Origin of the sequence: Psychrobacter proteolyticus (genome assembly GCF_003350005.1) — a bacterium.
GTDB lineage: Bacteria > Pseudomonadota > Gammaproteobacteria > Pseudomonadales > Moraxellaceae > Psychrobacter > Psychrobacter proteolyticus.
The window spans coordinates 748,988-864,330 of the sequence record NZ_QLKS01000001.1 but is presented as its reverse complement, the minus strand read 5'-3'; the positions used below and the strand labels follow the sequence as shown (position 1 = coordinate 864,330).

Here is a 115,343-nt window from a genome sequence, read left to right as displayed (position 1 = left end):
TATGCAGTTGACATCTATAGTCTCCTTGGTGGGGTGTAAAAACAAATAAGTTAATTGTTAAAATAATGGGTCTGTCGCTTTACTAAAATCTTTGTACTAAAAAGTAATATTCAAAATTGGGTCTATCATTTATCTATCGAAGCTCTATTTACCCTAAACAAACCGCTACGCTATTACAAGAAATTTGCTGAACTCAACAGTTGAAAGTAATTGCTGACTTATAAATATTTATCGATTCTCAGTATATGTCTAAAAGGTATCTGAATACTTAATAGGCAGTGATGTCATAATTGGTAGCAAGAGATGTTACAATAATGAGGTCAATTAACCGTATTTAATGACTGATAAAAACCATTAATATATTACTTAGCGACAATATTTAATCGGATAAAAACAGCTTACGAACCTAAAGCTCTTCCTCTATGCTGCAAATCCTTTATAGAACTCACTATAACCACCTTACCAAGATTTATCTAATTTATGATAGTTATCTTTGGTATTTCTGTATGATATAATGTCTATATAACAGGGTCTTACGATAGGTTGAATGAGTTATAATGGATAGCTAATAGAAAAATACAGAACAAAATTAGTAAAAAATAATGAAATTATGCTGTTATAACGCACAAATCATCGTAGCAGCACTACAAATGCCAGCCTTAATATGGCGTTTACTCAAAAGCCAAGAGAACCAAATATGAATTTGCAGCGGGTTGATTTAAATTTATTAGTCCATCTAGATGTGTTGCTACGAGAAAAAAACGTTACTCGCGCAGCCGAGCAGCTTGGAATTACTCAGCCTGCTATGAGTAATATCTTACGCCGTTTGCGTAAGCTGTTTAATGATCCATTATTGGTACGCTCATCTGAGGGTATGACGCCGACTGAACGAGCCCTTGAGCTACAGCCACGTATCCGCGAGATACTTGCTGATTTGACTCAAGTATTGGAGCCACGTACCGAATTTCGCCCTTATAGTACCTCTCGTGTGTTCCGTATCATGACATCGGATTATGCCGAAGCGACCCTAGTACCTAAGCTAGTAAAAGCGCTACGTTCTGAAGCACCCAATGTTATTTTGGACTTTTTGACCCCATCAGACGTTTCTTACCGAGATATGGAACAGGGACGAGTCGATTTAGCGATTAACCGTTTTAATGAGATACCTCAAAGCTTCCATCAGGTTCTAGTATGGCGCGATACTTTTAGTTGCCTATTATCTTCTGATAGCCCCTATGCCAATCGCTTTAATTTGAAAAACTATCTAAAAGCCCAGCATGTCTGGGTATCTAAAACAGGTATGGGTGTGGGTTTTGGGGTTAATCCAGAGAAATCTGGGGGATTAGGATCTATCGATCAAGCACTGCAGCGTCTCGGTCAAAAGCGCCAAATCAGTGTTTTCACTCGTCACTATCAAATGCCTGCTATGCTTGCTGCAAATAAAGATTTGGTAGCGACTTTGCCCACGCGTGTGGCGAGAATGCAGGCAAATAACGACAGTATTATGATGGAAGATCCACCATTTTTTATTCCTGAGTTTGAGCTCACGATGGCATGGTCACCTCTGTTGCAGCATCATCCAGCCCATCGTTGGTTACGTCAACTAATCATGCATGTGGCGCGCCAAGTCGTTGCTGAAGAAGAAAATCCACCACAAGAGATACCGGTGATTAACCATTTGTTTTGATTGGTTTGTGTGAGTTGAACTTATCTACTATTAAAGTGACATGTTTCTTATTATTTAATTTTTTAATAAAAATTTTTTCTTTAGCTCCCACTTTATATAGTTATCAGACCAGCCAATAGGCTGGTTTTTTGTGTTCTAGCGTTTAATAGTTAGTATATGATATTTAGTTGTACTTAATAAGTCAGTCACATTATTAACATCTTCAACACACTTCACAATATATTGTAAAACTCTTCGTCAAATAGCTTGTTAAGATAACGGCAGATAGAAAACGAGCTATCAATAAAGTGTGCTATCGACGTAAATTTAATAATTAAAACTGTCACAGCAAAATAACTACAAGTGACGGTAATTCCAATTATAAATCCCAAATATAAATTCGAACAATAAGGGCAGTAACTATGTCAGACATTACTACTATTAACCCAACCACGGGCGAAGAAATCAGTAACTACAATTATATGAGCAACGACGAAGTCAACAAGATTGTCGATGCTTCACATAACGCATTCTTAGAATGGCGTACAGTAAGCCACGAAGAGCGCGGCCGTGTAATTAAATCTATCGGTGATAAGCTGATGGAATACAAAGAAGAGCTGGCTAAACTGATGACTGAAGAGCGCGGCAAGTTACACAGCCAGAGCATGCAAGAGATTGATCTCTGTAAAGCTATCTGTGATTACACTGCTGAAAATGGCGTCGCTTCTTTAGCTGATGATGTACGTGATATCGAAAGCATGAAAAAAGGGCTAGTGACGTACCAACCTATCGGTATTATCTATGGCATGCAGCCTTGGAACTTCCCAGCGTATCAGGTATTCCGTTATACCATCGCAAACTTGATGGCAGGTAACAGTGTTTTACTAAAACACGCATCAAACGTCACAGGCTCTGGTCTACTAATTGAAAAAATTCTTCATGAGTCTGAATTACCAAGTGATTTGTTCCGTACGATTATCATTGACCATGATCAATCAGAAGCATTGATTGGCAATGACAAAGTACGCGGCGTGACATTGACAGGTAGTGACAAAGCAGGCGTGATCGTTGGACAACAAGCAGCTAAGGCGATTAAGAAAGCTGTATTAGAGCTAGGTTCAAATGATGCATTTATCGTACTAGAAGATGCTGACATCGAAACAGCAGTAGAAACTTGTACTCAAGCACGTCTAATCAATAACGGCGAAACTTGTGTAGCAGCCAAACGCTTTATCGTAGTCGATAGCGTATATGACGAATTCCGTAAGCGTATCGTTGAGAAATTTGAAGGTACCAAAGCGGGTGATCCAATGGATGACAGCTCAGATATCGGTCCATTAGCACGTGCAGATTTACGTGAGCAGCTACATGAGCAAGTAGAGCAAAGTGTGGCTAAAGGGGCAACGATTGCTGTTGGCGGCAAGGTACCTGAAGGTAAAGGTAGCTTCTATCCAGCAACTATTCTAGAAAATGTCGAAAAAGGTCAACCTGCGTACGATGACGAATTATTTGGCCCTGTCGCTTCACTAATTCGTGCCAAAGACGAAGACGATGCAATGCGCATCGCTAATGACAGTCGTTATGGTTTAGGTGGCGCGATTTTCTCAAAAGATGAAGAGAAAGCTGTGCGTCTAGCACGTGAGCAATTCGATACGGGTATGGTCTATATTAATGGTTATGGTCTTGCCAATCCTGCACTACCATTTGGTGGCGTGAAAAACTCAGGCTATGGCCGTGAGCATGGCGGCTTCGGTATCAAAGAGTTTGTCAACATTAAAGCAGTTCATGTATTTTAAGAATGAACTAACTAGACAAATTAGCTAAATAGATAACTATTTACGATTTTAAGTAATAGCAAATAATAAACTGTTATCAAATAAAAAAGCCCAGTTGCTCATAATGAGTAGCTGGGCTTTTTATTGCGCTATATAAAGTGGTATTAAAAGCAGCTTAATAAGCTGAGATTCTTATCCATCTATAAGCAATTGCAAAGGCAACTTAGGCAAGTAAGTTTGTGTTTGCGATAATGTATTATTTGCTTCAAGTGACAATACATTTTTTGCTAGTAGTAAAATCGTCCAAGGTAGCAACTGATGTTCAAGTTTCTGTACCCGTGACTGTAAGCTCTCTACGGTGTCGTTAATATCGACATTCAATACGGCTTGAGTCAATACCTGACCTGCATCAAGCTCCGCGGTCACTTTATGAATACTACAACCATGACTACGTTCACCCGCTTGTATGACGCGTTTATGAGTATCTAAACCCTTATAAACCGGAAGTAGAGAAGGGTGAAGGTTAATCATGGGCGCTGGTACATTATCGATAAATGAGCCACTTAATACACGCATAAACCCAGCTAAGACGATCAAATCAGGTTGCCACTCTATTAGCTGCTCGTTGGCATGGGTTTCAAACGTCTTGATGCCCATACGTTTACCACTAGCAACGTGTGACAATACCGCAACTGGAATATTAGTATCGTTAGCACGTGTCAATGCATAAGCATCTTCGCGGTTACTAATGACACCAACGATTTCAATCGGTAGCGCACCTGCTTGCATTGCATTGATTAACACTTGCAGGTTGCTACCACTTCCCGAGACTAGAACAGCAATACGCAATGGTTTGATAGGCTGGCTTGCGTTATCAATTGACATTAACGGTACACCACTGCATCCGCCTGGTCATCAGTGCTGCGTTTGACCATTTCACCTATTAGCCAAGCTGTCTCGCCTGCATCAGTCAAGGTCTGGATAGCAGCATTTGCTTTGTCTTTTGGCATAACGATGACAAAACCAACGCCGCAGTTAAAGGTACGGTACATTTCGCTCTGCGCGATATTACCTTGAGTCTGTAGCCAAGTGAATAGCTCTGAGAACTGCCAGCTATTGGTATCGATGCTAGCTGCTAGGTTATCAGGTAGTACACGTGGCAAGTTATCCGTTAGACCACCACCTGTGATATGTGACATCGCATGTAAAGCTGAGCTACCAAGCGTGTCTTGTAATGCCTTGATGGCTTTTACATAGATACGGGTAGGAGCCATTAGAGCATCTTGAATAGGCTGACCGTCTAGTTGCTCGTCGCTACTCGTAACATCCACACCGCTAACTTCGATGACTTTACGAACCAATGAATAGCCGTTTGAGTGTGCGCCACTTGAGGCAAGTGCAATCAGTACATCGCCTTCTGCGACATTTTCACCAGTGACGACTTCTGCTTCTTCAACCACGCCTACACAAAAACCAGCTAGATCGTAATCATCATCTTGATACATGCCTGGCATTTCAGCAGTTTCACCACCAATAAGTGCACAGTTAGCTAGTTTACAACCATCACCAATACCAGTCACGACAGTCGCCGCTACATCAACATCCAGCTTACCAGTTGCATAGTAGTCTAAGAAGAACAATGGCTCTGCACCGCAAACTAGTAGATCATTGACGCACATCGCCACCAAATCAATACCAATCGTGTCATGACGGTTCAGCTGTAGCGCCAATTTTAGTTTGGTACCGACGCCATCAGTGCCAGAAACCAATAGTGGCGAGGTATAACCTGTTGGGATACGGCATAACGCACCAAAACCGCCAAGTCCACCCACGACTTCAGGACGAGTAGTGGCTTTTGCAACGGACTTGATTCGCTGAACCAAAGCATCGCCTGCATCGATATCAACACCGGCATCTTTGTAGCTTAAAGAAGGCTTGTCACTCATAGTCATCTCACAGTTGGGGATAGATAATTGGGATTAGAAGGTAAAGTAATTGAGCACGCAAAAATCAGCGTTATAAAGTTCAAAAGCAAAGTTTAAAGACAGTGCGCGCATTATACCCAAAAACAGACCGTACTCGCAAAGCAACTTGCCAATATTTGACTAAGATTTGCATTAAGTGGTAAATAAGCGGTTAAGAAACAAAAAATGACTGATCTTTTGTTGTACTCTGCGATAATAGAACGCTAAATTTATTGTCAATAAAGACTTTAATACAAGTTCATATGTGATTGACAAAAACACAGTCTTAAACATAAATTTATTAAAAATTAGACTTTTTAGGAACTTCGATACGTCTCAGCTTAGTTAGCTAAAACTAATGAGAAAAAAGCAATTCGCCTAGTGATACATCCTAACGACTGTATTTATATCGTTTAGAACTTACTATCACTGACTGACTCACTATCACTTTTTTAAACCTGTCCAACTATAGGATTACTTGTCATGATGAACCAACCAATAGATCCTTTTTTTCGGCGTTTATTTATTGTTGTGGCGTTAGTTGTGGCGGTGTTTCTCTTATACATGGTGATGCCCGTCATCGTACCCTTCATTTTTGCCTTTATGTTGGCTTACCTATTTAATCCTCTAGTCAAGCGCCTATCAAAATATATCAAACGTTGGGTTGCGATTATTATTGTCTACTCGACGATTACTTTAGGAATGGCGTTATTGTTATGGTGGTTGGTACCGACATTGTGGCATCAGCTACAAGCCGCTTGGGATTACTTACCCAAGATATTTAATTGGTACAACCAAGTGGTGCGAGAATGGTTCAATAATAATACTCGCATTAAACTGCCCCAATTAGAGTCTAAGGAATTTTCCGAGACTCTCGTCGATTATATGCAAACGAACTATAAGTTCGCTGATGCCAGTACCATGATGAGCCAAATATTGACCTCAAGTATGAATTTCATCAATAACGCAGGCCTTATTGTATTGGTACCAATCTTAACCTTTTATTTCCTGTTTAATTGGGATCAGCGCTTGCATACCTGGAAAATGGCGATACCAGGCGCTTACTGCCAAAAAGTGACCGAAATAGCCAAAGAGTGTGATCTGGCATTGATGGCGTTTATTAAAGGTCAATTGTTGGTGATGGTATTGCTAGGTGCTATCTATGCGGTACAGTTGCAGCTCATTGGATTGGAACTTGGGCTTATCATTGGTATGGTAGCGGGCATCGCTAGTTTTGTGCCATATTTAGGGTTTGGTATTGGGTTTATCGCCGCGATTATCGCTTGCTTATTTCAGTTCGGATTGGACTGGACGTATTTGTCATTGGTTGCCGGAGCATTTTTGGTGGGGCAAGCTGCAGAAGGATATATCCTGCAGCCCTTACTACTAGGTGATAAAATTGGTTTATCCCCACTATGGGTAATATTTGCTGTATTGGCGGGCGCTAGCCTATTAGGTTTTGTCGGTATGCTTATTGCCTTACCTGTGTCGGCTGTCTTAAATGTCCTGTTCCGCCATCTGTATGCTTATTATCGAACCACTGACTTTTATAAAGGCCGTAAACAACTGGCACTGTTTGAAAAAAGATAATTATCTTATTATTGAATACACTAGACAAAGATTGATATGTAATATCAAGATAGGAACGCAATGATTGATAAGGCTTAATGGGTAAAAGACTTGTCAGTCATTTTGTAAATATGTTATATATAGGCGCAGTGTTGATAGTATCAGCCGTTTTGGTACCAGTTTTGCAAAAGTAGTTTTCGATAAAGTCACTAACCAATTTTTGCAAGGCTATAGGGCCATCACATACATTTGTATCGGCTAGTATTGATAGTAATGAATACAGCCCAAAGTAACTTATCTTTTTTATTGCACTTTCCTATTGCACTACGCAACACGAGTTGATGATTCATGGCAGAAGCACAGCTAAGTCTCAATCTGGATATTAAGCATGATGCAAGTCTCAGCGACTTTGCCGGTCCCGGTTGGATGTCGATTATTGATGCAGTACGGCAGTTACATGTCGGTCTGGTTGGTCAACTATATCTGTTTGGTAGCCCTGCCACAGGTAAGTCTCATTTGCTCTCTGCTATTTGTGAGTCGTTTATCGAAATGGACAAATCAGCAATTTGCTTGTCCCTTAATGAGCTGATTCATACAGATGTCCACGTACTATCTTCTTTAGAAAATTTCGATTTGATTGCTATCGATGATTTGGAAGTGCTTGAGCAAAGCAGTCAGTGGCAAGAAGCTTTATTTCATCTGATTAATCGTAGCCGAGAAGGGCAACGCCAGTTATTGTTTGCCGCTAATAAACCCGCTGATGATTTGCCGTTTCAGTTAAGAGATTTAATGACGCGTTTGGCACAAGCACCTACTTTTAAGGTGCCTACTGGCCATGATTTGGCAGACAGACAAGCATTATTACAGTCTATTTTGCGTCGACGCGGATGGCAGTTTGACGATCGAATTATTGATTACTTACTGACTGAGGGACCGCACCGTATCGGTGCGATGATGGAAGTACTTAATTATATTCAACCAATGTTTTCTAACCTTGGTCGCAGTAATATCTCAAAAGCAGTCATAAGTGATGCTCTGCGTACCATTGATGAGCAGACGCTTGCCGCGGAGCTAGCAGATATCGCTCAAGAGACGCAAGTAGATAACGACACGCCTGATCAAGACCAACATACGATGCCACTTGATTTTTAGCAGAAAGACTTCTAGCAGCAAAAAATGAATAACGGTTAGAATACAAATATTTTGTCCAACTCGCTTTTACTATTAATGGAATAACTTATGAAATCGAATGCTTCTTTGCTAAAAAAATTAACGATAGGTACGTTATTGGTAGGTGCTGCCTCGGTCTCTATGTTGTCACAGGCCGCAGTGACCCTACAGGTTGATGACCATATCAAAGTAACCGCTATTAATGGACAGGAAGTTCAGCAGAGCGCTTTTCAGCCGCTGCAAAAAACATTTACGTTACAGCCTGGACAACATGCTATTACGGCTAAGTATGACCGTCTATATAACTTGCGTCGTGATGAGCATGATTATTTGCGTTCAGGTAATGTCAGTGTGACGGCACAATTGGCCGACAATCAAACATATCGTTTGACTATGCCTAATCAACCAGAAGATTATGAAGCTGCTAGAGAGTATGCCAAGCAGCCAACGCTCGCTGTCCAACAGAATAATACTGTCATTGCTAGCCAGCAAAGTATGGCCGGTAACCAAGGCGGATTATTTTCAGGCCTTGGTAAAGCACTAGGCGGCGTGTTCGGCGGTGCAGGTGATGCAGAATTACAGAATCAACGTGCTATCGCATCTTTAGATCAACCAGTAGTAAATTCTATTAGCAACGTCAACACTGGCACGACCACTGTTAAGCAAGCTACTAGCGTAAACAATTCTACTAGTACGCTAGATACGTTTATGCAAGTATGGCTACAAGCCACGCCTGCTGAACGTGAAAAAATGCGTCAATGGATCGAAAAATAAATCAGTCTTCTCTAAAAGATTGACAATAAAAAAGCACCTAATTAGGTGCTTTTTTATTGTTTAGAACTTGATGCTCATTAGGCTTATTAAAATTCAGCCTAGTAAAATCTAACGATTCTTAACCCAAAAATGCGTTGTACATCCATACCAGTTTTTCTTGCTCTTGTACGTAGGCATCGACTAAGTCAGCGGAACCTTGGTCTTCGCTCTCTTCTGCTAGGGCTGATACTTGGCGCTGCTCTGCAATTAATGCTTGCAAGCCAGTGACTACGCCTTTGACACAGCTTGTGCCATCTTTAACGTTTTTATCTTCGCTGATGCTAGTATGCTGTGTAAAATCACTGTAAGCGTGGAGTGGTGTACCACCCAAAGTTAAGATACGCTCAGCGATTTCATCAATTTGGATTTGTAGTGACGTATACAGCTCTTCAAATTTTGGATGCAAGGTAAAGAAGTGCTCACCTTTTACGTTCCAATGATACCCACGTACGTTTAAATAAAACACGTGATACGTTGATAGTAGATTGTTTAATTGGGCGATGACTTCGCTCATGTCTGCTTTTTCTAGACCGATCTGGTTAGTAGCATTATTAGAATTACTCATAGTATTGTCCTTATAGTGTGAGTGTAGTTATACGATAATAAATAAAGAAGGATAGAAGTTCTATCGAATTAAGATACAGACAAAACTACTTGAGCTTTTATCTACTATCTATATAGACTCTATTGCTCCCTTTGATGCTTATAATAATAGCAAACTACTATTAATAAGTTAAATTTAATAAATACAATTTTACGATTGGTTTTATAAAACTCAAACCAAGTCTCTCTATTGTTTTTCTAAACGATAGAGAGACCTCATTACATTTACGCTGGTGGCTGCAAGTTTTCAGGATTTAAGCCTTTAACGGGAACCACTTCTTGTAAATGTTGACGTATCGTATCGATAGGAAACTTCTGTGCTTGCAAGCGTTTCGGTACGATTTGGCTACCTTGCTGACCTTTTAGCTCAAACATCATAAAGATATAGTCGTCAGTCTCATCCCAACTCTTGATAGAGGTCCAAGGAATAACTGCTTGCTGAGTCGCACCTGCACGCATTTGCATACCGCGCATTTGTGAGTTTTTCATCATATCAGGCTGGTTGCTTGGCATCGCCATGACTAGACCATGCTTTTGCACACCTAACTTCATCTGGCGCATTTCATCTGGCATCTCTTGGTCAGCCACTTGTTTGTCAAACTCTCTTTTTACGTACCATTTAAAACCTAAAGTACGTGCCAATAGATAAATCACCACACCAACCAGCATTAACCAAAATATAATGGTTGAATAGCCTGTTACAAAGATAAGTCCTGCAATAGCGAGTACCACAACCACTGCCATGATGATCCACTCTTTGGTTTTAAAGCTTGATAAACCAAAAGACGGGCTGGCACTGGCAAACAGTTCATACTGTGCTTGGTGAAATTCAGCCTCAGTTAGGTTTAAGGCGACAGGTTGGAGCGTGTAAGGGTACAGGGCCATAAAGGTTTCTCAAATACTTATATTAAAAGCGTTGGATTAAAACTGCCAAAGCGAAGCAGCAATGCTGTACTTGGCTAGAAGTGAATAAAGGTATGCGCTTATCTTACCGAAAAGTACTCCTAAATGAAACATATAAGCAAGACTGTTCACGGATAGATGTCATATTAATGACGTAGTTCACGCTCTATACTCAGCTTTTTCAGACTAGACGAAAGCAAAAGTGAGAAATTAGAAATAGAATAACTTGCTATAAGCGATTAGCATAATGAACAAAACCTAGAGAAAGTCAGACAAAAACAGCGAAAAGCAGCCAAAAATATCCAAAACATGGTCAAATCTGCCGTGTCTTGGTATTATAGCGACTACAAGATATGTTGATATAAAACATAACGTCATAGCCAGTTATCACAAAGACCGTGATAGCGATACGCTAGGCAATTACCCTATTAATAATACTTTTAAACCTTTTACTCACCTTTAGTGTTACAGGCAACTACTATGATTGATCCGAAACTCTTACGCGGCGATTTAAGCGACCTACAGCAGCAGCTAGCCACCCGTGGTTATGAGCTTGATATGGAGTTCTGGCAGACGATTGAAAACGAGCGCAAGTCTCTACAAGTAAAAACCGAAGAGTTGCAATCGCGCCGCAATGCTGGCGCTAAGCAAGTAGGTGCCCTAAAAAAATCAGGCGAAGATGCCAGTGAGCTATTGGCTGAGATGCAAAGCGTTAGCGGTGAGATTAAAGCTGCTGAAGACGAGCTACGTACGTTACAAGAGCGCATCACTCAAGCGGCTTTGCAAATTCCGAATATTCCGGCGGCGGATGTACCAGTCGGTACGTCAGAAGATGATAACGTAGAAGTGCGTAAATGGGGCACGCCGCGTACGTTTGATTTTGAAATTCAAGATCATACACATATCGGTGAGACGCTTGGTATGTTGGACTTTGAGGCAGCGACCAAATTGACTGGTAGCCGTTTTAACGTGCTCAAAGGTCAATTGGCGCAATTGCATCGCGCGTTGATTCAATTCATGTTGAACACGCATACTATGAAGTACGGCTATCTTGAGACCTATGTGCCTTATATCGTCAATAGCGATAGCTTAAAAGGTACAGGTCAGTTGCCTAAATTTGAAGATGATTTGTTTAAATTAAGCAACCACACGAATAATGATGAGATGGATTTTTATTTGATCCCAACGGCTGAAGTACCAATGACCAATTTGGTACGCGGCGAGCGTTTGGATATTAAAGAGTTGCCATTAAAATTCACCGCGCATACGCCATGTTTCCGTAGTGAAGCTGGCTCACACGGGCGTGATACTCGTGGCTTGATTCGTCAGCATCAGTTTGAAAAAGTTGAAATGGTCAATGTCGGTACTAGCGATCAGTCCGATGACCTATTAGAAGCGATGACAGGACAGGCTGAATATATCCTGCAGCAGTTGAACTTGCCATACCGCACAGTACAGCTATGTACGGGTGATATGGGTTTTGCCGCACAAAAGACCTATGACATCGAAGTATGGCTACCGAGCCAAGATACCTATCGTGAAATCTCTAGCTGCTCTAACTGTGGTGATTTCCAAGCGCGCCGTATGGGTACGCGTGTCAAAGATGGCAAGCAAACCAGCTTAGCTCATACCTTGAACGGTTCAGGTTTGGCGGTGGGTCGTACGCTACTAGCAGTGATGGAAAATCATCAAAACGCTGATGGTAGCATTACGATTCCAGAAGTATTGCGTCCGTTTATGGGCGGTGCTGAGACTATTTCATTTTAATAAATGGACTATCAGTAATGAGCTGCTTGTCACTTAGGTCACTCGCAGCTTGTTATTTATAACTTAAATCAAAGTTCGTCATTGCTTATCGTTTAACAAAACTGATGTGAGTCATTGCTAAATATAAACGGTCTTGTCACCGCATTTTTGGCTAGGCTCATAGCAAATATGTTAATATTGCATTTTTATTTTATAGCCTATCCATTGAGGACGCCTGCCGCGTTTTTGATGGATTATCCTCTGAGTAAACTCTCCTCTTATCTTTATACGACTCATTCGAATATTAGGACACTCTATGCCAGCTCCAATTAGCGAACGTAAACTAGCCAATGCCATCCGTGTACTGTCGTTTGACGCGGTTCAAAAAGCCAACTCTGGACATCCGGGTGCGCCAATGGGTATGGCTGATATTGCCGAAGTTTTGTGGCGCAAATTTTTGAAGCACAATCCAGCTGATCCTAATTGGCACAACCGTGATCGCTTTGTACTGTCAAACGGTCATGGCTCGATGCTTATTTATTCATTGCTACATTTATCAGGTTATGATGTGAGCGTTGATGACCTTAAAGGTTTCCGTCAGCTGCATTCAAAAACCCCAGGGCATCCTGAACTTGGTTATACGCCTGGTGTAGAAACGACGACTGGTCCACTAGGACAAGGTATTGCTAATGCCGTTGGTTTTGCGATTGCAGAAAAAACCCTAGCCGCACAGTTCAACCGTGACGGTCATAACGTCGTCGATCATCATACTTATGCGTTCTTGGGCGATGGGTGCTTGATGGAAGGTATCAGTCATGAAGTTTGCTCACTGGCTGGCACGTTGGCGCTTGGCAAATTGGTATTCTTCTACGATGACAATGGCATCTCTATCGATGGTAATGTCGAAGGCTGGTTCACTGATGATACTGAAGTGCGCTTTGAGTCATACGGCTGGCAAGTGATCAAAGTCGATGGCCATGATACTGATGCAATCACACAAGCAACTGAGCAAGCGATTGCAGAGACTACTAAGCCAAGTCTAATTATTTGTAAAACCACAATTGGTGCTGGTAGCCCGAACAAACAAGGTCTAGCAGCCAGTCATGGTGCTCCACTTGGTGATGACGAGATTGCCTTGACTCGTGATGCGCTATCTTGGAAACATGCCCCATTTGAATTAGATGACGAAATCTATGAAGCATGGGATGCCAAAGCCAAAGGCGATGTACAGCAAAAGAACTGGGACGCGGACTTTGAAGCATATAAAAAAGCCTATCCAGAGCTTGCAGCAGAACTATCACGTCGTCTAAATGGCGAGTTGCCTGATGACTTTGCTAGCCAAGCGCAAGCCTATATTCAGCAAACGCAAGAAGCGGGCGGTGATGTCGCTAGTCGTAAAGCCAGCCAAAATGCTATCAACAGCTTGCAGCCATTATTGCCAGAACTATTGGGCGGTTCAGCCGACCTAGCTGGTTCAAACCTGACGCTATTCAAAGGCGCTAAAGGCATCGAAAAAGACGCTGACGGTAACTATATCTATTACGGCGTACGCGAGTTTGGTATGACTGCGATTGCCAATGGTATCGCATTGCATGGCGGCTTTATCCCTTACGTAGCGACGTTCCTGATGTTTATGGAATACGCACGTAACGCAGTACGTATGGGCGCACTCATGAAGCAGCGCGTCATCCATGTCTATACGCATGACTCTATCGGTCTGGGTGAAGATGGCCCAACGCATCAGCCAGTTGAGCAATTGACTAGCCTACGTACCACGCCAAATCTACGTACATGGCGTCCGTGCGATGCGACCGAGTCTGCTAGTGCTTGGGTAGAAGCGATCAAATCAGAAAATAACCCATCAGCATTGATCTTTAGCCGTCAGAGTCTGCCGCATCAAGCGCGCGACAGCGAGCAAGTAGCGAACATCACCAAAGGTGGTTATGTGCTTGCGAAAGAACAAGGCGAGCTACAAGCGATCATCATCGCTACTGGTTCAGAAGTTGGCCTTGCGATGGAAGCGTATCAAGCATTGAGCGCAAATGGTGTTGGTGTCCGTGTGGTGTCTATGCCATGTGCAGAGATTTTCGTTGAGCAAGATGCTAGCTATCGCGAAGCCGTATTACCTGCCAATATTCGTGCTCGCGTCGCAGTAGAAGCCGCGCATGTAGATTACTGGTATAAGTTCGTTGGTCTAGATGGCAAAGTCATCGGTATGACGACTTATGGCGAATCTGCTCCTGCAAGTGACTTGTATAAAGAGTTTGGTATTACGACTGATGCTGTGGTCGAAGCGGTAAATAGTTTGGTGTAATAAACCTAACTTAGTTAGTGTTTAAAAAAGAGCCACTAGAGAAATCTGGTGGCTTTTTTTATTGGCTAAATAATCAGTGTATTCATAGTGGTATTTAGTCCATAATTAAAAAAAACAGAGTACGGAATAATTATGAACTGGGATTTGTTGAGTATTTTTATCACGGTCGGCTTGGCGCATTTTCTTGCACTATTGAGTCCTGGACCAGATTTTGTATTGATCGTAAAGAGTGCGATTAAGAACGACAGTAAAGATGCAATAGGGGTTGCGCTCGGTATCACCTTTGCTAATGCAGTGTACATTGGTCTATGTCTAATTGGTGTTGGCTCAATTTTAGCCGCCTCTGCACCTATTATGATTACGCTAAAAATCATTGGTGGGTTGTTTTTAATGTACCTTGGGATACAGGCGTTACGTGCACGAAAAGATGCGTATGACCAATTTCAGGTAGCCCAATCAGCCCATTCAAATATACCTAAGACAACTTTTTTAAAAGAATTTACTGCAGGGTTTTTGTCTGGAATATTTAATCCTAAAAATCTACTCTTTTATCTCAGTTTATTCACTGTAGTGTTGACACCAGAAATAAGTTTTGTGTTCAAATTGGGCTTAGGTATTTGGATGACTGTTGTGGTATTCGCGTGGGACACTGCTGTCATATTTCTATTGTCGACTCGCAAAGTACGCGCTAAATTTACCCAAGTTGCTTATTACATCGATAAAGTTACAGGGGCATTGCTTGGCGTCATTGGTTTAACTATCGTCAGAACAGCAATTGTAGATCGGTAATTTTAACCAAAAGTAATTAGTATATTGATATTGAACGTTATTTATTTTTTCATAACCACTTTCAAGAAAAAAACCATGTCCATCAAATCCACCTTTAAAGGCTTTCTAGGCGAGACCGTTATCAATGTCGCCATGTGGTTAAAGCTTGAAAAAGATGTTTACCACCGATTAAACGGTATTACTTTGCCACGAGCCAATGGCGGCAGTACACAAATCGATCATATTATCGTTTCTGTATACGGTATCTTTGTCATCGAAACCAAGAACTATAAAGGCTGGATATATGGTAGCGAGAAACAAGGGCAGTGGACGCAAGCCTTTCCTAATGGAAGTAAATTCAAATTCCAAAACCCATTGCGCCAAAACTACTTGCACATTAAGACGCTCGCAGATTTATTAGGTTTGGAGCTGAGCTACTTTCATTCGATGATTGCCTTCATCGGTGAATGTGAGCTAAAAACCCGCGATGAGTTGCCCGAACACGTATTGACGAGTGGTATGGTCTCTTATGTTAAGAAGAAACAAAATAAGCTACTGACTGAAAACGAGGTTATATCAATTGTCGAGCAGATAGAAAGCAATAGATTTAGTAAGTCGTGGCGCACCAATCGACAGCATAAAGCATATCTCAAAGACAAGCATAGCCCATCAAATAAAAAGCCTAGAAGTAACGCTAATGATAAACCAGTTGCTAAAGTGGCTATTAAGCCTACGCCAGAGCCGATCGTAAAAGAAACCCCTAAACGAGCTACCCTAAAAAGTAGGGAAGTACATCGATGGTCTGGTCAAACTGAGATTGAATCTAGCGAGTTACCCGTTAATAATCTGGAAACCAAGCAAACAATTACACCACATACCAGTATGTCGCATGATATGGCCAATAAAGTGTTTATAACGCCGTTTGAGGTTGTAGAGTCTGAGCCAAAAGTTAATGAACCTGCGATAATTGAAGCGACAGACAATGCCGCTAATCTTGTCCAAATACCAATCTGTCCAAGGTGTAACGGTGAGATGATTAAGAGAGTAGCAAAAAAAGGCCTGAATCAAGGTCAGACCTTTTTTGGTTGTAGTCAATTTCCTAAGTGTCGCGGTGTGGTAAATATTGATTAGTCGTTAATCACCTTAACCATATATCTCTTCTAAACGTAAACAAGCAACCAATCGACCGTCCCATTCGCGCAGTTGTGGCTCTATTTCGCTGCATTGCTGCTTGGCATAGGGGCAGCGTTTATGTAGGGCGCAGCCACTTGGTGGATTAAGCGGACTTGGTAGCTCACCTTGTAGGGTCAAATCATTTTTATGGCCATTTACCGTTGGTGCAGCCGCCAGTAACGCGATGGTATACGGATGTTTTGGCGCGTTATAAATCGCTTCTTTGGGGCCGTGTTCAACAGCTTGACCCAAATACATGACCATCACATCATCAGCGACGTGGCGCACGACCGACAAATTGTGCGAGATAAAGACGTAAGCGGTACGATACTCATCCTGCAAATCCATAAATAGATTTAGAACCTGCGCCTGAATGGAAACATCGAGTGCGGAGGTCGGCTCATCAGCCACGACAATTTTGGGATTGAGCATCATGGCGCGGGCGAGGGCAATCCGCTGGCGCTGACCTCCTGAAAACATATGTGGAAAACGTCCAGCATGTTCAGGACGTAGGCCGACATTTCTCATCATCTCGTTGATTTTGTCACGCTTTTCTTCTTTAGACAGATTGGTATGAATATCCAACGGCTCCGTCAGTTGATAGGCGATAGTATGACGCGGGTTTAAGCTACCATAAGGGTTTTGGAAGACCATTTGAATTTCGGTACGTAGCTCTTTTAACGCTTTTCTGCTATAGCCAGTGGTGCCTTCATCATTGATAAATAGCTCGCCCTGCGTAGGCGCTTCGATTAGCGTTAACTGGCGGGCAAGGGTGGATTTGCCGCAGCCTGACTCACCAACGACGGCGAGTGTCTTGCCAGCTTCAAGCTCGAATGAGATACCGTTTAGGGCTTTGACATACGCTTTTGGTTTACCCAATCCTTGCGATACTGGGTAATGCTTGTGTAAATTGTCTGCTTTTAAAACCACTTTATTGCTCATACTTGTGACTCCAAAATAGCAGCGTGAGAGATAGGGTTGCGAGAAGAAGGATCAGCATGAATACAGCGTACCTTACCATTCGGTGTATCCAAAATAGGTGTCAGGAATGGCTTGTAATAGCGCCTCTGTATAAGGGTGTGCAGGATGTTGAAAAATCTCTGGCACGGTACTGGTTTCAACCACTTGTCCAGCATACATGACCGCAACATCACGTGAGTTTTGTGCGACAAGGCCTAGATCATGAGTAATCAAAACCATCGCCATTTGTTTTTCACGTTGCAATCGACCGAGCAAATCCATGATTTGCGCTTGTACGGTGACATCCAGAGCCGTAGTCGGTTCATCTGCGATGAGCAGTTTTGGTTCGCAAGCAAGCGCCATTGCAATCATAACGCGCTGGCTCATGCCACCTGAGAGTTGATGCGGATAGACTTTGAGTCGGTTTTTGGCGTCAGGCATTTCGACCAGTTCTAGCAGCTCTAATATACGTGCCTGTACTGCGGCACCGCGTAGACCTAGATGCTTACGTAGTACTTCACCCAACTGCATCTCAACGGTAAAGCTTGGATTGAGGCAAGACATGGCGTTTTGAAAAATCATAGAGATGTCTTTGCCAATGATGCCGCGTTTTTCTTTGGCAGGCATACTGAGCATATCTTTATCATCAAACATCACCCGCTTGGCACGGACGGTCGCAGACGGCGGCAATAGTCCCATCAGCGCCATCATAGTGACCGACTTGCCTGAGCCGGATTCACCCACGACGGCGATGACTTCACCTTGTGTGATTTTTAACGACACATCATCGACGGCACGAAAGGCACGCCTTCCTTGACCAAAAGTGACCGACAGATTTTCAATATCTAACAGCAACGGTGATTCTTTTGTTGATGCGCCATTCATAGAAGTGTGAGTGGTAGGTGTTTTAATTAATGGTTCAGTCATCTTAGGTCACCTGCTTTAATTTGGGATCGAGCGCGTCACGCAGGCCATCACCGGTCAAGTTAATCGACAATGCAGCCAAGAAGATAGCGACACCTGGCCAAATAGCTAGCCAAACATTACTTTGAATATACTGACGAGCCGTACCGAGCATCGCGCCCCATTCAGCATCAGGTGGCTGTACACCAAAGCCTAAGAAACCAATCGCACCCGCTTCTAAAATAGCAGAAGAGAAAATCATCGTTGCTTGTACGATAAGCGGCGCCATACAGTTGGGCAAAATGGTGATAAACAATAGGCGAAGTACGCCCGCACCCATCACCTGCGAGGCGATAAAGTACTCACGTTGTAGCTCTACCATCGCGGTGGCGCGAGTCAGACGAATAAAGGGCGGCGTACAGACCAGTGCAATCGTAATAATCGTATTGGTCATAGATGGCCCTAAGATAGCGGCAATAATGATGGCCAATAGTAAGCTGGGATAAGACATCAAAATATCATTGACCAGCATGACTGCTTTGCCCCAAACCTTGGGCCAAAATGCGGCACTAAGTCCTAATGAAATCCCGACCAGCATGGCAAGGGTCGTAGCGCTCAGACCAATAAACAGAGAATAACGCGCGCCATACATCACCCGAGACAAGGTATCTCGTCCGGCATCATCAGTACCTAGCCAAAACATCGCATCGCCGCCACTCAAGAAAGCTGGCGGTAATTGCTCTTGGCCGGTAAATAATTCATAAGGGTCATGGGGTGCAATAGTGGGCGCGAGTATGGCAATGATGACCATCAATGCCAATACAATAAAACCAAGTACCGCGCCTTTATTGCGGCAAAACGTCGATAAAAATAGCTGCCAAGACGATGGCGGTGTGGCGGCCATGAGGTTGACATCAGAGGGGAGAACAGAAGGCTTCATGAGCAGTTCCTATAGTGGCTAGCGCAGTGACATTTTTTAGAATCTTATTCCCAAAAAAGTACTAAGCATTGCTAAAACATCACTTGAGCGCCAATCATCACTATTTATAATATGAGTATTTATCAATGTGAAATTAAGAGGTATGTCGAATACGTGGATTGATCAGACCATACAAAATATCAATAAATAAACTGACCAAAATCAGGGCAGTGGCGACCAATAAAATACCGTTTTGCACAATGGGGTAATCACGAGTGAAAAATCCATCGAGGAGCCAATTACCAACGCCCGGCCAGCTAAAGATAGTCTCAGTGATAATCGCGCCTGCAAGCAACGTCGCCATTTGTAAGCCAACAACAGTGACCACAGTAATCAAAGCATTACGCATCACGTGTATCATTATCACGCGGCGTGGTGATAAGCCTTTGGCTCTGGCAGTACGTACATAGTCTTCATCCAACACCTCTAACATCGCAGAGCGCGTCATCCGCGCGATCATGGCGAGTGGGATAGTCGATAAGGCAATTGAAGGTAAAATAAAGTGTTTGACCACATTCCAGAATGCGCCAGGTTCTCCTGATGTGAGAGAGCCAAGTAACCATGAACCGTACAGTGGTTGGACATCTAAGAACTGTGCGACAGAAATTACTCCAGCAACGGGTAAAAGGCCGAGATAGTGAGCGAATATACCCGTTAGGATAGGCCCCAATAAGTAGATGGGCATAGAGTATCCTGCCAGTGCTCCTGACATCAGGGTATAGTCAATCCAAGTACCACGGCGTAAGGCGGCAAAGATGCCTAAGCTAACACCAATAACACTAGCAATGACAATCGCGCACAACGCTAGCTCTAAGGTTGGTACGAAGTGAGCAAAAAAGTCTTGTAATACAGGAGAACGAGTACGGAAAGACTGACCAAAGTCACCGGTCAATATACCCGTCAAATAGTCCCAATATTGGACAACGAGTGGTTTATCTAATCCAAGTCTTTCTAAGGCGCGAGCATGTAGCTCTGGATCGACCATACGCTCGCCCATCATGATCTCGACAGCATCGCCCGGTACGAGACGGATCAACGTAAAGGTCGATAGCGTTAAGCCAAGATAGACAGGAATGAGAATGGCAATACGGCGCAGAATATAAAGTAGCATGGGCTGCTCAATAGTTGTGATTCAATGAGTGGAGTGGTAGCAATGAATGAGGTAGTCCGTGACCATGCATTTAAGTGCTTAAATGATAAGCACTTAAATGAAAAGTATTTAACTCATATAAATTCGGCTGGATCAGAGATTCTGAGCCAGCCGAATACAAATTAAATAATAGTGCATGTTGTACCGGACTTAATTAGCTAAGGCTATTCGACCTTCACGCCATCGAAGCGTACGGCACCAAGCGGACTGATTTTGAAATCCACAACGTTTGGTGCAGTGAATACGGTTACTACCGAATGCGCCATTGTCGTCCAAGGAAGTTGCTCTTTGAATATTTGCTGAGCTTGCACATAGTCATTAACACGCTCATCTTGATTGGTCACCTGACGCGCTTTCATCACTAAATTATCAAAGTCTTTATTACACCAGCGTGAGTAGTTATTACCACCGACCGCGTCACAAGACAATAATGAGCCTAGCCAGTTGTCTGGATCACCATTGTCGCCAGTCCAACCTGCCAAGATCACGTCAGGCTCACCTTTAGCAGCGCGTTTTAGATACTCGCCCCACTCATAGGTTACCAGCTTGGTATTAACGCCAATCTTCGCCCAATCTGCTTGCAACATTTCAGCCATTAGTTTGGCATTGGGGTTGTAAGGACGTTGGACAGGCATGTACCATAAGTCGATGCTCATGTTATCAGCACCTGCTTCTTTGATTAGCGCTTTTGCTTTTTCAACATCATAAGGCGCATCTTTAAGCGACTCGTCGTAACCCCACTGCGTAGGTGGCATTGGGTTGGTCGCTTTTAGACCTTCGCTTTGATAAACGGCATTAATAATCGCGTCTTTATTAATCGCCATATCTAATGCTTGACGAACTTTAAGATCACTAAGCTTCGGTTTTTCGACGTTGTAGCCTACATAGCCGACGTTAAAACCTGGTTGATCAAGAACGGTGACTTTACCTGATTTTTTGACCGATTCAATTTCGGCAGGCTTTGGATATGCCGATACATGACATTCGCCAGCTTGAACTTTTTGTGCGCGAACCGCTGAATCTTTGGTGATAACGAACACGAGGTTGTCGATATAGATGTTATCTTTGTCCCAATAGTCTGGGTTTTTGGTATAACGAATTTGCGCGTCTTTCTGATAAGAAGTAAAGACAAAAGGTCCAGTACCAACCGGTTTAGTATTAAGGTCAGCGGCATTACCAGAAGCCATTAACTTGTCTGCATATTCAGCAGAGTTGATATAAGCGAACGGCATTGCTAAGTTCTGTAAAAATGGCGCGTTGGTCTCGCTTAGGGTGACCTTTACCGTGTAATCGTCAACTTTTTCAATGTTAGAAATAATATCAGGTAGTCCCATGCCAACCGAATATGGGAACTCAGCTGGATAGGCTTTGTTGAATTCAAAGTCTGGATTGGTAAGACGTTCTAGCGTAAAAATAAGGTCGTCTGCGTTAAAGTCGCGGCTTGGCGTGAAATAATCCGTTTTACCGAACTTGACGCCTTTACGTAGGTTAAAAGTGTAAGTCTTGCCGTCTTCGCTAATATCCCAGCTTTCAGCCAGTCCTGGCTGAACCTCAGTACCATCTCTTTTGAACTGCACCAAACCGTTATAAATAGGGTAGGCGCTTGCATCAAAATCTGTCCCCGCGGTGTACTGTGCTGGATCGAAACCAGCAGGGCTACCTTCTGAACAATAAAGCAATGTTTTGGCGGCTTTTGCGTCTGAGCTGGCAGCAGAGTCGTCGGTGGTTTTGTTGTCTCCACTACAGGCGCTTACACCCAAGATAAGCGTGGCCAACATCGTCAGTTTAAAAAATGATTTTTGCATTATTACGTCCCATGTAATGATAGGTAGTCACTCATGTATTTACCTAGTTCGTATTCGACCATGAATACAATGAGCAAGCGTTTAGTGACCTCTAAAGTATCCGTTTATACAATATTTAATATACAAAATAAAACATATTACAGGTTGTTATAACTTTAAATTATATAGATAGAAACTAAAAATATAAATCAGCCGTTCGAATATACTCTCTTAATCTGTAATAATGCAAGCTATAATTAGACTAATTTTGGTAAGAAATGCACAATCTTGCTGTATTTAGCATCAATAAGATATAAAGTGCTCAATTTCACTACTTATTGTCTATCTGTTCTAAGTGACAAAAAGACATATTTTTAAATGGCTAATTGGTTTTAATTTTACTAATCGTAAACAATTAGAAATAATAAAGTTATATCTCTTTAATGTATTCAACCATAAGACACTTGCCCACTGGGGCATTAAACATGGCTATGATTTGCCTTGATTAGATCGGCTATTTTTTCGGCAATCATAATAGTTGGCGCATTGGTATTTGCGCTAATAAGCGTTGGCATCACTGAAGCGTCGATAACTCGCAATCCACTCACACCTCGTACCTTCAATTCTAAATCGACCACAGAGCTGTCATCTGAGCCCATGCGGCAAGTGCCTACCGGGTGATAGATGGTATCTGACTTATTTCGGATATAACCGAGCATGCCATCTTTTTCGAGGTAAGGGGCAGGGTAGTCTTCAGTGATGTATTTAGCGAGTGCGGACTCTTGCATAATGGCTCGAGTACGTTCGGCACCGGCTACCATATACTCTACATCTTTTGGATGAGATAGATAGTTTGGATCGATCAAGACGGCGTCAGAAGGATCAGCTGAGTCCAATCTGACAGTACCTCGACTTTCAGGTCGTAAGTAGCAACTGTGACAAGAAACAGCAAATCCACGTCTTAGATCGCGGCCATGCTCGATCACGCGTGAGATGACAAAGTGCAGCTGTGTGTTTGGCCACTCTTTTGGGTCATCACCGACGCTAAAGAACGCACCTGCTTCTGCATAGTTGGTAGACAGCAGCCCTGTACCGTCCTTTCTCCATTGCCGAATACTTTTGGTTAATGTCGAAATCGATGCCATGCCAATACCGATGACGTCAGTAGTATTGACCTCATAATCAAAGACGACGTCTAAGTGATCTTGTAAATTGCCACCGACTTCAGGTGCATCTACTACCACATCGATACCATGAGACTGCAAATGCTCTGCAGGGCCAATACCTGAGAGCATCAGAACTTTGGGTGAACCAAACGCGCCACCTGACAGTAGGACTTCATGACGCGCCGTGACAGTATGTTCGACGCCGTCTTTTTCGTAGACGACGCCTGTCGCTTGATTGTTTTCAATAATGACACGGTTAGCCTGCGCATGAGTGATAACCGTCAGGTTGGTGCGATTTTGTACAGGATGTAGATAGGCGGCCGCGGCAGAGCAGCGTTGTCCTTGTTTTTCACCATGGAAATGAGTGACTTGATACAACCCTGTACCGTCTTGCTTTTCGCTATTAAAGTCGGTGTTATGATCTAAGCCATTGGCAATCGCAGCTTCTACGAATGCCTTAGAGATATCGCGTGGACTGAGTAGGTCACTAACATGCAGCGGCCCGCTATCACCATGTAGGTCGTCGCTACCACGAACGTTATTTTCAGCTTTGATAAAATAAGGCAGTACATCGTCAAACCCCCAGCCAGTACAGCCTTGCTCCACCCAGCGCTCATAATCTAGCTTACTACCACGCGTATAGATCATGGCATTGATAGCTGATGAGCCGCCCAGACATTGTCCACGCGGCTGAAAACCTTTACGGTTATTAAGGTGCTCTTGCGGGGTGGTGTGAAAGCACCAATTGTTCAATTTCAGCGGTTTACCAGGAACCATCAGAATTAGTCCAGCAGGTACGCGTACTGCTAGATCTTTGCCATCACCGCCGTATTCTAATAAACAAACACTGATATCTGGGTTTTCAGTGAGACGGCTAGCGAGCACGCAACCCGCCGAACCTCCGCCGACGATGACATAGTCAAATGTTGTGTCAAATTCCATTTTATATTCCTTATAGCATCCATGCTAATTAAAATAGGGTACGCTTTACAGTAACTATTATTTTGCTGAAATAATAAAATAAAAATGACTCTGCGGTATCTGTTTGCGCCAATATCATAGGACAAGCTAAGACTGTTATATTCGGTACATTATTTAAGATTAATGCTACTTAATGTTGCACCAAACGTCCTTATATCGCACAGATTTCTGAGCGTACGATAAAGCGTTTGCCTTCAGGGATTTCTAACGAAAAGCTCGCACCGCGACCATTGACGACATCAATGGTGAGATCAGTATGCTGCCATAAATTGTACTGTGCCTTGCCCATATAGAATGGACAACCAGCAAGCTCACCAACTAACACATCCTGACCACCTACTTTGAACTCTCCTAATGGATAGCACATGGGCGAGCTACCATCGCAGCAGCCACCTGATTGATGAAACATTAGCTCACCGTGCTTGGATTTCAATAGCTCAATTAACGCTTTACAAGACTCTGTTGCTGCAATTTTCATAATCAACTCCTATGCTATCAGTGTCGAAAAACCATACTATTCTAAAAAGCTATTATTCAAAATATGGCTTTTTACGACTTCTTAAAGTGAAAATGCAACCTATCTTGCGACAGATTGCATTTGTTTTCTAAGTACTGTCATGTATTCAAAGGTTAGATTAGAAGAAACCCATTTTTTTAGGGCTGTACGAAACCAGCATGTTTTTGGTTTGCTGATAATGATCAAGCATCATCAGATGGTTTTCGCGGCCGATACCTGATTGCTTATAGCCACCGAATGCCGCATGTGATGGATATAGGTGATAGCAGTTGGTCCATACGCGGCCTGCTTGAATACCACGCCCAAAACGATAGGCCTTATGTACGCTACGTGTCCAAACACCAGCGCCTAGACCATATAGCGTATCGTTGGCAATTTGCATAGCTTCTTCGTCGTCTTTAAAGGTGGTGACAGCGAGCACAGGTCCAAAGATTTCTTCTTGGAACACGCGCATGTCATTGGTGCCTTCAAAGATAGTTGGCTTAACATAGTAGCCATCTGCTAGGTCGCCATCGTGTTTGGCTTGATCACCACCGACTAGGACTTTTGCGCCTTCTTTTTTACCGATATCAAGATAAGATAAAATCTTCTCTAACTGATCTGAGCTGGCTTGTGCGCCAATCATGGTCTCGGTATCTAGTGGGTTGCCCATTTTGATGGCTTCGACACGAGCGATACAGCGTTTGATAAATTCGTCATAGATGCTCTCGTGTACGAGCGCACGTGATGGACATGTACAGACCTCGCCTTGGTTAAGCGCAAACATGACTAGGCCTTCGACCGCTTTGTCCAAGAAGTCATCGTCTTCATCCATGACATCTGCAAAGAAAATATTTGGGCTTTTGCCACCAAGCTCTAGTGTCACGGGAATGATGTTTTCACTGGCGTATTGCATGATGAGGCGACCAGTGGTGGTTTCACCAGTGAAGGCGACTTTATTGATACGTGGGTTAGAGGCAAGTGGTTTACCAGCTTCGACACCAAAGCCATTAACAATGTTTAGGACGCCTTTTGGCAAGATATCAGCGATACCGATCGCTTCTAACATATATAGTATAGAGGCAGGCGTTTGTTCAGCAGGCTTCATAACGATACAGTTACCAGCGGCTAAAGCAGGGGCGATTTTCCATACTGCCATTAGAATAGGGAAGTTCCATGGGATAATCTGCCCGACAACGCCTAGCGGCTCATGGAAATGGTAAGCAACGGTGTCTTCATCAATTTGACTGATACCGCCTTCTTGTGCGCGGATGGCACTGGCGAAATAACGGAATTGATCGATAGCTAGTGGAATATCTGCCATTAAGGTTTCGCGCACAGGCTTACCATTTTCGTAGCATTCAGCAATAGCGATCGCTTCTAAGTTAGCTTCCATGCTATCTGCGATTTTTAATAGTAAATTGGCACGTTCAGCGACGCTGGTTTTGCCCCAAGCGTCTTTGGCAGCATGCGCGGCATCTAGGGCTTTTTCGATATCTGCTTCTTTTGAACGGGCGACTTGGCAAATAGTTTTACCATCGATAGGACTTGGGTTGTCAAAGTACTCGCCATCGACAGGAGGGGTCCACTCACCATTAATAAAGTTATCGTATTTTTCGCGGAATTGGACGGGACTGTTTTCAGTATTGGGATAAGCGTATAACATTAACCACTCCTTGTTGTGTATTATGGTTATTTAAAATATGGTTACTTACGTATGACCATTTAAAAATACATTCTTGGTCTTCCTAACCAAGTTATCATCCTATCGTACTGAGCTTTTTAGCAGAACGATAATGACTTTTTATAATGATATATTTTGTATCGTATAACTTTAAGTTATGTGATATGAGTCGGTTAAAATGGTTCGCAAACGGTATGCAGCTGTTATAATTGTGAGCATCTATTTTGGCTGGCTATGGTTATTGAGTTAATCATGGCGGATTTCTTTTTGTACTATTTCTTCTTCATAATATTGGTTGGTTTGGATCTATGCGTCAATCTTCTGCTCTTGATATCCTAAAAACAGGTCAAAACGTCTTTTTGACCGGCTCAGCAGGTTCAGGTAAGACTTATACTCTCAATCAATACATCGATTATTTACGCGCCCGCCGCGTCCCTGTTGCGGTGACAGCCAGTACGGGTATTGCCGCAACGCATATGAACGGCACGACGATTCATAGCTGGTCAGGCATCGGTATCAAAGATGAGCTGACTGATCGAGATTTGTCCACCTTATCACGCAAGCAGTTCTTAGCAGACAGATTGAAAGATACTGCGGTCTTGGTCATTGACGAGATATCAATGCTACATGCCAAACAGCTTAACTTGGTCAGCCAAGTGCTCAAGCATATTCGCAAAAATGACAAAGCGTTTGGTGGTATTCAGGTGGTAGTCGCAGGAGACTTCTTTCAGTTACCGCCGATTGGCAGTAAAGGCGAGACGAATCGTGAAAAGTTTGCCTTTATGTCTGAGGCGTGGCTCGATGCCAAGTTCCATATTTGCTACTTGTCTGAGCAGCATCGTCAAGTCAGCGATGCAGCCAATGGTGGACTCGATTTGGATGATATTCTTAACCAAATCCGCCGTCAGGAAGTGACCTTTGAGGCGATTGCCGCTTTAGAAGCGACTTATGATCAAAGCGTCGATATAAAGCGTACGCGTCTCTATACCCACAATCTCAACGTCAATAAAATCAATGACAAAGAACTGGCGTCTCTAGATGGCGAGATGATGCGTTTTGAGGCGACGGCGACAGGCGATAGTAAGCTGGTTGAGACGCTAAAAAAGACCGTGCGAACCCAAGACGAGCTGATTCTCAAAGTCGGCGCCAAGGTCATGTTTATCAAAAACAATGCTGAGCTTGGTGTCTCTAACGGAACGATGGGCGAGTTGATTGGGTTTGCTGCTGTAAAAATAGATGATAAAGACAGTAGTGACGCGTTAATCGAAGACGATAGCAACGATGACGTTGATGAGGATGCTGCTGGCGAAAAAACGACAAAAGGTAAAAAGTCCGCTGCTAAGAAAGACAAGGAAAAACCAAAGTCGAAGAAACCAACGACCCAGAAAATGCCTGTCGTGCGGCTTAATTCAGGACGAGAAGTTATCGCTGAGCCTGAAGAGTGGATTATCGAAGATGAAACGGGTGACGTGCTAGCAAGTTACTTACAAGTGCCGCTCTGTCTGGCATGGGCAATTACTATCCATAAATCGCAGGGCATGACCCTCGATGCGGCTGAAATCGATTTGTCGCGTACCTTTGAGTTGGGACAAGGTTATGTGGCATTGTCACGCCTCAAGTCTCTATCTGGCCTACAGCTTTTAGGTATGAACGACATGAGCTTGCAACTCGATCCATTGGCTCGTGGTGCAGACAAGCGGTTTCTGGTACTGTCTGAAGAAGCCGATGCCAACTATGCGATGCTAGATGAAGAAAGCATGCAGCAGGCACATGAAAAATTTGTCCTGAAGTCAGGTGGGACATTGAGCAAGTCGGTAATCGATGCTTACGCCACGCTACAAAAGAAGCGTCGCGAACAACAGCAAGCGAAAATCGATAAAAAACAGAAATTAGGCAATCAGGTCTCTGACAAATCAGACAGTACTCTACTTGCGACCAGAGTGTTGTTAGAAGAGAGTTTGACCATTGCGGAGATTTCACAAGCGCGTCAGTTGTCACAGTCGACTATCATGCGTCATATTGCTGACCTAAAATCACAAGATCTAAGTCTTGCCTGTGATCATTTGCGTCCAGATGATGAGGTAATGACAGCCGTTGGCAATGCCTATGTCGCTATTAAAGTCGCCAATAATCCAAATGACTTCAATGATGACGGTAGCATCAAGCTGCGTCCGATGTATGATCATCTTAAGCAAAGCATTGACTACAATACCATTCGCCTCGCATTGATTTTTATCACGCCGTAGTTTTGCTGCTTGCTGCTTTATTGCCTATAACTCCACTATCTTTAGTTTTATAGGCTTTATTTTTGCTATTTTTAGCATTCAGCAGTCATTAGCGCATTCAACGTGATAACGCTCAGTTTTTACCCCCATTTATAGCGATACCTTTTATGTCCAATGTTATGCCTGATTTTTCGAGCGCTACTTATCAATTGACCTCTGACCCGATAGCGGCGACGTTCCGTGCTACTGGTGAGCACACACAGCCACTGAGAGTCGCTATCAATGGCTTTGGTCGTATAGGGCGCAATGTACTTCGCGCTTTGCTAGAGCGCTTTGAAGTGTTAGGCCGTGCGATTCATGTGGTGGCAATTAATGACTTAGCGCCAGCGGATATCTTGCTGCATTTATTAAAGTTTGATAGCACCCATGGCCGCCTCAGTCGATTAGGGGTAAATGCTGAAATTGTAGAGAGTGAGTCAGGTGATACGAGCAAGACTGAGCTCTGTCTGACCAAGAACAACCTGACTTACTGCATCAATATGCTGTCTGAGCCTGATCCTAAAAATTTACCTTGGCAGGCGCTGGGTGTCGATGTGGTTTTAGAATGCACTGGGCATTTTCGCTCGTATGAACAAGCGATGCTACATATTGATGCTGGCGCGCAGCAAGTAATTATCGGTGCCGCGCCATTTGACGATGTGGATGCCTGTATCGTCATGGGCGTGAATACCGATGCGCTTACGCTTGAGCTACCGATTATTTCTAGTGTTTCTTGTACCACGCAGGCATTGGTACCGTTGATGGATACGCTAGACAAGGCGTTTGGTGTGCAGTCCGCCATGATGACAGAGATTCATGCAGTCACTGCTGATCAGACGGTATTGGATCAAGCACATCGAGACCCAAGACGGGCGCGCGCTTCTGGCTATAATATTATCCCAACGACGTCCAGCAGTATCGCTGCGACAGAGCGGGTGCTACCAGCCATGGTCGGCAAGATAAATGGACACTCGATACGGGTGCCCACTATCGACGTGGCTGCGATTGATGTCACCTTTGTATTTGATACGCCAGATGTCGATGTCGAGACAGTGCGAGAGGTACTCAAGTCTGCCAGTCAGGCACATCTGCATGACATCATGGCTTATACCGATGAGCCACTGGTATCTAGTGATTTTATCCATCAGACTGAGTCACTAATTATTGATGGGCAACAGCTTATGCAAGTAGGCAGTCAATATAAGGTTTTTGCATGGTACGATAATGAATGGGGTTATGCCAATAGGCTGCTCGATATGTGCTTACATCTGGCCTCAAGCAAGCGATAATGCACCAATTTACAAGTATTCGAAAATTAATTGGATTTTTTTAGTTTAGGGGCTTGCATTATAAAATGATATCTATATAATGATGCACCAATGGAGACGTGGCAGAGCGGTTGAATGCACCGGTCTTGAAAACCGACAAGGGTTAATAGCCCTTCGAGAGTTCGAATCTCTCCGTCTCCGCCAAATTCGAAAAAGCCCCAATCAGCAATGATTGGGGCTTTTTTTATGGTATTAATAAAAGTATTAATTAGTACCTTCTATAAAATCCTCAACAGTAGGTTATACAGCTACTTAACCAGTGAGTTTTCAAATTCGATTGTCTGATCGTCTACTAAGATAAGCATGCCTTTATTAATCTCGATAGTGATGCCACTAGCATTTTTAATAGCACGCATGACATTGATATCCTCAATGCTGCTTTCAATAATGATTTTGCCAGACTGCTCTGGTGCGATAGGTGGATCAAACGTTGTCAAAGGCACATTAAAGTTTTTGCCCTTTGTCAGGTTGGCATCCTTCATAGTCAGGGTCCCTTTAAAACTTTTTATCGCGCCTTTGCCATGATTGGATAGCATAAACTGCATTTTGACTTGATTTAAACTATCGCTATCACTGGTTTTCACAGGGAGTAGGGCGACAGGATACATCTGTGCGGTAGCGTTCGCCGCCTGACCTTTGATAATTGGGCTTTTCTTGCCCGTTGGGTTATTCGGATGCAGCCGCTCGTATTCACGCTGTTGTATCAGCGCTTGCTTAATAGTGGTACGCGGCATGGCTCCTGATTCATAGGCATCGCTCAATTTCATGCGCAGCATATATCGGCTAAGTACTTGTTGGTCGGTTTCAGACAACTGCTCAAAAGTTTGTCCTAATTTTTTTTGCCATTGGTGAGAATCTGTCGGTATGGTTGTCTTACTTGGATCAGTCTGCGGCGATGAGCAGCCAGTCGCAATCACTAGCATTGCTACCGTCATGGTTGAAAACAAAGTTTTGTTGAAACGCTGATGTAAGCCCGTCATCGTACCCCTCCTTGCAGATCTTTATTATGTTGAAACCTTATAAATAGTCGCGACTATATGCTTAATATACCTTGTTTAAACCTCTGTTGTGTTTAGTTATGGCTAACTAAAACCGCAAATATCGCAGAGTATTTAAAAAAATATGTACTGAGAACTAGATGGAAGCAGGGCGTAACAAGAGGAGAGTTAGAGAAATATCAGTAATGCTTTAACTTTTATAACAGCCACAAAAAAAGACCAAGCTCGCGTTAGCAAACTTGGTCTTTTTTATTTTAATATTATCTAGCAGCGTTACTATTAATTAGTAACGATACTATTAATTGTTTAATCGTTGTCTTGCAACTCAGATAGCGGATGAGTGATGTTATTATTATGCGTCACTACAATCGCTTCATCAATAATATGCTGGCTAACACCGCGCTTACGTAGCGTTTCGATGAATACTTCATCATGGGCAAGCGTATAATCCTGATGGTCACGATCCAAGCCCTGACGAATATAAAGACGAATAAGCCCTTGAATGCGCTTAAAGCCCAAGTCTGATGACGTCGTTTCTAATAGGCCAATCATTTCTTCAGACAAACGAATACTAATCGGGCGCATGATCTTTTGCGGATGATCAGAAAACTTATTTTTTATACGTACAGGTATCATAATAAACCATTACTTTTAGTGAGTAAGAGCGAAGCACTCAAACAAAAACGAACCCAATCAAAACTAATCTTACCATACAACAAAAATGTCTAAAAGAACACCACAGCCGTGCTAATATTATTAGAAGTAAATATAAAAGACGCAGCAATAAAAAAACCTCCATCAAATTATGATGAAGGTTTTTAGTATATGGCTCTCCAACCTGGGCTCGAACCAGGGACACACGGATTAACAGTCCGTTGCTCTACCAACTGAGCTATTGGAGAATAGCTGGTCATAACAGCAAGTTATTGACGCTTTATATTAAAGCAATTAATTAGCTTGTTTGCGTTATGTGGGGCACATTTTAGCCAAGTCACTACAGGCTGTCAACCTTATTATGCGTTTAATTATAAATATTATCGCAATTATTGAAAATTAACGTCAATCCCTTATCAGATAGGCTATTTCAAGGCAGTGCTTAGTAGAAAATGACGATAAATGTGCTTTAAAAATAAAATGTGCTTTAGAAATAAAAATTATTTTCAGAAAATTTTATATGGCACATAGGACAAACGATAAAAGTATCGAAATAGATAGCAATTCGGCAAAGTAAAATTGGATTTGATGCCTTGTATTTTTGAATATAAAGGTGATGCGATACCGTTTGACACAATAAAGTTGTAAGACAGCCCTTCACATTGGCAGTAGAGTTCTATAAAATACCGACCATGTGGTTTCTTTGCTATGTTTTTTCATAGCATGCGTTGAACAAAAGCGGGTGTTCTAAAGATGAGTCCTACTACGATTGCTTACGGTTATCTGACTATTGCCATTATATGCGAAGTGGTGGGTACGACTTTTTTGGTAAAGTCAGAACAATTCACTCGTTTGGTGCCAACTTTGATGATGGGCGCGCTCTATGCGGTTTCATTTTATCTACTGGCTCAGACGCTCAAGACCATACCGCTAGGCATTGCGTACGCACTGTGGGGCGGGCTTGGGATTGTGCTGACATCACTCGCTGGTGTGGTGCTATTCAAGCAAAATCTTGATACAGCAGCAGTGGTTGGCATCGCGATGATCGTCGGCGGTGTTGTTGTGATGAACTTATTGTCTAATTCTGTGGTGCATTGATATGGAAAATGCTTATAAGCGTAAAAAACAGCCAGAAGTCATTCGTCGTGCGTTGTTAGATCAGGCAGCACGTATCACATTGGAGCAGGGCTTATCTAAAGTGACGTTTCAGGCAGTCGCTGATGCGGTTGGGGTGACAAAGGGTGGTGTGATGCATCATTTTTCTACCAAAAATGCACTCGTGCTAGAAGTCTTCAATGATGCAATGGCTAAGTTTGAAGCAGAAGTAAACGCAGCAATGGCTGACGACCCTGTTAAGTACGGTTCATTTACCCGTGCTTATATAGACGCCACCATCAGTCTCGGTGAGCAAGGGCAGGAAGAATACGATAATCAAGCGACCCTGTATGTACTGATGTTAGGCGATAGTGAGCTGCGTGAGTTGTGGGCTAAGTGGGCGAATGAGCAACTCAAAAAACATGCGGCAACGGATAATACCGAGACGTTATGTATGGTTCGCCTTGTCGCGGACGGTATTTGGCTCTCAGACTTTTCAGGTATCGATATCGCAGACAAACAATCATTGCGCGATCGCTTGATAAAAATGACGCAACAAGACTTTGATTTATAAGACGACACTGATTCATAAAATGACGCTGATTTATAAAATAATTTTTACTTCACTATTTAAAGACTAGATTTCGAAACTTAACTAACGACGACATTATTCGGCCTAAGTAGCTTTATATAGTTACTTTTGCCAATCGTCCTAAGGAGAATTTATGACTGATTTTAATAATTTGACAGATATTATCGGTTTAGACCAAGTACAAACAGCTTATATCAACGGGCGCTATCTAGCGGTGGATGAATCGCTGACGACTTTTGAAGATATCAATCCAGCCACTGGTGAAGTATTGGCAACGATTCAGCAAACCAGCAATGATCAGATTGATGAAGCCGTAAAAGCCGCACATAAAGGTCAAAAAGTTTGGGCGGCGATGACAGCGGTCGAGCGTGGTCGTATCTTATCAAAAGCTGTTGAGATATTGCGCGATCGCAATGATGTATTGGCACTACTTGAGACCAAAGACACAGGTAAAGCCTACTCTGAGACGAAGTACGTCGATATCGTCACTGGTGCTGATGTCGTGGAATACTATGCAGGTCTGGCACCAATGATTGAAGGTCGTCAGATTCCATTACGTGATACTAGTTTTGTATACACTCGCCGCGAGCCACTAGGCGTGGTCGCAGGTATTGGCGCGTGGAACTATCCTATTCAAATCGCAATGTGGAAAGCGGCGCCTGCACTGGCTGCTGGTAATGCGATGATTTTTAAGCCATCAGAAGTGACACCGTTGACGGCATTGAAACTGGCAGAGATATTGACAGAAGCTGGATTGCCAGATGGTGTGTTTAACGTCGTACAAGGTAACTATGAAGTGGGTAAGGCGCTAACCGATCACCCAGATATCGCAAAAGTATCGTTCACGGGTGGCGTACCGACTGGCAAAAAAGTCATGTCGAGCGCAGCAAGCTCATCTCTAAAAGACGTAACTTTAGAGCTTGGTGGTAAATCGCCATTGATCATATTTGATGACGCAGATATCGATACCGCTGCTGACATCGCTATGATGGCCAACTTCTACAGTACTGGTCAGGTATGTACCAACGGTACGCGCGTATTCGTCCCCAAAGCGCTACAAGCTAAGTTCGAGCAAGCCATCTTAACCCGTGTTGAGCGTATTAGACTGGGCGACCCTATGGATGAGAACATTAATATGGGTCCACTGGTTAGCTTCCCGCATATGGAAAGAGTGCTTGGCTATATCGAGCAAGGTAAAAAAGGCGGCGCACGTCTGCTAACAGGTGGCGAGCGCGTTACAACGAACGAGCTTGCAAACGGCGCATTTGTCGCACCGACAGTATTCACTGATTGCACTGATGATATGACTATCGTACGCGAAGAAATCTTTGGCCCAGTGATGTCGATATTGACTTACGAGACTGAAGAAGAAGTTATTCGCCGTGCCAATGATACCGATTACGGCTTGGCAGCTGGGGTTGTGACTGCAGATCTAAAACGCGCGCATCGAGTCATCGCTCAGATCGAAGCTGGCATCTGCTGGTTGAATACGTGGGGCGAGTCGGCAGCACAAATGCCAGTAGGCGGCTACAAGCATTCTGGTATCGGCCGCGAAAACGGTATCGAAGCGCTCGAACACTATACTCAGACCAAATCTATCCAAGTAGAGCTGGGTGCGTTTGAATCTGTCTTTTAATCAATCTTATTGAGAAAAACGAAGCCAGTAAGGTTTCTTATTAGCTTTAATTTAGCCTTTTAGAACACCTTACTGACCCTAAACGATTTATGTTTTTTCAATATTATGGAGTATGTTATGACATCAACCACACCTGAGTATGACTATATTATCGTCGGTGCAGGCTCAGCAGGAAATGTGCTGGCCACGCGTCTGACTGAAGATGCCAGTATTAAAGTACTGCTATTAGAAGCAGGTCGTCCAGACTATCGTTTTGACTTCCGTACCCAAATGCCAGCTGCGCTCGCCATGCCGCTACAAGGGACGACTTATAACTGGGGTTACAAGACAGATCCTGAGCCGTATATGAACAATCGTGTCATGGACTGTGGCCGCGGTAAAGGCTTAGGTGGCTCATCGCTGATTAACGGTATGTGCTACATCCGTGGTAATGCGCTAGATTTTGATGATTGGTCTAAGATAAAAGGCCTGTCAGACTGGACGTATTCGGATTGCTTACCGTATTTCAAAAAGCTGGAAAACTGTGACGCTGGCGAGAATGACTATCATGGCGTGGGCGGTCCTGTTGAAATGACCACCTCAAAGCCAGGAGTCAATCCGCTATTCCAAGCTATGATTGAAGCAGGCGTACAAGCAGGCTATCCACGTACCGAAGATCTAAACGGCTATCAGCAAGAAGGTTTTGGTCCGATGGATCGATTCGTAACGCCTAACGGTCGCCGTGCATCAACGGCTCGCGGCTATCTTGACCGTGCCAAACCGCGTAGCAACATTACGATTTTGACGGGTGCATTGACTGACGTAATTTTATTTGACGGCAAGCGTGCTGTTGGTGTCAAAGTCGAACACGAAGGCCAGACCAAAAATTTCAATGCCGCTCGTGAAGTGATTGTATCTTCTGGTGCGATTGCCTCACCACAACTACTGCAGCGTTCAGGTATTGGTCCTGGTCAGTGGCTAAAAGACGCTGGCGTGACTGAAATATTGGATCTGCCAGGTGTCGGTAATAATTTACAGGATCATCTAGAGCTGTATATGCAGTATGAATGTAAACTGCCAGTGTCAATCGCGCCTGCTAATAAATGGTGGAATAAGCCTGCGATTGGTGCAGAATGGTTGTTCAATGGCACAGGGCTTGGTGCGTCTAACCAATTCGAAGGTGGCGGTTTCATCCGTACCGATGAGAAGTTTACCCATCCAAACATTCAGTATCATTTCTTGCCACTAGCCGTACGCTACGATGGCCGTAGTGCTGTGAAATCACATAGCTTCCAAGCACACGTCGGCTCACTACGCTCACCAAGCCGTGGCCGCGTCAAACTAAAATCACGTGATCCGAAAGCGCATCCAAGTATCTTGTTTAACTATATGTCGCATGATCAAGACTGGCAAGAGTTCCGTGCTGCGATGCGTATCACCCGTGAAATCATGCATCAGCCAGCGCTTGATCCTTATCGTGGTCGTGCGATCGCACCGACCGATGATTTGGTTACCGACGCTCAATTAGATGAATATGTACGCAATCATAGTGAGACGGCTTATCATCCATCTTGTACCTGTGCGATGGGCGAAGATAACGATTCGGTAGTAAATGGCGAAGGTCTGGTACATGGTATTGATGGCTTGCGAGTCGTCGATGCGTCTATCATGCCAAACATTATTAGTGGTAATCTCAATGCCACGACTATTATGCTCGCCGAAAAAATCGTCGACAAGATGAGAGGCGTACAGTTGCCACGTTCAACGGCAGATTATTATGTGGCTAATGGTGCACCGCTGCGCTCTGAGCCAATGCGTGATTATCTCTTGACAGTGTAGGCTGTGAAATAAACCTGCATACAGGTTACTGAATAAATAACGATATGAGAAAATTTTAACCAAAAGGCCTTTCCAAGTAGAGGCCTTTTCTATCAGCGCTAACGTATTAGAATAATGAATACCGTTCAGGTTGAATTTGTTTATAATTTTATTAGCTTTTTATTTATTGGTACTGCTTTGTCCGTCATGCGGTTGGTTCCACGTTATACGGTTATAGATCATCAGTCTACTATTAGACGATGCCGGACAAAGCAATATCGGACCCTGTTTAATTTACTTATTGAGGTCTTTTATGTACAGTTCGCCATCACAAGATGTGACGAAACCTCTGACCCTAAACAAAACGGTGTTTTTGGGCTCAGCTATTATTTCTATTTTATTGATAATCTGGACCATCGCTTTTCCAGATTATAGTGAGGCCTTGTTGAGCGCGAGCATGACTTGGGTATCAGACAAGTTTGGCTGGTATTATATGTTGGTGGTTGCCGCTTATAGTATCTTTGCGTTGTTTGTTGGTTTTTCTAAGTACGGCGATATAAAGCTTGGTCAAGACCACGAAAAAGCCCAATTTCCGTTTTTAGCGTGGGCGGCCATGCTGTTCTCAGCGGGTATCGGTATTGACCTATTGTTCTTTGGTGCCTCTGAGCCTTTGATGCATTATTTGACCCCGCATACAGGCCTAGAGCCTGCGAGTGCTGAGGCCATGCGCGAAGCACTTGCTCAGACTTTCTTGCACTGGGGTCTGCATGGTTGGGGTATTTATGCGCTGATCGGTATGGCGTTGGCTTACTTTGCTTATCGCAAAAATATGCCACTCGCGCTACGCTCGCCGCTGACACCGATATTTGGTGAACGTTTAATCAAAGGCTGGTTGGGTGATGGTATTGATACCTTTGGCGTCGTCTGTACGTTGATGGGTATTGCGACCAGTTTGGGTATTGGGGTATTGCAGGCCAATGCTGGCTTGACCCATGTGTTCGGTATCGAATCTAGCAAAACGGTTCAGGCGCTCATCATTGTAGGTGTTGTCGCTGCCGCCGCTATTTCTGCGATGACAGGTGTCGAAAAAGGTGTTCGTCGTCTATCTGAATTCAACATGCTGTCGTCAATACTGTTGTTGCTTGCCATATTGGTAATGGGCAATACGGTGTATCTATTAAATACCTTTACTCAAAATATCGGTCAATATTTCCAAACCATCATTTATAAAACCTTTGACGTTTATGCTTATGACGGTGCTGCTGGTGCCGAGTGGAAATCTTGGTGGACGATATTTTTCTGGGCATGGTGGGTTGCTTGGGCACCATTTGTAGGTCTATTTATTGCACGCATTAGCCGTGGCCGTACGTTGCGCGAGTTTGTATTTGGCGTGATGTTTATTCCGCTTGGTTTTATTTTTGCATGGTTCTCTATCTTTGGTAATTCAGCGATAGATTTGGTTGCCAATGGCGCAACAGAGCTTGGCGAAATCGCGGTCAATGATGCGGCAATGGGCATGTTTGCGCTGTTTGAGTACTTCCCTTACAGTGAAGTATTGTCATTTGCTGGTGTGGTTATTGGTCTTATTTTCTTTGTGACTTCTGCTGACTCAGGCGCGTTAGTACTAGCGAACTTGAGTTCAAGAGGTATGACCAATGATACCGATGCTCCTGTTTGGTTACGTCTGTTTTGGGCAGCAGCCACTGGTCTTATTACGTTAGGATTATTGTTTGCAGGTGGTTTTTCTTCACTACAGTCTGTCTCTGTCATTGCAGGTTTGCCATTCTCTATTATTCTTGTGCTTTACATGATGTCTATGTGGAAGTCGCTAAAAGAAGAAGGCAACAAGCGTAAAGCCAGTACAATCGGCACGGCAAACGTGTTGGACAGTGGTAAGAGCTGGAAAGCGCGCTTACAACGTATTGTGAGTTTCCCAGGACATGCCCAGGTTGAAAAATTCTTGCATACGGTCGTGATGCCAGCGATGTCTGAGGTCGAAAAAGAGTTTAAAGCAGGTGGTCTCAAAACCTCGTTAGATACCAAAAACCTTGCTAGTATCGGTGAAGGTATCGATGCAGGCATGGATCAAGACAGTGGTCAGGTAGATGGTCTAAAACTGCGTGTCGGTCATGGCGATGAAGATGACTTTATTTATGAAGTCAATCTGATTAAAGCTCATCGTCCTAACTTTACATTGAGCACATCTACCAAGCACGCAGAGTACTACTACCGTGCGGAAGTTTTCTTAAGCGAAGGCTCGCAAGAGTATGACTTGGTTGGCTACTCAAAAGAGCAGGTATTGGTTGATATCTTAAATCAGTACGAACGTCACTTGCAGTATCTACATTTAGAGCGTTAATCCGGTACACTTTTTAAGTGAAACTATCAGTAAGAATGTCCCCATAAGTTGAACGCAGCTTATGGGGTTTCTTTTTATGGATAACTATTTATAAACAACTATCGTTTGAATTGAGATTACACCTCAAATAAGTGGCAAACAAGCACCGCAAATATAAGGTAAAATTCATTAAGATTAAATTGATCGACTGATACGCTGCAACGTATTAGCAAAGGATACATTTGTGACCAAATTAAAGTACATAGCGCATTACTCAGAGCAGATTCAAACTCAAGCTGCTCAGCTTATAACTGAGGATAGGTTAGGCGAGTATCTGGAAAAAAAGTACCCGACTCAGCATCAAATCCAAAGCGACAAAGCGCTCTATCAATATATAAATGAGATAAAAACCCAATATATGCGTAAGATTGGTCAGCTATCAAATGTCAGCTATAGCAGTAAGCTCAAGGTTCTAAAACATGCACTGGGTATCCATACGACGCAATCGCGCGTACAGGGCAGTAAGCTCAAATCGCACAATAGCATCACGGTAGCTAGCCTATTTAAAGACGCGCCGCCAGAGTTTTTGCGCATGATAGTGGTGCACGAACTTGCCCATTTCAAAGAGCATGAGCATAACAAAGCTTTTTATCAATTATGCTGCCATATGGAGCCTGAGTATCATCAGTTCGAGCTGGATACGCGACTGTGGTTACACTGGCGAGAGTTGTAGCCCTAATATAGTCAAGTCTATATACATCCGCTACATCGTCATCCTCGCTAAGCATACTAATATATAACTTGCACTCGGTTTCCTTGTATCAAGATTATATTGAACTGACTATAGTCATTCCACTATAAAAGTATGACAGTGTCTCGCTTGAAATATCAAATATACCTCTACACTCGGTTGCCTTGTACTACTTTTAAATTGAATCGACTATAGTATGAATAGCAACCTTAACAAGGTTCATAGTAATGTTAATAACAGCCACATAAATATCGTGTCTTCTTTTAAGGTAATCATCTGAGCCGCTAGAATTACGTTATAATCCTAACCACATACGATATAGTCTATAAAAGGTTGTAAACAATGATCAATACTAAAATATATAAAGCCATTTACACCTTAGCTGAAGAGTTATTAGAAGCGGATCGCAGAGGCAATCAAGAAAAATTTGATTCGCTGTATGCTGAACTAAACGCCATTTGTACCGATAATGAAGGCACTGACAAAGACCACCCAGAACAATGGGAAACGCTCGCTGACTTCACAGAAGACTTGGACGCAGCACTGGTGATTTATGACAAAGCACTGGCCAAGGCTACTGCCATTAACTCAAAAGATCATATGTCATCGATTGCTTTTTCTATGGCGGTGTTACAGCTTGAGACAGGCGAAAAAGAAGCTGCTATCCAAAGCCTACAAAATGCCAAAGTCACAGCCAATAAAATAGAAGACAAAGAGTTTAAGGTTGAGATTGATGAGATGCTTACGAAGCTATTGGCAGAGTAGTTTGGTTTATAGTCAATCCTCTATAAATTGGGTACGGTTCCAGTCTCGCTTAGCCTACTACTTGTAGTACTTTCATTCGGCTTCCTTATATTCAAATGATATTGAACCGACTATAAATAGGGCAATCAGATATGCAAGACATACCTGTGGTAATCGTTGGTGGTGGGCTGAGTGGATTATATGCCGCCTTTTTATTAGAGCAAAAGGGTATAGCGTATAGACTGCTAGAGGCGCGTGATACCTTGGGTGGTCGTATTGCAGTTACTAAATATTCAGATGCACATGCTGCTAACAACAATACTGATATTGACCAAGCAGAATCAAGCGCGGCATTTGATTTAGGACCATCTTGGTTTTGGCCTGATTATCAAACGCAGTTAAGCACGCTTATTGAATCGTTAAATTTATCACGTTTTGCGCAGTTCGAAGAAGGCGATATGATGGTTGAGCGCGCTGCCAACCAGCCACCTGTGCGTATGCAAGGTTACAAAAGCGCACCACCTTCTATGCGTCTAGTTGGTGGTATGGCCGCTTTGATTGAGGCGCTATATGCTCGCTTAGAGGCTAGTTATGTCATGACTAATCAAGTCGTAAGGCAATTAAATAAGACGCCTCAACATATCGAAGTACAGAGTGAAGATAGCTTTGGGCACGTGACCGGACATGTGACCACGTTCCGCGCGCAGCATGTGCTACTTGCGTTACCGCCTCGATTGGTAGAAGGCCGGATAGCATTTCAGCCAGCACTACCGCAAGAATTAAGTGGACAATGGCGCGAAACAGCTACTTGGATGGCACCCCATGCCAAATACGTCGCTGTTTATGAGTCATCATTTTGGCGAGATGCTGGTCTCTCGGGTGCCGCACGCAGTGCGATAGGGCCGCTCACTGAGATACATGATGCTTCTACGTTAGAGGGCGATGGCGCGTTGTTTGGTTTTTTTGGCGTTCCTGTTCAAGTACGACAGAGCGTTTCTGATACGGTGCTAAAAGAACATTGCCGTGCGCAGTTAGTGCGATTATTTGGTGCGCAGGCAAGTACTCCAACAGCTGAATACCTCAAAGACTGGGCACAGGATCTATTAACAGCGATGCCTGTTGATGCCAGCGGTAACGGTCAACATGCAGTAGCACCGCCATCCAAACCAAAAACGGGCATGTGGCAAGACTGTATAACAGGTTGTGGTAGTGAGTGGTCAGTGCAATCCCCTGGCTATGTCGCTGGGGCAGTTGATGCAGCAACCGTCGCTGTAAAAAGCTTACCTGCTGCCATTTTGCGCCAGTAGCTATTATAAAAGCCATCTAACATGACTAAGAAAATTCGTCATCCAATAGGATAGTCGATGAATGACTCGCTCAAACAAACCAGTATTTACAAGACCACTTGGCTGATACCTTTTGTTTGTCTACTGGCAGGCGGTACACTCACTGGTATCTCGACCAATGTGGCAAAATACGCTATCGATGTCGGTCTGACCCCATTAGGGTTTTTGTTTTGGTCGATTACTGGCGCTGCTGTTATTTTATTTATGATAGCGCTCATCAGAAAAGAACTTCCTCCTCTTAATGCGCGCAGCTTAGAGTATTACTTTGTCGCGGCGCTTGTCAGTGTCGCGGCCGCCAACTTATTATTATTTTCTGCTATTCCTCATGTGGGCGCAGGTTTTGTCGCCTTAATCCTCTCATTGCCGCCACTTCTAACTTATCTTGGCGCGCTGATACTACGTATAGAGCAATTTTATATTGTCCGTGCGCTTGGGGTCATCGCGGCACTCATTGGAGCAGGAGCATTAGCTGTGCATAAATTCTCTGCGCCCGATTCTAGTGTGTTTTGGATTTTAGTCGCGCTTTTTGGTCCAGTGCTACTCGCTATTGGCAATATATATCGGACGTTACGCTGGCCTGATGATGCGTCTTCTGGCGCACTCGCTCCAGGTATGTTGATTGCGGCAGCGCTGCTGCTAGGTTTATTCAGTATGATGTCAGACTTCTCTATTGCAGTACCTTTAGAGAATTGGTTGCCGCTAAGCATGATGGCTACACAAGCATGCGTATTTGCTGGACAGTTTTTACTATTATTCCTATTGCAAAAAACAGGTGGACCCGTGTTGCTGAGTTTGTTGGGTGCAGTAGGGGCTATCGTGGGCATTCCCATCGCTATTTTTTTGCAAGGGGAGAGTCCACCAGAAGGTTTATTTTTAGGTGCTACGTTGATAGCCATTGGCGTGGCACTGGTGACATGGGGCGGCGTAAAAATAGCAAAAGTAAAATAAGAGATTTAATAATTGTGTATTAGGCGATAGAACCATTAAAGTCATTATGTCCCTGCGAGTACCTTTTTCTCGCTCTGATTGTCTGTAGCTAGGTGATTAGCACCTAGATGGCCAGTATCCAGATTATTATCATGTGGGTTATCAGTAATCGCTATAACTCAATAATTGGTTACGATTAACTTAAATCAATTTTTGTGAATACGACAAAAAAGGAGTATAAGTATCGTGGTTATTGTCGTCATGGACTCAGGCTATGAATGCAGCCACGCGTTATCGCTTATTAAACAACTTTACGATTCTCTTTAGCATCATCGGGGTAGCGATTGCCTTGTTAGATAGTGGCTTTACGCTACCGACGTGGATACAACAAATTTTCCACATTTTTTATTTGGTCATTATTTTTCTGAGTTTTGTGGTAACGGTTGGCCGTTATGTCTACACAAAAAAGCTGCTAACGCTCAATAAAGTTGCAGTTTTTGACACTTTTACCAGTATAGCGATTGTCATTCTATTGACAGCGCACTTTACGGACTTAGTTCGTTCTGGATTGGCCGCCGCTGTTGATGGCTTTGTCGCGATAAAAATCGCCGTGTTTGTCACCTTCATCCGCGAACTCTCTGATCACAATTTCAATCTCAATCGCACCTTTCTACATCCGGCACAATTCTTTATTTTGAGCTTTTTGGCCGTGGTGCTTGTTGGTGCCTTGCTGTTGATGATGCCTAATGCGACAACGCAGCCATTATCTTTTATTGATGCACTCTTTACCGCGACCAGTGCGGTTTGTGTGACAGGGCTTATCGTAGTGGATACAGCTACCTATTTTACGACTTTTGGCCAAGTCATTATTATGGGTTTGATACAAATCGGTGGCTTAGGTATTTTGACCTTTGTCACGTATTTTAGTTACTTTTTTAAGGGTGGTGTCAGCTACGAGACGCAAGCAAGTATCAGCGAGATGTCTTATATGCGAGGTATGGGTGATGTGGTATCGACACTCAAGTCTATCTTATACGTTACTTTTGCCGTTGAGGCAGTGGCGGCTGCGCTGATTTATATCAGTATATATGATGTGCCTGATATGGACTGGTCTGAGCAATTATTCTTTTCGGTCTTTCATGCGATTTCAGCCTTTTGTAATGCTGGGTTTTCTACCTTTAGTGCTGGCTTGTACGATGATTCGCTACGCTTTAATTATCCTCTACAGCTTATCATTGCGATGACATTTATTTTTGGTGGTATGGGCTTCACTATCGTAGTCAATGTACTGCGCTATCTGCGCCATCGTGCTGAACGACTGATATATCGCAATGACCGGCACTATATTTATCAGCCTTGGTTGCTGAATATTAATAGCCGCATTACGTTGATTACGACCGGTGCGTTATTGTTGACTGGTCTGATCGGGGTAATGATATTTGAATACAATAATGTGCTCGCTGACCATACCAGTCTTTTAGGTAAACTTATCACAGGATTTTTTACGGCTGCTACGCCGAGAACTGCTGGATTCAATGTGATTGATATGGGTGAGTTGACCTTTCCAACAGTCATGTTAACGATATTTCTGATGTGGATTGGGGCGTCTCCAAACTCGACAGGTGGTGGTATCAAGACTAGTACCTTTGCGATTGCCCTATTAAATACATTGAGTTTGGCACGCGGGCAGACCAAGATAGAAGTATTCAAACGCCAGATTGCGGAGATCTCCGTGCGCCGTGCGTTTTCTATTATGTGGTTGTCTTTATTGGTCATTGGTATAGGCGTGACACTCATCAGTTATGACCAGCCAGAGCTTGATTTGATTAAAGTGGTGTTTGAGTGTGCTTCTGCCTATAGTACTGTGGGGCTGAGTTTGAATTTGACAGCAGATTTATCGGACTTTAGCAAAGTGGTGGTTTCGGTCATCATGTTTGTTGGGCGTGTCAGTATGCTGACGATATTCATTGCGCTACTCAAAAATATGCGCCAACGCAATTACCGCTATCCAACTGAGGAAATAACGATCAATTAAATTGTCGTAAACATACGGTTGCACGCGCAAAAACAAGCAAAGAGATATCAAAAAATATTAAAAAAGGTCATTTAGGTTATGAAATACATCATCGTAGGGTTGGGGAATTTTGGTGCGTCGTTGGGAGCAGCATTAACGCGCCAAGGTCACGAAGTGATCGCCATTGACAGTAGTATGCAAAGGGTAGAAGCCTATAAGGAAGTTATTTCTCATACACTCTGCATGGATGCCACGGATGAGTATACCGTAAGCGGATTACCAATCGTTGATACCGATACCGTCATTGTGGCTATTGGGGAAGATCAAGGCGCTAATGTGATGGCAACGGCGCTATTTAAGACCCTAAAAGCAAAACGTTTGATCAGCCGCAGTATCAACCCGCTGCACAAAAAAGTCCTGCAAGCCATCGGTGTCGATGACATTATTTATCCTGAAAAAGAAGCGGCCAATCGTTGGGCCAAACGATTATCACTAAGCCACTTTGTGGATTCGTTCGAACTAAGCGATAATTTTAGTATGGTGGAAATCAAGATTCCAAATGTGTTGGTTGGCAAGACCATTGATGAGTTACGGGTGGAGCAAAAGTTCAATATCCGATTGCTTAGTACCTTACGCTATGAGTATTATGAAGACAGTTTCGGTCGTACGCAGAGCAAGCCTAGTATTCAAGGCTTGGCAACGCCTGAGCAAGTACTGCAAGACCACGATGTATTGGTCATTTATGGCGCGAACAAACACATAAATCAGTTCTTACGTAGTGTGGGTGTAAAAATTAAATAACGGCTTGCAATCGCAGTGACATGAAAGGATACAGGAGAAGTTTATGAATAAAAGCAGTATATCTATTCTATTGGTCGCTGTTATGGTATTCCTATCAAGCTGTGATCCGTCTGCAAAAGATCCAAATGTCATGTTTTCGGAAAAACACCAAGATCCGATTGCTGAGCTTGCAGTGACTGATAAACCAGATCATAGCAAAATGAGTTATCAGCAAACTTTTTATGTGCCTATTTACTCTGACATTTACTCAGACAGTGAGAACCAAAAAGTATTGTTATCTGCAACGCTTAGCGTACGTAATACTACCTTAGATAAACCGCTTTATATCAATAAAATCGATTACTACAATACCAATGGTGACTTCGTAAAATCATATATTGATGGCCCGATAGAACTACCGCCAATGGCAACGTTGAACTATATTATAGAAAAAGAAGATGACAGTGGTGGCTCAGGTGCTAACTTTATTATCGACGTCGAAGGCGTGGATGAGACCGTCAAACCAGTTATCGAAGCAGTCATGATTGGTAATTTCAGTAATAAAGGATTTGCCTTTAGTACAGAAGGTACGCCAGTAGTACATTGATAGAATGTATTCAGTGAAATAACAAGGACAGTTCAATTCAAGGAAGCGTTATGTCTGCAACCAAAGAAGAAATCAGTGCCTTTATGGCATTGGAGTTTCCCCAAACCAAATGTATCGTTGAGGCAGTCAGTGAAAATGGCGCGACCTTATCGCACGAGGTTGGTATAAATGAGCTGCGTCCCGGTGGCACAGTCTCTGGCCCTGTCATGATGGCCGTTGCTGATGTCGCCATCTATGTGGCGATACTCGGAAAAATCGGTATCGTTCCATTAACGGTGACGACGAGTCTGACCATCAACTTTTTGCGTAAGCCATCAGCAGATGCACGTATTATCGCCGAATGTACTTTAATGAAGGTAGGGCGCACACTGATAGTAGGTGAGGTGTCTCTTTACTCAGAAGGCTCTGATGATATCGTGGCTCATGTGGTTGGTACATATTCGGTGCCGCCTGAACGCATTTAAAGCTAGTCGTAAGAGCTTCAATATTTTATAAGGTGGCTAGTTCATCGTGTGTCTCATCTATTCACTCGGGTCTGAACCGGGTGGAAAGTCATGGCGTAGCTGTGAGACATTAGCAGTCGTAACCTTATCTGTGAAATTGTTTAGATCACTATGTACGTATTGTGTGACGGCTGCTATTTGCTCATCGCTCATCATGCGGTGGAACGATGGCATACCGCGCAGACCATTGATTAACACACTGATAATATAGTACTTCGATTCCATCTTGCTATTATTTGCCAGTGGTGGATAGTAGCCTGCTCCTTGCGCGCCTTCACCTTTTCGCATATGACAACCAGCACAAGAGTCATCATAGAGTTTTTTACCATTGGTGGTAAAGAACCCTGTTTTGCCTTGGATGCTGCCTTCAAATTTAGTGAGCCATTTCTGCAGGCTAGCATCATCGCTCATTTTTGGTATTGAGCGTACATCGACAATATTGCTGGTGGGTTCAGCCAACTCGTTTTTGGACATATACACGCCGCCCCATGCACCTTGATTGCGACTGGCCTGATTTTCAAAATTGTTGTCAAACACCATGGGTGCTGTCTGCGGGTTGGCGATAGTAGCTGTGTTTTTGGTTCTATTCTGACTACAACCTGACAACGTTGTTAACACTATCGACCCGCCAATTATGACCGTTATTATTGCCTTGCCCGAGCTGAGAGAGCTAGATGATTTTATTGGGTTTGCTGTCATCACGTTCATAATTGTTCCTAATGTGCCTAGTCTCATTGTTATCATCCCTGCTTCAACGATAGACGTGTTATACAGAAGCTTATTAAAAAGACACTGCTACCCAAGCTTTTTGGCCTTTTGGTGCAAGCGTTTGGCGGCATCCATACCAGATAGAATCGCGCCTTCTTGCCACGCAGGAATGTGCGAACAGTGCTCACCTGCCAGTACGATACGGTGGTCAATTTCGCAGAGTGTCTCATAGTACTGCTCACGGCTGGACTCGCTCCAGATACCATAACAGCCAAGCGACCAAGGGATACGGTGCCATGCGACAGATGTGCCCGAGCGGAACTCCTTGGTATATTGTGGATGAATCTGTTTGCCATAGGCGAGCGCCGCGTTGATACGTTCTTTGGGTGTCAATGAGTTAAATTTGTACGAAGTCTCGCCAAATCCATAAGCACCAAGTAGCACACCTGAGCCTGAGCTAAACATATCCTGTGACGGATAGGAGATTTGGGTGATCGGCAGATCAGTATAGGTGATGCCGCCATAGATCCATTCATCCTCTTCCCAAAACCGTCGTTTAAACTCCAAGCCCACTTTGTAAGAGCTATCATAAGGAACGGCTGCCATGGCTTGTTTCATTGGCGCGGAGACGTTGATATCCATCTGCGTCAATATGGATAAGGGAATATTACAAATGCACCAATCCGCGCGCATCGTTTTGGTAGCACCGTCAGGGCTATTGCTATCGACATAGTCAACGGTGACGCCCGTCTCGTCTTGATTGATTTTGGTGACTTTGGCATTGAAGGTAATCATTTCGCGACACTCACGCGTGAACGCATCACCGATTTTCCCCATACCGCCGACAGGCTGAAACATCGTTGGTTGATGCACATGGACAGTATAGTTGGTATAAATATCCGACCACATGCCTGAGTCCAATAGCTTGTCCATTGGTAAAGGCGCTGACGGCTTGGCATCAGGCATCAAACCACCACCTGGATACACACTATAGCCACGATGCTTACCCGTTTCATGACTTTTTAAATAGCGATAGTTGTTATCCAGAACGCCCCAGCCTTTTAGGCCCTCAAGTAGTTTTTCTTTGTCTTCTTTATCAACGGTACTGTCGAGACTGCCTTTATTCACCGCTTTAGACAATAACTCTGACACATAACCGCGAATATCGCTTTGCACTTCGCCTAAGCGCTGCGGTGCACCATTGAAGTGATTGGTACGATGCAGATAAGCACGATCATTGGTTTGGATAAAGGGTTGTAGTGCCACACCGAATTTTTTGCAGTAATGAAAGACCGCGTAGTGGTGGATGGGTAATCGCCATGGCCCACCATTAAAGTAATTGCCTTGTTTAAAGTCGCACGTGACTTCAGCACCGCCCAGCTCCGTATATTTATCACCGCTATTGAGCGTCCAGCTACGTCCACCGCCGCGATTTTGGTACTCGAGCACGGTTACTTTATAGCCTGCTTTGCGTAGCTCATAGGCCGCAGTAAGCCCGCCCAATCCTGCACCCAAAATCACGATACTGGCACCAGCTGGTGCGCCCTTGAGTTTCATTTCTTCTTTAAAGCTCGACTCAGATGCAAACCCCAACGTGGTCATCGCTTGATACATCGCGGTCGCGCCTGCCGTCTTGCCTATCATGGAGAGCAGTTGCCGACGCGTAGGGGATTGGAGCAGGTCATTCATAGGACTATCCTTATCGTGCTGAGTCTTTACATTATTATAAGAAGCGAAGATTAGAGCGCATTTTTATAGTTGGTTTTATGGCTAGCTTTTTTCTTTTATCACGCGCGTGACATTCGCCGCGCTGACATCGCTGTTTGGTAGACCACCAAACGTAACCCGTACATAATTAGTAATGCTAGCGATTTGTGCAGGGCTTAAATCTTTTGAGAAGCCGGGCATTTTTGGTGCTGTGTTAAATGCACCTTTCGCGCCAAAGGCAATCACGCCAACGAGCACATCAGGTTTTACGCGGCGAATACTACTGAGGCCAACGATGGATGTATAGCGTGCATCAGGCTGGGCGTAACCGTCAACGCCATGACAACTGGCGCAATGTGCTAAATATAAGTCTTTTGGTGAGTTGCTGTTCAGACCATTATTGTTGGCACTGTTGACAGTATTCGTTTTAGCCTGCGCCAGATAGTCTTTTTGCTCCAGTAAGTTATAAGTAATAGAGTTGCTGACTGGCTGCGGTAGGCGAGACACATTGACAGGTATCAAATAGTCATCGGTCTTAATGGCTGGGACGACTTTTAGATAAGACGCCATCGCGATCAGGTCTTCGTCAGTGAGATAGCGTGTACTGTGCGCCACGGCTTCTGCCATTGGCCCGCCCGCGTAAGCGCGCTTATCAAGCGTTCCTGTACGCAGGTAAGTCACGATATCCATTTCGCTCCAAAGGCCGATACCCGTATCGTTGTCAGGGGTGATATTTGGTGCAAACCATTTACCAAGTGGTGCACCGGATAAATAACGATCTTTATCAAGACCTTGGGTTAGGTTACGCGGCGTATGACAAGTGCCGCAGTGCTCTAAGTTATTGACCAAATATTCACCGCGCTGCTGGGTTGTCGTCAGCCCTGAGCGGTTTTCAGTAGAGGGCACATTGATGACATTCCATGCCAGCATTAAGCCACGAATATTTAACGGGAAAGGCAAATGAGTGTTTTTTTCAGGTGGTTTGTCTACGATAGGTACGGTCTGGAAATAAGCAAATAAGGCACTGACGTCATCATCCGTCAGTCCATGATAGGACGGGTAAGGCATAGCAGGATAGATCTGATGACCGGGTGCGCGACCTTTGCGTAAGGCTTTTTTGAAGTCAGATTCAGTATAATTGCCAATACCATAGCGTGTCGATGGTGTGATATTGGTCGAATAGATATTGCCAATGGGTGTCTCAATCGGTACACCGCCACTATAGTCATCACGGTGGCAAGCCATACAGTCAGCGGTACGCGCCACGTAAGCCCCGCGGTTGGCAAGCGCACTATTAGCAGGGCTGACATTTGGCAGGGTTATTCGACTGTGCAAAGTTTTCATTGGCAGGCTGACCGTGCCTGCCATCACGACGTTAGACACTAAGCTGAATCCCAATGCCAATGCTAATGAGAATGACAATGATAATGCTGGCATGACGGCAGAAAGTGGCTTCACAATGTCCTTATAATACCGATGAATCATGTCTAATTCCTTTTTAAGCTTTCTACAAATCACTACCTGTATCTATTAAGACAGTGGCGAAACATTAAAAATACTACTGTCTGGCGGCTTCGACCTTGATACTTAAGTCAAGGTTTTGGGTCAGTCCGAACCAAGCGAATTTATTGATATTCCATCTTGTGCGATTAATGGTAGCAGTGAACTCGCCACCGCAAACATCCTTTCTGATGCTCGTGTTTAGATAACAATCAAATTTAGTCGCGGTTAGGCTAATTGGGTGTGTTTCGCCATGCAGGGTCAGTTGTCCATCTACCCGAGTAACCTGCGGGATTTTCTTATTTTGATCAAAATACCACTTCGTCGACTTAAATTGCGCCGAGGGAAATTTTTTTGCATCAAAAAAATCAGGCCCCGTTAGACTGCTGTTAAAAGAGGGGTTGCCCGTATTTAAGGAATTTATCGGTATGATCAGTGAGATGTCGCCTGTTCTTCGGTTTGGATCGTATTGCAATTGACCTTTGATATTATAAAAACCACCAGTCGTGGCTGAACTCTTAAAGCGTTCGATAGCAAATCGGATATGAGTGCTGGCAGGATTAATAGCGTAACTGGCAGCTTGACTGCTATTTGCAGCGCCCACGAGCAATAATGGAATGGTCAGAAAAGAATAGATATGCGATGATTTTGGCCTAGTAGACAACAAGCGCATAGCTACATTCCTTTACCGACTATTGATATAGAGGAGCTTATTCACAAGCGCTATCCTTGCGTTTGCTTAACAATAAGCCAGTGATTGTTTATTATTTATACAGGGTTTTTCAAATACTTAGTAGTGCTATTTTAGTAAAGAGATAACGAACAACTCTGTCATGACCGAACGTCAATTCCAAGTATTGATGCTAAGTACTGAACCTAAGTGCCAACTTTAAGTATTAGAGTGTTCAATGCTAGACAAGCTAAGACCAGTATTTCTTTTATCGTCGTTGGTGCTGTGTGCTTTATTTTTAATTGATTGTTTGAAAAATAGGGCTGCGAGCATACAGGCTATGGTTAATGACAGCAGCATTGAGACCAATGTATGGCTAAAGAAATGATCACCAAACAGCATTTTATACAGTCCCATTGTCCAGCCTAAGACCGTTACTGATATGACTATCTGGTAGCAGTATTTTCTTAATGTCGGTAAAAAAGCCAGTCCATATAAAGAAAACCCTGCGCTGGCGTGAGCTGCTGGGAAGCATCTGGCAGGCGTTGCTGCTACGATGTTTTGCCAAAGATTGAGGTAGGGTAAATCCCCATTAAAAATGGCTAAGTCATTTGGGCAACTAACATGGGTGACGCCTTTGAGCGTGGCAATAGTAGCAGGTACAATCGCCAGTATAATCAGTAGGTAGCCAATCTCGCGCATAGGTAAAGGAAGCAGAAATTTATCAAGCTTATTATGACTGGGCTTACTGCGATTTAGCTTATTACGGTTTAAGGTAGTAGCATTAAGCCTTGACTGTCTATACTTGATGATTAAAACCGCTATGAGGTAGACAGCCAATATGATCAATAATGCTTTGGGTAAATCATAAAAGATAAATGCATAAGGCTGCGCGCCTTTTTCGAGTAGCCAGTGTCCATTGTTGTAAAAAAGCTCACTGATGCGTACATCTAATTGGCTATGCTCAAAAACCAAGGTAGCCATGATGGTTACGCACAGTAGTTTTAGCCAGTCCCAAGTCATTGCATTGTTTTTTGAAGTCATGACTACACCTAATAACGTATATGCGATGTTGATGGATTTTAATACGACCTTCGTTTTATCGTTTACCTAAGATAGTGCTAGCAATGCCTTGCGCTGATATGCGAGTGCTCGTCATGCTTTAATAAAATAGAACAGATAATGCCATTACCCATAAGATCAGTAACAAACATAAAGACAAAAACTGTGCAGCAGAGCCGACATCTTTTGCGATTTTTGCGAGCGGGTGTTTGGCGGTTGAAGTATGGTCAACACAGGCTTCAATTCCTGTATTGAGCAGCTCGACAATCAACGACAAAAAAGAAGCGACGACCAGCATCATTTTTATACCAAGCGCAAAAGGCATAACGATGACAGCAGCCAGCAGTACAAGGTGGAGCCACACAACTTGTCTAAAAGCCGCTTCAAATTTGTAAGCTGCTTTGAATCCATCCAGAGAGTAACCAGTGGCTTTTACAATGCGGTAAAGCCCCGTTTTACCTTTGGCATGACCTGCAAAGCTGTCAGCTGCAAGTGCACTATCATGTGCTGTTTGGTTGACAGAACTATGCTCGGTTGACGGCTCTATAAGGTTGGTATGAGTAATTTGCTTCATAGGGCATTCTTAATGGTCTATTAAAATTAAGATAGCCTGAGTATAAGACGGGAGAGGTTAAGAAAACGTTAAGAAGATATAGATGGTTGAGAATAAAGCGTAATGGTTGTTTAAGTTTTTCATTTCTCAATCAGCAATTATGATTGGGAAATGAAGATGTCTTTGAGCTATCAGGAGGTTATTTATAATAAATACTAAAGGTACTGCCACCTGAGCGATTGGCTTGGTGAGTGAGCTGCCAGCCCATATGTGACATGATACGCTGGACGATACTGAGTCCTAGACCTGATCCTTCAACCTTATATTTTGTCTCATGCTCTGACGACAGGACTATTTGCTCGTCTTTATACTGAGACTCTAATCGCTCAAACCGTTCATAGAGTAAAGGCATCATCGCCTCAGGAATACCTAAGCCAGTATCAGTCACCGTGATTTTTTCGTCGTCGATAGTAATGGTTACTTCGCCATCATCGGTATACTGAAATGCATTTTTTATGAGGTTGCCTAATGCCATTTTTAGGAGTTCGGGGCGTACGTAAGCGCTATATTCCTGCTCAGCAATTATCTGACAAGTGACAGACTTATACCGCAGCAAGTATTTTAGGCGCTGCATTTCCGCTAAAGCGATACTGTTGATAGAGGTTTGCGGTGCATCTAACTTTTCAGGCGCGCGCGATAGTAGAAGCAGGGCGGTGATAATCTCAGAAGTTTCTTTGGCCGTAGTGCTGATACGGTTGGTAAACTCGTTTAAGTGGCTGTCAGCGTCTAGTTGCGAGGCCAATACTTCAGAAGCCCCCATGATAATAGTCAGTGGCGTGCGTAACTCGTGGCTGACATCACCAGTAAACAGTTGCTCGCGCTTGAGATATTGCTCTAACTTGTGGTTTTTCTCATCGATAGCCCGTGCCAAGACACCAACCTCAGATGGCAAATATGTTAAATCGCTTAAGTTATGATGGTCGGTCTCGACGGCTCGCTTCAAATCCAATAGAGGCTTAATGATCTGTTTGGAAGATAACTGAGAGAAGATAGCAGCAATAAGCAAACTTAAAATCACCGCTACTTTTAGTGTATCCGCAAATATATCTTCTAAGTTTTCGAAGATTTCTAAAACAGGGTAGTGCTTCATTACCATCTCTACCCCTTCTAAGTATGTCAAAATATAGGCTTGACCGTCTTGTTGATAGGCGAAAAAATGAAGGTTGCCGTGGGTTTTGCCAGACTCATCATTTATAGTGACAGAGGTTTCTTGAACGGTTTCATTCGCCATTGTTTGCAGACTGGCAGGAGCATTATCGTAGCGGTAAATTTTGATACCTGGATCGGCAGTGTAAATAGGCTGATCGCCATACTCTTTTTGACTGAGCTCTAGCTGCTGTAACAGACGAGCCTTGACCAACTCCTGCTCTATTCGGCTCTCTGCGTACAAGAAAATACTGATAAAAGCTGCGCACAGTAATAACGCGAATATGAAGTAAGACAGTCTGAACTTATTGGCTATCGAGTCTATATTGAGCATGGCGTAGGACAACCTAATAGAAGAAGGCGATATATAACAGAGCTATATATAATAGAGCAATAAATACGATACGGTCAGTCAGTTAGTAAATTGGATAAGGTTTATTCAATTCATACTGCAATCATGACTACGCGCTTGCTGATTTATTAGGGTCAACAATTTGGTAGCCCACGCCAGATACTGTGATTATCATAGGTGTGTCAAATGGCTTATCAACCTGCGCGCGCACACTGTGCATATGGGTGCGCAGTGCATCACTACTCGGTATATCTAGTCCCCATACTTTTTCTTCAATCTCAGTTTTACTGACGACTCTAGGCGCTGCGCTCATTAGGATATGCAATATTTTAAACCCAGTTGGGGTGAGCTTCAGTGATTGTCCCTCACGCATAATAGTATACTCACTATTGTTCAAGGATAGCGCTCCGACTGCAATACTGTGGGCAAAATGATCGTCTTCATGGCGACGTATGAGCGCTTTGATGCGGCACTCTAGCTCAACCAATGAAAACGGCTTGACCAAATAATCGTCAGCGCCGCTATCAAAACCAGCGACTTTATCCAAGATTGTATCGCGAGCCGTGAGCATTAGCACAGGCGTTTTGTCATGCAGCTCTTCTCTGAGTTTTTTGCACAGCTGCGTGCCATCCATACCTGGCAGCATCACATCTAGCAATATCACATCATAACGATTGTTTGAGGCGAGTGTTAGCCCGCTATAGCCGTTGTGCGCGTTGTCTAACTCAAACCCTTTTGGCTCAAAAAAAGCATAAATATTGGCCACGATATCGGGGTTGTCTTCAATAACGAGTATCTTGTACATGATGCTGACCTAAGAAATAATGGTTACCTAAAAGGACTGAGTAATATAAAAACGAATGTAGAGAGCTGTTTTAATAAATTATTTGGAATAACTCACTTTTAACCACTCAATTAGAATTGGCCAGTTTGAAAAAAGTTGCTTCACCTTTGACTTCATCGGTCGTAATACCGAAAAAGCTAAGCAACGTCGGCGTAATAAAATCGTGTGATACGGGCTGACTGCTCATACTAGAGAGACTATCCGCATCGATGTTATTACTGTCTGGTGACCAAATGACTGCGGGCACGTGTTTTTGGGTATCTGGTGCGAACTTATAAGGCAAGCCGTGCAGGTAGATATTATTTTCACCCAAACTCTCCCCATGATCACTAATATATACCATTACCACATCATAATCTTGTTCGTAAGATTTTAAGGTATCGATCACGTTATTCAAAAAGTGATCAGTATAGCGAATCGCATTATCGTAGCCATTTATCACAGACTGAGCATCGCACTTAGATAGCTCATTGGTCATGCAAACAGGATTATATTTTTCAAATGCTTTGGGATAGCGCTGATAATAGGCGGGGCCATGATTGCCCATTTGATGCAGCAAAATAAGTGTGTCTTTCGGCATCTCTTTCTGTGAGCTGCCTGACTTTACAAGTTCATCAAAACCATCAAGCATACCGATATCTCGGCATTCGACATCACAGTTCGGATTGGTATCAGCCGTTTTGTAGTCCTCAAAAGTAACACGATCAGCCACGCCTTTAGAGCTAGAGTTGTTGTCTCGCCAAATAACATTGACCCCTTGCTTGCTTAGCGTATCGAGTACGTTTTCATTGTACTTGGCGGTATCAATATCATAATTTTCCCGATTTGCATAACTGAACATACATGGCACTGAATAAGCCGTAGAAGTGCCGCAGGAGACGGCATCTTTAAAGCTATAAAGGTCCGTCTGCTTTGAGAGCAGCGGTGTGGTATTGCGTGTATAGCCGTTCAATCCGAAGTGATCTGCGCGAGCCGTTTCGCCAACCACAAACACCATCAGTTTTGGTTTAGCATTGCCATTAACACTATTAGCAGGGGCTACGCGCTTTGCATCTGTCGCATGTAGCGTGAAAGTATCAGGACGCCGCAGCTCATTGACATAGTTTTCGCCAAGTTTGATCGTAGAGTAAATAGGCGTGATCGGGTTAGCATAAGAACGGACTTGTTTATGCTGACGAAAGAAGCTGGCGTACTGGTCACCAAATGGTAAAAGACACGCTGCGATCAGTGCGATAGACAATATCAACGTGGCTGTTTTTTGTAGAATACTGCGTTGCCAAGTAAAGCGTTTTAGACGAATTTTGCTAATGATAAATGCTGGCAACACGCCTAATATCAGCAGTCGAATGACCATGCTGGGGGCAAACAATCCCATCGCCTCTGCTTGATCGGTCTCCAGACTGTTGATCAGCATGTTGGTGTCAAATATCGTCCCATAAGCATCGGTAAAATAACCGCATATGGCGGCAGTAATCAGTAGCGCAATCAATACTGGTTTGGCAATAGGGCGATAGCAAAGCAGCTGTAATACCAGCCACATCAGTCCAAACAATAGACCAGTAATAGACAGGATAAATCCGACGTTTGTGCTAAATGGATAGACATTTAACACCTGCTCAAAAAAACCAATATTGGCAGTCGCCACCAAATATAAGGCAATGATGATAATAAGATAACTGAGATTTACCTCACGACCGTAGAGCTTACTCAGATAGCTGTTTTTTTTATTGGCTTTAGGCGTGTCGATTTTGGCGGCTTGAGATATTGACATACAGATACTTCTCAACAAGATGGTAGGAAACGTCATTCCTTACCATAGCAAGTGGTCTGTTAAGAAGATGTTAAGGCAGTTGATGCTAACTCTAATAAGTTAGATATTGTGTGGATTGTTGAGACGGCTTTATATATTCAAGTCAGGCAGGATTCATCATTGCCATTAACTGAGATTTGTCCTTTATAGTGATGAAACCATAGTGCATATCGATAAGGTTCTGCTTTTGCCACGATTTGATGATTTTATTGATGGTTTGTCTAGTAGTGCCAAGCATAAAGCCAAGCTCTTCTTGCGATAAGCGCAGATCTATTTTGATATCACCATTCACTTGCTTACCATAAGTGTCAATCAGCCCAATAAGCATGCTAGCCAATCGCGCTGAGGTATTGAGTGAGGTAGCATCGTCAATCCAATCAAATGCTCGGCGAATTCGCTGGCAAGTAATAAGCGCTAGATGCTTGTATAAAATCGGATGCGATTGCGCTGTTTGAATCACTAGATTTCTTGGGATTGAGATGAGCGTTACTTTGTTAATCGTCCACGCATCATGGGTGCGAGGATTGTCATCTATGATAGATATCTCACCAAACCACTCACCACTAGATAGATGTGCCAGTGTCATGGCATGGCCACTAGCGCTCACATTACAGACTCTAATCGTACCCGACACGACAAAGTGTAGCGCCGCATCATCGTTATCACCGATGGCATGAATCATTTGGCCTTTTTGGTATACCTTTAGCACCGCATCGCCTGCCAGTAGCGGCTGCACAATGGCTGGTAATTGACTAAACCATGGGTCGTTATTTAAATAATGATTGATATTCATAAGTGTAATGTTTTTGACAGATTTGGTTTTATGAAATGGTGTAAGGTAATCATTCAGGATATCTAACACAGTAAAGGAATACACCATGCAAACAGCTATGCAAACCGCGACATCAACCGATTCAACTTCGAGTGTACACCATAATATGAGCGAACAAGAGTGGCAGATGCGCGTAAATCTTGCCGCCTGTTACCGAATGATTGCCTCTTATGGCTGGGATGATCTGGTATTCACTCATATCTCTGCCCGCGTGCCAGGCACTGAGGATGAGTTTTTAATCAATCCGTACGGGATGTTATTTGAAGAGATTACCGCCTCTAGTCTGGTTAAGGTCAATAAGGTAGGCGAAAAAGTAGCGCCATCAGAGTTCGAAGTCAATCCAGCTGGATTTATCATTCATAGTGCTGTGCACGAGGCTCGCGACGATGCGCATTGTGTCATTCATCTGCACACAAATGATGGCGTTGCCGTCTCAGCGCAAGAAAAAGGCCTACTACCTATCTCGCAACAATCGTTATTTCCGCTATCTAACTTGGCATACCATGACTACGAAGGCGTTGCATTAAACCCTGAAGAAAAGGTTCGTTTGGTTAATGATTTAGGTGATGCTCACTTTATGATTTTGCGTAACCATGGTCTGCTCACTTGTGCCGACACAGTTGCCAATGCGTTTTTATACATGTATATCATGCAAAGAGCTTGTGAGATTCAGATCAAAGCGCAGAGCGGGGGAGGCGCATTGACACCAATACCAGCACAGATACTAGCAGGTATTCAAGCTGCATCGGAGCAAGTGACTAGAGGTGCGAATGGCGATATCGCATGGCCTGCGTTACTAAGAAAACTGCGCCGCACCGACCCATCATTTGAGGAGTAAGTCTCTAATGATAACTCTTGATGAGTGGCAACGGCAGAGGCGGTATAATTCTATTTAAGGGTACCTACTATGATATTCTTGCAGGCCTACAGCAGTCAGGGTTACATCAAAGGATAGGACGATCACATGATCTGAAGCCGTCAATGGTTTTAACATAGTCTTATCCTTATATTTATTCATTTTGATACTTTATAGAACCTAGAACCTAGAACCTAGAACCTAGAACCTAGAACCTAGAACCTAGCAAGCTCTTATAGCTATGAGCTGCCTAAGGTTTTGGCTATAAATTTTCAAGAGAATGAACATCTATACTAAGTAGGTACCTACTCATGATCCCCATCTCCATGTTTTGTGGTGGTTGCCTCCAAGTCTGACTTTGGTGGCAACTCAACCAATTTAGCCAACTTTGGTTTTATCCATATCTCAAAGTCTTCGATCAACTCATAGACCACGGGTACCAAAATAAGTGATAACAATGTCGAGCTAATAAGTCCACCAATGACTGCAATCGCCATAGGTGCACGGAATTCGGAACCCTCACCTAATGCCAAGGCTGTAGGCACCATTCCAGCAGCCATTGCTATCGTTGTCATTACGATTGGACGTACCCTTTCACGGCACGCTGATAACAAGGCATCCCTTTGTGAAGCGCCTTTATGTTCAGCTTCAATGGTAAATTCAACTAATAAAATGGAGTTTTTAGCAGCCAAACCCATAAGCATTAACAAACCAATCAGGGCTGATAAATCAAGTGAACTGCCCGCTATCAGCAGACCTAAAAACGCACCTGCTAGTGATAAAGGCAATGCTGCCAAGATCGTAATTGGCTTAAAGAAACTTTTGAATAACAGTACCATCACACCATAAATCAAACCAATACCCGCAAGGATGGCAAAGCCAAAACTAGAAAACAGCTCATTCATAGTTTCACTCTCACCAAATGCTGGTTGTGTCACGTCAGATGGTAGGTTTTTTAGAGCTTCTAACTCATTAACGGCTGCTGTTGCTTCTCCCAAGGTAACACCATCGAGCTGTGCTTCAATCGTTGCACGGCGTTTACGATCATAGCGATCAATGCGCGATGCACCGGGTTGAAAGCTGATATCAGCAACTGCTGATAAAGGTACTGAGGCACCACTAGAGGTAGGTATTTCTAGATTTCCAATTGTTTTTAAGTCTGTACGTGCGCTATCAGGCAAGCGTACGCGTATAGGCAGACGCTGATCGCCTGTATTAAATTTGGCAGTATTGGAGTCCACGTCACCAAGCGTGGCGACACGAATGATGGAGCCAAGGGTACTAGAAGTTATACCTAGGCGAGCCGCTTCAACTGGCTTAGGTGTGATAATGAGCTCTGAGCTAGGTCGTGGCGTCACTTGATGTACATTACTAAGCTCGGGAAGACCACGCATTGCTCGTTCAAGTTTGAGAGCTGACTCAGACAGGGCATCAGCATTTTCACTTGCTAGGACAATTTGCAATGTTGTACTACCACCGCCGCTAGCTTGACCAAAACCAATACGTACATCAGGGACACTTAGCAAGAGTGAGTCGAGTGAGCTTTGAAAAGATTGCGTCGATTGCGCTCTATCCTCGTTAAGAAGCACGGTTGCTTGTCCAGAGCCCACATCCCCATTACTAGAACTTGAGCCGATCGATGTAAATACGGCTTTTACATCGTTTAACGCAAGCAGTTTTTCTGTTAGCACACTATTGCTACGGCGCATGTCCTCTAAGGTGGCACCAGGTGCGCCTTCGATTGAAAGCTGAACGATACCATTATCCTGTGGCGGCGTAACACCAGTTGGTAGTAACGTTGCTAAGAAGACAGAACCACCGAGTAGCAACCCTGCTAGTCCAAGTGATGTCCAGCGGTATACGAGTGCAAAATCGAGTATCTTACGATAGATGCCTTTAAAAGGTTTAGGTTTATGGGGTTTTGTCGAGGGTTTTAATAAATAGGCAGCCATCAGGGGAGTGAGTAAGCGCGCTACTAAAAGTGAAAACAATACTGAAATAGCGACAGTGAAACCGAACTCTTTAAAGAACTGTCCAGCGAAACCACCCATTAGGGAGACGGGCAAAAACACAACAACAATCGTAGCTGTTGTAGCCACTACTGCTAGCCCAATTTCATCAGCACCTACTAAAGAAGCTTCATAGGGACTTTGGCCTGTTTCAATACGTTTTTGAATATTTTCTATTTCAACAATGGCATCATCAACCAAAATACCGATGACCAATGTCAAAGCGAGCAGGGTAATCATGTTCAAGCTAAAACCCATCCAACTCATCACTGCAAAAGTAGGAATGAGAGAGATTGGCATAGCAGCAGCGGCAATAAGTGTCGCGCGCCAGTTTCGCAAAAACAAAAATACCACGATGGCGGCAAGCAACATACCTTCTATTAAAGCACTTAAAGTAGCCGTAAAACTATTCTCCGTACTAGTCGCTGTCGACACAATACGTTCAAATGTCACATCAGGGTAGTCTTCTGCTAATTGACTGGTAGCTTTAGCGATTGCATCTGCTACTGCCACATCAGAGGCGGCTTTGGTTTTCTTGACTTGAAAACCAACGACCGATCGTCCATTTAAAGAAGCAAACCCACGTCTTTCTGCTGCACCACTAGAAATAGTAGCAACGTCAGACAGTTGAACTGTATTTCCACTAGTGCTAGGGATAACTAAATTATTTAATGCTTGTACAGATTCGGCAGCACCAAGTACGCGCACTGTCTGTTCTCTTTCACCAATCTCAGAGCGTCCACCAGGTACATCGGTACTTGATGTTCGTAGCGCATCATTAATATTAGGGGCTGTCAAACCCAACGCTTGGAGACGATTTGGATCAAGTGTGACATTGATCTCTCGATTGACACCGCCCACTAAATCTACTTGAGCAACCCCTTCTTGTGTCATCAACCTACGAGCAACCGTGTCTTCCACAAACCAGCTTAGTTCGACGTCTGTCATCGATTCGGTAGACACAGCATAGGTGACGACGGGTGCTGAGTCTATATCGAAGCGTTGTACGATAGGTTCGTCAATACTGCGAGGTAAGCTACCTCGAATACGATCCACGGCTGAACGAACTTCATCTGTTGCTTTTTGTGCGTCTTCACCAATTTCAAATTCAATTGTACTGGACGACACACCTTGAGTAACAACGGACTGAACATGCTTGACGCCAGAAACATTAGATACAGCAGCTTCTACGGTACGTGTAATCTGAGTTTCAACCTCGCTTGCAGCGGCACCTGGTAATGTGACGTTTACTTGGACAATCGGAAATGAAACATCAGGATAGAGTTTAATAGGTAAAGAGCGATAACCATTTACCCCTGCAATGATTAGTACAATAAAGAGAAGGGCGACTGGAATGGGGTTGCGGATTGCCCATGCCGAAATACGAAGATTCATGGTGTCACCTGCGTGTCTAGTGCAGTTTTTTCGGATACAGCATCAGATGTAGTTGCCTTGCTAAGAGGATTCACCAAATCGCCATCCAGTAAGAAAGCACCACCGCCTAGAGCAACGCGAGTACCTACCGCTGGACCGTTTTTGATTTCAACAAAACCATCGGTTCGAGCACCAGTCTCTATCTCAACTCGACGCGCTAAATTATTTTGATCAATAACAACTAATAGCGAGCCACTGGCTTCAAACTGTACCGCTTTTTCAGGCACAGCTGGAACTGGTGTAGACACTTGCTGGAAAACAACTTTTGCATAACCACCGGCTCTTAGTTCAGAATGAGCTGGAAGTTGTACCCGCACATGACCAAGTTTCGTCTGTGGATCGATGCGAGGTGACAATAGCCTGACTTTGCCTTTTAACTCAATGCCTGATGGCAATATGATTGTGGCTTCTTGACCAACAGTAATATTAGCAAGATCGTCTTCGGGTACTTCTGCATCCAATTCGATTAAGCTATTACTAGCAAGTCGAAACATCGGTTGAGATTGTCCTGAAACATCGCCAAGACGCACAATGCGTTCGAGTACAAAACCATTTACAGGAGAGCGTACTTCCATACGTTGCTTCTGTGTTTGCAAGTCATTCAACTGGGCTTGAGCGACTGCAACGCCAGCATCTGCGTTTTTCGCTTTAGCAACTCTAGTAGCAATCTCTTCTTCTGAAAATGCCCCTATGTCTTCATAGCCTTTGATGCGATTGGCTTCAGCACGTGACTGATTCGCAAGCGTTTTGGCTTGAGCGAGATTGGCTTCAGCTTGTGCAATTTTGGCTAAAAGTAAGCTTGGATCAAGACGAGCTAGCACCTGGTTTTTCTTAACGGTAGAGCCTTCATCGACCAGTACTTCGGCAACTCGATAGCCTGATATCTCGGAACCAACGGCCACCTCTTGCCGTGGTAGCAGCAATCCAGAAGCCGTTACACTACCTGTCATAGGTCGTAATGTTATGGTATCTACGCTAATGGTTCGTGTACTCAGCTCTTTAGTAGTGGTTTCAGCAGTATCCGCCTCTTGTGAACAGCCTGCCATGAAGACCATCACGAAACTAAGGGATAAAACCCAGTATTTAATATGCATTGTAGCTCTCTATATTTTAGGGCTTTTTGATATGGACTATGCCGACTGATTTTTGATGTTTAATGAGGCAATACCAAGCTTTATTATTAAAACTTATAACCGCCCCTTGCATGAAATTGGCAGTTACGATGATTGATAGTTGCCATGACTGATCTTTAGTATGTATTTCTTAAACAATACATACTAAAGATCATAACTATTTTTTGTATAGAAACCATTAGTCTAAATATGACTGTCGGTCACATTTAGATAAAAAAATTCTATACACGCTCAATTATTAAAAATTCTATGAAATTAATAGGTGCTTTGTCCTTAAGAAGTAGGTCGATCATGGTGTACCAGACCTGCTAGCATAAAAGTAGTGACTTCTTCTAAATGCTGCTCGTGATCTATGTTACCCAGATATCCGCTCCAGATAAGTTGTATCGCACCCCAAAATATGGATTGAAGCCCAAATAGTAAAATGTGGATAGGTTTATTAGGAAATAAACCCTGTTCGATACCTTCAGCCATTAACTGATGAGTGTAAGTACTGACCTGTAATTCAGATGCTTGCATTTCAGCAAGTAACTTACTCGGAAGTTTTGAGCGAAACTCGGCTCTGCTACAAAACATGAATACTCGATGTAGCTCTTTACTAGACAGGTGCATCTCCCACGCTGCTCGCAAATAACAACGGAGCCGATCGAGTACAGGCATAGACGGATCGACAAGTGCTATTTCATTGGCCATCCGCTTTTGAAAGCGAATTGCAAGGCGCACATAGATCTCATTCTTACTTTCAAAATGCTTGTATATGGTGCCCTTACCCACTTCAGATTTGTGCGCGATTTGCTCAACCGTCACTTGTTCCCAATCATCCGATTCAAACAAGCTTAAAGCGGCATCTAAAATTTCCTGACCGCGTTGTTCAAACTCACGAATTTTACGCTCTTGGATGCCCATATTTTTACCTGTTCATATAATGACTGATGGTCATTGTATAGACTGCCAGTCATAGTAACAACTATTTCTAATAATATTAATATATAAGTAAAAATATTTTGCTTAGCAAAATAACTGTCATAACATCTAACCGAAATTTTGAATCAATCAAATGAGGATTTAGGAAAGTCTAACCTGAATAGTCTATTTAAGAAATTTAATAGACTATTGTTGATTATTTTAACAAATAGTAGTTGTCTTCAAGACTGGTTCATTATTATGTGTGTGATTCATAAAATACGGATTCTTTACTAAAAGCATGCTTTTCATTGACTTGCCAATAAAGTGGCTTTCCATAAACTTCGGAAAAGTAATCGATTAGAGTTCTAACATTTAAAGAAACATGGCGAGTATTAGGGTAGATGGCAGCGATATGCTGAGGTGTGGTTTTGATAGCTGTCTCATAGTTAGGTAGTATTTTGACCAATTTACCATTCTTGAGATGATCACCGATTAACCAGTCAGGAAATAGGACAATGCCCATACTCTTAAGAGCGGAGACCAACAATGACTCTGCGTTATTAGACATAAGTAAAGCCGAAATATCGAAGGACATCCACTCTGCACCTTGGGTTCTAAAAAGCCAACGATTTGGACCCGAGGATCCCTTATAGACCAAACATTTATGATGGGCTAAATCGGCTGGCGTTTGTATATTATCGTGTTTATCGAGATATTCTGGAGAAGCGGTAAGATGGTAAGTTTGCTCACCAAAAATACGAGCATGAAAGGATGAGTCATTTAATGTGCCAATTCTAAAAATAACATCAGTTGCATGGTGATGCGGATCAACAAAATCATCTGTTAACGTCAAGTCTATCTGTAATTTGGGATGTTTAGCACTGAGCGCTGGTAGCCAAGGTGCAATATGTCGTTGACCGAAAAACACTGGTGCATTTATTCTCAATAGGCCACCTGGCTGCAGTGTGCTGTCCTGAAGTTCTTGTTGAGCGGTGTCCATGCTTTCAGTAATAGAGTGTGCATAGCGCATAAATATACGCCCCGCTTCGGTAGGGATAACGGCACGTGTATTACGATAAAAAAGCTGCTGCCCGAGCGCGTCTTCTAACTGTTTGATGAGACGTGATACCTTTGAAGCAGACACGCCTTCTTTTCGTGCTACTACAGAAAAACTCTGAGTCTCAAAGACGCTGATAAAGAATAGTAGCGTTTTTATACTGATGTTATCGACATTATTCATTTGTGCAACTTATGCAAAAGTCATTTCTATATTATAGCGTTTTTCATGGGTAACGACTGCTGTAAACTATGCCGTCTTGCTTATGGGGAGTCGTTTTATGCAAATTTTATTAATACTGGTGGTCGTTTTAGGCGGCATGGGGCTATCCGTTGAAGCAGGATTGCTAGGTCCATTGGGCAGTCAGGTAGGAGAGCTCTGGGCCACGTTAAGTATTTTTGGTGTTGGAGCAGCCTTAACGTTTTTTTTGATGTTGTTTTTTAGTCCGCGGGAAAGTCCGTCATTTTTTTCGCAGCCACCTTTATTATTAATTGGCGGTATTTTAGGACCTATCTATGTTGTGGTGTTGACCGTAGTAACTCCAGTTATTGGTATTGCATTGACGATGATTGGGATACTTGCTGGACAGGTATTTCAAAGTCTACTCATAGACCATTATGGGTTGTTCGAAACTGAAGAACGAAAAGTAGATGTGAGAAGGATTATTGCGCTAATTTTCATCATTGCAGCGCTTATTTTTATGGCAAAGGGGTAGACCAAATGATGCTTATTTTGATGATTGTATTAGCGATAATCGGTGGAGCTACTCTGAGTGTGCAAGCAGCCTTGAATGGTCGATTGGGTAGCAATGTTGGCGTATTCAAGAGTGCTTTTTTAACTTTTTCAGTAGGAGCAGTCGTGACAGCCTTACTGATTTTTTTCTTTGAACCCAATCATACGGTCACTTTGATGGATGTACCTAAATGGCAGCTTTTGGGTGCGCTATGCGGTGTTCCTTACATTGTTATTATGGTAGTTGCAGTACAACGTATAGGGACGGCTGTAGCTACGGTTGCGGTAATCTTTGGACAGTTAAGTATGAGTGTGTTGATCGATAATTTCGGTTGGTTAGGAAACGAATCGATCAGCCTGTCAAGCAGTCGGATTAGCGCATTAGTATGTTTAGCTATCGCCCTGTACTTTATCTACTCTAGCAATAAGCCTAAGCTTAGCAATAATAGTTAATCGCGTATTCTCTTATCCCTCCAAAACATGAAAGTCCCTATTATTAGCGTAATAGTAGGGACTTTCATTTTTGTATCACTGATGATCCTAGACTGTGGTACGAATACTATTTATTGCTTTTATTGATAGACGATAATGAAAGTACTGTGGTTATTAATCTGATTTATATAGGGACTTGAAGGTATGTAAAAAAACTTCATAACAATATATCAATATTTTTTATAATCATTATTAAGCCACTGATAACCATCAATATAAGTAGCATTAATCTAAACTGCCTAATACTAATACCCATTAAGAAACGTTTGCCAATAACATTGCCAATAACGGCACCCAGTCCTAACACAATGCCATATATCCATATTTTTGCTGTCAGAATGCCAAAAAAAGCATAGCTGACAATTTGGATAATGCCTACAAAAAAGGAGTTAGCTGTTTTGGTGGCAATAAGGCGTTCTTTTTCTAGTCCAGCATTCATATAAAAAGGGTTAAGTATAGGACCGAGACCTCCCACCAGTGTGCTCATAAAAGCAATGATAAACCCCAAGGGTACAAAACCTATTTTTGGCATATCGAACGTTTTACTCACTTGACCAAACTTATATTGGAAAATAGTAGATACTAAAAATACTCCAACCAATAATTGAATCCAATCTGCATCTAAACGACTAAATATTAATGCTGCCAACCATGCCCCTATAGTAGCACTTGGTACATAGTATTTGGTTAATGACCAATCAATATCATGCCAGAATAGATATAGTCGCGAGACATTACTAATAAAAGTAGCTGAGTTGATTACAGGCGGCGCAGCTACTGCTCCTATCATCGGAGAGGTGGCTAGTATTAGCAGCATCGCTCCACCACCACCGGATATAGTCGATATAATAAAAGCGACCATGCCAGCAAAGAATAAACCTACTAAATGCCAAGTTGGTATAGTTTGCAATAAATCTAAAATAAGAAACACTATAAAATCCTATTTCATGAGTGACATCATATAGTGATGTTTAACTAATTTTGGATAGCTGATAAAGAACATTAGTAGTGTTGAAAAAAGGTTGAAAATATTAGTAAAAAAATGGTGGTCACACTCTGTGTGTGACCACCGTAAAAATAATATTTAGAGGCCGGGCTGGCTTAAAACTAAATAGCAGTTTTTTTATAACGCTTACGATATACGCTGCGTATGATCGGCATAAATACCATTAAGATAGCCAATAACCATAGAACGATAGTAATAGAGCTACTCCATAAGATACCCAAGTCTCCTTGAGAGATAGACAGCGCACGTCTTAAATTAGATTCCATTAATTCACCCAGTACATAACCTAAAATGAGTGCTGATAACGGGAAGTTTAATTTGCGTAAGAAATAACCGAATACCCCCAGTGCGACCATAAATACCAAGTCAAAAGTAGTACTATGGATTGAATATACCCCAACAAAGCTGACGGCAGCGATTGCTGGTATTAATATGTAGTTTGGCACATCAAGAAGCTTGGCGAATAGGCCAACCAACGGAATATTCATTACTAACAAAATAACGTTACAGATGAATAATGACGCAATCAGACCCCAAACGATATCAGGCTGCTCAGTAAATAACTGCGGGCCTGGCGTGATGTTATATAAGGTCAATGCACCCATCATGACCGCTGTCGTACCAGAACCTGGTACACCTAAGGTCAACATTGGTACAAATGAACCACAGGCTGAAGCATTATTTGCAGCTTCTGGTGAGGCAACGCCACGAAGATCACCGTCACCAAAGGTGCCAGTATCACCAGCGATTTTACGTTCACTAGCATAAGTCATGGCACTGGCGATAGTTGCGCCCGCACCGGGCAAAATGCCCACTACAAAACCCATTAGACCACTACGTAGCATAGCCCCAAAGGCAAAAGTAAACTCTTTAAAGTTTAATAAACTACGCTTACCCTGTTCAATAACTTTATGTCCAGTAGTGGTTTTTTCTAGTAAGATTAGGATCTCACTCACACTGAAAAAACCAATAACAATAGTCGTGAACTGTATACCATCAGAGAGATTGACTGAGTCAAAAGTGAAACGATATATACCAGTAACTGCATCAACACCAACAGTCGCTAGACCAAGACCAATTAAAGCAGCAATACCAGTCTTAACAGGTTGATCACCTACTAGCCCACTTAAGCAAGTGATAGCAAACACCATCAAAACAAAGTACTCAGCGGGACCAAATGAGATAGCCCATTTAGCTAATAAAGGAGCAAACAGTACCACACCAATTGTAGCGATAGTCGCGCCGACGAAAGAGCTCACCGCAGATAAAGATAGCGCGATTCCTGCTTTTCCTTGCTTCGCCAATGGATAGCCATCTAAAGTCGTCATAATCGCACCAGCATCACCGGGCACATTAATAAGAATGGCGGAAATACGTCCACCATACTCACATCCAAGATAAACTGCTGAGAGTAAAATTAGTGCGCTCTCTGGTGGTAATCCAAGAGCAAAGGCAAACGGTAATAGTATTGCAACACCGTTGATAGGTCCTAAACCGGGCAGCATACCCACAATCGTACCTAAAAAAGCCCCGATAAGTGCAATGAGTAAGTTTTCTGGGGTAGATGCGATAGCAAAGCCATGCATCAAAAAATCAAAAGTATCCATATTGGCTATCCTATTATCCTTGACAACAATCCGAGCGGTAATTTGACATCCAAAAACATGTCAAATAAGACATATAGGCCAATACTGATCAAAACTGAAAAAGTAAAACTTTTAGTGGGATTACCTGCAAACAATAAACCTAGAGCGAAAGACATTATGATGGTAGACAGGATAAAGCCTAAGAGTTCGAAAATAAGGGCGTAAACCAATAGAGCAAGGGCGCAGAGAACAAGGTTTCTGATGATTGGTTTGGTCAGTCCTAAGTCAATAGGTTTAGTGAATTTTGGCGGCCGAAAAGCGACCACTAGAGCTCCAAATGCCAGCAAAGAAAAAATTAAAATGGGATAAGGACGAGGACCAATTGGATCATAGGCAATCGGGGCCACATAGCCAATGGCTAAGTATATTAAGAACAAACTAACCAGTGCCATCAGCCCAGAAAATAGACGTTCCATTGTCATAAGGTGATTCCTAAAAACTGAAGTTAAAAGGCTGACAGGTAATCGCCAGCCTTTAAAAAATATAATGAAAATTTAGTATTCAATTATTAAGGTGATTAAATTTCAATGTGGTTATTGGGCTGTAGCGTCAACAAGACCATATTCAGCAGACAACTCACGTAGCTCACCAGTACGTTTGTAAACGTAAGCTTGTAGCTCTTCTCCAGTCATAGAGAATGGTAATAGTTCTTGCTGTTCACGTATTTCAGCAAATTTTGGATCAGCAAGCATTTTGTCAAACGTCCCTTTCCACCAGTCATAGGCTGCAGGACTAACGTCTGGCCCCATGTAATAGCCACGGACAACGGGCCAAGTAACATCATAGCCTTGCTCTTTGGCAGTCGGAATATCAGCCATAGTGCCACCCAGTCTTTCGTCAGCAAACACAGCTAACACGCGTAATTTACCAGCACTGGCTTGCGGCATAATCTCAGCAATACCTGCACTAACGACCGTGATATGGTTACCCATAACCGCTGTAATTGCTTCACCGCCACCTTCCATCGCCACATAAGTCATGTCATTTGGCTCTACGCCAATGGCTTTAGCCAAGATAGCTGTTTGCATCCAATCTTGACCACCGACACTACCACCAGCACCAAAGCTGATAGATTTTGGATCTGTCTTCAATGCCTCGATCAAATCAGTTAGGTCTTTAATTGATGAATCTGCACTGACCGCAATAGCGCCATAGTCAGTACCCACACCTGCCAGCCATTTCACGTCTTTTTCAGTGAACTTACCGAATTTACCTTGCGACAAATTGAGAATAGAACCAGTAGAGAAGGCAATGATTGCATCGTTGTTATCACGATCATTGGCGACGATTTTGTTATAAGCAACAGCGCCAACGCCACCTGGCATATATGTGACACGCATAGGTTCTGTTAAGAGACCAGTATCTTTTAATCCAGCTTGAGCAAGTTTACAGGTCAAATCAAAACCGCCTCCTGGCTTTGCTGGGGCAATACACTCTGGACGTGAAGGGGCATCATAACTAGCATCGGATGCAGTCGTTTCGGTCTTGTTACATGCGGTAAGGGTAAGTACAGAAAGGCCAAGAGCCAGATAAGATAGTTTTTTCACACGACACTCCTTGTGTGTATTTTTAATTAAGGTACTCAATGGGATTTTGAAAAAAACCATAAAGTTATTACGGATAAGTTCCAAAATTTCTTCATAAAAATCACTAAAATGTAAACAGGTAGGTTTTTAGTGTTTTGCAAAAGTAACAGAATATTTTAGAAATAACAAGAAACATATGTATGTATATATGAATTTTATTTTGATATAGTAGTCTAAGAAGTCGCGAGTTAGACTCCCAGTGCATAAGTATTGAAGATTAGAAAGAAAGATATAAAATCTAAAATTCCATATTTTTTTTAGTAAAAACAAAGAATTAATGGATTTTATGAGTGGTGAGCAACATAGATCAATATAAATGGGGAACTCATTCTACTTAATACTATGGCAAGGTTAACAAAGTTACTTAAGCGATTTTCGGTTTGATGAGGAGAGTAAGCGAATTGCACTCAAAATAGGGTAGACGGCCTGAGAAATAACAATAAGATTATGATATGTTATTGCTAATAAAGATGAAGGAAAAATGTAAGAAGTTAGAATACAAGTTGGATAATTAAGATCGCTAGTATGCCAATACCAATATCTAAAGGCACCGCTTTGAATAATAGCGCATTGAACAGCTTGTCTTTTTCTATCACTACTTGAGAAGCACCTAACATAAGGCTACCTCCTGATGAGAAAGGGGAGAGTGATGAGCTCTGTGCTCCCACCACAATACAAGTAAATAATAACAAAGGGCTGAGTCCAGAGGCGACGGCTAAAGGCAGCACCATAGGAAATAGAGTAGGAGCGACTACGCCGAGTGTACTAGCGAAAATCGACATAATTGCACTGATAACGAAGACTAAAAGCGGTATTATCCAGATAGGAACATTGGTACTTAGCCATTCTGTTAGCTCATAGATAACACCTATCTCAACGCCAAGGCCAATCAACATACCGACCCCACAAATCATAATGAGTGTGTTCCAAGGTATTAAGGCAATCACCGTTTTTTCGTCGCCCAGTTTCAATAATAAGCTAATTAAGGCGAAAAAAATGGCGATAAAACCAATGTCAATTCTAGCGTTCAAAAACTGAATTGCTTCTGTGTTTGGTATTACGAGGTTTAAGATAGGCGCAATAAGCACTGTAGCCATCATCATGAAAATTAGCATGATAGATTGTTTTTGCTTACTATCAAAAGGCTCTGGTACTATCGTTTGAATCGCAATTTTGCTATTTTTAGCATTGAAAAAGCAATAGATACCTAAGACTATCATTGGCATTATAAAAGTCACCGAGAAAACGCCTAAGACATAAGTAAAGGTATTATCATTTGCGACGCCTGCCCCGCGCATCAGCTCTCTAAAAATAATACCACTTTGTGAGGTAATAAAATTAGCACCAGCTAAGGCTCCATAATTCACAGATAAAGTAGCAATGACAATATTTAAGTTAGTGCGTTTAGACAATAGCAAAATCATAGGTGCCATCGTGGCTAAGACGGTGTAGTAACCAGCCCCTAAGCCAGCAACGATCGTAGCGGCAAAGAAAATAACCAAAGGTAGAAATTCTGGAAAATGACGACATCTATAGATTAAATGATTCGATAATTTTTCTAAAGCCCCGTTCGCTAGAGGAAAATTATAGAAAAGAGTAACGGCAAAGATAACAAAGAAAATTTTGAGAGGCCAAAGTTCAATAATCTCATGAGTTTTCAGTCCCATACCGAAACAGCCAATAATATATGAAAATGCAACAGCAAATAGGCCAATATTGATTTTGGTTGTATAGCCTAAAATGATACATATTACTATAGCGGCTAGAATATAAAGAGTCATGACTGTTCCTGAATCTTGATTGTATGAATGCTATAAAAATTCATATCAATTCTTATAGAGTAAAGAGCATGACGAAAATATTGACACATAGTCATCTAGATTAGAGAGTCTTATAAGCTTGAAATACACATTTAACTGAGTAGAATCATATCAAAAAAAGTAATTTGAATTAGATAAGATTAACTATAAAAAGTCAGATAAGTCTTATTATTAAAGTGATACATACAAAATCTGCTGTAAGCTTAAAATAGAGTGGTCATTTATATCTTATTATCGAAGAGTACAATAGTGCTTGATAGGATTACAACAGTTCATAAAAGCCTTTAAATTGTGGTGAAAAAATGCTAAAAAATTTAGAAAAATTTAAAATGCCACGGTACGAGCAAGTACGATGGCATATCCTGACGCTACTCACAGAAAGCAAGTGGGATGAAAACACACCTTTGCCTACTGAGCAAGAGTTTGCAGATAAATACCAGGTATCGGTTGGGACGATTCGTAAAGCGGTTGAGAAGCTAGTCGATGATGGTGTATTAACTAAGCATCAAGGTAGGGGGGACTTTTTTAAAGCGTCCAAATTTTGATAGCTCACTACTAAGATTTTTCAAATTTCGTGATATAGATGCTTGTTATACGACACCGATAGGCATGGTAAAAAACGTGATGGTCATAGAAGGCATTGAAGATATTAATGAAAAACTGAATATAAGCAAAAACAAAGCACTCATTTATATAGAGCGTGTGCGCATCATTGAAGGTAAAGTTTCGCTTAGTGAAAAAATTTGGTTGCCCAAGAGCCGTTATCAGGCCTTTGTAAATTTAGAGCCTGAAGATTTCGAAAATTTATTGTATCCATTTTATTATACAAAGTGTGGACAGTTTGTTTCGTCTGCCGTAGAGACGCTATTTTTCATAGCCAACCATGTAGACTCATATTTAGACAATACTAATCAAGAAAATTTAGTAAAGGTATGCCGTATAGCTAAGAATCTAGAAGGTGATCCTATTGAGTATAGAGAATCTTATGGGTTGGCGGAAAAATTCAGTTACGAAGTTAACATTATTTAGTAAAAATATATTTAAAATAGTTCGGATTAGCATTTGAGCCTTTCAAAAACTATAATCCTCAACAAATATTGATTACAGTTTTTTGTGCCACGGCTTACAGTTAAAGCTCCAATTATTACGTCCTATAAAGCACTTTAACCACATGCCAGCCAAATTTGGTTTTTACCAAATGAGGGGTAAAGAGTTCGCCATTGAAGCAGATTCTATCAAATGGTCCTACCATTTGACCTTTTTCGAACTCACCTAAATGACCGCCTTTTTTACCTGATGGACAGGTTGAGTGTCGTTTGGCCAGCACATCAAATGCCGCGCCTTTTTTGAGCTTGATAATAATATCTTCTGCCAACTCTTTTTGTTTGACTAAAATGTGCAATGCGCTAGCGGTACGAGCCATAATACAGACCTTTCATAGAGTATCAATTATCAAGCCATTATATCATTACTTATCTTGGTTACTAACCTTTGTGATTCAAAGGTTATCTAAGGCAAGGTTTAAGCCAATTTCTTATATTCGAAGCCCGTGTTTTTTTAAGATCTCTCCTTTGCTTAAGATAAGGAGGTTAAAGCTGATGCCAATCTTCAATCGCTTGGTATCCAACTTCTAGTCCTACATCGTAGCTATAACGGATTTTGGTTTTATTTTTGGACAATCGACTCGCCATATTTTTTAAGTCGGGTGGACAAATCTCTAAAATCTTCTGTGATGATGGAGTCTGTAAAAATTGTACCGAGTCGTTATAGCGTTGGGTTCGTGTCAACAAGCTTTGGGCAAAACCATATTGCTGCTTAGAAAAATATCTAGCCAAAAGCTGATCGCCTTTACTGCTTGCTTTAGAGTAATTTTGAGGACGAGTTCGTATAACCATTAGCTTGTCAACCCTCTCTTGCTTAGCTGCCCACTGTACAGGCAAAGCATCTGCCACACCACCATCAAAATAAGGCTCACCAAATATCTCGACCGCTTGTCGGGTGAGCACTGGGATAGAGCTTGATGCTCTTAATCCCTCCAAAATATTATCTTTAGCCGCTTTGATGTAGTTCGCCTCTCCTGAAATAGCATGTGTTAAAACCATGTAGAACTCAGCAGGATTGGCAAATAATTGTGCCTGATTCAATGGATATTCTTGCTCCACCATATCCCACATCCACTTTAAATCCAGTAAGTCACCGCCTCTAAGGAAACGACCATAATGGATAAATTCAGATCGGAGGGAATGATCCAAGTAAATATGCAGGGTACGACCTTGTTGTGCGGCCAAATAGTTAGCAACGTTAGTTGAACCTGAAGAGACGCCCACACACAGATCAAAAGGATTGAATTGTTGTTGTAAAAAGGCGTCTAAGACACCACCGCTAAATGCGCCGCGCATGCCGCCGCCTTCAACCACTAGTGCTTGTCGATGTTGTTTAAGCATTGAAAACCTCGAATGACTCTCGCAAAGTATACCTACAAGTACACGAAACGAGGGGATAAAAAGTATTTATAAATAGCTTGGGTTTTATGTTCAAGTATTCACTAGGGCCTTACATCCTTAGACTGTGCTGAACATATTATTCTGGATAAGGTCACATTACAAACTCGAAAGCAGAACACTTGTTTCGCTATTCAAAATGCCATCAATCTCCCTTACTTGACGCAGCACTTCATCAAATTCTCTCAAACTTGTCGTGTGTATCTCTCCTACCAAGTCCCACGCTCCGTTGGTCGTATGTAGCTTAATCAATTGCGGGATACCTCGCAGTTTCCTAATCACTTGTGAAGTAGACTTTCCTGTTACTTCAATCATCATCATCGCTTTGACCGTTTCTTTATCTAGTGCCTCATGCACTCGAATCGTAAATCCTAAAATAGCACCGTTGTGAATCAGTCTATCCAATCTGTTTTGGACAGTGGCACGAGAGACTTTGAGCTTTTTAGCAAGATTTGAGATGGTTGCTCGACCGTCTTGTCGAAGTTCAGATATCAGTTCGCTATCTAATGAGTCATAAGTGTAATATGCCATAAAAATGCTTCCTACATTGAGTTTTGACATTATGCTAAGTAACACCTAACAATGTGTCAAAAAAATGTCCATATTTAGTAAATTATTGACATTTTAACTGACAATTATAATTGGTAGCATATTAATTGTCGGTTAAATAAATAATATTCATGGAATGGAGCAAAATTAATGTCTAAATTCATCGTATCACAGAAGCAGGGTGTGCCATTTGTTAGCGTACAGGCGATGGCTGAAATCATTAGTAATTATGGTATAGAGCAGACGATAAAAGAATTGGTAGATGCTTTAGAACAAGATTTTTCTCGTTGGGATAGTTTTGAAAAATCCAGTCGTTTTGCTTCTCATTCCAAAGACGGCGTCATAGAGTTGATGCCTGTCAGCGATGGTGAAATGTTTGCGTGCAAATATGTCAATGGTCATCCGATCAACACCAAGCGCGATTTGCAGACGGTAGCCGCTTTTGGCTTGTTGTCTGATGTCGATACAGGTTATCCGATTTTATTGACAGAAATGTGTATTTTAACGGCCTTACGCACAGCAGCGACTTCTGCATTGGTTGCCAAACATTGTGCACCCAAAACCGCCCAGACTTTAGCGCTTATCGGTAATGGTGCTCAGGGTGAGTTCCAAGCAATGGGTATGAAGGCAGTCGTGGGTATCTCAAAAGTACGTCTATACGATGTCGACCCAGCCGCATCTGAAAAAGTAGCGCGCAATCTTGCCGATTCAGGCCTAGATATTGCTATTTGCAAAACGGCAGAAGAGGCGGTTGAAGGTGCAGATATCATCACTACCTGTACCGCAGATAAGAAAAATGCCACCATTCTGCGTGATGATATGGTCAAAAAAGGCGTCTATATTAATGCCATCGGTGGTGACTGTCCTGGAAAAACGGAGCTAGATGCCAACATCTTGTTAAGAGCCGATCATGTCATTGTGGAGTTTGAACCGCAAACCCGTATTGAAGGCGATATTCAACAGCTATCTCAAGATTTCCCTGTGACAGAGTTTCACCGCATCGTAAATGGTGAAAAAGAAGTACGCACCAACGAAAATAACTTGGTTGTATTTGATGGTGTTGGTTTTGCCTCAGAAGATTTTACGGCTTTGGTATTTTTGCGTGATTTGATCAAAAAACAGGACACATATGAGCTGCTTGACTTGATTCCTCAGCAACAAGACCCTAAAAACCTCTATTCGGTAGTCAAAGCTCATAGCAAAGATCGTAGCCTAGAGACGGATGAAGCGATGGCCGCATCATAAGTAATTTGAACATAGAAAAATAGGAGTTCAATGCCAGATTTGGACTCAAATGATAAAAAAATTATTTTATTTAATAGAGACAAAATAATGAATGATTTAATGAAAAACGTGCGAATAGTAGAAGTTTATTCAGACGTCGCAGGGCATAAAAAAGGCGCGTCACTAGGAATCGATGCATTGCGCGCGTCATCAAAAGAAATGAACGCAGACTACTATGAAAAATTGCAACTTGATAGTATAAAAAACGAATATATACATGAAGAAGAGTCGTCATTTAAGCATGCAAAATACGCCGATGTGATTGAGCCTGTTATTTCTAAATTGGCGCATAAAATCAAAGATATAAGAAACGAGAATCAGTTTCCGATTGTTATTGCAGGTGATCATTCTAGCTGTGCAGGCACCATGCATGGTCTAAAAATGGCGCATCCTGATGCTGAAATCGGCGTGGTTTATATAGACGCACACGCTGATTTTCATTCACCATATACCAGTGGGTCAGGAAATATGCATGGCATGCCTTTGGCAATGGCTTGTGCCATTGATAATTTGGAATGTCAGCGTAACGAGCTTTCTGAAAAAGAAAAAGAGTATTGGGAAAAGTTGAAGTTTATGGCATCAAGCGAGCCATCAATTAAGCCAGAAAACGTGGTGTTTTGTGCCGTTAGAGACTATCAAGAAGAAGAGATGGATCTAATTAGAAGACACAAAATCCCTTTATATAGCGTGGCTGAGATAACCCAAAAAGGTATCAGTTCTACCGTAGAGGAAATTTTCAAAAAACTAGAATATTGCGATCATATCTATGTCTCGTTTGATGTTGATAGTGTCGATCCTTTATATGTGCCAGGAACCGGTACACCTGCAATGAATGGCCTGTCATATGAGCAAGCGATGCAACTTAACATAGAGTTAATTAAAAATAAGAAAGTATGCTGCTGGGAAATGGCAGAGATAAATCCTTTGTACAACAACTCAAAAGATGACTCGACCAGAATATTTAAGATTTTAGAAAAAGTGACCCACACACTTTTGAGTAACTATTAGCATTAAATATTCAAAATGAGTAACAGAATCTAGCCTAAAGGGGTTTGTTAAAACCTTCTTTAGGTTGGTTAAAAAGGGACTGCGAGTAAAAATAATATGGACATTATTAAAGCCAGCGCTGCAAGTCGAGATGTTAGCGGTATCAATATCAGACAATTTTTGAAGTTCTTTATCCCATCTATCATAGGTTTGATGCTTTTCGTATTTCCAATTCCCTATGTGGATGGTAAGTTTGTCACCTATGCAGAAGGGTTTACCATTCCTATATCTGTATTAAAGGATTATATACAGGGTTATATCGGTGACCTTTTGCCGCTATTGGTTGTCACCTCGATCATGATTACCTTGTGTTGTACGTTATATACTAAAATCATGAAACCTGCATTTATTCTGAATAATGCGTTTCTAAATAATTTATTAAACGTTACAACGCCTTGGCTTATTATCAGAATGCTTGGTGCATTCTTCGTTGTCGTGACCTATTTTAAATTTGGGTTTGAGGCAATATATTCAGACAATATTGGCGGCTTAATATTATATGAATTAATGCCAATACTTTTTATCGTGTTTTTCTTGGCTGGATTGCTGCTACCGTTATTGCTTGATTTTGGCTTATTAGAATTTTTTGGGGTTCTACTAAGCAAAGTGATGAGACCTTTGTTTGGCTTACCAGGTAGGTCATCTGTAGATTGCTTAACATCATGGTTGGGCGATGGAACTATCGGTGTCTTATTAACCGATAAACAACTGGAAGGTGGGTTCTATACCAAAAAAGAAGCGGCAATTATCGCTACAAGCTTTTCAGCAGTGTCGATTACGTTCTGTTTGGTTGTCATCTCTCAAGTTAAGCTCGAAAGCTACTTTATTAATATGATTGGGGTCGTTGCTTTATGCGGGATTGTTTGTGCGCTAATAGTACCAAGATTATTACCTTTATCTAGAATTGAAGATACTTATACTATCGAAAACAGTGATAGAGATCATGAAACCATTCCCGAAGGAAAAACGTTATTTACCCACAGTTTACATAAAGCTGTCCAAAAAGCAGACAAGAGCCCAAGTTTTCTTACTTTCTTAAGAGATGGGCTAAAAAATATTTTGGATATGTGGATTGGGATACTGCCTGTCGTTATGGCGATCGGCACGATGGGTTTAATCGTTGCAGAAGAAACACCTGTATTTGATTATCTAGGTATGCCTTTTATTCCATTCTTAGAGTTATTGAACATACCTTTTGCTGCAGAAATGTCAAAAACAATCATGGTAGGTTTTGCCGATATGTTCTTGCCGGCTATTATCGGTTCTTCAATAGAATCAGAGTTGACTCGATTTGTTATCGCTTGCTTATCAGTGTCTCAGTTAATCTATATGTCAGAAGTCGGCGGATTGATTTTAGGGACGAAGATTCCAGTGAGCTTTTTTCAGTTATTAGTGATTTTTCTCTTGAGAACCATCATCTCATTACCAATCATTGCGGTATGTGCTCATATGATTTTTTAAATAGAACTCACTAAAAGTCGGCTACACCACATCTGAACAATAAAATCAGCAAAAAACCACCTATCAAGGTGGTTTTTTGCTATTAAAATTGAGCTGTCAAGCTTCTATCAAAGAATTATATAGTCAAATCCATATAAAAATACTACATCTTCATCCTCTCCAAGCACACTAATGTATAACTTGCACCGGGCTTTTTTGTATCGAAATAAACTGCCACCTTTTGCCGAGATAAAAGCGGTAGACTATGTCACTCATATTCATTTGAAATAAGAGTGTTCTTTGCACAATTATTAAGATTGTTACCAGTAACTAGTAATGAGTAGTCAATCATTAATATCCGCTCTTAGATTAGGTAACCAATATAGGTTATATGGACTAATAATGGCTATCTTACTGTGATGCTAATAAGAAATGTGGTGGAATAAATGATAAGAGAGCTTAAAACTTTCGTAGCCGTTTGCGAGTTAGACAGTTTTGCCGCTGCTGCTCGGCATATAAGCCTTACGCAATCTGCTGTTAGTGCGCAAATTAAAACCCTAGAAGACAATTTAGGGTTGTCGTTATTCACTCGCTCTGCCAGAGCTATTACGCTCAATCCGCAAGGTACACGCGTTTTACCGATCGCCAAAGAAATTTTGGCGCTCTATTCGACAATGCAGCTATCTTCAGATACTGATATTGCTAGTTATTATGGACAGCTTAAGATTGGCGCTATCAACTCAGTGCAAGTGGGTATTCTACCCGAGGCACTAAAAGCGATTACTTTATTAGCGCCGCTCATGCAGACAGAAATTATCCCAGGGCGTTCTATCGAGCTGTTTGAAAAGCTGGAAATAGGGAGTATCGATGCGGCGATCACTATCCAGCCAGCATTTGCATTGCCTAAGGATATCGTGACCCAGTCTATTATGACGGAGCCCTATGTACTGATTAGCCCCAAAAAATGGCCGTTTCATAGTCTCAGGCAAACGCTTGAGCAGCACCCTTTTATCCATTACACCTTACAATCCTCAGCTGGTGCAAGATTAAGCAAATTCTTCAAACAGCAAGACATCAAGGTCAATACAATCATGGAGATCAATGATCTAGATGCCATCGTTAGGATGGTTGAGTCGGGTCTGGGAGTGGCTTTGATTCCTTATGCTGGACTATGGATTAGGAGTACGCCGCCTGTCCAAATTCACCATTTAGGTGATAACAGTTTGGTTCGAGAGGTGGTGCTGGCCTATCGTTATACCGATCGTCAGCAGCCACAAATAAATGCCTTAAAGCAAGTATTGGGGTTGTAAGTTATTCAAGAACCTTATAAAGCCTAGCGCGTGTTCTCATTTCAAAAACGGAGATAAAGATGATAAATTGCCGTCAAACGAGAAAACTAGTTGGTCAATATCGAGGTATTAACCAGCTATTTGACGATGTGTGGCCATTTTTAGCCCAATTAGATGACTATCGCTTGAATTTAGGACATGCCCCAACTCTTCTCACTTGGATTAGGCGTTTGCTTACGCCACTCAAAGCTGGCAATTAATTAGCCTTTTTTAATTAGTAAAATTTCTCAGAAAAATCTCTCCTACTAAATAAAATTCCTCTAGAAAACCTACTTTAAAAGTACCCGATATTTTTAATAGAACAACCTTATCTATAATATTTGTCATTGAGCACCAATATTTTTGGGGCTGAGAGCGGAATATTTGCGTTTTTCTTGTTATGTATTCTTAGTTACGATGGCTCTAATTTTTAGTAACGCCAAGACAAGGCGAGACAATGTACTTAGATAACTAAGTATTGTCGGTTTACTACTTTAACTTACCTTATCTCTAAGAAGCCATAAAAATATGAAACATGAAAATAGCCCAATCAATAACCAAGTCTTTACTCGCATCGAAAAAGATTTACTCGGCGAACAAGCCGTTCCTGCTACTGCGTTATACGGCATTCAAACGCAACGTGCCTCGCAAAACTTTAACATTACCGGTATGCCAATCAGTCACTTTCCCGATTTGATTAAAGCACTGGCGATGGTTAAAGCGGCAGCTGCCAAGGCCAACTATCAGCATGGCCTGCTTAGTCAAGATAAGCTCAATGCTATTAGTGAAGCGTGCGCCGATCTTATAAAAGGTGAGTACCATGAACAGTTTATTGTTGACCTCATCCAAGGCGGGGCAGGCACGTCGACCAACATGAATGCCAATGAAGTGATTGCTAATATTGGGTTAAAGAAGATGGGATTTGAGTATGGTCAATATAGCCATCTCCATCCTAATAATGATGTCAACCGCTCTCAGTCGACCAATGACGTCTATCCTAGTGCGGCGCGCTTAGCGATTGTGTTTGCGGCAAAACCGCTTCAAGAGGCCATCATCAAGCTGCAAAATAGTTTAGCTGTCAAAGGACAAGCGTTTAGCGATATTCTAAAAATGGGTCGCACCCAACTGCAAGATGCAGTACCGATGACGTTGGGTCAAGAGTTTAACGCCTTCGCCAGTGATTTGGGCAGTGAAACGGCTCGAATCGAGCACGCCTGTCTACAGTTATGCGAATTGAATTTAGGCGGTACTGCTATTGGAACTGGCATCAATGCACCTAAAGGCTATGCCAGCTTGGCGATTAATGAGTTAGCTGACATCAGTGGTCTGCCAGTGACCCTTGCCGAAGACTTGATAGCCGCCAGCGCCGACATGGGTGCTTTTATTACTTTTTCTAGTGCACTAAAACGCCTGTCTATTAAGTTGTCTAAATTGAGTAATGATTTGCGTTTACTATCGAGTGGGCCACGCACAGGTCTGGGTGAAATCAACCTACCAGCCATGCAGCCTGGATCGTCTATTATGCCCGGTAAAGTCAATCCTGTGATTCCTGAGGCCATGAGTCAAACCGCATTTCAGGTAATGGGTACCGATATGACGATCACCATGGCGGCAGAAGCAGGACAATTACAGCTCAATGCTATGGAGCCACTGATTGTTTATAACCTATTGAATAACACGCGTATGTTAGAAAAATCGATTCATATGCTGGACGAGCGATGCATCCAAGGTATTACAGCCAATGAAACCCGCTGCGCGCAGCATGTCGAAAACAGTATCGGTATAGTGACGGCATTGGTGCCTCATATAGGCTACGAAAATGCCAGTCGTATCGCAGGACATGCTTTGCTAAGTGGTTCAGGTGTGGCTGAATTGGTCAAACAAGAGAAGTTGCTGAGTGATGAGGAGTTAGCGGCGATTTTATCACCCGATAAGATGGTCAGTAGCATATAAAGATAATTGATATAAAAATGCTTTATGTAGAGATAATCTGCCATCGTAAGTAGTGATCCGCTCAGAATGTCTAGGGTAGTTCACTACTTATGATGTTGGGGGCTTGATAAATACTGACTTAACAAAGAGTGATACATTTTCTAAATAATTCGAGTATTAATGAATGTTTGATTTCTTTAGCGGTATTGGCAATCAGCTGACGTGAATACTTAGCCGTAGCTTGACATAGCTATGGCCAGCTTTTTCCCAGATCTTATTTTTCAAGATGGCATCATCGACCCATTCAAACGCGCAAATCGATCTATTTGCTCAATCAAAATTACATCAGCTCTGAACGTATTAGCGTAGCTCCCGACTTATTTTCTATATAAAACGCAGCAATATTGTGACCGTGATCCGTAGCAAACTGTAGTTAGCCATTTAAAATAGTCTGTTATAAGTGGTTCCATTATACCAGTCTGTTTTAAGTGGTCTGTTAAATAGGTTTAGTGGGTAAAACAACTGGTTCCCTTGGGGTATACCTATGGCTAACAATTGGGTGCTTTCGCTGATTCGATACCCTACATGGAAACTATGCTCTCAAATCATAAACTCATGCTAATCAAATAGCTTTTCAACAAACAGTTCATAATTAAAATCACCTTCTCTATCCAAAAACTCTGGATTCAAAACACCTGTATTCGAATATAGGATTGCCCACCAATTCTTATCAGGAGATAGTCTATCAATTTCAGCGCTTACAGCGATGCTAGACTGTATCGGCAAACCTGAAAAATCATTTGTTATTAAATGTGCCAACAGTCCTTTGATTTTCTGTTTTTTCTGTTCTTCATTTGATTTAGAACCGTTAAATACCTCATCAAAAAACTCGTCGTGCTTTAACTTAAGATTTCCATCAATCTCATCAACGTAGTCGTTAGTCCAGAAAATTAAATCACTCCAATATTGATATGGAGAAATTCGACTGATTTCATCCAAAACTTTGTCATATTCTTGCTCACTTAAAGTATTTGATAATAACTTATCAATAAGAATGGTCATTTTTTCTCTAATTTCTTCTTGTTTCATATGATCTTCGTCTCAGAGTAATTTAGTCAAAACCGTTTAGCATAACAGCGCTTATGGTAAATAAAAATAATGCTCCAAAAGCTCACTGTATGTACACAACGAAGTACACTGCAACTGCCTAAATAACTAAATGTACCGATATCATTAGCCCACAGCGAAATGTTCAAGTCCTCACTAGGGAACCGAACCAGTGAAAGCGCCTGATTGGTTCGCCATAGGTATGGCTTTCGGTTTCATTGAGTTTAACTTAAGAAAGCATTCATTTAGCCCTTTCACTTAAGATTTTTGAACCCAACCATACTCTATGGCAACGCATTGTCTATCTTGACGTAAGCTTTCCATACTTATTGCCTCCAACATCCTGCCAACTAGTAGATCTAGACGATGCATCAGCATTTCACAAATCAGCTGTTGCTGATCCTTGTCATCATCATTTATAGATTCGAGGTAATCAAGTTGTAGCTTAACGTCTATTTTTTCATGTTTAGCCCAGTTAGATAACTATCACTTGAATTGAGGACAGGCCCTTAAACAGAGTTGTTCTAATAATCTTACTTATCATCAGGTCTCATAGTAGCGACCAAGTCAGTAAACCGCTCTCCTTGAACTGATACATGCGCTTTAATCAGACGTTCAGCCAAATCCTCATCACCACTAATCACGGCATCCACAATGTTTTGATGTTCCTCAAACGAATGCTGCATGCGATTGTTTACCCGCAATTGCAAGCGTCTATAGGGGTGTAAGCGATTGTGTAGATTGCTGGCTTGTTCTATCAAAAAGCTGTTATGGCTTAGCTGATATAAGAAAAAGTGAAACTTTTTATTCGCCTCATAATAGCTCTCTGGGTTGTTTTCCATTAAGTATTGTTTGCACTGATCATGCAGGTGCAGCAACTTAACCTTCTCTTCTTCATTGATTCGTCTAGCGGCTAATCTTCCGCACATGCCCTCAAGATAAGCCATCACTTCGAACATTTCAAACAAAGTTACGATATTCAAAGTAGGTATTATCGCACCTCTACGCGGCCGAATTTCAACCAAACCTTCAGATGCTAAAAGCTTCAAGGCCTCACGAATAGGTGTTCTTGACACCTCATACTTTTCACAGAGTGTTGCTTCGTCAAGTTTGGTGCCAGGTGGAAGACGACCATAAATGATGTCGTCTTCTATTTTTTTGCTTACCTGTACTGATAAAGGTAGGTCATCAATCAAACTCATAATTTCTCCAATTGTATACAATATATAATTTAATAAGTACAATTTGGTTGTAATGTAAAACCAATTGTATTAGATTATATCAAACAAGTCGGTAATACGTGATAAATCCTGCTATGGATTTTGAACTCTATTAAGGATTGTATCTTCTATAAATAGAGGAGTGGATAAGAACATTCAAGAAGAACATTCAAGAAGAACATTTGATTGGTGTCTAAGTATATTTGTTATTGGCACATATTTTTATTTTATACGGCTCATATATCAAGATGGATATTATTGAAGCAGCCGTAATCATAACCAAGGAAGGTTTCTATGATCATATATGGCACTGCTTTATTAGCAGTATGTTATTTACTCGGCGTTTATCTGGGCGGTCTATTAGGGCAAATACTAGGTGTTGACGCTAACATTGGCGGTGTTGCTATCGCAATGATTCTACTGATTGTCGGTAAAGAGATGCTGGCTAAAAGAGGCTTACTGCCAAAGTCTACTCAATTTGGTGTTTTGTATTGGGCAGGCATGTATATTCCAATCGTTGTTGCGATGGCAGCAGGGCAGAACGTCGTTGCAGCGCTGTCTGGTGGTTTGGTCGCCGCCGTTGTCTCCATTATTGCGCTTACCGCTACGGTTATCGTTGTCCGTTGGCTTAACAACATAGCCGATGATTACGACACCTTCACATGGGATGAGGATCAGCCCGTGATTGATCAGCTGTCTTAATGGTCATCATCATTTCAATGACTAGACAACGAAACCCACTAATTTAAGCGCAATAAGGAATAATTAAATGGACTTAATTATACAGACGCTCACTAAAAACAGTTTTGTTACTGCCCTTGCAGTAACAGGTCTTGTGATGTTGCTCTCTCAAGTATTATCTAAATATCTCACTAAAGGCAAGCTGCAGTCTTCTGCGATAGCGATCACGCTCGGCTTGATTGCTGCCTATTTTGCAGGTCTATATACCACTGGTAGTAAGGGTATTTCTGATATCGAAATTTTTTCAGGTTTTGCGCTTTTAGGTGGGGCAATGCTGCGAGACCTTGCCATCTCATCCACAGCCTTTGAAGTCGATGTTAAAGAAATAAAGAGCGCTGGCAAGATTGGCATGATTGCCTTGTTATTAGGGTGTGTTATCCCTTTTGTAGTAGGTGCTGCTGTGGCATGGACACTGGGCTATAGAGATGCTGTCTCTATGACGACGATTGGTGCAGGCGCGATGACCTATATTGTAGGTCCGATTACAGGCACGGCCATTGGTGCAAGCTCGGAGGTTATTGCCTTATCTATTGCCATTGGTTTGATCAAAGCGGTGTTCTTCATGATCTCAACACCACTACTTGCCAAGTTCATGCGCCTTAAGAGTCCGCGCTCTGCCATGATTTTTGGTGGCTTGGTCGGTACGACGAGTGGGGTCGCCGCCGGATTGGCAGGGACAGATGTCAGGCTAGTGCCATATGGTGCATTAGTGGCGACTTTTTATACAGGACTGGGCGCGCTATTGGGGCCCTCTGTATTCTTCTTGACCGTCAATGCGTTCTTTTAATGATCAAAGAAAGGAAGTCTTATGAAAGCGAATGTTGAAGAAAAAATCTGGAACTTACAAAAAATACGCCGTGATAAAAAGCTCGATGCTGCTAGAAGCAAAGGATTGGAAAAACTGGTCCCGAATGATCGTGCCATTGAATTGCTAGAAACCGTCCTCGCGCCTGAAGACAAAATCTGTATTGAAGGTAATAATCAAAAGCAAGCAGATTTTTTGTCTGAATGTTTGTCTCAGTGTGATAGTGACGTCTTAAATAATTTGCACATATTGCAGTCCGTTTTGGCACTACCTAGCCACATTGATATCTTTGATAAAGGCATTGCCAGTAAAGTTGACTTTTCTTTTGCAGGGCCACAAGCATTAAGATTAGCAAAACTGGTTCAGAACCAAAAAATCCAAATTGGCTCTATTCATACGTACTTGGAGCTGTATGGTCGGTACTTTATCGACTTAACCCCGAATGTCTGCCTGATTACCGCACACTCTGCAGATGCGGATGGGAATTTGTATACAGGGCCAAACACAGAAGATACACCAGCAATTGTAGAAGCGACGGCTTTTAAAAGTGGCATTGTCATTGTGCAAGTCAATGAGTTGGTAGATAGCGTTCCACGCGTGGATATCCCTGCAGATTGGGTTGATTTTTTTATTGTGGCACCGCGTCCCAACTATATTGAGCCTTTATTTACCCGCGATCCTGCTCAGATTACTGAAGTACAGATACTGATGGCGATGATGGTGCTAAAAGGGATTTACGAACCGTACCAAATCAAGCGTCTTAATCACGGGATTGGGTTTAACACCGCTGCTATTGAGTTACTGTTGCCCACCTACGGTGCAGAATTGGACTTAAAAGGAAAAGTGTGTACTAATTGGGCACTCAATCCGCATCCAACCATGATTCCAGCCATCGAAAGTGGCTTTGTTGAAAGTATTCATAGCTTTGGCTCCGAAGTGGGGATGGATGACTATATCGAAAGCCGCTCTGACGTTTTCTTCACGGGCAAAGATGGCAGCATGAGATCGAACCGTGCCTTTAGCCAAACCGCAGGTTTGTATGCCTGTGACTTATTTATCGGCTCAACCTTACAGATTGACTTACAAGGCAACAGCTCGACCGCAACGGTCGATCGTATCACCGGTTTTGGCGGTGCACCCAACATGGGATCAGATCCTCATGGACGCAGGCATTCTAGCTATGCCTATCTCAAAGCGGGTCAAGAGGCGACAGATGGACGTGTGGTGAAGGGTCGTAAGTTGGTGGTGCAAATGGTCGAAACCTATCGTGAGCAGATGGATTCGGTATTTGTTGAAGAGCTTGATGCGTGGCAGCTACAAGAAAAAATGGGTAGTGATTTACCGCCTATCATGATATACGGCGACGATGTGACGCATATTGTGACAGAAGAAGGTATTGCCAACTTGCTGCTATGCCGCACACCAGAGGAGCGAGAACAAGCGATTCGCGGTGTCGCAGGATACACACCTGTCGGAATAAAACGCGACCATGAACAAGTAAAAGCACTGAGAGCGCGCGGGATTATTCAAAGACCAGAAGACCTAGGTATTGATGCCTCAAAAGCGACGAGAGATTTGCTAGCGGCAAAATCTATTAAAGATTTGGTGAAATGGTCTAATGGCACCTACTCGCCACCAAGTCGCTTCAGAAACTGGTAAAACAATACTCAGGATAAGGAGAGAACAATGAACATACTAAATTTTAATTTTGACTCGCAGCCCATTAAGGACGCTAAAAAAGAAGTGATTTGCGGTGTGGTCGGTTCTGGTAATTTAGAAGTGCTGGTATCACCACTGGCTGACAGCGACAAAAGTAACTTTATTATCGATACCTCCGTGACAGGCTTCGATCACATTTGGAAAGCAGTACTGCAAGATTTCTCTGATCGTTATGCAGTGGGTGGTCTAGAATTTAAAATCAATGATATGGGAGCGACACCTGCTGTAGTGAGCTTACGCTTGAGCCAAGCAGTCAACATCTTGGAGGACGAATTACATGGATAATGTAACCATTCAAAAGAGTTTTTATGAAAAGACGGCGCGTAATCGTATTGCCAGTATTGTTGATCAGAGCAGTTTTCAAGAAATACTGAAACCGGGTAGCATACCAGTGAGTCCCAACCTTGCTTCACTTGATATTGTCGGTAGTTTTGATGATGGAGTGATTATCGGACAAGCAACCATTCAAGACGCGCCAATATACATGATCGCGCAAGAAGGCAAATTTATGGGCGGGGCGGTAGGAGAGATCCACGGCGCAAAAATCGTCGGTACCTTACTCAAAGCCATCGAAGACAAACCCAAAGCCGTGGTGTTTTTTGTGGACTCAGGCGGTGTCCGTCTGCATGAGGCAAACGCAGGGCTGATTACCATCTCTGAGATTATGCGGGCGATGCTCAAGGTACGTGATGCAGGCATTCCGATTATCACTGTCATTGGTGGTACCAATGGCGCGTTTGGTGGCATGGGTATCTGTGCGTGCTTGAGTACGCACGTCATCATGACAGAAGAAGGGCGTTTGGCGCTTTCAGGCCCTGAAGTGATCGAAACCATCAAAGGTGTTGAAGAGTTTGACTCCAAAGACCGCGCGTTGGTCTGGCGCGTGACAGGCGGTAAAACACGTTATCTGCTCGATCATGTCGACTTTTTGGTAGAAGATGATGTGGATGATATTAAGCAAGGGATTATGGACGCCTTGGCTGAGCCTGCGATAGAGTTAGATTTGGCATATCTACAACAGCACCAAGCGGGATTTCAGAAGCAGTACGATCAATGGTTTGGGCAAAAGGACAGCACACCCATTTGGCAAGCCATGCATATCGATAATCCTGAGTCTATCGCCATGCTCAGTGCTGAGCAGATCAGAGCCATTAAAAAAGGATAATATCATGCAAACACAAACTGTTTTAGAAACCCTGTTTCCTAACAATCTTGACTATAAAATCAACGATTCAATGATACGTGGCAGTGCCGAAACCAAGCTGGGTAAAGTTGAAATCATCGGTACGGTTGATTCGGCCGCAATGAATCAATTTATTGCCATGACACTGGCGGGTGAGATTTTAGACGTTATCGCCCAAGATCAACAGACGCCCGTCGTTTTTATCGTCGATACCCTAGGCCAAGACTCCTCAAGAGCTGATGAGCTGCTGTGCCTAAATAGAACCTTTGCACATCTGGCATCTTGTGTTGATTTGCTCAGACGCCGTGGTCATCCTAATCTGGCCATTGTCTTGGGCGAGGCGGTCAGTGGCGGCTTCTTGTCTTATGGTCTGATGGCCAATCAAGCATTTGCACTAGAGTCGAGCCAAGTCAAAGTGATGGATCTACAAGCGATGTCACGAGTGACTAAGATACCGCTGGATAAGCTAAAATCCTTATCACAGACTTCCGCCATCTTCGCCCCTGGGGTAGAAAACTACCATGCTATGGGTGCTGTTAATGAGATTTGGAAAACGCTGGATGCGCATTTGGTTGAAAATGCCTTAGAGTCGCAGTTGGGTCACACGGATGACTTTCTGACAGATGAGCGCCGCCAAGTAGCAGAAGATAGAGAAGGGCGTGTCTTATGCAATGAGATTGTTGAGTCTGTATTGACGGCTTAATGTGAATAGAGATCTGTGTGTTAATAAAAGGTAAAAAGGGAAGTACCATGCAGCGTCATGATTTGGTTTATTTACAAGCACATGAATCATACAGTTTTCTGAATGCCTCTCTGCCTGCCTCGGTGACGTTGGCTGTTGACGACATGATTTACTCTCAGCAGCCACTCACAGTATGTCGACAAGATATGGACAATGTCACCAAAGTCGCGACCAGCTATATCGAAGACGGTCGCAAATACAGGCTGGCGCTGACCTTACCCAAACTACCGCAAGTCGTGACTACACCGCTAGCGCTTGCCGCTTTAGTCCCTCAATTGCCTACGGCTATTCAACAACACGCGCAAAAATTTATCGATTGCTGTACCCGTTTAGAGTGCGAGGTATATGCCTATGGCTCATTTGCCAATCAATATTTCACAGGATTATCCTTTGTCAGATCGACTTCAGATTTAGATCTATTGATCGTTGCCAATAACAATAATATTGCGCCAATATTATTAGAAATCGCCGCGTTCAATCGTCTTGCGCGTGCTGTGGCTGATTTAAAAATTGATGGAGAGATACGGTTACAGGGATGTAATGACATCTCTTTTAATGAGCTGACCTATGCCATTATGTTTGATATCCCAACAGTCTTAGTAAAGACCTTAGATGATATCAAGCTTCAAAATATAGATGTATTACTAGGATGGAATACCGACAACTATGAGCACTTTATTAGATCAAACACGGCAGCTACAAGTACCGAAGCCAGCCCAGCAGGCCATTTGGCAGCATATTGATGATTTGGCTTGTGAAGCGTTATATGATGAGTTGAGCCTAGAAAACAAACCCGGTCTGGTCTGTCCATCAAGTAATGGTAGCCACACCGACATGACTCACCAGACGTTTATAGACAGTATCACTTCCTTAAAAGGTTATTTTGCTACTTTAAGCCAGTTTGGCTATGAAGATAGGCCTTTTGATGACATCAAAAACCAAGGTGTCTTTCAAGAAGAAAAGATGCGGCAGGCCACCCACAGTATCAATACTCATAAAGGCGCGATATTTAATCTAGGCTTTGTTTGCGCTGCTATTGGTCGATGCATACAAGTAGAAACACCTTTGACCGCTAAGAATATTTGCGCACAATTGGTGGAGCACTGGCAAGTTGATTTGAACACGCGCCTAGCCCGTGATCCCAGCAGTCATGGGCAAAGAATGTTCAAACAGTACGGTATTACTGGTGCGATTGAAATGGTTGCTAACGGTTTTGAAGTCATTCAGGATCAGATATTACCTTGTTTTTATGAGACTATATATCGTACGCAAGACTTTGAGAAATCTAGCATGCAGACGTTGATGCTGCTGATATCTGTGTTGTCAGATACCAATATTGTCTGGCGCGGCGGCATAGACAGTTTAAGAAATGCAAAGCGATTGGCCACGCAATTTTTGCAAGTAGGTGGCGTATATCAGAGCGACTGGCGACAACAAGTAAACGAGATCAGTCAGTATTTTATTCAGCATAACCTCAGCCCAGGTGGCAGTGCTGATCTACTCGCGGTCACGATTTTTCTGTATAAGGTGGAAAATGAATTTAATTATCCTATTTAGCGGGCAGGGGCTACAGAGCCAAGCGCATGTCGATGAAATACTGAGTAAGATGTCGAGTGATGAGCAATCTTTATTAGCCTCAGTAGTACCTGAGTTGTTTGCTGACCCAGTTGATGACAGTCAATTGCTTGAGAGTCGACTGTTTGACAATCAGGTTGCACAGCCATTTATTTATACTTTGCAATATTATCGCTGGCACCGTCTTCAACAGATGATAGGCATGCCAATGGCTTTTTCTGGATACTCTCTGGGCGAGGTCAGTGCTTTTTGTTGTAGTAGTCAGCTTAGTTATGCCGCTGGTCTAGATATTGTCAATAAAAGAGCTAGTCTCATGCAAGAGGAAGTCACAGAGTCTAGCGGGTTACTGGCCATCAAAGGTGTGCCTGATAGTAAGCTTGCGTATCTACTTGCAGAAAGCCAAACCCATTTGTCTATCAAGATTAATAGAGACCAATTCATCATCGCTGGCAATGGCGAAAACCTTGAGCAGGCCACTCAGGTTGCACAGACCTTAGGTGCTCAAAATATTCAACGACTGAAGGTATCCGTGCCCTCACATACGGTCATGATGCAAGCTGCTGCAGACGCGTTTGGTAGCTATACACAATCTCTGACGCTACCTCCAATGCAGATACCTATTATTAGTGCTACTGAAGGCACAAGATATAGCGATACTGAACAAGGTTTACGCATATTATCGCAGCAAGTTGATCACCCTTTAGATTGGTATCTGTGTCTGGAGACTCTTGAGGAGTACCAGCCGAACATGGTCATAGAGATCGGCCCAGGCAGCGCACTGTCCAAGATGGTCAATAACGTGATGCCGCATATTCCATGTAGAAGCTGGGACGATTTTCGTAATATCGATGGGTTACAAGCGTGGATCGATAGAAACCGATAGGGTTTAAGTGAGTTGGTGCTGGCTGGTTGTCTGCTCAGTATGCTTGCCTAGATCATGTTAGAGAGCAGTTATCATATTTATTTACGACTGATAATCACGAAAAGGTAGGCATTACATGTTGTATGTATGGTTTATCATTGCTGGTGCGTTTGCAGGTCTCAGTGCAGGTTTGTTCGGCATCGGTGGTGGCATGATTATCGTGCCAGTGCTGGTATGGATTTTTACGGCGTACGCCTTTCCTCCTGAGGTTGTCACACATTTAGCGATTGGCACTTCCTTGGCAACAATTGCAGTCACTTCTCTTAGCTCACTGATGGCACATCACAAGCATGACAGCGTGCGCTGGGAAGTTTGGCGCAATATGGCTCTAGGGCTAGTCATTGGTAGTTTGGTCGGCGCTGGTATTGCTGACATGATTGATGGTCAGATTCTACAAATGATTATCGGTGTGGGTGCTTTATTAATGGCGCTAAAAATGCTTTTTTCATCTAACAAAGATCAGATGGTCAAGCCGTTACCGCCTGCAAGTTTACAGTTTGGTGCCGGCACCGGTATTGGGCTGGCATCATCTATTTTTGGTATTGGTGGTGGTAGTCTAACGGTGCCATTTTTGAATTGGTCAGGATTATCGATGAGACAATCCGTCGGTACCTCTGCAGCATGTGGTTTACCTATTGCGTTGGCTGGCGCGGCTGGCTTTGCTTGGTTTGGTCAAGAGGTTGTCAATATGCCTGAAGGCACGATAGGCTTTATACATGTTACTGGTTTTATATGTATTTCAGTGGCCAGCTTTGCGATGGCAAAAGTAGGGGCGAAGCTTGCGCATATCTTACCTGCGTTAACGTTAAAGAGGTTATTTGGCGTATTACTACTCGTTGCTGGTGGGCAGTTATTTTTAAGTGGACTTGGTGTTTTGTAGCAATTCTAGGTACTATTTTTTATTCGAATGGTAAGTCAGGATTTTGCTTCGCATGTTCTCGCAAATATTTTTAGAATCAAGCAAGCCAATGACGTATATACTTTAAAGTATTACTAATAAATAAAATACCTATAGTCTAAGGTCTACAATAAATAGTTTTTCATCTGTAATCATTATCATATGCATAAAAAACCGTAGTAGTGGCGAATATTGTCATTTATTCGTCCGTTGTCTTCCAATACCGCGCTTAGTAGTAATATCGGCAACCTCGCTCGCACGTGTCATTAAAATGCTTGCTAACTAATCTGATTTATTCAATGATATATTTCCCTCGTAGATCTATAGTCGTAGTTAAACTCGGGTCAGACCATTTGGTCACCATCACTTTCTTAAATGACTTAGTGCTGATGGAGTAATTGTTGCTATTCGTGGATGCAAGCAAGCATTTTCCGCTACAACCCATATTCCACGGACAAAAAAAGCCCCAATCTTAAGGTTGGGGCTTTCTAAATTTGGTAGTCGTAGTCGGATTCGAGCCAACGACCTCTACCATGTCAAAGTAGGTCGAACAAAATGTATATGATGACGATATTTTATTAGGTTTTATCAATCTTAAAGCGCTATTTCCGCCTTTAAAAATTTAATAAATGAGCTAACACGTTCTGATAGCTTTCTATTTTTGTAGTAAACCAAATTAATAGGCTGTTGTGTTTTGATCGTACTAGACACAAATAGCTGAATTAAATCTCCTTTTTGGATATCTTGATAAGTCATAAAATCAGACAAACACACTATACCGGTCCCGCATAAAGCAAGCTGTCTTAACGTCTCGCCACTATCCGCTTTTATATGCGTATGAATATGCAATAAATTATTAGCCGCATCATAGATAGGCCAATCATTTAATTTCTCCAATGAATTAAAACCTAATAACTGATGATGAACCAAGTCCTCCACACTTTTAGGCGTACCGTGTTTTTTCAAATAAACAGGACTGGCTAAAATACGAATCTGGCTTAAGCCTAGTGGTGTGGCACTCAATGAAGAGTCTTTTAGTTCGCCGATACGAACGGCCACATCTGTGCGTGCTTCTAACAAATCGACTAAGCTTTCATTACTGACCAATTCGATATCGATTTGTGGGTAAGCATTACTATATTTATCGATTAATGGTGCAATCACATGCAACATAAAGGGAGTAGCCGCATCAATGCGCAACTTACCAGATGGCACCTCTTTATTTTTCACCATCATATCTCCCGCATCTTCTATATCACTGAGAATCCTCCGCACACGTTCCAGATATTTTTCACCCTCCTGTGTCAGCTCCAAACGCCGTGTTGTACGCCTAAATAGTGATGTATTTAGTTTTTTTTCTAACCTTGATAATGCTCTGCTTACTGCTGAAACCGTAACCCCCAAGTGTTCAGCGGCCTGACTGATTGTGCCTTCATCAACAATACTAACAAAGGTATCAAGCTCGTTAATCGTAACTTTCATTATTGATCCTTATGCAAGAGTATTTTGATTTTTTGTGTCTTCTTATCAATTATAACCGTCTATATAATAACTGCAAATCCAATAACAACTTTCATAGATAGGATATAGATAAAGCATATGACACTACCAAAATTCGGTTTAGGCACCTTTAGATTACAAGGTGATACGGTTATTCACTCTGTCACAAACGCCTTAGATTTGGGATATCGGGCGATAGATACGGCGCAAGCATACGATAACGAAGAAGCTATCGGGACTGCTATCAAAAATAGCGGTATATCTTCTGACTCAATATACCTAACCACTAAGATTTGGGTTGATAATTTATCAAAAGAAAAACTCATTCCTAGCTTAAAAGCCAGCTTAAAAAAGTTAGGTGTCGATGCTGTTGATTTAACATTAATCCACTGGCCAGCGCCTTCAAGCCCAGTGGCTGTTGAAGAGTATATGTCAGCTTTACTCGAAGCAAAAAATTTGGGGTTAACCAAAAAAATAGGAGTTTCTAACTTTAATGTCGATTTGCTAAAGCGAGCTATAGCGGTAGTAGGTGTTGGAAATATTGAGACCAATCAAATAGAACTAAGCCCTTATCTACAAAATCGCCGTTTGGTGAATTTCATGGAGCAGCAAGGGATTGATGTGACTTCATATATGACACTGGCATATGGCAAAGCCTTAAGAGATTCTATCATTCAAGAAATAGCAAATCACAATCAGCAGACACCAGCACAGGTGATCTTAGCGTGGGCACTCGCTAAAGGCTACGCTGTGATTCCTTCTTCAACTAAAAGAGAAAATCTAGCGAGCAATTTAGCAGCACAAAGCATCACATTGACCGATGAACAAATAATGAAAATTGACCAATTGGATGTTAATAGTCGCGAAGTCGATCCTGAAGGGTTGGCACCAATTTGGGACTAACCTACCTAGTCTATCCATTTTATGAAAGGCAGCTAATAATGAAAAATATATTGATATTGAACGGTAGCAAACGTTTCGCTCATTCAACAGGCGAGCTTAATGACACTATGACTACTATTGCTGAGCAAAAACTGCTCAATCTAGGCCATCAAGTGCAAGTAACTCATATTGATACGGGTTATGAAATCGAAGTTGAGATCACCAAGTGGCTGTGGGCAGACGTCATCATTCAGCAGGCACCTGCCTGGTGGATGGGTGTACCGTGGACCGTCAAAAAATACATTGATGAGATTTTTACTATTGGTCATGGTCGTCTATATCAGAGTGATGGGCGTTCTAGCCAAGACTCTGAAAATAACTATGGATCTGGGGGTCTGTTACAAGGCAAACAGTATATGCTTTCAGTAACTTGGAACGCGCCTGCAATAGCTTTCACAGATCCAAACCAGTTTTTCGAAGGGGTTGGTGTCGATAGCGTATATATAGCTATACATAAGGCGTATCAGTTCCTAGGAATGACACCGCTGCCAACATTTATGAGTAACGATGTCATCAAGAACCCAGCTATTAATAACGATATTGAGCAGTATGAAGAACATTTAAATCACTTGTTTCTTTGCTGATAAATGTTATGAAAATATTGGTGTAAAATCTCAAACTACCAACAACACATGTGAGCAATTGATGCTAGACGATTTCCCTCGAGTCATTGATGATGCCCTTCATGGTCTAGAGAAAAAGCTATCTCACCTTAGTGTTATCAGTAGACGGATTATTGTGACCGCTGTATGTAAAATATCAATAAAAAGGGGCGTAATGAGCTGATTAAGGCAAAAGAGCTGTTTGAAAAACTTATATTTAAGCCAGCTATGAATAATAATGACGTGACTAACATCAAGGGCAAAAGCCTCTGCTATGATTACAGTCAGTAGCAGGGGACTATTTTATATATAAATATACCTAGAGAACTGCTTTGGTCGCGCCAGCCGCCCGTTCGATCAATAAATCTACGGGCGCATCAGGACTTAGTGTACCAAAGGCTAGCCCATGCTCATTCCCAATCCTAGAACGACAGAACGCCTGAGCGATCTCCGTATGTTCAGTCTGTAGTAGTATCGAAGCCTGTAGCATCAATGCTAGGCGCTCAATCACATAGCGACTACGGAACTCTAAGGTTTGAGTGTCTTCAAATCGCTCTATCAGCAGGTGTAATTCTGCATCATAATCAGCATTTTTCCCTGCTGCCTGCTGCAGTTCCTTAAATAAAGCTCGCTGAGTTTCTGGCTCTTTTTTTAAGGCACGCAGCACATCTAGACACTGCACATTGCCACTGCCTTCCCAGATTGAGTTTAGCGGTGCTTGTCTGTACAGACGCGGCATAATAGTCTCTTCAACATAACCGTTACCACCCAAACACTCTTGTGCCTCATTGATAAGAACGGGAGCGCGTTTGCATATCCAGTATTTTCCAATTGCTGTCGCGATACGAGCAAGTGCGGCTTCATGAGGGTTCGTTTCTATCCTATCAACAGCGCGCGCAATCCGTATTGTGAGAGCCAAAGCCGCTTCTGACTCTAAGGCCAAGTCTGCCAACACATTACGCATAATAGGCTGGTTGACTAATAATTTACCAAAAGCTTCACGCTGACTGGTGTGATGAATCGCTTGAACGATCGCTTGGCGCATTTGGGCTGAAGACCCAATCATACAGTCAAGTCGGGTTAGCGCGACCATCTCGATAATGGTAGGAATACCGCGACCTTCAACTCCCACTAGCTCACCGAATGCACCTTGAAATTCTACCTCGGAGGAAGCGTTTGCCCAATCTCCTAATTTATCCTTTAAGCGTTGGACTTGTACTGCATTGCGTGTCCCATCAGGCCGAAAGCGTGGTACTAAAAAGCAACTAGGACCACTGTCAGATTGGGCCAAGACGAGATGAGCATCACACATGGGCGCTGAGAAAAACCACTTATGCCCAATGATTTCATACGAGCCATCCTCTTGACGTGTGGCTCGAGTCGTATTGCGACGTAGGTCTGACCCACCTTGTTTTTCTGTCATGCCCATGCCCATCGTACAGCCTAGCTTTTCTTCCATGGGCAAGCTGCGCGGATCATAGTGTTCGGATAACAGCTTGGGCAGCCATTTTTCGGCCAGCGCTGGTGAATGACGTAGGGCAGGGATAGCAGCATAGCTCATAGACATGGGACAACCAAACCCAGCCTCAGGCTGTGAGCCGAGATACATGACTGCCGCTCGAGCCACGTGAGCACTATCACGCTCTTCATTGCGCCAAGCAAAATTGCTCATACCGTACTTCAGTCCTGCATGCATCAAATCATGGTAGGCCGGATGAAACTCTACTTCATCTACGCGCCGACCATAGCTATCAAAGTTGCGTAATTTAGGTTTGTTTTCATTGGCTAAGAATCCACTGCTGATTAGATCTCCACCAGTCAGTGCCCCAAACTCTTTTAAGTGACTGGCTGCCCAAGCAGCACCTTCTCTTGCGACAGCTTCTTTGAGCGCTGTATCTGTTTCCCATGCATTATAATTGGCTAAGGCAAAAGGTTGATTCTGCACCTCATGGGTCTTAAATTGATTTACAATTGACATGATGATTGTCTTCCCTGATGTTAAATGTCATTTACTAAGTTTCAGTAGTTCAGTAACTTACACGATTAGTATTACATATAAAAAATAATTCCGTCAATAGGTGTAATATGAACAAACCAACGCCTCGTTTATTGCTTTTACGCTTACTTATGGTGGCAGAAGCAAACACACTTAGTGCCTCCGAAGCGGTGCTGGCAGGCTCTATCTTTGGTATGACAGAAAATAGTATACGTGTGACGTTGGCTCGTTTGATTCAAGCGGATCTTGCTGAGTTGATTGGTCCTGCCACCTACAAACTCGGACCGAAAGCTCAGAAATTGGGCGCCGATGTGGCCTTATGGCAGACAGCGGATAAAAGAACGATAAAATCCGATGGCTCATGGATAGCGGTGGCTACCGGTGGACTACCCCGCAGTGACCGCAAAATGCTGCGTGCCCGTGCTCGCGCTTTATCATTATTGGGGTTTCGTGAACTTGATAAGGGGCTTTATCTGCGTCCCAATAATTTGTTAGGCGGTATTGATGTCGTCCGTCGGCGTCTATTGGACTTGGGATTAGAAGAGGAAGCTGCGGTTTTTAAGGCCAATGATTTCGATGAGGTCAGGCAAAAAAAAGCAAAAGCACTCTGGTCGGACATGCATCTTGAAAAGCATTACAAAGAGAAGTCGCAGCAGCTCACCGACTGGTTACATGGTTTGGACGACTTACCGTCCCACGTGGCGCTGCGAGAAATATTTATCCTTGGAGATGCAGGTATCCGCAGTGTTGTTTTTGACCCCTTACTTCCTGCTCCCTTAGTAGATGAAGAAGCACGGCAAAAGTATTTTGAGACGGTGCGACGTATTAATGAAGAAGGTAGGCGTTTATGGTTTGCGTTTTTTGAAGAGGCCAAGTCATCAGAGTTTGTTTAATCAAGTCATTAGAATGAGTTTAAATAGGATAAATTGAAATGGTGGCGTAGTAATTAACAGGCAACATAAGCGTTATCTATAGCGATAAATAAGTATCAGTTATTTGCACCTATTCAGATAGTATTTAATGTGAGCCATATGGCAAATTTTCATGACAAGAATGATCAGCAAGCGCATTCAATATGCCACATGACTTTGCTGGTGCGCTACTGACGCATTTCTGCCGCAAAACACTTAAGTGTTTTTTTAACTGTTTTAGCTCTTCTATACGTGTTTCCACAGCGTGAATATGTTCATCCAACAAGGTATCTACATCAGCGCAGTCTCTGCTAGGCTCTTCCCAGTACTTAAGTAAAGTCCGTACTTCATCCAATGTCATATCGAGTGTACGACAGTGCAGAACGAACTGTAGACGCTCGATATGACTTTCGCGATATAAGCGATAATTCCCCTCACTACGCGCAGGCTCTGGTAATAGCTTTTCTTTTTCATAATAGCGAATGGTTTCTACTGTAGCGCCTGTGCGCTTAGCAAGCTCTCCGATTTTTATTAGCATGGTTCTCTCAAAGTTATTTCAAAATTGAAAACATTAAAGTGACTATAAGGTTTAGCCCTAAGGAAGTCAAGTTTATACCATTGCATATAAACGGCCTTGACTCTGAAGCCACTAGAGGGTTCACAATAGCGTTATCAAATGAATTCTTATAATGAGGCAGTTTATTATGCAATATCGTATTGAAGGGATGGATTGTGCCAGTTGTGTCAGAAAGATCGAAACTGCATTAGCACGTATGCCTGGTGTTTCTGACATACGGCTCAATTTTGCGACTGAAAAGTTAGAGCTATCGCTTGCCCCTGATTCAGATACTCAGTGCAGCGATATTGAAAAGACCATCAAGCGTCTGGGTTTTGGTATATCTGCCACTACTGGTCAAGCAAACGCAGCAGACAGCATTAGTGATAATCTATTAGATACGCAGCAACAGCGTTGGTGGCAAACCAGAAAAGGTAAGCAAGTGGTTGGTCTCGGCGTCTTGATGAGTGTCGCCTACGCATTGGCATTACTTTTCCCTGATTATGGCATGTGGGCCTTTGCTGTTGCCGTCATTGTAGGCGTTTTCCCCTTTGCCCGAAAGTCCTTGGCACTAGCGATGACCGGTAGTCCTTTTTCTATTGAAATGTTGATGTCTATCGCGGCAATTGGTGCGCTTATCATTGGTGAGGCTGAAGAGGCGGCGGCGGTTGTCTTCTTGTTCTCCGTCGGTGAATTGTTAGAGGGTGTGGCGGCTGATCGTGCCCGTGCTGGTATCAGAGCATTGGCATCATTGGTTCCAAAGACTGCGATTTTACTTGATGCACAAGGCAGGCAGCATAACGTTCCTATAGGGTCATTGCAGATCGACGATCTGGTATTGGTACGTCCTGGAGATAAAGTATCCGCTGATGGTGTCATTATTCAAGGTAACTCTAGTCTTGATGACTCACCTGTCACTGGCGAATCAATTCCCGTTACCAAGACGATAGGTGATGCGGTATTTGCAGGATCAATCAATATGGATGGGGCGCTGCAAATCCGTGTACAAAAGACAGCTGCTGACAATACCATTGCACGCATTATCAATCTGGTAGAGCAGGCGCAAGCCTCTAAAGCCCCTACGGCTCGCTTCATTGAACAATTCAGTCGTTATTACACCCCAGCGGTGATGGCTATCGCTGCACTGGTTATTATTGTTCCGCCGCTAGCGATGGGAGGTGAATGGTCGACTTGGCTATATCGTGGTTTTGCACTATTGCTAATCGCCTGTCCTTGTGCACTTGTATTATCTACTCCGGCTGCCATTGCGTCAGGGTTGGCTGTCGGTACACGCCGAGGCTTACTTATCAAAGGGGGCAGCGCTTTAGAAACCATTAGTCGCGTGAATATTGTCGCTTTTGATAAGACAGGTACGTTGACTAAAGGCAAGCCACAGGTGACCGACGTGATTGCCTTTGCACAGAAGCAATCAGTACACGAATATCCAGGATCTGAAGGTCATAATGAGATACTAGCGCTGTTTGCCAGCGTTGAGTCCGCTTCTAGTCACCCACTTGCAAAAGCCATTATTGATCATGCCAAAGCTGCCCAGATATCCATACCAGTGGCTTCCAAAGCTTATGCTACTGCGGGAAAAGCAGTACATGCAACGGTAGCTGGGCGTCCTCTAGCCATTGGATCACCAGTCTATGCAACTGAGAAAAGCTTGCTATCAATTGACCAAAAGGCAGACATTGAAGTATTGCAAAAGGAAGGCAAGACGGTCTCAGTTTTGTATGATGAACAAAGCCGTGAAGTGCTTGGATTGATAGCATTACGAGATGAGTTGCGAGATGATGCTCAGGAAGGAGTGGCTCAGCTCAAAGCGATGGGTGTGCGTTCGGTGATGCTGACAGGTGACAATCATCTGACGGCACAGGCTCTTGCTAGTCACTTAAATATAGAATGGAAAGCTGAACTCTTACCTGAAGACAAACTACGTTTGCTCAATGAGATAAAAGATAATAGCAAGATAGCAATGATTGGTGATGGTATTAACGATGCGCCAGCATTAGCAACAGCAGATGTGGGCGTTGCTATGGGCGGCGGTACGGATGTTGCTATTGAAACAGCCGATATAGCGTTATTAAAAAGCCGTGTTACAGATGTTGCTCATCTCATTGCATTATCGCGCGCAACCATGGCCAACATACATCAAAATGTAATTTTTGCTTTAGGACTAAAGGCAGTGTTCCTGATTACTACTTTACTAGGTATTACTGGACTATGGATTGCTGTGATAGCGGACACTGGTGCAACGGTACTAGTGACTCTCAATGCTTTGCGCTTACTAAAGTTCAAAGGAGCTCAACCACTAACAACTTTGTCCAAGACAAAGTAAGTATGAAGTTATTGTCAAAATGGCGGTTTGATTCTCTATTTTAATGACTGAAAATTACATCGTTAAGATTTTGGTTTAAAAGGTTTTGAGAATTGTAGGATCAAAAAACCAACTATTGATAATATAATAGCAATCTCATAGCGATCATAAGCCACTGATATCCCAATTGCGGCTGTATTCCACAATCCAGCCGCAGTAGCAGTACCCTTTGCGCCACTTTCATTCTTAAATATAGCGCCACCGCCGATAAAATCCATTCCAGTGATTATGGCATACATAATTCTAGCCTCAGCATCGGCTTCTTGATAAATATCCATACCTACTAGCATAAAAGCACATGAAGCAATTGTTACTAAAGGAAAAGTCCTCAAACCTGCACCATTATCTTCAAATTAACGGTTGAGAGCGATTGGTAGTGGCAATAGAAAAGCAATACCTAATTTAAAGGTGTGATAGAGATATTTGGGGCATGGATTACTTTAAGAGATGTGATAATACAAAATATAAGGCGTTTACATAGCCTTTCATAAGCATCAAGATTTTAATAGTCTATAGCGCATATATTAAAGTTTGTTCTAACCTTCAATCGTTTTGTCTCCAGTTTTTACCTCTACACCACACTTATGGAGTATTGAATAGGTGAACGCCTATTTTTGAAGAAAGATGGCACCATAATTTTTGAAAAAATATTAATGTAAATAAAGAATGACGGGAATTAGTAAGTCGACCGTGTACAAGCTCTATAACGAACAAAATTCAAGAATAGATTTTGACACTATGGATAAAATTTGCGAGGCTCTAGGTGTTGGAATAGGCAATTTATTTACGTATGTGCCTAATAATTCGTTAGATGAAGAGAAGTCAAAAATAATGTTATGAAGGAAGATCAGGATAGAGAGAAGGCACAATTTGGGCACACACGTTTTTTGATGATGTTTGCTGAAAGTGAGAAAAGAGATAATTTGAATCGACTTATAGTTTCCTTTTCCGCTACAGCCATATTTCAAGGACAAAAAAAAGCCCCAATCTTAAGATTGGGGCTTTCTAAATTTGGTAGGCATAAGCAGATTCGAACTGCTGACCTCTACCATGTCAAGGTAGCGCTCTAACCAACTGAGCTATACGCCTATTTAGGTTGAGCATTTTAGCAAGTTTCTCAGACTTTGCAAGTCTTTTTTAGAATAAACCTCTTTTATTATCATAATATTTGGTATTCAGCATTATATTAGTTATTAGAAAGTGTTTTTGTATAATTTAGCTAAATATTAAATTTATTAAGTTTAGTTTTTATTGTTAATAAATAGGACGATTCTAAAGAATAACGCTTATAACTGGTATGATGTCTCTCTAAATAATGCGATCATCATGATGATAATGACTTAAAGTTAATCATGCTTAGTAAACGTTAAACAAATATTAAAAACAGTTGGAGAATAACATGGGTCTCTTGGTAGACGGGCAGTGGCAAGACAAGTGGTACGAGACAAAAGAGAGTGGCGGCCGTTTCCAGCGTGAGGATGCTGGCTTTAGAAACTGGGTAACGGTAGATGGTAGTGCAGGGCCAACAGGTATTGAGGGCTTTAAAGCCGAACCTGACCGCTATCATCTATACGTGTCGCTAGCCTGTCCTTGGGCACACCGTACCCTTATTTACCGCAAGCTTAAAGGCTTAGAAGACATCATTCCGATATCTGTGGTTCATCCTTTTATGGGAGAGCACGGCTGGACGTTTGCAGAGGGTGCAGGTGTTGTTGCTGATCCAGTTATCAATGCAGACTATGCCTATGAGCTTTATACCAAGGCCAAGCCAGACTATACAGGCCGTGTCACCGTACCTATCTTATGGGATAAAAAAACAAACACGATCGTGAGTAATGAATCATCTGAAATCATTCGGATGTTTAACTCTGCCTTTGATGAGGTTGGGGCACTAGCAGGTGATTTTGTGCCAGCAGAGTTGTTACAAGAAATTGATGATATAAATACCTTCGTCTATTCAACTATCAACAATGGCGTATATAAAACAGGATTCTCTACCACACAAGAGGCTTACGAAGAGGCTTTGATCGAGCTATTTGCGGCATTAGATACACTTGAGACGCGCTTAGCACATCAGCGTTATCTGACAGGTAGCACCATAACTGAGGCCGATTGGCGACTGTTTACGACGTTGGTTCGTTTTGATGCTGTCTATGTTGGGCATTTCAAATGCAATCTGCGTCGTATCGTTGACTATCCAAACCTTTGGGGCTATCTGCGTGATTTATATCAGGTACCTGGTATCGCAGAGACGGTAAATATGGACCATATCAAGCAGCATTATTACACCAGTCATGCCAATATCAATCCCACGCGTATTGTCCCTGCTGGTCCAGTGATTGATTTTAATGAGCCACATGACCGTGCACGTCTATAGTTTTATTTTAATAGAGTAACCGCATAAAAAAGCCCCAGCTACTAATAGTCAGCTGGGGTTTTCACATTATAAAAGGTAGTACAACTACCATTAGGCATTGTTTAGCTGACGAGCCGCTTCTAGAGCAAAGTAGGTCAAGATACCATCAGCACCAGCACGGCGGAAGCCAATCAGCGACTCTAAAATCACTGCATCACTCAACCAGCCGTTCTGAATGGCTGCCATATGCATGGCATATTCGCCTGAGACTTGATACGCAAAGGTTGGTACACCAAAGGTGTCTTTGACTTCACGAATCAAATCAAGATAAGGCTGACCTGGTTTAATCATGACCATATCCGCGCCTTCATTGATATCCATAGCCACTTCATGTAGCGCCTCAGCACGATTGCCAAAGTCCATCTGATACTGTTTCTTATGGCCACCTTTTAGGTTGCCAGCACTACCAACGGCATCACGGAATGGGCCGTAGTAGGCAGAAGCATATTTGGCTGAATAAGCCATGATAGCCGTATTCACAAAACCTTCTGCTTCAAACGCATCACGCATGGCTTTGATACGGCCATCCATCATGTCACTAGGAGAGATGATATCTGCACCGGCACGAGCATGTACCAGCGCTTGCTTAACCAATACTTCGATAGTTGCATCATTGATGACGTAACCGCTGTCATCAAGCAGACCATCTTGACCATGTGAGGTATAAGGGTCTAGCGCTACATCAGTCATGACGACCATTTCTGGCACAGCGTCTTTGACGGCTTTTATCGTACGTGCAGTCAGGGCATTTTCGTCATAAGCGGCGCTACCGTCTGGTGTTTTCAAAGCGTTATCGATCACAGGGAAAAGGTCGATGGTTGTGACACCTTCTGCTAATAACTCTTTGGCATAGTTGATTAGCAAATCAATCGATAAGCGTTCAACGCCCGGCATACTAGCGATGGTTTCGCGCTGGTTTTCGCCTTCTAATACAAAGACAGGGGCAATAAAATGCTTGGGGTGCAGCTCCACCTCACGAATCATTGAACGTACATTGTCGTTGTAGCGCAGACGACGTAAGCGAGTGGCAGGGTATTCACGGTTAAAGGTATAGCTCATAATAATTCCTTATGATTGTTTTAATAGTTATCATGTTACATGGTTAAAATAATATCGCTATAAGCGGTATTTTATAGAACTAGCTTATTAAAATCTGTGCTTTATAACTGGCCGTATATAAAGAGAGCTTATATAAAGAGAGCCTACTATAACCAAAAGACATAAGTAAAAGCAAAAAGCCCCACCACGTTAAGTCGGTAGGGCTGATAGTACGTATCGACTGTCAATATGATGATAGAGCTGCGTCATCAGATTAAGGTGGGGTCATTTAAGGCTCAACAATCTGGGTCACAGGAACTTGCTCAACACTATTGTTATTGAAGCGAGTCTCTTCAGTGACCACGCCTACAGCAGCATCTTTCTTACCATCGTCATTCACATCGACGATAGCAGTAGGTTCAAAAGTAGTCGTTTCTACCGCTTGCGACTGCTTAATGGCGACAGCTTCTTGCGGCGTAGTCACACGCGCTGAACCAGCTGCTTTGATGGCATTTGTCGCTTTGGTTTTTGCACTAGTAGCAGTTCCAGTGACAATCTGCGCCAAGTTAGTGTGCTGCGGTACAGGTATGACGGTCGGTACATCAAGGTTCGCACCGCCACCAAGCGCTTGGTACAGCTCAATCTGGCTAACGATTTTCTGTAGCTCTAAATCTAGGATACCTTGCTGAGTAGAGAACAGTGAACGCTGCGCATCAAGCACGTCCAGATAGTTTGAGATACCTGCTTTAAAGCGCGCATCTGCTATCTGATAGGTCTGCTCAAAATTATCTTGCAGACGATACTGCGCTTCTAACTGCTCACCAAGTGTTGCACGCGTGGCAAGTACATCTGACACTTCACGGAATGCGGTCTGAATAGAGCTCTCATAACTAGCAAGCGTTTGCTCACGCTCAATCTGAGCCACATCATAATTGGCATCTAAACGGCCTGCATCAAAGATAGGGACACTCACGCTAGGTCCAAATGACCAGCCAACGGCACCGTTTTTAAACAAGTCATTTAAGCTGCCGCTACTGACACCCACACTACTGGCCAAGCTAATAGATGGGAAGTAAGAGGCACGGGCCACTTCGATGTTCGCACCAGCAGCTTTTAGGTTGTATTCTGCTTGTAGGACGTCAGGGCGATAACGTAGTAAATCACTTGGTAGACCCGCATTAAATATCTGCTGGCTTGTGATATTGCTGACGGCAGGTGTTGGGATAAGCTCATTTGGAATAGCACCACCAACTAAGTATTGCAATGCATTGCGTGATTGAAGAACGCTGGTCTGTGCACGTAACACGGCAAGCTTAGCATTCTCTAATGAGGCAGAGGACTGCAATGAAGGTAGCTTAGGATCGATACCTGCTTCAAAACGTTTATCCGCGATAAATAATGAACGCTCACGACTCTCAACTGTAGCTTCAGCCAGTTTTAATTGCGCTAAGCTATAGCTTAGATTGGCGTAGCTTTGGGCAATATTACTAATCAAGCTGATTTGGGTCGCATCTTTGGCTGCTGTAGTCGCCAAGAAGTTCTGCAATGCTTGATCTTTTAAGCTTGAGATTTTACCCCAAAAGTCTAGCTCATAATTGGCAAGACCTAAGTTGACGCTGTAGCTACTATTAGGGTTTCGATCAGTACGATTCTGTGCTTGGCGAGTATAACCAGCACTGCCATTAATAGCAGGTAAGTCATTAATATCGGTAATCTGATACTGTGCACGTGCTTTTTCAATAGCTAGGCGCGCACTCTCAAAGTCTTTGTTGTTTTCAAGACCGAGAGCAATCAGACCCTTTAGGCGCTCATCGCTATAAAAGTTCTGCCAGCGCTGACTGGCAATGCTTGCTTGGTCAGCACTACTGACAGTCTCTTTATCAAATGCACCATAAGATTGCTGCATAGGAATATTCGGCTCTGCTAGCACAGGGCGCATATCCGCTTTCGGAATGGTGTTACAAGCGGCCATGCTTATTGCTAGCGCAGTCAGACCCAACAGGCGGCCACTGTTTTTGCGCAAACGAGATAGTGCTGGCTGCGCATCGATAGCTGTAATAGCTACCGATGACGAGTTAGTAATAGATGTTTTTTGAGCACTCATTGTGTATTGTCTCCAAGACTTGCAGGCTGATAACTCTCAGAAGGTGTTGGGTTATGCGAGTTAGGCGTACCATTGTCACCATCTTTATCATTGGGTGTGTTGTTCTCATATTTATGCGGGAACGCACTACGCACCCAGATATAGAACATTGGGATAAAGAAGATACCTAAGAGGGTTGCTGTGATTACCCCACCAACAACACTAGTACCGATAGCGTTTTGACTGCCTGAACCCGGCCCATTCGCCAAGAATAATGGCACAACACCTAGTCCAAAGGCAAGCGAGGTCATGATAATCGGACGCAAACGCTGGCGTGCTGCGGTCATGACGGCCTCTCTAAGACTGTATCCTTCCTCTTGGTGCTCTTTCGCAAATTCAATAATCAAAATGGCGTTTTTGGCGGATAGACCAACGACAGTCAGTAGACCAACCTGCAAGTAGATATCATTGGCAAAACCACGTAGCCAGGTAAATATCACTGCACCCAGTACCCCAAGTGGAATGACCAGGAGGACAGAGAAGGGGATAGACCAGCTTTCGTACAAAGCCGCCAAACATAAGAAGACAACTAGGATTGAAAGTGCATAAAGCATTGGCGCTTGGGCACCTGACTTCTGCTCTTCCAATGACATGCCTGTCCACTCATAACTGATACCCTCAGGTAGCTTGTCTATCATCGCTTCCATTGAGCTCATCGCTTCACCAGTACTTAGTCCTGGTGCGGCGCTACCTTGAATATTCATTGACGGTAGGCTGTTATAACGAGTAAGACGCGGTGAGCCTGACTGCCACTCACTACTAGAGAATGCATCAAACGAAATCATATCGTTCATGTCATTTCGTACATACCATTTGCCAATGTCATCAGGGTTGGTACGACTGCTGGCTTCACCTTGTACATAGACGCGTTTGATACGGCCACGATCGATGAAGTCATTAACGTAGCTTGAGCCCCACGCTGTTGAGATGACACTATTGATATTGCTTAGTGACAGGCCATAAGCCGCCGCTTGTTCTTGATTAATATTGACTTTAAGTTGAGGCGAGTCTTCTTGGCCGTTTGGACGTACACCAGTCACTTTGTCATTCTGTGCGGCCATACCTAGGAGCATATTTCGGGCTTCAAGCAGTCCGTCGTGTCCAAGGTTACCACTGTCCTGAAGCATTAAATCAAAACCACTGGCGTTACCAAGCTCAGTAATCGCTGGTGGTACGATGGCGAATACTTGTGCTTCGTTTAGCTGAGTAAAGAAATACCCCATCGCTCGACCAGCGACAGCTTGAGCGGTATTTTCATCGCCGGAGCGTTCCTCCCAGTCTGATAAGCGCACAAACGCCAGACCCATATTTTGACCTTGACCAGCAAAACTAAAGCCAGCAATGGTAAAGACAGACGCAATGTTGTCAGTCTCTTGAGTATCATAATAGTTTCTAACTTTATCCAGTACATCTTGCGTCTCATCTAGCGTAGAGCCTGCTGGAAGCTGAACTAAGGTAAACATAATACCTTGATCCTCTTCGGGGATGAAAGAGCCAGGAATACGTAAGAATACTACTGCCATGATACCGATGATGGCAGCATAGCCAATCATGTATAGCCATTTAAAACGAATACTCTTACCAACAAAACTCTCGTAAGAACGGCTAAGTTTAAAGAAGCTGCGGTTGAACCAGCCGAAAAAGCCTTTTTGCTTTTCGGTACTGCCTTTTTCATGACTTTTGCCACGTTTGAGCAATGTTACACATAGGGCAGGGGTGAACACAAGCGCGACCATGGCAGAGAGCACCATGCTGGTGATTAGAGTGATAGAGAACTGACGATAAATCACACCTGTTGAACCACCAAAGAAAGCCATCGGTACGAATACTGCGGACAAGATAAGCGCAATACCAATAACGATCTTACTGATCTCCCCCATCGATTGGACAGTGGCATCTTTGATAGAAATATGTGGGTCTTCTTCTAAAATACGCTCGACGTTTTCTACCACAACGATCGCATCATCCACCAGCAGACCGATGGACAATACCATGGCAAACATAGTCAGCACGTTGATACTAAAACCAGCAACATAAAGCACGGCAAAGGTACCCAATAAAACAACAGGTACAGCAAGCGTTGGAATGATGGTGGCACGCCAGTTTTGTAAGAAGATGAACATGACGATAAAGACTAAGACAATCGCTTCAAGTAGCGTCATAACGACTTGTTCGATAGACAAACGTACAAATGGGGTAGTGTCATACGGTACAACTGAGACCAAACCTGCTGGAAAATTCCTTTCCAGCTCTGCCATGCGTGTGCCAACGGCTTCTCGCGTCTCAAGTGCATTAGCACCGCCAGCAAGTGAGATACCTAGACCTGCGGCTTCTTGGCCATTATATAGAGAGACTACACTATAATTCTCACTACCAACCTCGACGTCTGCTACATCCCCCAAACGCACCTGTGCACCAGCCACATCTGTTTTTAGTAGAATGTTGCGAAACTCTTCAGGCGTTTGTAGATAGCTTTGAACAGTAACGGTGGCGTTGATGACCTGTTGATCTGTATCAGCAGGTGCTTGCCCCAATTGTCCGGCAGATACTTGAGCATTCTGTGCTCGTATCGCATTGACGACATCAGACGGCACCATGTTATAACTGCGCAAACGTGAAGGATCAAGCCAAACCCGCATCGCATAAGTAGAGCCAAAGACTTGAACCTCGCCCACCCCTTCTACGCGACTGATTGAATCGAGGACGTTAGAGTTAATGTAATCGGCAATGTCTGCTCGATCCATACTGCCGTCTTCTGAAACAAATGCCTGAACCATCATAAAGCTACTAGATGATTTGTTAACATTGACACCCTGACGCTGTACCGATTCAGGTAGTGAGCTCATCGCGGCTTGTAGTTTATTCTGTACCTGTACTTGAGCAGTATCAGAGTCAGTACCGTTTTCAAAGGTCAGCGTCACTGACGCACTACCATTTGACGAGCTTGATGATGACATGTACATCAGGCCGTCTAGGCCTTTCATACGTTGCTCAATGATCTGTACTACTGAGTTTTCTACGGTTTGCGCATTAGCACCAGGGTAGCTTGCACTGACCGAAATCGTTGGTGGTGCGATGCGTGGATATTGTTCAATCGGTAGATTGATAACGGATATTACCCCGATGAGCATGACCAAAACAGCCAGCACCCATGCAAAAATAGGGCGATTAATAAAAAAACGTGACATAGTATATCCCTAAGTCTTCCTGTCTTGAATGGAATTAGTTGGCAGCGGCTTCTGTTGGTTTTTTGGTAGAAGTCTCATCGCCAGCTGGCTTTTTATCCATCGTTTTTGCTGCTTGCTGCGGCGTTTTGGTATTAGGCGCATTTTGTGCAGCTGGTGCTGGATTTGCGCTTTCTAACGGTTTGGCGACCACCTCTTGTTCAGGTTTGACCTTAGCACCGCCAATCACAACCACTTTGTCACCTGCTTTTAGGCCCTCAGTGACGACCCATTGTCCATCGTAAGTACCATTAATGGTGACCGGACGTACTTGAATTTTGTTATTTTCGTCAACGATATAGACTTGCGTTTCGCTCTTAGGCGTACGGGTGACAGCACTTTGCGGTACAAGCGCTGCGTTGGTAATAACACTCTGCGTCAAACGTGCCGTGACGTACATACCGGGAAGTAGCATATTGTTGCTGTTTGGGAAAATAGCACGCAAAGTAACAGCACCTGTCGACTCATCAACCTTCGCTTCAGACAGCGCAAGCTTACCGCGTACGGGGTAAACAGAACCATCTTCTAGTACTAACTCAACTGAGTTCATACCTGGCTGAGCGGTACCATCTGCTATCTGCTGACGAAGCTTTAGTAACTCAGAAGAAGACTGGCTGATGTCAACATAGATAGGGTCTAAGCGTGAAATAGTCACCAAAGGATCAGCTTGACCCGCACTGACTAGCGTACCAGCAGTGAAGCTAGAGCGATCAGTACGACCAGTAAGAGGTGCGCGTACGATGGTACGGTTAAGATCTAACGTACTGGCTTCTAAACCTGCTTTTGCGGTCTGAATGCCTGCTTTTGCACTCTCAATACCTGCTTGAGTTTGACCGACAGAAGCTGCTGCACTTTGTACCGCTGCTTGTGCAGTACGTACGGCTGTTTGTGCTTGATCGTACTGCTGCTTCGAGATGGCATCAATACTGACCAGACCTTGCAGACGTTGTAAATCATTTTGCGCTTGTGCTAATGACGCTTGACGACTGACCAATTCAGCTTTTGCATTGGCATTGTTTGCCACAGCAGTTTGATAATTGGCTTGTGACTGCTGTACGGCGGCTTGGCCACTCGTAACAGATGAGGCATAGTTATCGGTGTTGATGCGATATAGTGGCTGACCTTTTTTGACGTTACTTCCTTCACGGAATAGTACTTCGTCAATCACACCGTTGACCTGTGGGCGGACGTCAGCAGTTTGATAAGCTGCAGTACGTCCAGAAAAAGTTTGTACTTGAGGGACGGTATCGAGAGTGACTGTTTGAACGTTGACAACCGCAGGCGGCATTTGCTGCTGTGCAGCTTGCTCACCAGCAGTGTCATTGTTTTTGTCACAGCCGACCAGTACAGCTCCAGATAATACAGATGCTATTACAAGCGCAAGATAAGAGTGCTTCATCAATGTCCTCGGCAATATATAAATAATGACAGTATAAAAAATCGATCAATAAGTTTGGCGTGCTGAATATAAAGGTCTTGTTAGTGCTAAATAAATATAGTGAATAGCCTAGGCTAGTGCTATTTACTCAAATTTCAGATTATTCAGTTAGTGAAATATTACTAATAGAAAATCTGATATCGATTAAGTACCAAAAGGATTATTTAGCCTTAATTGTTTAAGCAAACAAAAGAATGGATTAATAAATTTAATGAGTCATTATAAACTATTGGGGTAACCCCACAGTCAAGTGATTTACGACAGGAAAAGGGGTAAAAATCAGAAATATTACGTTCTACGGATGTATAAAATGCCGCTATAGTAAGTCTCAAGTCAACTAACAGCTAATAGAGAGACATACAACCTGCTATCGAAATTTATTGTAAGTTTTTGTTATAATTGTAAAGCCATAGCACTACTAAGGTCTTTAAATAGCCAAAAAACTACTTTGTCAACAAAATGATGATTTTAGCAACCCCTAATTCCAGCCATAGAAAATTACTATTAGAATGGCTCTACTAAGTGGGATCAAACATCATCTGACCGTTAAAAAAGCCTTATACGATTATAGTATGCCAAAGATTTATGAAACTTAAAGAAAGGTAACTATTTAGCTGGCACACTAGGTTTTATGAGGGTGATTTCAATTTATGGGCTTTCTATTCATCAACTGCTAAAAAACTCTGTTAAGAAAAGGAGTCGTCTTGATAGGCTGATAACAAAGACGACTCAGCTTTAATTGAATTATACTAGTCGTGCGCTAGCGAGTTCAGTCAGTTGGTATAAGCCTGTACGATAACGGTTGTCAGGTAGCGTGCTCAGTGCATCTTGTGCCAGTCTGGTTTCTTCCAACGCGCGCTGCTTACAATAAGCCAATGAGCCAGAGCTACGTACTAACTCGATAAGCTGCTCAGCGTTTGGCGTTTTACCTGTCTGAACGGCAATACGTAACTGCTCATAGCCTTCAACGTCGCTGTCTTTGAGTAGTTCAAGTGCTTTGATAGTCGGTAGGGTAGGTTTGCCTTCAGCAAGATCATCACCTAAGTTTTTGCCCATCACTTCACTATCGCCACTATAGTCGAGCACATCATCAATAATCTGAAATGCATTACCAAAATGCTGTCCAAAATCGCCCAATGCCGTCATATATTCTGTCTTGTCTTGCAATATAGCAGCACCTTGGGTCGCCATCATGAACAGGCGTGATGTTTTGCCATCGATAATGCGTAAGTAATCTTCCTCTGTCGCGGCAGGGTTATGCTGATGCTGTAGCTGTAACACTTCGCCTTCAGCAATGTCACAAGTCCCATCAGAGAATACTTGCAACAATGGCAAGCTTTGAAAGCCAACCAAAAGATTAAAGGCGCGAGCAATCAAATAATCACCGACTAACACGGCAGTGGCATTGTCCCACGTCGCGTTTGCGGTTGGCTTTCCACGGCGTTGCCCTGATTCATCGATTACATCATCATGGACTAGCGTAGCGGTATGCAACATTTCCGTGATAGCAGCTAGATGCATGGCCTTTTCTGATGGATTATCATCAAACATACGTGCGCAAAGCAACGTAATCAGCGGACGCATACGCTTGCCACCAGCATTGATGACGTGTTGCGAGACGCTCATGACGAGTTGTACTTTTGAGTTCAAACTGCCAAATACTTGCTTGTCCATTACTTCAAAGTCATTGGCTACAATACTTTGAATATCAGCATAGCTAGGCGTCGATTGAGGGGCAGGCACGGTATTATTTAAAGAGGTACTAGTCATAATAAATAGTCATATTAATAAGAGTAAAGAGAGTTGGTATAACCTTGACTTTATCTATCTATAGATAAGGTATTATTTCGCTTATGATAGCATAGCTATCTGCTTAAATTGTTGGTTAAAGTATATAGCGCAAGTAGGTCAAGCGTATGATATATAGGGCTCACTATGCCTACTGAATAGAATAAAAACGATAAGAAATGTCTTATGTTTTACAGATATATCCTCTAGCGCATTTTAAGCTTATTGGTCACATAAATGATTCATAAAAGGCTGTAAGTAACTGATTGCATAAGTTATAATGGCCGCTGTTGGGCTTAATCTATCACTTATCATTACTATTTCTCATGTTTATATTGGTATTGTCGTTTATCGACTTTCTTTGATGAGCAGCAGTTATAGCCAAATGAGAAATAGTCATTAGTGTAACTACCTTGCAAAAACAAGAGGCGCGGCTTGCTTTTATGAGCAAAAAGCCGTAAAATCTTGCCTTTAATTTTTCCCTGTCGTGTTCGTCGTAAAAGCGTTGGTATAACATCAGCCACGGCACACGGGTTAAACGGAGTCATACAATG

97 protein-coding genes, 3 tRNA genes and 1 pseudogene (2 of these 101 running past the window's edge) are annotated in these 115,343 nt (G+C 42.8%); 51 read left to right on the top strand and 50 right to left on the bottom strand.

Translation table 11 applies throughout. From position 1 onward, the window contains the following. Window positions 1-14, bottom strand: partial view of an isocitrate lyase gene (locus DXK30_RS03535; protein WP_114700476.1) — the start only. It extends 1,573 nt beyond the left edge of the window; 14 of the gene's 1,587 nt are visible here — the first part of the coding sequence; its start codon is at window positions 12-14; its stop codon lies off the left edge, out of view. 683 nt (window positions 15-697) lie between these two features. Between DXK30_RS03535 and DXK30_RS03530 the strand changes: the two genes are divergently transcribed. Both DXK30_RS03530 and DXK30_RS03525 read left to right on the top strand, forming a co-directional pair. Next, window positions 698-1,687 carry a LysR family transcriptional regulator gene (locus DXK30_RS03530; RefSeq protein WP_114700475.1) on the top strand — a complete coding sequence of 330 codons (990 nt, stop codon included), beginning with the start codon at window positions 698-700 and terminating at the stop codon, window positions 1,685-1,687. A gap of 401 nt (window positions 1,688-2,088) precedes the next feature. Beyond that, complete coding sequence (locus DXK30_RS03525) at window positions 2,089-3,462, top strand: NAD-dependent succinate-semialdehyde dehydrogenase (protein WP_114700474.1); 1,374 nt, start codon at window positions 2,089-2,091, stop codon at window positions 3,460-3,462. A 171-nt stretch (window positions 3,463-3,633) separates the two neighbouring features. On the opposite strand, the gene purN is transcribed toward DXK30_RS03525, so the two are convergent. After that, on the bottom strand, window positions 3,634-4,326 hold the full coding sequence (purN, locus tag DXK30_RS03520) for a phosphoribosylglycinamide formyltransferase (protein ID WP_114700473.1): 693 nt from the start codon (window positions 4,324-4,326) through the stop codon (window positions 3,634-3,636). Continuing rightward, window positions 4,326-5,387, bottom strand: coding sequence for a phosphoribosylformylglycinamidine cyclo-ligase (gene purM / locus DXK30_RS03515; RefSeq protein ID WP_114700472.1), 1,062 nt, complete (start codon window positions 5,385-5,387; stop codon window positions 4,326-4,328). The genes purN and purM overlap by 1 nt, the downstream gene beginning before the upstream one ends. 501 nt (window positions 5,388-5,888) lie before the next feature. Between purM and DXK30_RS03510 the strand changes: the two genes are divergently transcribed. From DXK30_RS03510 to DXK30_RS03500, 3 genes are all read left to right on the top strand, one after another. Continuing rightward, complete coding sequence (locus tag DXK30_RS03510; RefSeq protein WP_114700471.1) at window positions 5,889-6,995, top strand: AI-2E family transporter; 1,107 nt, start codon at window positions 5,889-5,891, stop codon at window positions 6,993-6,995. Window positions 6,996-7,322: 327 nt separating this feature from the next. Then, window positions 7,323-8,126, top strand: coding sequence for a DnaA regulatory inactivator Hda (gene hda / locus DXK30_RS03505; protein WP_114700470.1), 804 nt, complete (start codon window positions 7,323-7,325; stop codon window positions 8,124-8,126). Between the two features lie 87 nt (window positions 8,127-8,213). Then, complete coding sequence (locus DXK30_RS03500) at window positions 8,214-8,918, top strand: DUF2057 family protein (protein ID WP_114700469.1); 705 nt, start codon at window positions 8,214-8,216, stop codon at window positions 8,916-8,918. A 118-nt stretch (window positions 8,919-9,036) separates the two neighbouring features. Here DXK30_RS03500 and DXK30_RS03495 read toward each other — a convergent pair whose 3' ends face one another. Both DXK30_RS03495 and DXK30_RS03490 read right to left on the bottom strand, forming a co-directional pair. Then, window positions 9,037-9,522, bottom strand: a complete 486-nt coding sequence (locus tag DXK30_RS03495; RefSeq protein ID WP_114700468.1) for a Dps family protein — start codon at window positions 9,520-9,522, stop codon at window positions 9,037-9,039. A 263-nt stretch (window positions 9,523-9,785) separates the two neighbouring features. Further along, window positions 9,786-10,445 carry a YcxB family protein gene (locus DXK30_RS03490; protein WP_101206317.1) on the bottom strand — a complete coding sequence of 220 codons (660 nt, stop codon included), beginning with the start codon at window positions 10,443-10,445 and terminating at the stop codon, window positions 9,786-9,788. A 498-nt stretch (window positions 10,446-10,943) separates the two neighbouring features. Between DXK30_RS03490 and serS the strand changes: the two genes are divergently transcribed. The 4 genes from serS to DXK30_RS03470 all read left to right on the top strand — a co-directional run bounded on the left by serS (window position 10,944) and on the right by DXK30_RS03470 (window position 16,422). Further along, window positions 10,944-12,230, top strand: a complete 1,287-nt coding sequence (gene serS, locus DXK30_RS03485) for a serine--tRNA ligase (RefSeq protein WP_114700467.1) — start codon at window positions 10,944-10,946, stop codon at window positions 12,228-12,230. A gap of 295 nt (window positions 12,231-12,525) precedes the next feature. Beyond that, window positions 12,526-14,523, top strand: a complete 1,998-nt coding sequence (gene tkt / locus DXK30_RS03480) for a transketolase (protein ID WP_114700466.1) — start codon at window positions 12,526-12,528, stop codon at window positions 14,521-14,523. A gap of 132 nt (window positions 14,524-14,655) precedes the next feature. Further along, entirely contained in the window at window positions 14,656-15,312 is a 657-nt protein-coding gene (locus DXK30_RS03475) for a LysE family translocator (RefSeq protein ID WP_055125127.1), read from the top strand. A 75-nt stretch (window positions 15,313-15,387) separates the two neighbouring features. Further along, window positions 15,388-16,422, top strand: a complete 1,035-nt coding sequence (locus DXK30_RS03470; RefSeq protein ID WP_114700465.1) for an NERD domain-containing protein — start codon at window positions 15,388-15,390, stop codon at window positions 16,420-16,422. Between the two features lie 12 nt (window positions 16,423-16,434). Here the strand turns inward: DXK30_RS03470 and DXK30_RS03465 are convergent, their stop codons facing one another. The 8 genes from DXK30_RS03465 to exaC all read right to left on the bottom strand — a co-directional run bounded on the left by DXK30_RS03465 (window position 16,435) and on the right by exaC (window position 26,549). Continuing rightward, entirely contained in the window at window positions 16,435-17,406 is a 972-nt protein-coding gene (locus DXK30_RS03465; RefSeq protein ID WP_114700464.1) for a peptide ABC transporter ATP-binding protein, read from the bottom strand. A 72-nt stretch (window positions 17,407-17,478) separates the two neighbouring features. Next, a complete protein-coding gene (locus tag DXK30_RS03460) occupies window positions 17,479-18,351 on the bottom strand; it encodes an ABC transporter ATP-binding protein (RefSeq protein ID WP_240314053.1) in 873 nt (290 codons plus the stop codon). A gap of 1 nt (window position 18,352) precedes the next feature. Continuing rightward, the gene (locus DXK30_RS03455; RefSeq protein ID WP_114700463.1) at window positions 18,353-19,267 is read right to left on the bottom strand and encodes an ABC transporter permease; all 915 of its coding nucleotides are present in this window, start codon (window positions 19,265-19,267) and stop codon (window positions 18,353-18,355) included. Between the two features lie 133 nt (window positions 19,268-19,400). Continuing rightward, window positions 19,401-20,417 carry an ABC transporter permease gene (locus tag DXK30_RS03450; RefSeq protein ID WP_114700462.1) on the bottom strand — a complete coding sequence of 339 codons (1,017 nt, stop codon included), beginning with the start codon at window positions 20,415-20,417 and terminating at the stop codon, window positions 19,401-19,403. A gap of 203 nt (window positions 20,418-20,620) precedes the next feature. Further along, entirely contained in the window at window positions 20,621-22,261 is a 1,641-nt protein-coding gene (locus tag DXK30_RS03445; protein WP_114700461.1) for an ABC transporter substrate-binding protein, read from the bottom strand. A gap of 458 nt (window positions 22,262-22,719) precedes the next feature. Then, window positions 22,720-24,348 (bottom strand): GMC family oxidoreductase, encoded by a 1,629-nt coding sequence (locus DXK30_RS03440; protein WP_114700460.1) that lies wholly within the window; start codon window positions 24,346-24,348, stop codon window positions 22,720-22,722. Between the two features lie 190 nt (window positions 24,349-24,538). Next, the gene (locus tag DXK30_RS03435; RefSeq protein WP_057761120.1) at window positions 24,539-24,865 is read right to left on the bottom strand and encodes a DUF779 domain-containing protein; all 327 of its coding nucleotides are present in this window, start codon (window positions 24,863-24,865) and stop codon (window positions 24,539-24,541) included. Window positions 24,866-25,022: 157 nt separating this feature from the next. After that, the gene (exaC, locus tag DXK30_RS03430; RefSeq protein ID WP_114700459.1) at window positions 25,023-26,549 is read right to left on the bottom strand and encodes an acetaldehyde dehydrogenase ExaC; all 1,527 of its coding nucleotides are present in this window, start codon (window positions 26,547-26,549) and stop codon (window positions 25,023-25,025) included. A 326-nt stretch (window positions 26,550-26,875) separates the two neighbouring features. Here exaC and DXK30_RS03425 point away from each other — a divergent pair, with 326 nt between their 5' ends. The 3 genes from DXK30_RS03425 to DXK30_RS03415 all read left to right on the top strand — a co-directional run bounded on the left by DXK30_RS03425 (window position 26,876) and on the right by DXK30_RS03415 (window position 30,303). After that, window positions 26,876-28,813 carry an AAA family ATPase gene (locus tag DXK30_RS03425; RefSeq protein ID WP_114700458.1) on the top strand — a complete coding sequence of 646 codons (1,938 nt, stop codon included), beginning with the start codon at window positions 26,876-26,878 and terminating at the stop codon, window positions 28,811-28,813. A 158-nt stretch (window positions 28,814-28,971) separates the two neighbouring features. Then, window positions 28,972-30,120, top strand: a complete 1,149-nt coding sequence (locus DXK30_RS03420) for a type I glyceraldehyde-3-phosphate dehydrogenase (RefSeq protein WP_114700684.1) — start codon at window positions 28,972-28,974, stop codon at window positions 30,118-30,120. A gap of 92 nt (window positions 30,121-30,212) precedes the next feature. Beyond that, window positions 30,213-30,303: transfer RNA gene (locus tag DXK30_RS03415), tRNA-Ser, on the top strand. 104 nt (window positions 30,304-30,407) lie between these two features. Here the strand turns inward: DXK30_RS03415 and DXK30_RS03410 are convergent. The 3 genes from DXK30_RS03410 to DXK30_RS03400 form a co-directional block, all read right to left on the bottom strand. Further along, entirely contained in the window at window positions 30,408-31,139 is a 732-nt protein-coding gene (locus DXK30_RS03410; protein WP_114700457.1) for a hypothetical protein, read from the bottom strand. Window positions 31,140-31,463: 324 nt separating this feature from the next. After that, on the bottom strand, window positions 31,464-31,793 hold the full coding sequence (locus tag DXK30_RS03405; protein ID WP_057761113.1) for a hypothetical protein: 330 nt from the start codon (window positions 31,791-31,793) through the stop codon (window positions 31,464-31,466). Window positions 31,794-31,983: 190 nt separating this feature from the next. Then, window positions 31,984-32,059: transfer RNA gene (locus DXK30_RS03400), tRNA-Asn, on the bottom strand. Between the two features lie 505 nt (window positions 32,060-32,564). Here DXK30_RS03400 and DXK30_RS03395 point away from each other — a divergent pair. The 13 genes from DXK30_RS03395 (at window position 32,565) to DXK30_RS03335 (ending at window position 46,902) form a co-directional block, all read left to right on the top strand. Then, entirely contained in the window at window positions 32,565-32,909 is a 345-nt protein-coding gene (locus DXK30_RS03395; RefSeq protein WP_057761111.1) for a DMT family transporter, read from the top strand. A gap of 1 nt (window position 32,910) precedes the next feature. Further along, the gene (locus DXK30_RS03390) at window positions 32,911-33,480 is read left to right on the top strand and encodes a TetR/AcrR family transcriptional regulator (protein WP_218870191.1); all 570 of its coding nucleotides are present in this window, start codon (window positions 32,911-32,913) and stop codon (window positions 33,478-33,480) included. A 151-nt stretch (window positions 33,481-33,631) separates the two neighbouring features. Continuing rightward, window positions 33,632-35,134: a betaine-aldehyde dehydrogenase gene (gene betB, locus DXK30_RS03385; protein WP_114700455.1), complete on the top strand. Its 1,503-nt coding sequence runs from the start codon at window positions 33,632-33,634 to the stop codon at window positions 35,132-35,134. A 117-nt stretch (window positions 35,135-35,251) separates the two neighbouring features. Beyond that, on the top strand, window positions 35,252-36,952 hold the full coding sequence (gene betA, locus DXK30_RS03380) for a choline dehydrogenase (protein ID WP_114700454.1): 1,701 nt from the start codon (window positions 35,252-35,254) through the stop codon (window positions 36,950-36,952). Between the two features lie 292 nt (window positions 36,953-37,244). Further along, window positions 37,245-39,290, top strand: a complete 2,046-nt coding sequence (gene betT, locus DXK30_RS03375) for a choline BCCT transporter BetT (RefSeq protein ID WP_114700453.1) — start codon at window positions 37,245-37,247, stop codon at window positions 39,288-39,290. 223 nt (window positions 39,291-39,513) lie between these two features. Continuing rightward, entirely contained in the window at window positions 39,514-40,002 is a 489-nt protein-coding gene (locus DXK30_RS03370) for a M48 metallopeptidase family protein (RefSeq protein WP_114700452.1), read from the top strand. Window positions 40,003-40,362: 360 nt separating this feature from the next. Then, complete coding sequence (locus tag DXK30_RS03365) at window positions 40,363-40,785, top strand: hypothetical protein (protein WP_057761099.1); 423 nt, start codon at window positions 40,363-40,365, stop codon at window positions 40,783-40,785. Between the two features lie 131 nt (window positions 40,786-40,916). Next, entirely contained in the window at window positions 40,917-42,071 is a 1,155-nt protein-coding gene (locus DXK30_RS03360; RefSeq protein WP_114700451.1) for a flavin monoamine oxidase family protein, read from the top strand. Between the two features lie 57 nt (window positions 42,072-42,128). Then, entirely contained in the window at window positions 42,129-43,058 is a 930-nt protein-coding gene (locus DXK30_RS03355) for a DMT family transporter (protein ID WP_114700450.1), read from the top strand. 253 nt (window positions 43,059-43,311) lie between these two features. Continuing rightward, a complete protein-coding gene (locus tag DXK30_RS03350; protein ID WP_114700449.1) occupies window positions 43,312-45,072 on the top strand; it encodes a TrkH family potassium uptake protein in 1,761 nt (586 codons plus the stop codon). 78 nt (window positions 45,073-45,150) lie between these two features. Beyond that, the gene (locus DXK30_RS03345; protein WP_114700448.1) at window positions 45,151-45,852 is read left to right on the top strand and encodes a potassium channel family protein; all 702 of its coding nucleotides are present in this window, start codon (window positions 45,151-45,153) and stop codon (window positions 45,850-45,852) included. Between the two features lie 43 nt (window positions 45,853-45,895). Next, complete coding sequence (locus DXK30_RS03340; RefSeq protein WP_114700447.1) at window positions 45,896-46,438, top strand: DUF3124 domain-containing protein; 543 nt, start codon at window positions 45,896-45,898, stop codon at window positions 46,436-46,438. 50 nt (window positions 46,439-46,488) lie between these two features. Further along, window positions 46,489-46,902, top strand: coding sequence for a PaaI family thioesterase (locus tag DXK30_RS03335; protein WP_114700446.1), 414 nt, complete (start codon window positions 46,489-46,491; stop codon window positions 46,900-46,902). A 57-nt stretch (window positions 46,903-46,959) separates the two neighbouring features. Here DXK30_RS03335 and DXK30_RS03330 read toward each other — a convergent pair whose 3' ends face one another. From DXK30_RS03330 to DXK30_RS03285, 10 genes are all read right to left on the bottom strand, one after another. Then, entirely contained in the window at window positions 46,960-47,640 is a 681-nt protein-coding gene (locus DXK30_RS03330) for a c-type cytochrome (protein ID WP_114700683.1), read from the bottom strand. Between the two features lie 96 nt (window positions 47,641-47,736). After that, window positions 47,737-49,338, bottom strand: coding sequence for a flavin monoamine oxidase family protein (locus DXK30_RS03325; RefSeq protein WP_114700445.1), 1,602 nt, complete (start codon window positions 49,336-49,338; stop codon window positions 47,737-47,739). Between the two features lie 81 nt (window positions 49,339-49,419). Further along, complete coding sequence (locus DXK30_RS03320) at window positions 49,420-50,814, bottom strand: c-type cytochrome (RefSeq protein ID WP_227670642.1); 1,395 nt, start codon at window positions 50,812-50,814, stop codon at window positions 49,420-49,422. Between the two features lie 100 nt (window positions 50,815-50,914). Then, on the bottom strand, window positions 50,915-51,529 hold the full coding sequence (locus tag DXK30_RS03315) for a YceI family protein (RefSeq protein ID WP_114700444.1): 615 nt from the start codon (window positions 51,527-51,529) through the stop codon (window positions 50,915-50,917). A gap of 216 nt (window positions 51,530-51,745) precedes the next feature. Next, the gene (locus DXK30_RS03310; RefSeq protein ID WP_114700443.1) at window positions 51,746-52,570 is read right to left on the bottom strand and encodes a PAP2 family lipid A phosphatase; all 825 of its coding nucleotides are present in this window, start codon (window positions 52,568-52,570) and stop codon (window positions 51,746-51,748) included. 118 nt (window positions 52,571-52,688) lie between these two features. Beyond that, window positions 52,689-53,162 (bottom strand): diacylglycerol kinase, encoded by a 474-nt coding sequence (locus tag DXK30_RS03305; RefSeq protein WP_114700442.1) that lies wholly within the window; start codon window positions 53,160-53,162, stop codon window positions 52,689-52,691. 178 nt (window positions 53,163-53,340) lie between these two features. After that, window positions 53,341-54,681, bottom strand: a complete 1,341-nt coding sequence (locus DXK30_RS03300; protein WP_114700441.1) for a sensor histidine kinase — start codon at window positions 54,679-54,681, stop codon at window positions 53,341-53,343. Between the two features lie 127 nt (window positions 54,682-54,808). Beyond that, on the bottom strand, window positions 54,809-55,504 hold the full coding sequence (locus tag DXK30_RS03295; protein WP_114700440.1) for a response regulator transcription factor: 696 nt from the start codon (window positions 55,502-55,504) through the stop codon (window positions 54,809-54,811). A 106-nt stretch (window positions 55,505-55,610) separates the two neighbouring features. Next, complete coding sequence (locus tag DXK30_RS03290; RefSeq protein ID WP_114700439.1) at window positions 55,611-57,314, bottom strand: phosphoethanolamine transferase; 1,704 nt, start codon at window positions 57,312-57,314, stop codon at window positions 55,611-55,613. Between the two features lie 142 nt (window positions 57,315-57,456). Then, window positions 57,457-58,146 carry a Crp/Fnr family transcriptional regulator gene (locus DXK30_RS03285; protein ID WP_162799507.1) on the bottom strand — a complete coding sequence of 230 codons (690 nt, stop codon included), beginning with the start codon at window positions 58,144-58,146 and terminating at the stop codon, window positions 57,457-57,459. An 85-nt stretch (window positions 58,147-58,231) separates the two neighbouring features. Between DXK30_RS03285 and DXK30_RS03280 the strand changes: the two genes are divergently transcribed. Continuing rightward, window positions 58,232-59,023 (top strand): class II aldolase/adducin family protein, encoded by a 792-nt coding sequence (locus DXK30_RS03280; RefSeq protein WP_227670643.1) that lies wholly within the window; start codon window positions 58,232-58,234, stop codon window positions 59,021-59,023. Between the two features lie 323 nt (window positions 59,024-59,346). Here the strand turns inward: DXK30_RS03280 and DXK30_RS03275 are convergent, their stop codons facing one another. From DXK30_RS03275 to DXK30_RS03260, 4 genes are all read right to left on the bottom strand, one after another. Further along, window positions 59,347-62,445, bottom strand: coding sequence for an efflux RND transporter permease subunit (locus DXK30_RS03275; protein ID WP_114700437.1), 3,099 nt, complete (start codon window positions 62,443-62,445; stop codon window positions 59,347-59,349). Continuing rightward, the gene (locus DXK30_RS03270) at window positions 62,442-63,530 is read right to left on the bottom strand and encodes an efflux RND transporter periplasmic adaptor subunit (RefSeq protein WP_162799506.1); all 1,089 of its coding nucleotides are present in this window, start codon (window positions 63,528-63,530) and stop codon (window positions 62,442-62,444) included. Before DXK30_RS03270 ends, DXK30_RS03275 begins: the two co-directional genes overlap by 4 nt. Before the next feature lie 360 nt (window positions 63,531-63,890). Continuing rightward, the gene (locus DXK30_RS03265; protein ID WP_114700435.1) at window positions 63,891-64,523 is read right to left on the bottom strand and encodes a TetR/AcrR family transcriptional regulator; all 633 of its coding nucleotides are present in this window, start codon (window positions 64,521-64,523) and stop codon (window positions 63,891-63,893) included. Between the two features lie 256 nt (window positions 64,524-64,779). Next, window positions 64,780-65,763, bottom strand: coding sequence for a LysR family transcriptional regulator (locus DXK30_RS03260; RefSeq protein WP_114700434.1), 984 nt, complete (start codon window positions 65,761-65,763; stop codon window positions 64,780-64,782). Between the two features lie 97 nt (window positions 65,764-65,860). Here DXK30_RS03260 and DXK30_RS03255 point away from each other — a divergent pair, with 97 nt between their 5' ends. Further along, on the top strand, window positions 65,861-66,295 hold the full coding sequence (locus DXK30_RS03255) for a DMT family transporter (protein ID WP_114700433.1): 435 nt from the start codon (window positions 65,861-65,863) through the stop codon (window positions 66,293-66,295). Window positions 66,296-66,303: 8 nt separating this feature from the next. Further along, window positions 66,304-66,765, top strand: coding sequence for a DMT family transporter (locus tag DXK30_RS03250; protein ID WP_114700680.1), 462 nt, complete (start codon window positions 66,304-66,306; stop codon window positions 66,763-66,765). A 196-nt stretch (window positions 66,766-66,961) separates the two neighbouring features. Here the strand turns inward: DXK30_RS03250 and DXK30_RS03245 are convergent, their stop codons facing one another. The 5 genes from DXK30_RS03245 to DXK30_RS03225 form a co-directional block, all read right to left on the bottom strand. Continuing rightward, window positions 66,962-67,735, bottom strand: a complete 774-nt coding sequence (locus DXK30_RS03245; protein WP_227670644.1) for a sulfite exporter TauE/SafE family protein — start codon at window positions 67,733-67,735, stop codon at window positions 66,962-66,964. A gap of 176 nt (window positions 67,736-67,911) precedes the next feature. Next, entirely contained in the window at window positions 67,912-69,417 is a 1,506-nt protein-coding gene (locus DXK30_RS03240) for a tripartite tricarboxylate transporter permease (RefSeq protein WP_114700431.1), read from the bottom strand. Between the two features lie 5 nt (window positions 69,418-69,422). Continuing rightward, entirely contained in the window at window positions 69,423-69,878 is a 456-nt protein-coding gene (locus DXK30_RS03235; RefSeq protein ID WP_114700430.1) for a tripartite tricarboxylate transporter TctB family protein, read from the bottom strand. Window positions 69,879-69,989: 111 nt separating this feature from the next. Next, the gene (locus DXK30_RS03230; protein WP_114700429.1) at window positions 69,990-71,003 is read right to left on the bottom strand and encodes a Bug family tripartite tricarboxylate transporter substrate binding protein; all 1,014 of its coding nucleotides are present in this window, start codon (window positions 71,001-71,003) and stop codon (window positions 69,990-69,992) included. A 530-nt stretch (window positions 71,004-71,533) separates the two neighbouring features. Continuing rightward, the gene (locus DXK30_RS03225) at window positions 71,534-72,823 is read right to left on the bottom strand and encodes an SLC13 family permease (protein WP_114700428.1); all 1,290 of its coding nucleotides are present in this window, start codon (window positions 72,821-72,823) and stop codon (window positions 71,534-71,536) included. A gap of 341 nt (window positions 72,824-73,164) precedes the next feature. On the opposite strand from DXK30_RS03225, the pseudogene DXK30_RS12895 reads away from it, so the two are divergent. Then, a pseudogene (locus DXK30_RS12895) lies at window positions 73,165-73,891 on the top strand (GntR family transcriptional regulator). A gap of 115 nt (window positions 73,892-74,006) precedes the next feature. Here the strand turns inward: DXK30_RS12895 and DXK30_RS03215 are convergent. The 3 genes from DXK30_RS03215 to DXK30_RS03205 all read right to left on the bottom strand — a co-directional run bounded on the left by DXK30_RS03215 (window position 74,007) and on the right by DXK30_RS03205 (window position 75,894). Continuing rightward, window positions 74,007-74,285, bottom strand: coding sequence for a peptidylprolyl isomerase (locus DXK30_RS03215; protein ID WP_114700427.1), 279 nt, complete (start codon window positions 74,283-74,285; stop codon window positions 74,007-74,009). A 166-nt stretch (window positions 74,286-74,451) separates the two neighbouring features. Further along, a complete protein-coding gene (locus DXK30_RS03210; protein ID WP_114700426.1) occupies window positions 74,452-75,306 on the bottom strand; it encodes a patatin-like phospholipase family protein in 855 nt (284 codons plus the stop codon). A 156-nt stretch (window positions 75,307-75,462) separates the two neighbouring features. Then, a complete protein-coding gene (locus DXK30_RS03205; protein WP_057761040.1) occupies window positions 75,463-75,894 on the bottom strand; it encodes an Lrp/AsnC family transcriptional regulator in 432 nt (143 codons plus the stop codon). A gap of 168 nt (window positions 75,895-76,062) precedes the next feature. Between DXK30_RS03205 and DXK30_RS03200 the strand changes: the two genes are divergently transcribed. The 5 genes from DXK30_RS03200 to DXK30_RS03180 all read left to right on the top strand — a co-directional run bounded on the left by DXK30_RS03200 (window position 76,063) and on the right by DXK30_RS03180 (window position 82,964). Next, a complete protein-coding gene (locus DXK30_RS03200; RefSeq protein WP_114700425.1) occupies window positions 76,063-77,157 on the top strand; it encodes an ornithine cyclodeaminase in 1,095 nt (364 codons plus the stop codon). Between the two features lie 30 nt (window positions 77,158-77,187). Beyond that, window positions 77,188-78,204, top strand: a complete 1,017-nt coding sequence (locus DXK30_RS03195; RefSeq protein ID WP_227670647.1) for an arginase — start codon at window positions 77,188-77,190, stop codon at window positions 78,202-78,204. A 96-nt stretch (window positions 78,205-78,300) separates the two neighbouring features. Further along, window positions 78,301-79,704, top strand: coding sequence for a YjiH family protein (locus tag DXK30_RS03190; protein ID WP_114700424.1), 1,404 nt, complete (start codon window positions 78,301-78,303; stop codon window positions 79,702-79,704). A 425-nt stretch (window positions 79,705-80,129) separates the two neighbouring features. Next, window positions 80,130-80,993 (top strand): LysR substrate-binding domain-containing protein, encoded by an 864-nt coding sequence (locus DXK30_RS03185; protein ID WP_114700423.1) that lies wholly within the window; start codon window positions 80,130-80,132, stop codon window positions 80,991-80,993. A gap of 567 nt (window positions 80,994-81,560) precedes the next feature. Next, on the top strand, window positions 81,561-82,964 hold the full coding sequence (locus DXK30_RS03180) for an aspartate ammonia-lyase (RefSeq protein ID WP_240314071.1): 1,404 nt from the start codon (window positions 81,561-81,563) through the stop codon (window positions 82,962-82,964). A 597-nt stretch (window positions 82,965-83,561) separates the two neighbouring features. Here the strand turns inward: DXK30_RS03180 and DXK30_RS03175 are convergent. After that, window positions 83,562-84,032, bottom strand: coding sequence for a hypothetical protein (locus DXK30_RS03175; RefSeq protein WP_114700421.1), 471 nt, complete (start codon window positions 84,030-84,032; stop codon window positions 83,562-83,564). 551 nt (window positions 84,033-84,583) lie between these two features. Then, window positions 84,584-85,252: a GntR family transcriptional regulator gene (locus tag DXK30_RS03170; RefSeq protein WP_114700420.1), complete on the bottom strand. Its 669-nt coding sequence runs from the start codon at window positions 85,250-85,252 to the stop codon at window positions 84,584-84,586. A gap of 312 nt (window positions 85,253-85,564) precedes the next feature. Here DXK30_RS03170 and madL point away from each other — a divergent pair, with 312 nt between their 5' ends. The 10 genes from madL to DXK30_RS03120 all read left to right on the top strand — a co-directional run bounded on the left by madL (window position 85,565) and on the right by DXK30_RS03120 (window position 93,837). Beyond that, the gene (gene madL, locus DXK30_RS03165) at window positions 85,565-85,972 is read left to right on the top strand and encodes a malonate transporter subunit MadL (RefSeq protein WP_114700419.1); all 408 of its coding nucleotides are present in this window, start codon (window positions 85,565-85,567) and stop codon (window positions 85,970-85,972) included. Window positions 85,973-86,039: 67 nt separating this feature from the next. Next, window positions 86,040-86,798, top strand: coding sequence for a malonate transporter subunit MadM (gene madM / locus DXK30_RS03160; protein ID WP_114700418.1), 759 nt, complete (start codon window positions 86,040-86,042; stop codon window positions 86,796-86,798). Between the two features lie 21 nt (window positions 86,799-86,819). After that, on the top strand, window positions 86,820-88,475 hold the full coding sequence (gene mdcA, locus DXK30_RS03155) for a malonate decarboxylase subunit alpha (protein WP_114700417.1): 1,656 nt from the start codon (window positions 86,820-86,822) through the stop codon (window positions 88,473-88,475). Between the two features lie 27 nt (window positions 88,476-88,502). Next, window positions 88,503-88,820, top strand: coding sequence for a malonate decarboxylase acyl carrier protein (gene mdcC / locus DXK30_RS03150; RefSeq protein ID WP_114700416.1), 318 nt, complete (start codon window positions 88,503-88,505; stop codon window positions 88,818-88,820). Next, complete coding sequence (locus tag DXK30_RS03145) at window positions 88,813-89,700, top strand: biotin-independent malonate decarboxylase subunit beta (protein WP_114700415.1); 888 nt, start codon at window positions 88,813-88,815, stop codon at window positions 89,698-89,700. Before mdcC ends, DXK30_RS03145 begins: the two co-directional genes overlap by 8 nt. A gap of 4 nt (window positions 89,701-89,704) precedes the next feature. Beyond that, the gene (gene mdcE, locus DXK30_RS03140; protein ID WP_114700414.1) at window positions 89,705-90,421 is read left to right on the top strand and encodes a biotin-independent malonate decarboxylase subunit gamma; all 717 of its coding nucleotides are present in this window, start codon (window positions 89,705-89,707) and stop codon (window positions 90,419-90,421) included. A gap of 47 nt (window positions 90,422-90,468) precedes the next feature. Beyond that, the gene (mdcG, locus tag DXK30_RS03135; RefSeq protein ID WP_114700413.1) at window positions 90,469-91,203 is read left to right on the top strand and encodes a malonate decarboxylase holo-[acyl-carrier-protein] synthase; all 735 of its coding nucleotides are present in this window, start codon (window positions 90,469-90,471) and stop codon (window positions 91,201-91,203) included. Next, entirely contained in the window at window positions 91,127-92,017 is an 891-nt protein-coding gene (gene mdcB / locus DXK30_RS03130) for a triphosphoribosyl-dephospho-CoA synthase MdcB (protein WP_114700412.1), read from the top strand. The genes mdcG and mdcB overlap by 77 nt, the downstream gene beginning before the upstream one ends. Beyond that, entirely contained in the window at window positions 91,995-92,918 is a 924-nt protein-coding gene (gene mdcH, locus DXK30_RS03125; RefSeq protein ID WP_114700411.1) for a malonate decarboxylase subunit epsilon, read from the top strand. Before mdcB ends, mdcH begins: the two co-directional genes overlap by 23 nt. 115 nt (window positions 92,919-93,033) lie before the next feature. Continuing rightward, window positions 93,034-93,837 carry a sulfite exporter TauE/SafE family protein gene (locus DXK30_RS03120; protein WP_114700410.1) on the top strand — a complete coding sequence of 268 codons (804 nt, stop codon included), beginning with the start codon at window positions 93,034-93,036 and terminating at the stop codon, window positions 93,835-93,837. Between the two features lie 612 nt (window positions 93,838-94,449). Here DXK30_RS03120 and DXK30_RS03115 read toward each other — a convergent pair. Then, a complete protein-coding gene (locus DXK30_RS03115; protein ID WP_114700409.1) occupies window positions 94,450-95,337 on the bottom strand; it encodes a LysR family transcriptional regulator in 888 nt (295 codons plus the stop codon). 117 nt (window positions 95,338-95,454) lie between these two features. On the opposite strand from DXK30_RS03115, the gene dkgB reads away from it, so the two are divergent. Both dkgB and DXK30_RS03105 read left to right on the top strand, forming a co-directional pair. Beyond that, window positions 95,455-96,258, top strand: a complete 804-nt coding sequence (dkgB, locus tag DXK30_RS03110) for a 2,5-didehydrogluconate reductase DkgB (RefSeq protein ID WP_114700408.1) — start codon at window positions 95,455-95,457, stop codon at window positions 96,256-96,258. A 38-nt stretch (window positions 96,259-96,296) separates the two neighbouring features. Beyond that, window positions 96,297-96,881 (top strand): NAD(P)H-dependent oxidoreductase, encoded by a 585-nt coding sequence (locus tag DXK30_RS03105; protein WP_114700407.1) that lies wholly within the window; start codon window positions 96,297-96,299, stop codon window positions 96,879-96,881. Window positions 96,882-97,218: 337 nt separating this feature from the next. On the opposite strand, the gene DXK30_RS03100 is transcribed toward DXK30_RS03105, so the two are convergent. Next, window positions 97,219-98,877, bottom strand: a complete 1,659-nt coding sequence (locus DXK30_RS03100; RefSeq protein ID WP_114700406.1) for an isovaleryl-CoA dehydrogenase — start codon at window positions 98,875-98,877, stop codon at window positions 97,219-97,221. A 107-nt stretch (window positions 98,878-98,984) separates the two neighbouring features. On the opposite strand from DXK30_RS03100, the gene DXK30_RS03095 reads away from it, so the two are divergent. Continuing rightward, a complete protein-coding gene (locus DXK30_RS03095; RefSeq protein WP_227670648.1) occupies window positions 98,985-99,788 on the top strand; it encodes a PaaX family transcriptional regulator in 804 nt (267 codons plus the stop codon). A 124-nt stretch (window positions 99,789-99,912) separates the two neighbouring features. On the opposite strand, the gene cadR is transcribed toward DXK30_RS03095, so the two are convergent. After that, entirely contained in the window at window positions 99,913-100,344 is a 432-nt protein-coding gene (gene cadR / locus DXK30_RS03090) for a Cd(II)/Pb(II)-responsive transcriptional regulator (RefSeq protein WP_114700404.1), read from the bottom strand. 166 nt (window positions 100,345-100,510) lie between these two features. Here cadR and DXK30_RS03085 point away from each other — a divergent pair, with 166 nt between their 5' ends. After that, a complete protein-coding gene (locus DXK30_RS03085) occupies window positions 100,511-102,703 on the top strand; it encodes a heavy metal translocating P-type ATPase (RefSeq protein WP_114700403.1) in 2,193 nt (730 codons plus the stop codon). 62 nt (window positions 102,704-102,765) lie between these two features. Here the strand turns inward: DXK30_RS03085 and DXK30_RS03080 are convergent, their stop codons facing one another. Beyond that, window positions 102,766-103,074, bottom strand: coding sequence for an MgtC/SapB family protein (locus tag DXK30_RS03080; RefSeq protein WP_265089067.1), 309 nt, complete (start codon window positions 103,072-103,074; stop codon window positions 102,766-102,768). 334 nt (window positions 103,075-103,408) lie between these two features. Between DXK30_RS03080 and DXK30_RS03075 the strand changes: the two genes are divergently transcribed. Beyond that, the gene (locus DXK30_RS03075; RefSeq protein WP_114700402.1) at window positions 103,409-103,582 is read left to right on the top strand and encodes a helix-turn-helix domain-containing protein; all 174 of its coding nucleotides are present in this window, start codon (window positions 103,409-103,411) and stop codon (window positions 103,580-103,582) included. A 172-nt stretch (window positions 103,583-103,754) separates the two neighbouring features. On the opposite strand, the gene DXK30_RS03070 is transcribed toward DXK30_RS03075, so the two are convergent. Beyond that, a tRNA-Val gene (locus DXK30_RS03070) sits at window positions 103,755-103,831 on the bottom strand. A 310-nt stretch (window positions 103,832-104,141) separates the two neighbouring features. Between DXK30_RS03070 and DXK30_RS03065 the strand changes: the two genes are divergently transcribed. Beyond that, entirely contained in the window at window positions 104,142-105,119 is a 978-nt protein-coding gene (locus tag DXK30_RS03065) for a glutathione S-transferase family protein (RefSeq protein WP_114700401.1), read from the top strand. A 90-nt stretch (window positions 105,120-105,209) separates the two neighbouring features. Here DXK30_RS03065 and hemB read toward each other — a convergent pair whose 3' ends face one another. The 5 genes from hemB to DXK30_RS03040 all read right to left on the bottom strand — a co-directional run bounded on the left by hemB (window position 105,210) and on the right by DXK30_RS03040 (window position 114,771). Continuing rightward, complete coding sequence (gene hemB / locus DXK30_RS03060) at window positions 105,210-106,217, bottom strand: porphobilinogen synthase (RefSeq protein WP_114700400.1); 1,008 nt, start codon at window positions 106,215-106,217, stop codon at window positions 105,210-105,212. 268 nt (window positions 106,218-106,485) lie between these two features. Next, entirely contained in the window at window positions 106,486-108,300 is a 1,815-nt protein-coding gene (locus tag DXK30_RS03055) for an efflux transporter outer membrane subunit (protein ID WP_114700399.1), read from the bottom strand. After that, window positions 108,297-111,527, bottom strand: coding sequence for an efflux RND transporter permease subunit (locus DXK30_RS03050; RefSeq protein WP_114700398.1), 3,231 nt, complete (start codon window positions 111,525-111,527; stop codon window positions 108,297-108,299). The genes DXK30_RS03055 and DXK30_RS03050 overlap by 4 nt, the downstream gene beginning before the upstream one ends. A gap of 34 nt (window positions 111,528-111,561) precedes the next feature. Further along, on the bottom strand, window positions 111,562-112,962 hold the full coding sequence (locus DXK30_RS03045) for an efflux RND transporter periplasmic adaptor subunit (RefSeq protein WP_114700397.1): 1,401 nt from the start codon (window positions 112,960-112,962) through the stop codon (window positions 111,562-111,564). Between the two features lie 783 nt (window positions 112,963-113,745). After that, window positions 113,746-114,771: a polyprenyl synthetase family protein gene (locus DXK30_RS03040; RefSeq protein ID WP_114700396.1), complete on the bottom strand. Its 1,026-nt coding sequence runs from the start codon at window positions 114,769-114,771 to the stop codon at window positions 113,746-113,748. Between the two features lie 569 nt (window positions 114,772-115,340). Between DXK30_RS03040 and rplU the strand changes: the two genes are divergently transcribed. Further along, on the top strand, window positions 115,341-115,343 hold the 5' portion of the coding sequence (gene rplU / locus DXK30_RS03035; RefSeq protein WP_057761012.1) for a 50S ribosomal protein L21. It continues 309 nt past the right edge of the window; the window shows 3 of its 312 coding nt (coding positions 1-3); it begins with the start codon at window positions 115,341-115,343; the stop codon falls past the right edge of the window.

Bases quoted from the DNA above. Each gene is read 5' to 3' on its own strand.
- DXK30_RS03530 (WP_114700475.1), top strand. From the start codon at position 698: ATGAATTTGCAGCGGGTTGATTTAAATTTATTAGTCCATCTAGATGTG.
- DXK30_RS03525 (WP_114700474.1), top strand. From the start codon at position 2,089: ATGTCAGACATTACTACTATTAACCCAACCACGGGCGAAGAAATCAGT.
- purN (WP_114700473.1), bottom strand. From the start codon at position 4,326: ATGTCAATTGATAACGCAAGCCAGCCTATCAAACCATTGCGTATTGCT.
- purM (WP_114700472.1), bottom strand. From the start codon at position 5,387: ATGAGTGACAAGCCTTCTTTAAGCTACAAAGATGCCGGTGTTGATATC.
- DXK30_RS03510 (WP_114700471.1), top strand. From the start codon at position 5,889: ATGATGAACCAACCAATAGATCCTTTTTTTCGGCGTTTATTTATTGTT.
- hda (WP_114700470.1), top strand. From the start codon at position 7,323: ATGGCAGAAGCACAGCTAAGTCTCAATCTGGATATTAAGCATGATGCA.
- DXK30_RS03500 (WP_114700469.1), top strand. From the start codon at position 8,214: ATGAAATCGAATGCTTCTTTGCTAAAAAAATTAACGATAGGTACGTTA.
- DXK30_RS03495 (WP_114700468.1), bottom strand. From the start codon at position 9,522: ATGAGTAATTCTAATAATGCTACTAACCAGATCGGTCTAGAAAAAGCA.
- DXK30_RS03490 (WP_101206317.1), bottom strand. From the start codon at position 10,445: ATGGCCCTGTACCCTTACACGCTCCAACCTGTCGCCTTAAACCTAACT.
- serS (WP_114700467.1), top strand. From the start codon at position 10,944: ATGATTGATCCGAAACTCTTACGCGGCGATTTAAGCGACCTACAGCAG.
- tkt (WP_114700466.1), top strand. From the start codon at position 12,526: ATGCCAGCTCCAATTAGCGAACGTAAACTAGCCAATGCCATCCGTGTA.
- DXK30_RS03475 (WP_055125127.1), top strand. From the start codon at position 14,656: ATGAACTGGGATTTGTTGAGTATTTTTATCACGGTCGGCTTGGCGCAT.
- DXK30_RS03470 (WP_114700465.1), top strand. From the start codon at position 15,388: ATGTCCATCAAATCCACCTTTAAAGGCTTTCTAGGCGAGACCGTTATC.
- DXK30_RS03465 (WP_114700464.1), bottom strand. From the start codon at position 17,406: ATGAGCAATAAAGTGGTTTTAAAAGCAGACAATTTACACAAGCATTAC.
- DXK30_RS03460 (WP_240314053.1), bottom strand. From the start codon at position 18,351: ATGACTGAACCATTAATTAAAACACCTACCACTCACACTTCTATGAAT.
- DXK30_RS03455 (WP_114700463.1), bottom strand. From the start codon at position 19,267: ATGAAGCCTTCTGTTCTCCCCTCTGATGTCAACCTCATGGCCGCCACA.
- DXK30_RS03450 (WP_114700462.1), bottom strand. From the start codon at position 20,417: ATGCTACTTTATATTCTGCGCCGTATTGCCATTCTCATTCCTGTCTAT.
- DXK30_RS03445 (WP_114700461.1), bottom strand. From the start codon at position 22,261: ATGCAAAAATCATTTTTTAAACTGACGATGTTGGCCACGCTTATCTTG.
- DXK30_RS03440 (WP_114700460.1), bottom strand. From the start codon at position 24,348: ATGGAATTTGACACAACATTTGACTATGTCATCGTCGGCGGAGGTTCG.
- DXK30_RS03435 (WP_057761120.1), bottom strand. From the start codon at position 24,865: ATGAAAATTGCAGCAACAGAGTCTTGTAAAGCGTTAATTGAGCTATTG.
- exaC (WP_114700459.1), bottom strand. From the start codon at position 26,549: ATGTTATACGCTTATCCCAATACTGAAAACAGTCCCGTCCAATTCCGC.
- DXK30_RS03425 (WP_114700458.1), top strand. From the start codon at position 26,876: ATGCGTCAATCTTCTGCTCTTGATATCCTAAAAACAGGTCAAAACGTC.
- DXK30_RS03420 (WP_114700684.1), top strand. From the start codon at position 28,972: ATGCCTGATTTTTCGAGCGCTACTTATCAATTGACCTCTGACCCGATA.
- DXK30_RS03410 (WP_114700457.1), bottom strand. From the start codon at position 31,139: ATGACGGGCTTACATCAGCGTTTCAACAAAACTTTGTTTTCAACCATG.
- DXK30_RS03405 (WP_057761113.1), bottom strand. From the start codon at position 31,793: ATGATACCTGTACGTATAAAAAATAAGTTTTCTGATCATCCGCAAAAG.
- DXK30_RS03395 (WP_057761111.1), top strand. From the start codon at position 32,565: ATGAGTCCTACTACGATTGCTTACGGTTATCTGACTATTGCCATTATA.
- DXK30_RS03390 (WP_218870191.1), top strand. From the start codon at position 32,911: ATGGAAAATGCTTATAAGCGTAAAAAACAGCCAGAAGTCATTCGTCGT.
- betB (WP_114700455.1), top strand. From the start codon at position 33,632: ATGACTGATTTTAATAATTTGACAGATATTATCGGTTTAGACCAAGTA.
- betA (WP_114700454.1), top strand. From the start codon at position 35,252: ATGACATCAACCACACCTGAGTATGACTATATTATCGTCGGTGCAGGC.
- betT (WP_114700453.1), top strand. From the start codon at position 37,245: ATGTACAGTTCGCCATCACAAGATGTGACGAAACCTCTGACCCTAAAC.
- DXK30_RS03365 (WP_057761099.1), top strand. From the start codon at position 40,363: ATGATCAATACTAAAATATATAAAGCCATTTACACCTTAGCTGAAGAG.
- DXK30_RS03360 (WP_114700451.1), top strand. From the start codon at position 40,917: ATGCAAGACATACCTGTGGTAATCGTTGGTGGTGGGCTGAGTGGATTA.
- DXK30_RS03355 (WP_114700450.1), top strand. From the start codon at position 42,129: ATGAATGACTCGCTCAAACAAACCAGTATTTACAAGACCACTTGGCTG.
- DXK30_RS03350 (WP_114700449.1), top strand. From the start codon at position 43,312: ATGAATGCAGCCACGCGTTATCGCTTATTAAACAACTTTACGATTCTC.
- DXK30_RS03345 (WP_114700448.1), top strand. From the start codon at position 45,151: ATGAAATACATCATCGTAGGGTTGGGGAATTTTGGTGCGTCGTTGGGA.
- DXK30_RS03340 (WP_114700447.1), top strand. From the start codon at position 45,896: ATGAATAAAAGCAGTATATCTATTCTATTGGTCGCTGTTATGGTATTC.
- DXK30_RS03335 (WP_114700446.1), top strand. From the start codon at position 46,489: ATGTCTGCAACCAAAGAAGAAATCAGTGCCTTTATGGCATTGGAGTTT.
- DXK30_RS03330 (WP_114700683.1), bottom strand. From the start codon at position 47,640: ATGACAGCAAACCCAATAAAATCATCTAGCTCTCTCAGCTCGGGCAAG.
- DXK30_RS03325 (WP_114700445.1), bottom strand. From the start codon at position 49,338: ATGAATGACCTGCTCCAATCCCCTACGCGTCGGCAACTGCTCTCCATG.
- DXK30_RS03315 (WP_114700444.1), bottom strand. From the start codon at position 51,529: ATGCGCTTGTTGTCTACTAGGCCAAAATCATCGCATATCTATTCTTTT.
- DXK30_RS03310 (WP_114700443.1), bottom strand. From the start codon at position 52,570: ATGACTTCAAAAAACAATGCAATGACTTGGGACTGGCTAAAACTACTG.
- DXK30_RS03305 (WP_114700442.1), bottom strand. From the start codon at position 53,162: ATGAAGCAAATTACTCATACCAACCTTATAGAGCCGTCAACCGAGCAT.
- DXK30_RS03300 (WP_114700441.1), bottom strand. From the start codon at position 54,681: ATGCTCAATATAGACTCGATAGCCAATAAGTTCAGACTGTCTTACTTC.
- DXK30_RS03295 (WP_114700440.1), bottom strand. From the start codon at position 55,504: ATGTACAAGATACTCGTTATTGAAGACAACCCCGATATCGTGGCCAAT.
- DXK30_RS03290 (WP_114700439.1), bottom strand. From the start codon at position 57,314: ATGTCAATATCTCAAGCCGCCAAAATCGACACGCCTAAAGCCAATAAA.
- DXK30_RS03285 (WP_162799507.1), bottom strand. From the start codon at position 58,146: ATGAATATCAATCATTATTTAAATAACGACCCATGGTTTAGTCAATTA.
- DXK30_RS03280 (WP_227670643.1), top strand. From the start codon at position 58,232: ATGCAAACAGCTATGCAAACCGCGACATCAACCGATTCAACTTCGAGT.
- DXK30_RS03275 (WP_114700437.1), bottom strand. From the start codon at position 62,445: ATGAATCTTCGTATTTCGGCATGGGCAATCCGCAACCCCATTCCAGTC.
- DXK30_RS03270 (WP_162799506.1), bottom strand. From the start codon at position 63,530: ATGGCAGGCTGTTCACAAGAGGCGGATACTGCTGAAACCACTACTAAA.
- DXK30_RS03265 (WP_114700435.1), bottom strand. From the start codon at position 64,523: ATGGGCATCCAAGAGCGTAAAATTCGTGAGTTTGAACAACGCGGTCAG.
- DXK30_RS03260 (WP_114700434.1), bottom strand. From the start codon at position 65,763: ATGAATAATGTCGATAACATCAGTATAAAAACGCTACTATTCTTTATC.
- DXK30_RS03255 (WP_114700433.1), top strand. From the start codon at position 65,861: ATGCAAATTTTATTAATACTGGTGGTCGTTTTAGGCGGCATGGGGCTA.
- DXK30_RS03250 (WP_114700680.1), top strand. From the start codon at position 66,304: ATGCTTATTTTGATGATTGTATTAGCGATAATCGGTGGAGCTACTCTG.
- DXK30_RS03240 (WP_114700431.1), bottom strand. From the start codon at position 69,417: ATGGATACTTTTGATTTTTTGATGCATGGCTTTGCTATCGCATCTACC.
- DXK30_RS03235 (WP_114700430.1), bottom strand. From the start codon at position 69,878: ATGACAATGGAACGTCTATTTTCTGGGCTGATGGCACTGGTTAGTTTG.
- DXK30_RS03225 (WP_114700428.1), bottom strand. From the start codon at position 72,823: ATGACTCTTTATATTCTAGCCGCTATAGTAATATGTATCATTTTAGGC.
- DXK30_RS03215 (WP_114700427.1), bottom strand. From the start codon at position 74,285: ATGGCTCGTACCGCTAGCGCATTGCACATTTTAGTCAAACAAAAAGAG.
- DXK30_RS03210 (WP_114700426.1), bottom strand. From the start codon at position 75,306: ATGCTTAAACAACATCGACAAGCACTAGTGGTTGAAGGCGGCGGCATG.
- DXK30_RS03205 (WP_057761040.1), bottom strand. From the start codon at position 75,894: ATGGCATATTACACTTATGACTCATTAGATAGCGAACTGATATCTGAA.
- DXK30_RS03200 (WP_114700425.1), top strand. From the start codon at position 76,063: ATGTCTAAATTCATCGTATCACAGAAGCAGGGTGTGCCATTTGTTAGC.
- DXK30_RS03195 (WP_227670647.1), top strand. From the start codon at position 77,188: ATGCCAGATTTGGACTCAAATGATAAAAAAATTATTTTATTTAATAGA.
- DXK30_RS03190 (WP_114700424.1), top strand. From the start codon at position 78,301: ATGGACATTATTAAAGCCAGCGCTGCAAGTCGAGATGTTAGCGGTATC.
- DXK30_RS03185 (WP_114700423.1), top strand. From the start codon at position 80,130: ATGATAAGAGAGCTTAAAACTTTCGTAGCCGTTTGCGAGTTAGACAGT.
- DXK30_RS03175 (WP_114700421.1), bottom strand. From the start codon at position 84,032: ATGAAACAAGAAGAAATTAGAGAAAAAATGACCATTCTTATTGATAAG.
- DXK30_RS03170 (WP_114700420.1), bottom strand. From the start codon at position 85,252: ATGAGTTTGATTGATGACCTACCTTTATCAGTACAGGTAAGCAAAAAA.
- madL (WP_114700419.1), top strand. From the start codon at position 85,565: ATGATCATATATGGCACTGCTTTATTAGCAGTATGTTATTTACTCGGC.
- madM (WP_114700418.1), top strand. From the start codon at position 86,040: ATGGACTTAATTATACAGACGCTCACTAAAAACAGTTTTGTTACTGCC.
- mdcA (WP_114700417.1), top strand. From the start codon at position 86,820: ATGAAAGCGAATGTTGAAGAAAAAATCTGGAACTTACAAAAAATACGC.
- mdcC (WP_114700416.1), top strand. From the start codon at position 88,503: ATGAACATACTAAATTTTAATTTTGACTCGCAGCCCATTAAGGACGCT.
- DXK30_RS03145 (WP_114700415.1), top strand. From the start codon at position 88,813: ATGGATAATGTAACCATTCAAAAGAGTTTTTATGAAAAGACGGCGCGT.
- mdcE (WP_114700414.1), top strand. From the start codon at position 89,705: ATGCAAACACAAACTGTTTTAGAAACCCTGTTTCCTAACAATCTTGAC.
- mdcG (WP_114700413.1), top strand. From the start codon at position 90,469: ATGCAGCGTCATGATTTGGTTTATTTACAAGCACATGAATCATACAGT.
- mdcB (WP_114700412.1), top strand. From the start codon at position 91,127: ATGAGCACTTTATTAGATCAAACACGGCAGCTACAAGTACCGAAGCCA.
- mdcH (WP_114700411.1), top strand. From the start codon at position 91,995: ATGAATTTAATTATCCTATTTAGCGGGCAGGGGCTACAGAGCCAAGCG.
- DXK30_RS03120 (WP_114700410.1), top strand. From the start codon at position 93,034: ATGTTGTATGTATGGTTTATCATTGCTGGTGCGTTTGCAGGTCTCAGT.
- DXK30_RS03115 (WP_114700409.1), bottom strand. From the start codon at position 95,337: ATGAAAGTTACGATTAACGAGCTTGATACCTTTGTTAGTATTGTTGAT.
- dkgB (WP_114700408.1), top strand. From the start codon at position 95,455: ATGACACTACCAAAATTCGGTTTAGGCACCTTTAGATTACAAGGTGAT.
- DXK30_RS03105 (WP_114700407.1), top strand. From the start codon at position 96,297: ATGAAAAATATATTGATATTGAACGGTAGCAAACGTTTCGCTCATTCA.
- DXK30_RS03100 (WP_114700406.1), bottom strand. From the start codon at position 98,877: ATGTCAATTGTAAATCAATTTAAGACCCATGAGGTGCAGAATCAACCT.
- DXK30_RS03095 (WP_227670648.1), top strand. From the start codon at position 98,985: ATGAACAAACCAACGCCTCGTTTATTGCTTTTACGCTTACTTATGGTG.
- cadR (WP_114700404.1), bottom strand. From the start codon at position 100,344: ATGCTAATAAAAATCGGAGAGCTTGCTAAGCGCACAGGCGCTACAGTA.
- DXK30_RS03085 (WP_114700403.1), top strand. From the start codon at position 100,511: ATGCAATATCGTATTGAAGGGATGGATTGTGCCAGTTGTGTCAGAAAG.
- DXK30_RS03075 (WP_114700402.1), top strand. From the start codon at position 103,409: ATGACGGGAATTAGTAAGTCGACCGTGTACAAGCTCTATAACGAACAA.
- DXK30_RS03065 (WP_114700401.1), top strand. From the start codon at position 104,142: ATGGGTCTCTTGGTAGACGGGCAGTGGCAAGACAAGTGGTACGAGACA.
- hemB (WP_114700400.1), bottom strand. From the start codon at position 106,217: ATGAGCTATACCTTTAACCGTGAATACCCTGCCACTCGCTTACGTCGT.
- DXK30_RS03055 (WP_114700399.1), bottom strand. From the start codon at position 108,300: ATGAGTGCTCAAAAAACATCTATTACTAACTCGTCATCGGTAGCTATT.
- DXK30_RS03050 (WP_114700398.1), bottom strand. From the start codon at position 111,527: ATGTCACGTTTTTTTATTAATCGCCCTATTTTTGCATGGGTGCTGGCT.
- DXK30_RS03045 (WP_114700397.1), bottom strand. From the start codon at position 112,962: ATGAAGCACTCTTATCTTGCGCTTGTAATAGCATCTGTATTATCTGGA.
- DXK30_RS03040 (WP_114700396.1), bottom strand. From the start codon at position 114,771: ATGACTAGTACCTCTTTAAATAATACCGTGCCTGCCCCTCAATCGACG.